This is a genomic window from Kitasatospora sp. NPDC002522 (assembly GCF_053595195.1).
This window is the reverse complement of the sequence record NZ_JBSFXE010000022.1, coordinates 1-111,877: the sequence shown is the minus strand read 5'-3', so window position 1 is coordinate 111,877 and position 111,877 is coordinate 1. Positions and strand designations below refer to the sequence as shown.

Annotated in this window: 100 protein-coding genes (1 of these 100 cut by a window edge); 48 read left to right on the top strand and 52 right to left on the bottom strand. The window is 73.8% G+C overall.

Annotated elements, in window-relative coordinates; translation table 11 throughout:
* The 3 genes from ACWD4U_RS20115 to ACWD4U_RS20105 all read right to left on the bottom strand — a co-directional run.
* A protein-coding gene (locus ACWD4U_RS20115; protein WP_363453329.1) for a ParA family protein crosses the window boundary here: on the bottom strand, positions 1 to 81 show its 5' end (the start). Its footprint begins 963 nt before the window's first position; the window shows 81 of its 1,044 coding nt (coding positions 1–81); the start codon lies at positions 79 to 81; its stop codon lies off the left edge, out of view.
* Positions 78 to 1,274 (bottom strand): ATP-binding protein, encoded by a 1,197-nt coding sequence (locus ACWD4U_RS20110; RefSeq protein WP_449787247.1) that lies wholly within the window; start codon positions 1,272 to 1,274, stop codon positions 78 to 80. Before ACWD4U_RS20110 ends, ACWD4U_RS20115 begins: the two co-directional genes overlap by 4 nt.
* A gap of 157 nt (positions 1,275 to 1,431) precedes the next feature.
* On the bottom strand, positions 1,432 to 2,250 hold the full coding sequence (locus ACWD4U_RS20105; RefSeq protein WP_363453325.1) for a GntR family transcriptional regulator: 819 nt from the start codon (positions 2,248 to 2,250) through the stop codon (positions 1,432 to 1,434).
* Between the two features lie 103 nt (positions 2,251 to 2,353).
* Between ACWD4U_RS20105 and ACWD4U_RS20100 the strand changes: the two genes are divergently transcribed.
* The 3 genes from ACWD4U_RS20100 (at position 2,354) to ACWD4U_RS20090 (ending at position 3,213) form a co-directional block, all read left to right on the top strand.
* Positions 2,354 to 2,638: a hypothetical protein gene (locus ACWD4U_RS20100; RefSeq protein ID WP_363453323.1), complete on the top strand. Its 285-nt coding sequence runs from the start codon at positions 2,354 to 2,356 to the stop codon at positions 2,636 to 2,638.
* Positions 2,635 to 2,835: a hypothetical protein gene (locus ACWD4U_RS20095; RefSeq protein WP_363453321.1), complete on the top strand. Its 201-nt coding sequence runs from the start codon at positions 2,635 to 2,637 to the stop codon at positions 2,833 to 2,835. The genes ACWD4U_RS20100 and ACWD4U_RS20095 overlap by 4 nt, the downstream gene beginning before the upstream one ends.
* Before the next feature lie 69 nt (positions 2,836 to 2,904).
* Complete coding sequence (locus ACWD4U_RS20090; RefSeq protein ID WP_363453319.1) at positions 2,905 to 3,213, top strand: NUDIX hydrolase; 309 nt, start codon at positions 2,905 to 2,907, stop codon at positions 3,211 to 3,213.
* A 7-nt stretch (positions 3,214 to 3,220) separates the two neighbouring features.
* On the opposite strand, the gene ACWD4U_RS20085 is transcribed toward ACWD4U_RS20090, so the two are convergent.
* Genes ACWD4U_RS20085 through ACWD4U_RS20075 form a run of 3 tightly spaced genes read right to left on the bottom strand, consistent with a single transcriptional unit; the run spans position 3,221 to position 6,772 of the window.
* The gene (locus ACWD4U_RS20085; protein WP_363453317.1) at positions 3,221 to 4,264 is read right to left on the bottom strand and encodes an agmatine deiminase family protein; all 1,044 of its coding nucleotides are present in this window, start codon (positions 4,262 to 4,264) and stop codon (positions 3,221 to 3,223) included.
* A 35-nt stretch (positions 4,265 to 4,299) separates the two neighbouring features.
* A complete protein-coding gene (locus ACWD4U_RS20080; protein ID WP_363453315.1) occupies positions 4,300 to 6,021 on the bottom strand; it encodes an urease subunit alpha in 1,722 nt (573 codons plus the stop codon).
* 40 nt (positions 6,022 to 6,061) lie between these two features.
* Positions 6,062 to 6,772 carry an urease subunit gamma gene (locus ACWD4U_RS20075; protein ID WP_363453313.1) on the bottom strand — a complete coding sequence of 237 codons (711 nt, stop codon included), beginning with the start codon at positions 6,770 to 6,772 and terminating at the stop codon, positions 6,062 to 6,064.
* A gap of 422 nt (positions 6,773 to 7,194) precedes the next feature.
* Here ACWD4U_RS20075 and ACWD4U_RS20070 point away from each other — a divergent pair, with 422 nt between their 5' ends.
* On the top strand, positions 7,195 to 7,686 hold the full coding sequence (locus ACWD4U_RS20070; RefSeq protein WP_363453311.1) for an ATP-binding protein: 492 nt from the start codon (positions 7,195 to 7,197) through the stop codon (positions 7,684 to 7,686).
* A gap of 248 nt (positions 7,687 to 7,934) precedes the next feature.
* The gene (locus ACWD4U_RS20065) at positions 7,935 to 10,130 is read left to right on the top strand and encodes a SpoIIE family protein phosphatase (protein ID WP_363453309.1); all 2,196 of its coding nucleotides are present in this window, start codon (positions 7,935 to 7,937) and stop codon (positions 10,128 to 10,130) included.
* A gap of 15 nt (positions 10,131 to 10,145) precedes the next feature.
* Here the strand turns inward: ACWD4U_RS20065 and ACWD4U_RS20060 are convergent, their stop codons facing one another.
* The 5 genes from ACWD4U_RS20060 to ACWD4U_RS20040 form a co-directional block, all read right to left on the bottom strand.
* On the bottom strand, positions 10,146 to 11,138 hold the full coding sequence (locus ACWD4U_RS20060; protein WP_363453307.1) for a DUF2637 domain-containing protein: 993 nt from the start codon (positions 11,136 to 11,138) through the stop codon (positions 10,146 to 10,148).
* 137 nt (positions 11,139 to 11,275) lie between these two features.
* The gene (locus tag ACWD4U_RS20055; protein WP_363453305.1) at positions 11,276 to 12,079 is read right to left on the bottom strand and encodes a (2Fe-2S)-binding protein; all 804 of its coding nucleotides are present in this window, start codon (positions 12,077 to 12,079) and stop codon (positions 11,276 to 11,278) included.
* A gap of 98 nt (positions 12,080 to 12,177) precedes the next feature.
* Positions 12,178 to 12,957, bottom strand: coding sequence for a hypothetical protein (locus tag ACWD4U_RS20050; RefSeq protein WP_363453353.1), 780 nt, complete (start codon positions 12,955 to 12,957; stop codon positions 12,178 to 12,180).
* A gap of 187 nt (positions 12,958 to 13,144) precedes the next feature.
* Positions 13,145 to 13,972 carry a hypothetical protein gene (locus ACWD4U_RS20045; RefSeq protein WP_363453303.1) on the bottom strand — a complete coding sequence of 276 codons (828 nt, stop codon included), beginning with the start codon at positions 13,970 to 13,972 and terminating at the stop codon, positions 13,145 to 13,147.
* A gap of 188 nt (positions 13,973 to 14,160) precedes the next feature.
* Positions 14,161 to 14,751, bottom strand: coding sequence for a nucleotidyltransferase family protein (locus ACWD4U_RS20040; protein WP_363453301.1), 591 nt, complete (start codon positions 14,749 to 14,751; stop codon positions 14,161 to 14,163).
* A 129-nt stretch (positions 14,752 to 14,880) separates the two neighbouring features.
* On the opposite strand from ACWD4U_RS20040, the gene moaA reads away from it, so the two are divergent.
* Together moaA and ACWD4U_RS20030 are read left to right on the top strand one after the other, a co-directional pair.
* Positions 14,881 to 15,900 (top strand): GTP 3',8-cyclase MoaA, encoded by a 1,020-nt coding sequence (gene moaA, locus ACWD4U_RS20035; protein WP_363453299.1) that lies wholly within the window; start codon positions 14,881 to 14,883, stop codon positions 15,898 to 15,900.
* Positions 15,901 to 16,157: 257 nt separating this feature from the next.
* A complete protein-coding gene (locus ACWD4U_RS20030; protein ID WP_363453297.1) occupies positions 16,158 to 16,904 on the top strand; it encodes an HNH endonuclease family protein in 747 nt (248 codons plus the stop codon).
* 96 nt (positions 16,905 to 17,000) lie between these two features.
* Here ACWD4U_RS20030 and ACWD4U_RS20025 read toward each other — a convergent pair whose 3' ends face one another.
* The 3 genes from ACWD4U_RS20025 to ACWD4U_RS20015 form a co-directional block, all read right to left on the bottom strand.
* Complete coding sequence (locus tag ACWD4U_RS20025) at positions 17,001 to 19,355, bottom strand: ArnT family glycosyltransferase (RefSeq protein WP_363453295.1); 2,355 nt, start codon at positions 19,353 to 19,355, stop codon at positions 17,001 to 17,003.
* An 89-nt stretch (positions 19,356 to 19,444) separates the two neighbouring features.
* Positions 19,445 to 20,572 carry an alpha/beta hydrolase gene (locus ACWD4U_RS20020; protein ID WP_363453293.1) on the bottom strand — a complete coding sequence of 376 codons (1,128 nt, stop codon included), beginning with the start codon at positions 20,570 to 20,572 and terminating at the stop codon, positions 19,445 to 19,447.
* Between the two features lie 169 nt (positions 20,573 to 20,741).
* Positions 20,742 to 23,081 (bottom strand): glycosyl hydrolase family 18 protein, encoded by a 2,340-nt coding sequence (locus ACWD4U_RS20015; protein WP_363453291.1) that lies wholly within the window; start codon positions 23,079 to 23,081, stop codon positions 20,742 to 20,744.
* Between the two features lie 223 nt (positions 23,082 to 23,304).
* Here ACWD4U_RS20015 and ACWD4U_RS20010 point away from each other — a divergent pair, with 223 nt between their 5' ends.
* The gene (locus tag ACWD4U_RS20010) at positions 23,305 to 23,844 is read left to right on the top strand and encodes a GNAT family N-acetyltransferase (RefSeq protein WP_363453289.1); all 540 of its coding nucleotides are present in this window, start codon (positions 23,305 to 23,307) and stop codon (positions 23,842 to 23,844) included.
* A gap of 37 nt (positions 23,845 to 23,881) precedes the next feature.
* On the opposite strand, the gene ACWD4U_RS20005 is transcribed toward ACWD4U_RS20010, so the two are convergent.
* Positions 23,882 to 25,540 (bottom strand): FAD-binding dehydrogenase, encoded by a 1,659-nt coding sequence (locus tag ACWD4U_RS20005; RefSeq protein ID WP_363453287.1) that lies wholly within the window; start codon positions 25,538 to 25,540, stop codon positions 23,882 to 23,884.
* A gap of 272 nt (positions 25,541 to 25,812) precedes the next feature.
* Between ACWD4U_RS20005 and ACWD4U_RS20000 the strand changes: the two genes are divergently transcribed.
* The gene (locus ACWD4U_RS20000) at positions 25,813 to 26,736 is read left to right on the top strand and encodes an SGNH/GDSL hydrolase family protein (RefSeq protein WP_363453285.1); all 924 of its coding nucleotides are present in this window, start codon (positions 25,813 to 25,815) and stop codon (positions 26,734 to 26,736) included.
* A gap of 93 nt (positions 26,737 to 26,829) precedes the next feature.
* Entirely contained in the window at positions 26,830 to 27,393 is a 564-nt protein-coding gene (locus tag ACWD4U_RS19995; RefSeq protein WP_363453283.1) for an NUDIX hydrolase, read from the top strand.
* Positions 27,394 to 27,477: 84 nt separating this feature from the next.
* Here the strand turns inward: ACWD4U_RS19995 and ACWD4U_RS19990 are convergent, their stop codons facing one another.
* The gene (locus ACWD4U_RS19990) at positions 27,478 to 29,904 is read right to left on the bottom strand and encodes an endonuclease/exonuclease/phosphatase family protein (protein ID WP_363453281.1); all 2,427 of its coding nucleotides are present in this window, start codon (positions 29,902 to 29,904) and stop codon (positions 27,478 to 27,480) included.
* A 261-nt stretch (positions 29,905 to 30,165) separates the two neighbouring features.
* Positions 30,166 to 31,260: a Nickel transporter NicT gene (locus ACWD4U_RS19985; protein WP_363453279.1), complete on the bottom strand. Its 1,095-nt coding sequence runs from the start codon at positions 31,258 to 31,260 to the stop codon at positions 30,166 to 30,168.
* Positions 31,261 to 31,508: 248 nt separating this feature from the next.
* Between ACWD4U_RS19985 and ACWD4U_RS19980 the strand changes: the two genes are divergently transcribed.
* The 4 genes from ACWD4U_RS19980 to ACWD4U_RS19965 all read left to right on the top strand — a co-directional run bounded on the left by ACWD4U_RS19980 (position 31,509) and on the right by ACWD4U_RS19965 (position 34,776).
* Positions 31,509 to 31,811, top strand: a complete 303-nt coding sequence (locus ACWD4U_RS19980; protein ID WP_363453277.1) for a (2Fe-2S) ferredoxin domain-containing protein — start codon at positions 31,509 to 31,511, stop codon at positions 31,809 to 31,811.
* Positions 31,808 to 32,572 (top strand): aminotransferase class IV, encoded by a 765-nt coding sequence (locus ACWD4U_RS19975; protein WP_363453275.1) that lies wholly within the window; start codon positions 31,808 to 31,810, stop codon positions 32,570 to 32,572. Before ACWD4U_RS19980 ends, ACWD4U_RS19975 begins: the two co-directional genes overlap by 4 nt.
* Before the next feature lie 181 nt (positions 32,573 to 32,753).
* Positions 32,754 to 34,367, top strand: a complete 1,614-nt coding sequence (locus ACWD4U_RS19970) for a purple acid phosphatase family protein (protein ID WP_363453273.1) — start codon at positions 32,754 to 32,756, stop codon at positions 34,365 to 34,367.
* Positions 34,368 to 34,443: 76 nt separating this feature from the next.
* The gene (locus tag ACWD4U_RS19965; RefSeq protein ID WP_363453271.1) at positions 34,444 to 34,776 is read left to right on the top strand and encodes a YnfA family protein; all 333 of its coding nucleotides are present in this window, start codon (positions 34,444 to 34,446) and stop codon (positions 34,774 to 34,776) included.
* Positions 34,777 to 34,783: 7 nt separating this feature from the next.
* Here ACWD4U_RS19965 and ACWD4U_RS19960 read toward each other — a convergent pair whose 3' ends face one another.
* The gene (locus ACWD4U_RS19960) at positions 34,784 to 35,275 is read right to left on the bottom strand and encodes a hypothetical protein (protein ID WP_363453269.1); all 492 of its coding nucleotides are present in this window, start codon (positions 35,273 to 35,275) and stop codon (positions 34,784 to 34,786) included.
* 167 nt (positions 35,276 to 35,442) lie between these two features.
* A complete protein-coding gene (locus ACWD4U_RS19955) occupies positions 35,443 to 36,654 on the bottom strand; it encodes a pyridoxal phosphate-dependent aminotransferase (RefSeq protein ID WP_363453267.1) in 1,212 nt (403 codons plus the stop codon).
* A gap of 99 nt (positions 36,655 to 36,753) precedes the next feature.
* Here ACWD4U_RS19955 and ACWD4U_RS19950 point away from each other — a divergent pair, with 99 nt between their 5' ends.
* The 7 genes from ACWD4U_RS19950 (at position 36,754) to ACWD4U_RS19920 (ending at position 45,897) form a co-directional block, all read left to right on the top strand.
* A complete protein-coding gene (locus ACWD4U_RS19950; protein WP_363453265.1) occupies positions 36,754 to 37,128 on the top strand; it encodes a winged helix-turn-helix transcriptional regulator in 375 nt (124 codons plus the stop codon).
* Positions 37,129 to 37,371: 243 nt separating this feature from the next.
* Positions 37,372 to 38,547, top strand: coding sequence for a hypothetical protein (locus ACWD4U_RS19945; RefSeq protein WP_363453263.1), 1,176 nt, complete (start codon positions 37,372 to 37,374; stop codon positions 38,545 to 38,547).
* Positions 38,548 to 38,617: 70 nt separating this feature from the next.
* A complete protein-coding gene (locus tag ACWD4U_RS19940; RefSeq protein ID WP_363453261.1) occupies positions 38,618 to 41,722 on the top strand; it encodes an AfsR/SARP family transcriptional regulator in 3,105 nt (1,034 codons plus the stop codon).
* A gap of 101 nt (positions 41,723 to 41,823) precedes the next feature.
* The gene (locus ACWD4U_RS19935) at positions 41,824 to 42,855 is read left to right on the top strand and encodes a Dyp-type peroxidase (protein WP_363453259.1); all 1,032 of its coding nucleotides are present in this window, start codon (positions 41,824 to 41,826) and stop codon (positions 42,853 to 42,855) included.
* Entirely contained in the window at positions 42,852 to 43,652 is an 801-nt protein-coding gene (locus ACWD4U_RS19930; RefSeq protein WP_363453257.1) for a family 1 encapsulin nanocompartment shell protein, read from the top strand. Before ACWD4U_RS19935 ends, ACWD4U_RS19930 begins: the two co-directional genes overlap by 4 nt.
* Before the next feature lie 174 nt (positions 43,653 to 43,826).
* The gene (locus ACWD4U_RS19925; RefSeq protein WP_363453255.1) at positions 43,827 to 45,071 is read left to right on the top strand and encodes a cytochrome P450 family protein; all 1,245 of its coding nucleotides are present in this window, start codon (positions 43,827 to 43,829) and stop codon (positions 45,069 to 45,071) included.
* A gap of 28 nt (positions 45,072 to 45,099) precedes the next feature.
* A complete protein-coding gene (locus tag ACWD4U_RS19920; protein WP_363453253.1) occupies positions 45,100 to 45,897 on the top strand; it encodes an SGNH/GDSL hydrolase family protein in 798 nt (265 codons plus the stop codon).
* A gap of 7 nt (positions 45,898 to 45,904) precedes the next feature.
* On the opposite strand, the gene ACWD4U_RS19915 is transcribed toward ACWD4U_RS19920, so the two are convergent.
* Entirely contained in the window at positions 45,905 to 46,288 is a 384-nt protein-coding gene (locus tag ACWD4U_RS19915) for a PPOX class F420-dependent oxidoreductase (RefSeq protein ID WP_363453251.1), read from the bottom strand.
* Between the two features lie 35 nt (positions 46,289 to 46,323).
* The gene (locus tag ACWD4U_RS19910; RefSeq protein ID WP_363453249.1) at positions 46,324 to 47,625 is read right to left on the bottom strand and encodes a glycosyltransferase 87 family protein; all 1,302 of its coding nucleotides are present in this window, start codon (positions 47,623 to 47,625) and stop codon (positions 46,324 to 46,326) included.
* A 234-nt stretch (positions 47,626 to 47,859) separates the two neighbouring features.
* Between ACWD4U_RS19910 and ACWD4U_RS19905 the strand changes: the two genes are divergently transcribed.
* The 4 genes from ACWD4U_RS19905 to ACWD4U_RS19890 all read left to right on the top strand — a co-directional run bounded on the left by ACWD4U_RS19905 (position 47,860) and on the right by ACWD4U_RS19890 (position 54,028).
* Positions 47,860 to 50,256, top strand: coding sequence for a Tex family protein (locus ACWD4U_RS19905; protein WP_363453351.1), 2,397 nt, complete (start codon positions 47,860 to 47,862; stop codon positions 50,254 to 50,256).
* A gap of 79 nt (positions 50,257 to 50,335) precedes the next feature.
* Positions 50,336 to 51,091 (top strand): YqjF family protein, encoded by a 756-nt coding sequence (locus tag ACWD4U_RS19900; RefSeq protein WP_363453247.1) that lies wholly within the window; start codon positions 50,336 to 50,338, stop codon positions 51,089 to 51,091.
* 130 nt (positions 51,092 to 51,221) lie between these two features.
* Complete coding sequence (locus ACWD4U_RS19895) at positions 51,222 to 53,348, top strand: RICIN domain-containing protein (protein WP_363453245.1); 2,127 nt, start codon at positions 51,222 to 51,224, stop codon at positions 53,346 to 53,348.
* A 95-nt stretch (positions 53,349 to 53,443) separates the two neighbouring features.
* Positions 53,444 to 54,028, top strand: a complete 585-nt coding sequence (locus tag ACWD4U_RS19890; protein WP_363453243.1) for a hypothetical protein — start codon at positions 53,444 to 53,446, stop codon at positions 54,026 to 54,028.
* Positions 54,029 to 54,038: 10 nt separating this feature from the next.
* Here the strand turns inward: ACWD4U_RS19890 and ACWD4U_RS19885 are convergent, their stop codons facing one another.
* The 3 genes from ACWD4U_RS19885 to ACWD4U_RS19875 all read right to left on the bottom strand — a co-directional run bounded on the left by ACWD4U_RS19885 (position 54,039) and on the right by ACWD4U_RS19875 (position 59,893).
* Complete coding sequence (locus tag ACWD4U_RS19885; protein WP_363453241.1) at positions 54,039 to 54,638, bottom strand: NUDIX hydrolase; 600 nt, start codon at positions 54,636 to 54,638, stop codon at positions 54,039 to 54,041.
* A 201-nt stretch (positions 54,639 to 54,839) separates the two neighbouring features.
* The gene (locus tag ACWD4U_RS19880; RefSeq protein WP_363453239.1) at positions 54,840 to 58,214 is read right to left on the bottom strand and encodes a hypothetical protein; all 3,375 of its coding nucleotides are present in this window, start codon (positions 58,212 to 58,214) and stop codon (positions 54,840 to 54,842) included.
* Between the two features lie 143 nt (positions 58,215 to 58,357).
* Positions 58,358 to 59,893: a carbohydrate binding domain-containing protein gene (locus ACWD4U_RS19875; protein WP_363453237.1), complete on the bottom strand. Its 1,536-nt coding sequence runs from the start codon at positions 59,891 to 59,893 to the stop codon at positions 58,358 to 58,360.
* 314 nt (positions 59,894 to 60,207) lie between these two features.
* Here ACWD4U_RS19875 and ACWD4U_RS19870 point away from each other — a divergent pair, with 314 nt between their 5' ends.
* Positions 60,208 to 61,161 (top strand): aldo/keto reductase, encoded by a 954-nt coding sequence (locus ACWD4U_RS19870; protein ID WP_363453235.1) that lies wholly within the window; start codon positions 60,208 to 60,210, stop codon positions 61,159 to 61,161.
* A 51-nt stretch (positions 61,162 to 61,212) separates the two neighbouring features.
* Here the strand turns inward: ACWD4U_RS19870 and ACWD4U_RS19865 are convergent, their stop codons facing one another.
* Complete coding sequence (locus ACWD4U_RS19865) at positions 61,213 to 61,845, bottom strand: FMN-dependent NADH-azoreductase (protein ID WP_363453233.1); 633 nt, start codon at positions 61,843 to 61,845, stop codon at positions 61,213 to 61,215.
* A gap of 153 nt (positions 61,846 to 61,998) precedes the next feature.
* Here ACWD4U_RS19865 and ACWD4U_RS19860 point away from each other — a divergent pair, with 153 nt between their 5' ends.
* A complete protein-coding gene (locus tag ACWD4U_RS19860; RefSeq protein ID WP_363453231.1) occupies positions 61,999 to 62,616 on the top strand; it encodes a TetR/AcrR family transcriptional regulator in 618 nt (205 codons plus the stop codon).
* 94 nt (positions 62,617 to 62,710) lie between these two features.
* Here ACWD4U_RS19860 and ACWD4U_RS19855 read toward each other — a convergent pair whose 3' ends face one another.
* The 3 genes from ACWD4U_RS19855 to ACWD4U_RS19845 form a co-directional block, all read right to left on the bottom strand.
* Positions 62,711 to 63,304, bottom strand: coding sequence for a GNAT family N-acetyltransferase (locus ACWD4U_RS19855; protein ID WP_363453229.1), 594 nt, complete (start codon positions 63,302 to 63,304; stop codon positions 62,711 to 62,713).
* Positions 63,305 to 63,375: 71 nt separating this feature from the next.
* Complete coding sequence (locus ACWD4U_RS19850) at positions 63,376 to 64,053, bottom strand: nitroreductase family protein (protein WP_363453227.1); 678 nt, start codon at positions 64,051 to 64,053, stop codon at positions 63,376 to 63,378.
* A gap of 75 nt (positions 64,054 to 64,128) precedes the next feature.
* Positions 64,129 to 65,778 carry an ABC-F family ATP-binding cassette domain-containing protein gene (locus ACWD4U_RS19845; protein WP_363453225.1) on the bottom strand — a complete coding sequence of 550 codons (1,650 nt, stop codon included), beginning with the start codon at positions 65,776 to 65,778 and terminating at the stop codon, positions 64,129 to 64,131.
* 294 nt (positions 65,779 to 66,072) lie between these two features.
* Here ACWD4U_RS19845 and ACWD4U_RS19840 point away from each other — a divergent pair, with 294 nt between their 5' ends.
* Positions 66,073 to 67,686, top strand: a complete 1,614-nt coding sequence (locus tag ACWD4U_RS19840) for an ABC-F family ATP-binding cassette domain-containing protein (RefSeq protein WP_363453223.1) — start codon at positions 66,073 to 66,075, stop codon at positions 67,684 to 67,686.
* 48 nt (positions 67,687 to 67,734) lie between these two features.
* Here the strand turns inward: ACWD4U_RS19840 and ACWD4U_RS19835 are convergent, their stop codons facing one another.
* On the bottom strand, positions 67,735 to 69,735 hold the full coding sequence (locus tag ACWD4U_RS19835) for a carbohydrate binding domain-containing protein (RefSeq protein WP_363453221.1): 2,001 nt from the start codon (positions 69,733 to 69,735) through the stop codon (positions 67,735 to 67,737).
* A gap of 170 nt (positions 69,736 to 69,905) precedes the next feature.
* Entirely contained in the window at positions 69,906 to 70,235 is a 330-nt protein-coding gene (locus ACWD4U_RS19830; protein ID WP_363453219.1) for a hypothetical protein, read from the bottom strand.
* Between the two features lie 150 nt (positions 70,236 to 70,385).
* Between ACWD4U_RS19830 and aroA the strand changes: the two genes are divergently transcribed.
* The gene (gene aroA / locus ACWD4U_RS19825; protein ID WP_363453217.1) at positions 70,386 to 71,609 is read left to right on the top strand and encodes a 3-phosphoshikimate 1-carboxyvinyltransferase; all 1,224 of its coding nucleotides are present in this window, start codon (positions 70,386 to 70,388) and stop codon (positions 71,607 to 71,609) included.
* 36 nt (positions 71,610 to 71,645) lie between these two features.
* Here aroA and ACWD4U_RS19820 read toward each other — a convergent pair whose 3' ends face one another.
* The 3 genes from ACWD4U_RS19820 to ACWD4U_RS19810 form a co-directional block, all read right to left on the bottom strand.
* On the bottom strand, positions 71,646 to 72,500 hold the full coding sequence (locus ACWD4U_RS19820; protein WP_363453215.1) for a carbohydrate ABC transporter permease: 855 nt from the start codon (positions 72,498 to 72,500) through the stop codon (positions 71,646 to 71,648).
* On the bottom strand, positions 72,497 to 73,456 hold the full coding sequence (locus ACWD4U_RS19815) for a carbohydrate ABC transporter permease (RefSeq protein WP_363453213.1): 960 nt from the start codon (positions 73,454 to 73,456) through the stop codon (positions 72,497 to 72,499). The genes ACWD4U_RS19820 and ACWD4U_RS19815 overlap by 4 nt, the downstream gene beginning before the upstream one ends.
* A gap of 64 nt (positions 73,457 to 73,520) precedes the next feature.
* Positions 73,521 to 74,819 carry an extracellular solute-binding protein gene (locus ACWD4U_RS19810; protein ID WP_363453349.1) on the bottom strand — a complete coding sequence of 433 codons (1,299 nt, stop codon included), beginning with the start codon at positions 74,817 to 74,819 and terminating at the stop codon, positions 73,521 to 73,523.
* A 200-nt stretch (positions 74,820 to 75,019) separates the two neighbouring features.
* Between ACWD4U_RS19810 and ACWD4U_RS19805 the strand changes: the two genes are divergently transcribed.
* Entirely contained in the window at positions 75,020 to 75,844 is an 825-nt protein-coding gene (locus ACWD4U_RS19805; RefSeq protein ID WP_363453211.1) for an IclR family transcriptional regulator, read from the top strand.
* A 7-nt stretch (positions 75,845 to 75,851) separates the two neighbouring features.
* Here ACWD4U_RS19805 and ACWD4U_RS19800 read toward each other — a convergent pair whose 3' ends face one another.
* The 3 genes from ACWD4U_RS19800 to ACWD4U_RS19790 form a co-directional block, all read right to left on the bottom strand.
* Positions 75,852 to 76,508: a Pr6Pr family membrane protein gene (locus ACWD4U_RS19800; protein WP_363453209.1), complete on the bottom strand. Its 657-nt coding sequence runs from the start codon at positions 76,506 to 76,508 to the stop codon at positions 75,852 to 75,854.
* A gap of 120 nt (positions 76,509 to 76,628) precedes the next feature.
* Positions 76,629 to 76,892: a DUF1876 domain-containing protein gene (locus ACWD4U_RS19795; RefSeq protein ID WP_363453207.1), complete on the bottom strand. Its 264-nt coding sequence runs from the start codon at positions 76,890 to 76,892 to the stop codon at positions 76,629 to 76,631.
* 162 nt (positions 76,893 to 77,054) lie between these two features.
* A complete protein-coding gene (locus tag ACWD4U_RS19790) occupies positions 77,055 to 77,762 on the bottom strand; it encodes a GNAT family N-acetyltransferase (protein WP_363453205.1) in 708 nt (235 codons plus the stop codon).
* Positions 77,763 to 77,916: 154 nt separating this feature from the next.
* On the opposite strand from ACWD4U_RS19790, the gene ACWD4U_RS19785 reads away from it, so the two are divergent.
* From ACWD4U_RS19785 to ACWD4U_RS19770, 4 genes are all read left to right on the top strand, one after another.
* On the top strand, positions 77,917 to 79,068 hold the full coding sequence (locus tag ACWD4U_RS19785) for a CaiB/BaiF CoA transferase family protein (RefSeq protein WP_363453203.1): 1,152 nt from the start codon (positions 77,917 to 77,919) through the stop codon (positions 79,066 to 79,068).
* A 97-nt stretch (positions 79,069 to 79,165) separates the two neighbouring features.
* Positions 79,166 to 80,308 (top strand): acyl-CoA dehydrogenase family protein, encoded by a 1,143-nt coding sequence (locus ACWD4U_RS19780; protein ID WP_363453201.1) that lies wholly within the window; start codon positions 79,166 to 79,168, stop codon positions 80,306 to 80,308.
* Positions 80,309 to 80,376: 68 nt separating this feature from the next.
* Positions 80,377 to 81,591 (top strand): acetyl-CoA C-acetyltransferase, encoded by a 1,215-nt coding sequence (locus tag ACWD4U_RS19775; protein WP_363453199.1) that lies wholly within the window; start codon positions 80,377 to 80,379, stop codon positions 81,589 to 81,591.
* A gap of 41 nt (positions 81,592 to 81,632) precedes the next feature.
* On the top strand, positions 81,633 to 83,798 hold the full coding sequence (locus ACWD4U_RS19770) for a 3-hydroxyacyl-CoA dehydrogenase NAD-binding domain-containing protein (RefSeq protein ID WP_363453197.1): 2,166 nt from the start codon (positions 81,633 to 81,635) through the stop codon (positions 83,796 to 83,798).
* Positions 83,799 to 83,840: 42 nt separating this feature from the next.
* On the opposite strand, the gene ACWD4U_RS19765 is transcribed toward ACWD4U_RS19770, so the two are convergent.
* The 6 genes from ACWD4U_RS19765 to ACWD4U_RS19740 form a co-directional block, all read right to left on the bottom strand.
* The gene (locus ACWD4U_RS19765; RefSeq protein WP_363453195.1) at positions 83,841 to 84,563 is read right to left on the bottom strand and encodes a MerR family transcriptional regulator; all 723 of its coding nucleotides are present in this window, start codon (positions 84,561 to 84,563) and stop codon (positions 83,841 to 83,843) included.
* Positions 84,564 to 84,654: 91 nt separating this feature from the next.
* Positions 84,655 to 85,671 carry an isopenicillin N synthase family dioxygenase gene (locus ACWD4U_RS19760; protein WP_363453193.1) on the bottom strand — a complete coding sequence of 339 codons (1,017 nt, stop codon included), beginning with the start codon at positions 85,669 to 85,671 and terminating at the stop codon, positions 84,655 to 84,657.
* A 151-nt stretch (positions 85,672 to 85,822) separates the two neighbouring features.
* Positions 85,823 to 85,897 carry a putative leader peptide gene (locus tag ACWD4U_RS19755; RefSeq protein WP_354644872.1) on the bottom strand — a complete coding sequence of 25 codons (75 nt, stop codon included), beginning with the start codon at positions 85,895 to 85,897 and terminating at the stop codon, positions 85,823 to 85,825.
* A gap of 57 nt (positions 85,898 to 85,954) precedes the next feature.
* A complete protein-coding gene (locus ACWD4U_RS19750; protein WP_363453191.1) occupies positions 85,955 to 86,530 on the bottom strand; it encodes a DinB family protein in 576 nt (191 codons plus the stop codon).
* A 113-nt stretch (positions 86,531 to 86,643) separates the two neighbouring features.
* Positions 86,644 to 87,057 carry a VOC family protein gene (locus ACWD4U_RS19745; RefSeq protein ID WP_363453189.1) on the bottom strand — a complete coding sequence of 138 codons (414 nt, stop codon included), beginning with the start codon at positions 87,055 to 87,057 and terminating at the stop codon, positions 86,644 to 86,646.
* Between the two features lie 145 nt (positions 87,058 to 87,202).
* Positions 87,203 to 87,871: an NAD(P)-dependent oxidoreductase gene (locus ACWD4U_RS19740; RefSeq protein ID WP_363453187.1), complete on the bottom strand. Its 669-nt coding sequence runs from the start codon at positions 87,869 to 87,871 to the stop codon at positions 87,203 to 87,205.
* A 94-nt stretch (positions 87,872 to 87,965) separates the two neighbouring features.
* On the opposite strand from ACWD4U_RS19740, the gene ACWD4U_RS19735 reads away from it, so the two are divergent.
* The gene (locus tag ACWD4U_RS19735; protein ID WP_363453185.1) at positions 87,966 to 88,313 is read left to right on the top strand and encodes a winged helix-turn-helix transcriptional regulator; all 348 of its coding nucleotides are present in this window, start codon (positions 87,966 to 87,968) and stop codon (positions 88,311 to 88,313) included.
* Between the two features lie 48 nt (positions 88,314 to 88,361).
* On the opposite strand, the gene ACWD4U_RS19730 is transcribed toward ACWD4U_RS19735, so the two are convergent.
* Positions 88,362 to 90,755 carry an excinuclease ABC subunit UvrA gene (locus ACWD4U_RS19730; protein WP_363453183.1) on the bottom strand — a complete coding sequence of 798 codons (2,394 nt, stop codon included), beginning with the start codon at positions 90,753 to 90,755 and terminating at the stop codon, positions 88,362 to 88,364.
* A 291-nt stretch (positions 90,756 to 91,046) separates the two neighbouring features.
* Between ACWD4U_RS19730 and ACWD4U_RS19725 the strand changes: the two genes are divergently transcribed.
* From ACWD4U_RS19725 to ACWD4U_RS19710, 4 genes are all read left to right on the top strand, one after another.
* Positions 91,047 to 91,685: an alpha-ketoglutarate-dependent dioxygenase AlkB gene (locus ACWD4U_RS19725; protein ID WP_363453181.1), complete on the top strand. Its 639-nt coding sequence runs from the start codon at positions 91,047 to 91,049 to the stop codon at positions 91,683 to 91,685.
* 228 nt (positions 91,686 to 91,913) lie between these two features.
* Positions 91,914 to 92,639: a hypothetical protein gene (locus tag ACWD4U_RS19720; RefSeq protein WP_363453179.1), complete on the top strand. Its 726-nt coding sequence runs from the start codon at positions 91,914 to 91,916 to the stop codon at positions 92,637 to 92,639.
* A gap of 187 nt (positions 92,640 to 92,826) precedes the next feature.
* Positions 92,827 to 94,725, top strand: coding sequence for a DNA polymerase Y family protein (locus tag ACWD4U_RS19715; protein ID WP_363453177.1), 1,899 nt, complete (start codon positions 92,827 to 92,829; stop codon positions 94,723 to 94,725).
* A 99-nt stretch (positions 94,726 to 94,824) separates the two neighbouring features.
* Positions 94,825 to 98,034 carry an error-prone DNA polymerase gene (locus ACWD4U_RS19710; RefSeq protein WP_363453175.1) on the top strand — a complete coding sequence of 1,070 codons (3,210 nt, stop codon included), beginning with the start codon at positions 94,825 to 94,827 and terminating at the stop codon, positions 98,032 to 98,034.
* Positions 98,035 to 98,092: 58 nt separating this feature from the next.
* Here the strand turns inward: ACWD4U_RS19710 and ACWD4U_RS19705 are convergent, their stop codons facing one another.
* Positions 98,093 to 98,869 (bottom strand): TIGR03084 family metal-binding protein, encoded by a 777-nt coding sequence (locus ACWD4U_RS19705; RefSeq protein WP_363453173.1) that lies wholly within the window; start codon positions 98,867 to 98,869, stop codon positions 98,093 to 98,095.
* 123 nt (positions 98,870 to 98,992) lie between these two features.
* Positions 98,993 to 99,529 (bottom strand): PaaI family thioesterase, encoded by a 537-nt coding sequence (locus tag ACWD4U_RS19700; RefSeq protein ID WP_363453171.1) that lies wholly within the window; start codon positions 99,527 to 99,529, stop codon positions 98,993 to 98,995.
* Between ACWD4U_RS19700 and ACWD4U_RS19695 the strand changes: the two genes are divergently transcribed.
* Both ACWD4U_RS19695 and ACWD4U_RS19690 read left to right on the top strand, forming a co-directional pair.
* Positions 99,509 to 99,913, top strand: coding sequence for a hypothetical protein (locus tag ACWD4U_RS19695; protein WP_363453169.1), 405 nt, complete (start codon positions 99,509 to 99,511; stop codon positions 99,911 to 99,913). The genes ACWD4U_RS19700 and ACWD4U_RS19695 overlap by 21 nt on opposite strands.
* 90 nt (positions 99,914 to 100,003) lie before the next feature.
* Positions 100,004 to 100,645: an NAD(P)-dependent oxidoreductase gene (locus ACWD4U_RS19690; RefSeq protein WP_363453167.1), complete on the top strand. Its 642-nt coding sequence runs from the start codon at positions 100,004 to 100,006 to the stop codon at positions 100,643 to 100,645.
* A gap of 35 nt (positions 100,646 to 100,680) precedes the next feature.
* Here ACWD4U_RS19690 and ACWD4U_RS19685 read toward each other — a convergent pair whose 3' ends face one another.
* Together ACWD4U_RS19685 and ACWD4U_RS19680 are read right to left on the bottom strand one after the other, a co-directional pair.
* A complete protein-coding gene (locus tag ACWD4U_RS19685) occupies positions 100,681 to 101,433 on the bottom strand; it encodes a hypothetical protein (protein ID WP_363453165.1) in 753 nt (250 codons plus the stop codon).
* Between the two features lie 82 nt (positions 101,434 to 101,515).
* Positions 101,516 to 102,298, bottom strand: coding sequence for a dioxygenase family protein (locus tag ACWD4U_RS19680; RefSeq protein ID WP_363453163.1), 783 nt, complete (start codon positions 102,296 to 102,298; stop codon positions 101,516 to 101,518).
* Between the two features lie 88 nt (positions 102,299 to 102,386).
* Here ACWD4U_RS19680 and ACWD4U_RS19675 point away from each other — a divergent pair, with 88 nt between their 5' ends.
* A complete protein-coding gene (locus ACWD4U_RS19675) occupies positions 102,387 to 102,866 on the top strand; it encodes a MarR family winged helix-turn-helix transcriptional regulator (RefSeq protein WP_363453161.1) in 480 nt (159 codons plus the stop codon).
* A gap of 27 nt (positions 102,867 to 102,893) precedes the next feature.
* Here the strand turns inward: ACWD4U_RS19675 and ACWD4U_RS19670 are convergent, their stop codons facing one another.
* Positions 102,894 to 103,988, bottom strand: a complete 1,095-nt coding sequence (locus ACWD4U_RS19670) for a WD40/YVTN/BNR-like repeat-containing protein (RefSeq protein WP_363453159.1) — start codon at positions 103,986 to 103,988, stop codon at positions 102,894 to 102,896.
* Positions 103,989 to 104,127: 139 nt separating this feature from the next.
* Here ACWD4U_RS19670 and ACWD4U_RS19665 point away from each other — a divergent pair, with 139 nt between their 5' ends.
* Positions 104,128 to 104,883 carry a pirin family protein gene (locus ACWD4U_RS19665; RefSeq protein WP_363453157.1) on the top strand — a complete coding sequence of 252 codons (756 nt, stop codon included), beginning with the start codon at positions 104,128 to 104,130 and terminating at the stop codon, positions 104,881 to 104,883.
* Between the two features lie 178 nt (positions 104,884 to 105,061).
* On the opposite strand, the gene trxA is transcribed toward ACWD4U_RS19665, so the two are convergent.
* A complete protein-coding gene (gene trxA / locus ACWD4U_RS19660; protein WP_363453155.1) occupies positions 105,062 to 105,442 on the bottom strand; it encodes a thioredoxin in 381 nt (126 codons plus the stop codon).
* Between the two features lie 186 nt (positions 105,443 to 105,628).
* Between trxA and ACWD4U_RS19655 the strand changes: the two genes are divergently transcribed.
* From ACWD4U_RS19655 to ACWD4U_RS19640, 4 genes are all read left to right on the top strand, one after another.
* A complete protein-coding gene (locus ACWD4U_RS19655) occupies positions 105,629 to 106,237 on the top strand; it encodes a hypothetical protein (RefSeq protein ID WP_363453153.1) in 609 nt (202 codons plus the stop codon).
* Between the two features lie 169 nt (positions 106,238 to 106,406).
* Entirely contained in the window at positions 106,407 to 107,066 is a 660-nt protein-coding gene (locus tag ACWD4U_RS19650; protein WP_363453151.1) for a sigma-70 family RNA polymerase sigma factor, read from the top strand.
* The gene (locus ACWD4U_RS19645) at positions 107,063 to 107,905 is read left to right on the top strand and encodes an anti-sigma factor family protein (protein WP_363453149.1); all 843 of its coding nucleotides are present in this window, start codon (positions 107,063 to 107,065) and stop codon (positions 107,903 to 107,905) included. The genes ACWD4U_RS19650 and ACWD4U_RS19645 overlap by 4 nt, the downstream gene beginning before the upstream one ends.
* A gap of 137 nt (positions 107,906 to 108,042) precedes the next feature.
* Positions 108,043 to 108,312: a DUF1876 domain-containing protein gene (locus ACWD4U_RS19640; RefSeq protein WP_363453147.1), complete on the top strand. Its 270-nt coding sequence runs from the start codon at positions 108,043 to 108,045 to the stop codon at positions 108,310 to 108,312.
* Between the two features lie 32 nt (positions 108,313 to 108,344).
* On the opposite strand, the gene ACWD4U_RS19635 is transcribed toward ACWD4U_RS19640, so the two are convergent.
* Entirely contained in the window at positions 108,345 to 109,550 is a 1,206-nt protein-coding gene (locus ACWD4U_RS19635; protein ID WP_363453145.1) for an NAD(P)/FAD-dependent oxidoreductase, read from the bottom strand.
* 209 nt (positions 109,551 to 109,759) lie between these two features.
* Here ACWD4U_RS19635 and ACWD4U_RS19630 point away from each other — a divergent pair, with 209 nt between their 5' ends.
* Positions 109,760 to 110,545, top strand: coding sequence for a VOC family protein (locus ACWD4U_RS19630; RefSeq protein WP_363453143.1), 786 nt, complete (start codon positions 109,760 to 109,762; stop codon positions 110,543 to 110,545).
* 19 nt (positions 110,546 to 110,564) lie between these two features.
* Here the strand turns inward: ACWD4U_RS19630 and ACWD4U_RS19625 are convergent, their stop codons facing one another.
* Both ACWD4U_RS19625 and ACWD4U_RS19620 read right to left on the bottom strand, forming a co-directional pair.
* Positions 110,565 to 111,386, bottom strand: coding sequence for a DUF2470 domain-containing protein (locus tag ACWD4U_RS19625; RefSeq protein WP_363453141.1), 822 nt, complete (start codon positions 111,384 to 111,386; stop codon positions 110,565 to 110,567).
* Positions 111,387 to 111,496: 110 nt separating this feature from the next.
* Positions 111,497 to 111,877 (bottom strand): IS110 family transposase (locus ACWD4U_RS19620; protein ID WP_363453139.1); only part of this gene is annotated, 381 nt, incomplete at its 5' end.

Sequence of the window (111,877 nt, the reverse complement as noted above, 5' to 3'; positions counted from 1 at the left end):
TTGGAACATGTGCGCCAGGTGGTACGCCAGCGTGGTTTTGCCCACGCCGCCCTTATTGTTGAAGAGGGCGATAGAAGTCATGGCGCCTTCCTCAGCGTTACCGCCCACGAGGACTCGTCGACTTGGAACTCTGGGGGAGGATTTCCGTTTCGCTCCAGCGCAGCCCGAATCCGACCGATTCCGCGGCCGAATCGGTTGACGTAGCCGAGCGACTTCATTGCTGCGGCAAGGGAAGGGTTGCGGTAGTCGTTTACCCGGTCGAAGTTATCACTTCGAACCTGGCCGTAAGGCCCTCCTGGATTGGTGACCTCGACTCGATCATCGAACCAGGCGATTCGTGTCGGGGCGTAGGAGGTCTCATAGTTTCGATGCATGACGGCATTCATGCAGACCTCCCGCAGGGCTTCGAGCGGATATTCGGGGCGCTGTTCCTCGCGGAAGCCGTCCTCTACAAGCCGCGTGCGGAGGTGTCCGCGGAGCACCGCTTCCAGACGCGCCGCAGTGTCGACCACGTTCTGCCGGAGTTCCTGGTCGTCGGCGATGGGCGAATCGAGGCCCATTCCCTGGTACCGAATGAACTGCACATACGCACCCGGGACGAAGCTTCCCGGGTCGAAGCCAACGACCAGCAACCCGAGTACCGTCGGCACCGGATGGTCGACAGATCGGGCGAGGTGGAGTGAAGCCAATTGCTGGGGCAACGGGCGCCCGTTCTCCTCGATCACGTCCGGGTCGACCACGGACGGAAGGTATGAACTCCGGAAGAGCTCCAGATCAAGGTCACCCAGACTGGCTCCGGGAACGATCGAGGTGTCGAAGGGGCCGTCCGCAAAGCGTCGGCGCTCGGCGAGCACGCGTTCGTCGTCCCGGGTGGCGCGACGCGTGGTCGGACCCGGGCGAACCCAGACGACACCCTCGAATCGCACTGGCGGCGCGGCCGACGCTTCAACCCTGATGCGGACCACAGGCTTCCCCTGGTAGATGCCTTCCGCGACGGTGAACGACGGACGGTCGAGGATCCGGCCGTCGTCGCGGAGGTCGGTCAGTGCGAGCAGCGCTTGGTCACTGGTGTCCACACCGTCCACCGGCTTCCCCCTGTCATCCACACCGACAAGGATGTCGCCGCCGCCATGTCCCGCTAGGTCGTTGGCCATGGCGCACACCGCGTTCCCGATCGCGTCACCACGTCTGCCCGCCCGCTTCGCGGTGCTCTTGAACTCGAGCCAGGGTGTCTCGCGGGTGCCCAGGATGTCGGCAAGGTCTTGGGAGGTCACGGAGACCATTCTTCATCATGACCGCTCGCCGTCGCCGAATCACGCCAGCGGCCATGAGCAGCGTATGGCAGAGTCGGCCAGGGCCTCTCCGGCGAAGCCGCGCGAGATGCGGCGGCGTGAACGTGATGCTACACAGTTAGTGACCGCCAGTTTCGTCTCACCCAGCATGACTTCCGGCGCTTGACTGACCATCAGGGAAGCCAGGCCGGTGCCGCGAGGTTTCCTCCGGGCGGCGGCCGTACTCGGAGATCCAGCGGTCGCCGGGCAGGACCAGGTCGGCGGTCTCCACGGGGCGGCCGGTGGCACGGTCGTAGTGGGTGCGCTCGACGGCGAGGACGGGCGCGCCGGGGAGCAGGCCGAGGGTCTGGGCCTCGGCGCGGGTGAGGGTGCGGGCGGTGAGGCGCTCGACCGGGTCGCCGACCTCGATGCCGATCACGGCCATCCGGGCGGCGACGCCGATGCCGCCGTGCGGGCCGGCCTCGGGCAGCACGATCAGCGCCTGGCCGGTGACGGCCATCGGCTCCCAGGACTCGGCGAGGTACGAGGGTTCGCCGTCGGCCAGGTAGACGTAGGAGGTGTGCATCACCGGGTCGCCGGGCGCGACGGCCAGGCGTTCGGCGACGGCGGGGCTCGCCGCCTCGGTGGTCGACTGGCTGCGCCAGGAGGCGGTGACGCCCTGGTCGGCGAGGGCGGCGGTGTCCGGTCCTGACGCACCGTCGGCCGGGCTGCGGCGGACCAGCTTGCGGCGCGGCTCCTGGGAGCGGACGAAGTAGCCCCGGCCCTGCTTGGCGAGGACCACGCCCTCCTGCTCGAGCAGCCGGTACGCGGACTGGCCGACCCCGTGCGAGTAGCCGTACAGGCTCTGCAGCTCGGCCAGCGACGGGAGTTGACTGCCCGGCGGGTACTCGCCCGCGGCGATCCGGTCGCGGATCTGCTCGGCCACCTGCAGATAGGCGGAGGGCCCGCTGGTGGTCATGGGCTGTCCTCCTGGAGGGGCGGGTCCGGCCGATTGGTGACACAGTATCCCGCGTGGCACTACTCTACGTGTAGACCTGAGCTCTACGCGTACTGGGGGACTGGTGCAGATCAGCACGCGCGCGTCCGACCTGCGGACCGCGATCGAGCAGGCGTCCGGTGTGCAGGCCGAGGTGCGCCACGGCATCGGGACCACCCGGATCACCATCCACAGCCCCCCGGTCGACGACCCGCTCTGGAGCGAGCTGCTCCGGGCGCTGCGCACCGCCGACCGCTGGGGCTCGGTCACCGCCGACGGCGAGACCGTCGTCTGGGCCCAGGTCGAGGACGACGAGGAACACCCCCGGCCGGACCCCCGTCACCCCGCGAAGAGAGGCACCCCGCCATGACCGCCGAAGCCGAGTACCGCTACCGCCCCTGCAGTACCTGCCGCCGGTGCACGGCCGGCACCGACCTCACCCCCACGGCGGACGGCGACTGCTGGGACGCCTTCCTGACCCGCACCCTCACCGCCATGGAAGCCCGCCGCCGCGCCGAACGCGCAGCCGCGGCCCCGGCGACGCCCTCGCTGACACGTCGTCAGTAGGCGTGGGACGATCGCGCACATGAGCGAGTGGACCGTGCACGGCAGCCGCCCCGTCTACCGCAGCCCCTGGTGAATCCCCTGGTCAGGTTCGCGCCGGTCGCCGCCACCGTCGTGCTCGACGACTGCGACGAGGTGCTGATGGTGCGGCGGCACCGCTTCGCCACCGACACCTGGAACGGGGAGATCCCGTCCGGCATGGTCGAAGACGGCGAGAGCCTGGAGACCGCTGCCGCCCGCGCGGTCGAGGAGGAGACCGGCTGGCGGGTCGCCGCGGTGGCGCCGCTCGCCTGCGTCCCGCGCACCGCGCGGTTGACTCGCACTCCGCACCGCGGGCCGAGAACCCCTGCGAGGTTCCCGGCCCGGTGGCATCGGTGGTGACGGAGCGTCAGGCCCGGGGCTGCTGCTGGGTGATGCAGTGGATGCCGCCGCCGTTGGCGAAGATCTCGCGGGCGTCGACCAGTTCGACGGTGCGGCCGGGGTAGGCCTTCTCGAGGATGGTCTTGGCCTCTTCGTCGCGGGGGTCGTCGAAGGCGCAGAGGACGACGGCGCCGTTGGCGACGTAGTGGTTGATGTAGGAGTAGTCGACCGGCTCGCCGTCCTCGTCGAACAGGACGGTGGGGGCGGGGAGTTCGATGACCTCCAGGGGGCGGCCCTGGGCGTCGGTGGCGGCGCGGAGGATGGCGACCAGGTCCTGGCAGACGGCGTGGTCGGGGTGGGACGGGTCGGGCTGGACGTGGGCGACGACGACGCCGGGGCGGACGAAGGAGGCGACGATGTCGATGTGCCCGCGGGTGCCGAACTCGTCGTAGTCACGGGTGAGTCCGCGCGGCAGCCAGACGGCCTTGGTGGTGCCGAGGTGGGCGTGCAGCTCGGCCTCGACCTGCTCGCGGGTCCAGTCGGCGTTGCGGCCCTCGCCGAGCTGCACGGTGTCGGTGACCAGGACGGTGCCCTCGCCGTCGACGTGGATGCCGCCGCCCTCGTTGATCAGCCGGGAGGCGAAGCGGCGCACACCGGTCAGCTCGCTGATGTGCTCGGCGATGTGCTGGTCGTGCTCCCAGCGGGCCCAGGACTGGGCGCCCCAGCCGTTGAACACCCAGTCGGCGGCCGCGAGTTCGCCCTTGCCGTCGATCAGGAAGGACGGGCCGATGTCCCGCATCCAGGCGTCGTCGAGCGGCCGCTCGACGATCTCCACCTCGGGGGAGAGGTAGGGGCGGGCGGCGTCGGTCTCGCCGGTGTTGACCACCAGGGTGACCGGCTCGTAGCGGACGATGGTGTTGGCGACCTCGGCCCAGGCGCGGCGGGCCGCGTCGAGCTGCTCGGCGCTGTCGAAGGTCGGGTTGGCGGTGGGGAAGGCCATCCAGGTGCGCTCGTGCGGGTGCCACTCGGCGGGCATCCGGAAGCCGAGAACGGCGGGGGTGGGGGAGGTCATGAGGCCAAGTCCTAAGCGGGGGAGGGGAGCAGGGGTCAGAGGAAGTAGAGGCGGCTGAGCGAGACCGACTCGGCGGGCTCGGAGCGCAGCGGCTCCCCGTCGAGCGAGACCAGTCCGGTCTCGGAGACCTCGACGTGGCCGATCCGGGCGTTGCGCAGCATCGACCGCGGCCCGATGCCGCGCGTCCCGCGCACCCCCACCCGCCGCCTGCGGGTGGGCAGTTGGTCGCCTGCCACGTCCAGATAGGCGGAGTCGGCGGCGGCCTGGGCGACGAAGGCCACCGACAGGTCGGCGGCGGTCGCCCCGTGCGCGCCGAACTGCGGCCCCAGCACCAGCGGTTCGCAGCGGTCGGTGGAGGCGTTCGGGTCGCCCACCACGCCGTACGCGGGGAAGCCGGCCTTCAGCACCAGCTGCGGCTTGGCGCCGAAGTGGTCGGGGCGCCAGAGCACGATGTCGGCGAGCTTGCCGATCTCGATCGAGCCGACCTCGTGCGAAAGCCCGTGCGCGATGGCCGGGTTGATGGTCAGTTTGGCGATGTAGCGCAGCACCCGCTGGTTGTCGTCGCCGCCCTCCGCGGTGCCGTACGAACCGGTGCCGTCGAGCGGGCCGAGTTCGGCCTTCATCTTGCCGGCCATGGCGAAGGTGCGGCGCACGGTCTCGCCGGCCCGGCCCATGCCCTGGGCGTCGGAGGAGGTGATGCCGATGACGCCGAGGTCGTGCAGCACGTCCTCCGCGCCCATCGTCCCCGCCCGGATCCGGTCACGGGCCATCGCCGCGTCACCCGGCAGGTCGACCTTGAGGTCGTGCGCGGAGACGATCATGCCGAAGTGCTCGCCCAGCGCGTCCCGGCCGAAGGGCAGGGTGGGATTGGTGGAGGAGCCGATGACGTTCTCCACGCCGGCCATCTTGAGGACGTTGGGCACGTGGCCGCCGCCGCAGCCCTCGATGTGGAAGGCGTGGATGGTGCGGCCCTCCAGCACCGCCAGGGTGTCCTCGACCGACAGGCACTCGTTCAGGCCGTCGGTGTGCAGGGCGACCTGGACGTCGTACTCCTCGGCGACCCGCAGCGCGGTGTCCAGCGCCCGGGTGTGCGCGCCCATGTCCTCGTGCACCTTGAAGCCGGACGCCCCGCCCTCCGCCAGCGCCTCCACCAGCGGCGCCGGGTCCGAGGACGAACCCCGGCCCAGGAAGCCGATGTTGACCGGCCACGCGTCGAACGCGTTGAACGCGTGCCGCAGCGCCCACGGCGAGTTCACGCCCACGCCCCACACCGGGCCGAACTCCTGGCCGATGATCGTGGTCACGCCGGAGGCCAGCGAAGCCTCCATGATCCGGGGCGAGAGCAGGTGGACGTGGGTGTCGATGGCTCCGGCGGTGGCGATCAGGCCCTCGCCGGAGACGATCGTGGTGCCGGTGCCGACGACCACCTCCACCCCGTCCAGGGTGTCGGGGTTGCCGGCCCGGCCGATCGAGGCGATCCGGCCGGCGATCAGGCCGATCGAGGTCTTCCGGATGCCCTGCACCGCGTCGATCACCAGCACGTTGGAGATCACCACGTCACAGGTGTCGCGGACCGCCGCGGGCTTCAGGTGCAGCCCGTCGCGCGCGGTCTTGCCGAAGCCGGCCAGGAACTCGTCGCCCGGAGCCTGCGAGTCCGACTCCACCCGGACGATCAGCCCGGAGTCGCCGAGCCGGACCCGGTCGCCCGCCCGCGGACCGTGGACGGAGATGTAGTCGTGTGGGGTGATGGCACTCATGCGGCGTCCTCGCTTCGCTCGGTGGGGGTGGACCGGGGGTTCACGACTCCACCTCGGCGTCGTCGAACTCGGTGAGGTAGCCCGTGGCGCGGGCCTTGGCGAGCGCCGCCTCCTTCGCACCGGGCGCGTCCAGCGGGCCGTCCACCAGCCCCGCGAAGCCGATCGCCACCCGCGCGCCGCCGATCGGCACCAGGCCGACCTCGACGGTCTGCCCCGGGTCGAAGCGCACCGAGGAGCCGGCCGGCACCGCCAGGTGGGTGCCGTACGCGGCGGCCCGGTCGAAGGCCAGGCGCGGGTTGGCCTCGAAGAAGTGGAAGTGCGAGGTCACCGAGATCGGCACCGCGGCGGTGTTGTGCACCGGCAGCAGCAGCGCCTCCTCGACCGGGTCGTAGCCCTCGCCGGCGCCGGCCAGCGCCGCCCCGGGCGCCCCGTCGCCGAGCGAACCGGCGCCCCGGAACGGGTCGTTGACCACGGCGAGCCGGGTGCCGTCCTCGAACACCGCCTCGACCTGGACGACCGTCACCACGTCCGGCACGCCGGGCAGGACGTCGTCGGCGCCGAGCACGCTGCGGCCGGCCTCGATCGCCTCGGCCAGCCGACGGCCGTCGCGGGCCGCCTCGCAGACGGTGTCGGCGATCAGCGCGGTCGCCTCGGGGACGTTGAGCTTCACGCCGCGGGCGCGTCGGGCCCGGGCCAGTTCGGCCGCGGTGAAGATCAGCAGCCGGTCCCGTTCGGTGGGAGTCAGTCGCACGGTGCCTCGCTTGAGGGGGAGCGGAGGGTGGTCGGTACAGAGTTTAGAACGGCGTTCAAACTCGGTGGTCCCCATTCAACCCGCGCCCGACCGCCATGTCCAGCGTCCCCCGCCAGGACGCCCGCGGCGCGGCGGGCTGCCGGGACTCCGGGGGCACAACGGCGCCCGGGACGGCCGCCGGAGACCGGCGCGGTCGGGTTCGGCGAGGCGCGCCGAGCCGGGGGCGTGCGGCCGCCGCACTCCCGGGCGCGGGGGTCCGGAGCGCGGGGATCGCGCGCCCCCGAGCACCGTTCACCCCACCCGGCGCACCACTGCACTGTTGCAAACGCCGCGGAATGGGCATGAGGATGACAAGAAGCGGCCGTCGGACCGGTGGGGGACCGGGACGGCCGTCCGAACAAGGGCGGGGGCGTACGAGGGTGATGGACGGTCAGGCAAGGTTCCCGCGGCAACGCTCGGCCTCGCACCAGGAGCAGATCGACCACCCGGGGGTCGCGTCCGGCCCCGCGCCGGTGCACGAGCCGGGCTGCACGCTGCACCGAAGACTGCACGCCGCACTCGACCCGGCCGACCTTCCGGCGGTCGGCGCGATCCGGCGCCGCCTGCGCGCCGCACTCGACCACTGGGGCGTGCCGGAGCTCGCCGACACCGCCGAACTGCTCACCTCCGAACTGGTCACCAACGCCCTCGTGCACACCGGCCACAGTGCGGTCTTCGACGCCGTGCTCACCGGCGAGCAGCGCCTGCGGGTCGAGGTGCACGACCACACCACCCGGCTGCCCGGCCGCCGCAACCCCGGCGAGACCGCCACCTCCGGCCGCGGCCTGCTGCTGGTCGAGGCGCTCGCCGACGACTGGGGCGTGCAGCTGCGCGGCGACGGCAAGGTCACCTGGTTCGAGCTGTCCATCGCCTGACCGGGGGCGCAGGGTCGTCCCACCGCCACCCATCGGCCGGGTGAATATGCCCCTGGCGGGATGAATGTGCCGGGTGCGATCGTGTGCGATCGACACCGTCCGGCCCACCGGCATTGCCGCATTGCCGAACATACGAGAGGCTAGTGAGAATGTGTGCCAGTAGGCACACGCAACCATCGCGGTCCGGCCGGCCCAGTAAGGGATACGGGACACCCAGGGGCCGCCAGGCAGGCACCGGCAGGAGAAGCATGGCCACAGAGCCCGAGGCGCCTGGGCCCGCCCGCCGCACCCCGCCCGCCCAGGCCAGCAGGAACACCGCCGCCGCGAACCCGCTGCGCACCGCCCCGGGACTCGCCGCCGGACACCTGATCCCCCCGGCCGGCCGCGGCCTGTCCACCCGGTCCGGGGACTCGACCCCCGAGTGGCTCGAACCGGCGATGGCCGCCAACGGCATCGGCTCCTTCGACTGGGACATCCGCCGCGACCTCCTGGAGGGCGACCAGCGGGCCTGCGCCATCCTCGGCCTGACCGGCCAGCCCTTCGACCGCACCTCCGGCGCCTTCCTCGCCATGCTGCACCCCGAGGACGCGCCCGTGGTCCGCCGCCGGGTCGAACGCGCCGTCGCCGAACTCGGCCAGTGCGGCGCCTACTACCGCACCGTGTTCCCCAACGGCGAGCTGCACGCCGTGCGCTTCCGCGGCCGGGTCCTGGCCGACGCCTTCGGCCGCCCCTCCCGGATGGTCGGCTTCGTCTGGGACGCCACCGTCGAACTCCACAAGCGCGAGCGCGCCGACGAACTCGCCGTGCTGCGCGAGGAGCGCTCCCGCTTCATCAAGGAAGCCGCCCGCGCCCTCTCCGAAGCCGTGACCGTCCGCGACGTGGCCCGGGTCTTCACCGAGCTCCCGCTGCCCGGCCTCGGCCCCGACGGCCTGGCCCTCGCCTCGCTGGAGGCCGGCCGGATCTCCCTGCTCGGCTCCACCGGCTACGGCAGCCCGCTCAGCGACCAGTTCGACCGCAGCCCGCTGGCCGCGACCCACCCCGCCGCCGAGGCGATCCGCTCACGCGCCCCGATCTTCATCTCCTCCCGCGAGGAGTACCGCGCCCGCTACCCCGAGGCCTGGGACTGGGCCGCCGACAGCGGCCGCTCCTCCTGGGCCTTCCTCCCGCTGATCGCCAGCGGACGTCCGATCGGCGTGTGCGTGGTCTCCTTCGACGGCGACCGCGAACTCGACGCCGACGAGCGCACCCTGCTCTCCACCCTCGGCGGCCTGGTCGCCCAGTCCCTCGCCCGGGCCCGCCTGCACGACGCCGAACACGAACTCGCGGCCGGCCTGCAGCGCGTCATGCTCCCGCGCACCGTCCCCGCCGTCCCCGGCGTCACCACCGCCGTCCGCTACCTCGCCGCCGGCTCCGGCCTGCAGATCGGCGGCGACTGGTACGACGTCGTCCCGCTGCCCGGCGGCCACGTCGGCCTGGTCATCGGCGACGTGCAGGGCCACGACGTGCACGCCGCCGGCATCATGGGCCAGCTCCGCATCGCGCTGCGCGCCTACGCAGCCGAAGGCCACCCGCCGGCGGCCGTGATGGCCCGCGCCTCCCGCTTCCTCGCCGACCTCGACACCGACCACTTCGCGACCTGCACCTACGCCGAGGTGAACGTCGACTACGGCGTGGTCTACGCCGTCCGGGCCGGCCACCTCGACCCCGTCGTGCGCCGCGCCGACGGCGCCGCGCACACCGTCCCGGTGGCCGGCGGCCTCCCGCTCGGCGTCTCCCCCGACGAGGAGTACCGGGTCACCCGGTTCAGCCTCGACCCCGGCGAGACCGTCGTGCTCTGCACCGACGGCCTGGTCGAAGCCCGCGACATGGACCTCGACACCGGCTTCGAACGCCTCTGCCGCACCGTCTCCGGGCACCTCCCCGCGATCGGCGAGTCCCCCCGCGAGCCGCTGGAGGAACTCGCCGACCGGATCGCCTCACAGGCCGCCGACAGCAGCGAACGCGAGGACGACATCGCCCTGCTGCTGCTCCGCTGGGACGGGCCCGCCGGCGGCCGCGCCGCGCAGCAGCTGCGCCGCCGGATCGGCCAGGCCGACCTGGCCCGGATCTCCGAACTGCGCGGCGAACTGCGCGACGCGCTCCGCCGCTGGGGCGTGCCCGAACTGATCGACACCGCCGAGCTGTTGTCCTCCGAGCTGGTCACCAACGCGATCCGGCACACCGACCGCGACGCCATGTTCACCGCCCGGCTCTACCAGGACGGCGGCCGCACCCGCCTGCGCGTCGAGGTCGAGGACGAGTCCGACCTCTGGCCCACCCGCCGCACCCCCGGCGAGCAGGCCTCGTCCGGCCGCGGCCTGATGCTCGTCGAAGCCCTCGCCGACACCTGGGGCGTCGAGCCCCGCGGCACCGGCAAACGGATGTGGTTCGAGCTCACCGGCTAGGCACCTGAAAGCACCTCACCCGAACTGCTGCTCCAGGTCCTTGAGCTTCTGCTCCAGGGAGTCCAGCCGCGGCAGGGTCACGGTGTCCTCGTCCGGGGTGAGGTCGATGCTGCGGCGGGGCGGGGTGGCGGGGAGTCCGGCCGGGGCTATGGCGGGCTCCGTCGGGGGTGCGGGAGCGGACGCGGACGCGGCTTCCAGCTGCCGCGCGCTGCGGTGGCGCCAGCCGCCGGGCTGGCGGCCGATGGCCCGGATCTCGGCGCGCTCCCGGCGGGAGGCCAACCGGCGGCGCTCGCGGTTCTCGGCGGCGGTCCGCTTGTCGTCGCGGACCTCCTCCACGGCCTCGTCGAGCGTGCGGACGCCCTCCAGGAGCATCAGCGACCACGCGGCGTAGGTCTCCCGCGGGGCCCGCAGCCAGCGGACCACGCGGATCTGCGGGAGCGGCCGGGGGACGAGCCCCTGCTCGCGCAGCGCCGCGCGGCGGGTCTGCTTGAGGGCGCGGTCGAAGAGCACCGCGGCCGAGAGCGACATGCCGGCGAAGAACTGCGGGGCGCCGTCGTGGGTACCGCCGCGCGGGGCGTGCACCCAGTTGAACCAGGCCGAGGCCGCGGCGAAGAGCCACACCAGCATCCGCGAGCCGAGCGCGGCGTCGCCGTGGCTGGCCTCCCGGACGGCGAGGACGGAGCAGAACATCGCGGCGCCGTCCAGGCCGAACGGCACGAGGTACTCCCAGCCGCCGGAGAGGCCGAGGTTCTGCTCGCCGAAGCCGACCAGCCCGTGGAAGGAGAGGGCGGCGGCGACCCCGGCGCAGCAGAACAGCAGGAGGTAGGAGGCACCGCCGTAGAGGGATTCGGTGCGGCGGCGGCGTTCTTCCGCGCGTTCCCAGGAATCCGATCCGTGGGCGGCGACGGCTCCGGCGCGGCTGCGGGCGAATGCCAGCAGTACGGCGGCGACGACCAGGGCGGCCACTCCGGTGACGGCCCAGCCCAGCGGTATGTCCGACAGTCTCATGACCTGATCAAGCCTCGCTTTCCGCGTCGTGACGGCGGGGACCATCATGGCGGAGAAATGCGGAGGCGATGACCGGATCCGGGGGTGATCCACCGTTAGGGGGGAATTCCGAACGGGAAATCGAAATATCGTCAGATCTATTTACTGCGCGGGCAGCTGAAACAGGCTTCGGCCGGGCGGACCGTGTAGAACAGGCAGCAGCTGACCCGGGTCCGGGTGCGCGCGCCGTCCTCCTCGCGGAAGCCGGGGGTGCCGACGAACGGGGCCGCGGCGCCGGTGCCGGGCAGCAGGGCGTCGAGTGCGGCGACCGCGCGGGGCTCCTCGCCGAGCAGGGTGGAGAGGTACCAGAGGCCGTCCACCACGTCGTCGGTGGCCATCGCCCACAGCGTGCGCGGGCCGCGCCGCATCCGGGGGCGGAAGGCGTCCAGCACCGGCGTGAGGTGCTCGGCGAGCGCGGTGCGCAGCGCGTCGTCCAGCGCGGCCCGGTCGGGGACCGGCCGCGCGTCGGGGCGGCCGGCCGCGGGGTCGTCCGGGAGGCAGGAGAACGCGGCGGGGCGGACGGTGAGTTCGCCGGTGGTGCGGTTGATGGCGACCCGGTCGGCGGGGAGCCGGGGGACCCGGCGCTCCAGGAACCACGGGAGGGTGAAGGCGAGCGCGACCGGCCAGACGTAGCGGTGCAGGCTGAAGCCGGCGGTGACGTCCGGGCGGGGGGCCGCGCCGTACAGGTCGACGCCGAGGCGCTCGTCGTGGGCGATCATCGCGTCGAGCGCGGCCGGGTCGGCGGCGAGGGCGGCGGCGGTGGTCCAGCCGGGGCCGGTGCGCGGGGCGGCGCGCCGGATCCGCAGGTCCGGGAAGACGGCGCCGAGCCGGGTGTAACTGCCCCGGCAGGGTGGCGGGTCGACGGACGGAGGGGGGCACTGCTCGACCTGGCGCACGGTCACGCGGAGGCTCCCTGGGGGTACCCCGGGCTGGCGGAACCCGGGCACGGCGCGGTGAACCCGTCCGGGACGGCACGCCACCCGGAAAGGTAAGGCTCACCTTAGCTGATGCCGCGCGGCAGGTCGCTCCCGGTACGCCCGTCCGGAGGAGCCGCCTGCGCCGGGATCTGGCCCAGCCGTCGCGCCAGCCACACCGGCACCCCGCCCAGCGCCTGGACCAGGCGGGCCGCCTCCGCGCGCAGGCGTTCCGCCTCGACCGGTTCGGACACCTCGGCCAGGGAGGCCAGGGCCGGGGCCACGCCGACCGTGAAGCCGAGCTGCTCGCGCAGGCGCAGCGAGGCGCCGAAGCCCTCGCGGGCCCGCTCCAGGTCGCCCGCGGACTGGGCCAGACCGGCGAGGTGACGCCACGTCGAGGAGCGCAGCAGGTCGTCGCCGCGCTCCCGGGCCCCCTCGTGCGCCCGCGCGTACGCGCTGTGCGCGGCGACCGGGTCGTGCATCAGGTTCTCCGCGACCAGGCCGCGCCGGAAGTCCAGCAGCGGGCGGCCCGGCGCCTTCGGCGGCAGCAGCGCGGAGGTCCGGCCGAGTGCCGCCTGCGCCTCGTCCACCCGGTCGCGGCGCCCCAGGACGCTCGCCACGTACGCCAGGAACCCGCGGGCGCAGGACGCCGCCGCCCGGTGCTCGGTGCCCGCCACGCCGGCCTCGGCCTGGCGCAGCGCGTCCTCCGCGCGTTCCCAGTGGTCGGCGGTGAACAGGCACTGCTCGATGAGGAGTTCGGCCCGTAGCAGGGCTGTCGCCGGATCCCGTCCGGCCTGCGGGCGGAGCAGATCCGCGGCCTCCTGCCAGCAGCCGCGCGAGCGCAGCCGCCAGACGACGTCGGCCATGCCCCCCGGAGCCGTCCCGTGCACCGACAACGCCACCTCCTTGTGCGCGCCATGCCGTGACCGCGCACCCTCCCCAAGGGCCCGCGCCGTGGCGGCAATTCAACACGCGGTCGCGCTTGTGCACCAGATCACGAGCGTCAGGAAATCCGGAACGGCGTGATCCGAACGGCGGGCGCCGGCGTACGCCTCAGGACGTCCAGCCGGTTTCCATCAACGCCTCGGCCGCGCCGTTCGCCGGCTGCGGGATGCCGGCGGCGTCCAGCGTGAACAGCGCCACCAGCAGCTGCTCGCCGCGGACCAGGGCCTGGCGGGAGTACCCGGCCACGGTGAACATCGCCGCCGCGACCTGCTCGCTGTGCAGGGTCTCCAGCCACAGGCACTCCACCGAGCGGACGTCCGCCGCCTCGGTCCAGGTGTCCACCCAGGCCACCAGGCGCGATCCCAACAGTGCCGTGGAGTCCCGTTCCTGACCCGGCGTCAGCTCCAGGTCGTCGAATCCCAGCCACTGCAGATACCGCGCCGCCGTCAGCACCGCGTCCTGTGGGGTGCGCACCGGCTGCGGACGGAACGGCGGACGCAGCAGCCGCGCCGAACCCGAACCCGCCGCCAGCGGATCCGGCTGCCCGGTCGGCGGCACCGCCGTGGTGTACGGCCGCGCCGCGGCGGGCCGGGTGGTGCGCGGGCCGGCGCTCTGCAGCCGCGGCGAGCGGTCCACCGGCAGCCGCACCGTCGCGCCGCAGTTGCAGGTGAACTCCGGCTGCGGCCACTGGTCGCTGTGCCCGCAGTGCGGACAGCGCATGCTCAGCCAGGAGTCCTCCCAGGACCGGAACCGCACCTGGACCGGCACCCCGCCGCGCAGCAGCGGCACCCGCAGCTGCGCCCCGCACGGGCACGGCAGGCTCGGCGGCTCGTACCGGTGCTCCCGGCGGCAGGCCGGGCAGCGGATCTCACTGGCCCCCGACGGCGAACCGGCCGCGAACCGGGCCGGCTCCCCGGCGTCCTCGGGCAGCGGCATGGCGGTCACCCTCCGTTCCGGTCGCGATGAGCAGGAGCGGCCTCCATCCTCGCTGATCGGCGGGCCTGCCCGGTGCGGAATGAGGGAATCCTCCATCGGAGTTGAGAGATCCGAAAGGTGCGCGGCCCGGCGCGCGCCGGGGGCGCACTCGGCTGACGGCCCGTCAGTCCCGGGCGAGCCGGCTCGGCTCACTCGACGCCCCAGCGGGCCAGGTCGGCCGGCGTGTCCAGGTCGTCCGGGACGGCGATGCCGGTGCAGTCGACCAGGGTCACCGGGCGGGTGGCCAGCAGCGTGCGGGCGCCCGCGTCGCCGGTGGCGGTGGCCAGCAGCTCGGGGAAGTGCGCGGCGCCGATCAGCACCGGATGCGCCCGGCGGCCGCCGTACGCGCAGGACAGCAGGTCGGTACGGTCGTTGTGGGCGGCCAGCAGCCGCCGGACCGCCTCGGCGGTCACGCCCGGGGTGTCGACCAGCAGCACCAGCACGGCGCTCGCCTCCGGCGGCAGCGCCGCCAGGCCCGCCCGCAGCGAGGAGGCCATGCCGCTCGCCCAGTCAGGATTGTCGATGAGTCGACAGTCGCCGGTCTCCACCCGCTCCCGGACCTCCGCCGCCGACGCCCCCAGCACTGCCGCCGTCCCGGCGCACCCGCCGTCCCGGGCCACCGCCAGCGCGTGCTCCAGCAGCGGACGGCCGCGCAGGCGCAGCAGCGCCTTGGGCCGGCCGCCCAGTCGGGATCCGCCGCCCGCCGCCAGCACCAGGGCCGGCACCCGCAACTCGGTCATGCGGCCAGTCTGCCCCCACGGCCGGGCCGCGGTCCTTGGACGATCGAACAGCGGCCGCCCGCCGCCGCCCCGCCGCTCCCGGCCGTTCCGCCGCTGGACCCCGCAGCAGCCATCGCCTTCACTGGGCGGATGGCACCGCGCACCACAGACGCCCCCGGCGACGCCCCCGCACCGCTGACCGACCGGTACGGCCGGATCCACACCGACCTGCGGATCTCCCTCACCGACCGGTGCAACCTGCGCTGCACCTACTGCATGCCCGCCGAAGGACTCGACTGGCTGCCCAAGGCCGAGGTGCTCACCGACCACGAGCTGCTCCGCCTCGCCCGGATCGCCGTCCACCGCCTCGGTATCCGCACCCTGCGCCTGACCGGCGGCGAACCCCTGCTCCGGCGCGGCCTGCCCGGCTTGGTCCGCGGCTTCGCCGAGCTCGGCGTGGAACTCTCCCTCACCACCAACGGCATCGGACTCGCCCGGATGGCAGGGGAGTTGAAGGACGCCGGACTGCACCGGGTGAACGTCAGCCTGGACACCCTGCGCCCCGAGCGGTACGCCGCGCTCACCCGCCGCGACCGGATCGCCGACGTGTTCGCCGGGATGGCCGCGGCCCGGGACGCCGGGCTGGCGCCGGTGAAGATCAACGCGGTGCCGGTGCGCGGCGTCAACGACGACGAACTGGTCGAGCTGGTCGAGTTCGCCGCCGAGCACGGCTACCGGATGCGGTTCATCGAGTCGATGCCGCTGGACGCGCAGGGCGCCTGGCAGCGCGACACCATGGTCACCGCCGACGAGATCCTCGCCGTCCTCGGCGAACGCTGGCAGCTCGTTCCGGTCGGCCGGCACGGCAACGCCCCCGCCGAGGAGTGGCGGATCGCCGGCACCGACACCGTGATCGGCGTCATCGCCTCCGTCACCCGCCCCTTCTGCGGCGGCTGCGACCGGGTCCGCCTCACCGCGGACGGCCAACTCCGCAACTGCCTCTTCGCGACCGAGGAGTCCGACCTGCGAGCGCTGCTGCGCGGCGACGCCGACGACCGCCGGATCGAGGAGGCCTGGCGCGCGACGATCGCCCGCAAGGGGCCGGGGCACCAGATCTCCTCGGCGGAATTCGTCCGGCCGGACCGGCCGATGTCGGCGATCGGGGGCTGAGCGGAGGCGAGCAGAAGGAGGCGAGGGAGGAGGGGGAGGGTGAGGGGGGCGAGGCCGGGCCGATGTCGGGGATCGGCGGCTGAGCGGAGCGGGACCGGGGGCTGAGCAGGGCGGACGGGGGAGACGGCGGGGTGGCGGGTGGGCGGGGTGTGAGGTGGGTCATGCCGGGGGCGTGTCTGTGTGGTCGGCTTGACCGGGGATCGGGGGGACTGGTGGGGTGGTGGGCCGTCAGAGTCCCTCAGCCGTAGAGGAATGCCGTGCGCCCCCGCCGTAGTGCTCTCGTTGCCGTCGTGTTGCTCGGATCGCTCGCGCTGAGCGGGTGTACCGGGGGTGGTAAGTCGTCAGGGGATTCGGCGAAGCCCGGCGCGGCCCGGGGCACGAATCCGCTGCAGAACCCGGACGGGACCAAGCCCGGTCTGCTGCCGGTGAGTTCGGACCAGGACCGGAAGGCGGGGCGGGACCTGATCGGCAAGGTGAAGACCGCCGACCCGGGGCCGAAGACCGGCTACGACCGGGACCAGTTCGGGCCGGCCTGGACGGACAACGTCGACGGCATCCCGTACGGCCACAACGACTGCGGGACCCGGGACGACGTGCTGGCGCGGGACGGGCAGAAGGTCGAGCACAAGGACGGCTCGGCGTGCGTGGTCACCGGGATGACGATCTGGGACCCGTACACCGGCAAGACCGTGGCGTTCACCAAGCAGCAGGCGTCGAAGATCCAGATCGACCACGTGATGCCGCTGTCCTACGACTGGCAGCAGGGCGCCGCGCAGTGGGACAAGGCCAAGCGGGTGCAGATCGCCAACGACCCGCTCAACCTGATCCCGGCGGACGGCTCGCAGAACGCGTCCAAGGGCGACTCCGGACCGGCGAGCTGGCTGCCCGCCAACACCCAGGTGCACTGCGCCTACGCGATCCGCTGGGCGCAGGTCTCGCTGAAGTACCAGCTGCCCGTGACGCCCGCCGACAAGAAGACCATGCTCTCGCTCTGCGGCGGCTGACGAATCGTCAGGAGAAACGAAACGGCCCGAGGCCGCCCGGCTCCCAAAGGGGGGAGAGGAGCCGGGCGGCCTCGGGGGTCCTGAGGGGGGGCGGGGTCAGCCGGTGGCCTTCGCCGAGGTCAGGTCGTACAGGGTGGTGTTGCCGACGGTCTTGGCCGTGAAGGTGGACTGCACCCAGGAAGCGATCTCCGAGGAGTAGTTGCTGCCGCCCATACCGCCGCCCATGCCGCCACCGCCGATGAACCAGTGCACCTTGCCGTCCTGGACCAGCTGCTTGAAGCCGTCCAGGGAGAGCGAGGGGTCGCTGCCGTTGAAGCCGCCGAGCGCCATCACCGGTTCGCCGCTGGCGAGTTGGTAGCTGGCCTGGTTCTGCGAGCCGACCGCGGCGGCGGCCCAGGTGTACTTGCCGGCGTCCTGCTTGAGCAGCGCGGCGACCTCGTCGGAGACCTGGGTGCCGCCGAGCAGGCCCCCCATGCCACCGCCCATCCCGCCCATGCCGCCCATGCCGCCACGGCCGTCGCCGCCGAACCGTCCGGTGCCGCCGGGGAAGCCGTTCTGGCCGGTGCCGGTGCCGTTCTGCCCCGTGCCGTTCTGGCCGCCGGGGAACGCCGGGAGGTTGCCGGTGCCGCCTTGGCCCATGCCGCCCTGACCGCCGCCGTTCTGGCCGCCGGGGAAGGCCGGGAGGTTGCCGGTGCGGCCCTGGCCGCCGCCGAACATCCGGCCGCCTCCGCCGCGCATCCCGCCGAAGCCGTCGGCGCTCTGCACCCGCGGGCCGGCGGTGACGATGGAGCCGCTGTGGCCGGTGGAGACGGTGTCGACCGCGTAGGCGGCCGGACCTGCCAGGCCGGCGGCGAGGGCGGTGAGGCCCGCCACGGCGGCGATCCGGCCGCCGAGGGTGCCGCTGATCCGACCGGCCGCGAGCAGCGCCGCCGCGGCCAGCAGCCCGCCGATCAGGACCGCCCAGCGCAGCCAGGGCACGAACGCGGCGCTGCGGCCGAGCAGCACGTACGCCCACCAGCCGGTGACCGCGGTGACGGCGGCCAGCACGGCGGCGTAGGGCAGGCGGTGGCGGACCTTCCAGAGGCCGTCGACGCCCATGCCGACCACCGCGGCGACCGCCGGGGCGAGGGCGACCGTGTAGTACTGGTGGAAGATGCCGGACATGAAGCTGAAGGTCAGCGCGGTGCAGACCAGCCAGCCGCCCCAGACCAGGAACGCGGCCCGGGCGGTGTCGGTGCGGGCGTAGCGGCGGGTCGCCCAGAGGCCGAGGACCAGCAGGATCAGCGCGGCGGGCATCAGCCAGGCGATCTGGCCGCCGATGTCGCCGTCGAAGAGCCGGGTGATGCCGGTGCTGCCCCACATCCCGCCGCCGTTGCCGCCGCGGCCGCCACCACCGCCGCCGACGCTGCCGGTCTCGTCGCCGGTGATCCGGCCGAAGCCGTTGTAGCCGAAGGTGACGGAGAGGAAGGAGTTGTCCTGCGAGCCGCCGATGTACGGGCGGGCGGAGGCCGGCATCAGCTCGACGATCGCGACCCACCAGCCGGCCGAGAGCACCATCGCCAGTCCGCCGAGCAGCACCTGGCGGAAGCGCCGGCCGAGGCCGGTCGGCGCGGTGACCAGGTAGACGAGCGCGAAGGCGGGCAGCACCAGGAAGGCCTGCAGGGTCTTGGTGAGGAAGCCGAGGCCGAACATCACGCCGGTGAAGACCAGCCAGCGGGTGGAGGCGGTCTCGGTGGCCCGGACGGTGCCGTACGCGGCCAGCGTGAGCAGCAGCACCAGGAGCGCGTCCGGGTTGTTGAAGCGGAACATCAGCGCCGCGACCGGGGTGAGCGCCAGCGCGGCGCCGGCCACCAGGCCGCCGAGCGCGGAGAAGCGCCGCCGGACGGTGGCGTACACGGTGGCCACCGTCGCCACGCCCATCAGCACCTGCGGGGCGAGCAGGCCGGCCGAGCTGAGGCCGAAGATCCGGACGGAGAGCGCCATCGGCCACAGCGAGAGCGGCGGCTTGTCGACGGTGATGAAGTTCGCCGAGTCGGAGGAGCCGAAGAACATCGCCTTCCAGCTGACGCTGCCGGCCTGCACCGCGGCCGAGTAGAAGGAGTTGGCCCAGCCGGAGGCGGTCAGGTTCCAGAAGTAGAGGACGGCGGTGGCCAGCAGCAGGCCGAGGAAGGCCGGGCGCACCCAGTGCGGGTCGTCAGGGCGTCCGCGCAGGGCGCGGGCGGGCAGCGTGCGCAGCCGGTCGGCCCAGGACGACGGTCCCTTCGGGCCGGTGGGCGGCAGCGCGACGGGCGGGAACAGCGTCTCGACGGGCCGCTCGCGCTCCGCCTCGGCGGGCGGGGAGGCGGGCCAGGCGGTCGCCCCGCCGGGGGCCGCGGGAGGCGCGGGCGGCGGGTAGTTCGCGGCCTCGGGCCACGGCTCGCTGGTCGGAGGAACGGAACTGGACGTGGTCATGGGAGCTACGCTCGGTGGCCACGCTGAAAGCTTGATGAGACCGGGCTATGAGCGGCCTGTGATCTGCGGTGCGGACGGGTGACGGCGGGTCAGGCCGTGGGCGCCGGGTGGGCGAGGCGCTGGCCGAGCCAGGTGAGGGCCGGCGGGATCTCGCGGGTCCAGGTGTGGAAGTTGTGGCCGCCGGTGTCCAGCGTGATGGTGGACAGCTTGGTCGGGGCCTTGAAGGCGGCGACCATCTGCTGGGTGGCGGGGTAGTTCTCCTCGTTGAGGCTGGTGGCGAGGAGCAGCGACACCGGCGGGGCGGGCTGGGTCTGCAGGCGCCACAGCAGGTCGTTGTCGCGCTTGACCTCGGGGCTGCCGTTGAACAGGTCGCCGGTGGTGGGGTCGTTGTGGACCTCGTAGTAGCCGGAGAGCGAGATCGCCGAGCGGTAGGCGTCGGGACGGCGCAGGGCGAACTTGAGCGCGCAGTAGCCGCCGGTGGAGTCGCCGACCACGGCGTGCGCGTCGGGCCGGGCGTCGACCCGGTAGTCGGCGGCCATCGCCTTCGGCAGGTCCTCGGTGAAGAAGGTCTCGACCTGCGGGCCGCCGGGGACGTCCATGCACTCGGTGTCGCGGTTGCCGACCAGGGTGGGCCGCATCATCACCAGCACGGTCGGCGGCAGCTCCTTGGCCTCGATCGCCTTCAGCGTGGAGGCCGGGTACTGGAGCAGCGAGATCAGCTTCTCGGGGGTGCCGGGGTAGCCGGAGAGCGCCAGCAGCATCGGGAAGCGGGTGCCGGCGTAGGCGGGCTGGAAGTACTGCGGCGGCAGGTAGACGTACGCGGGGGTGCCGGTGAGGCCGGAGCGGGCGCCGCGGATCTCGACCTGCTGGATCACGCCGGAACGGTCCTGCGCGGAGCCCTGCGCGGAGTACATCTTCTGCTCGCCGGTGACCGCGACGGCCTTGCCGCCGGGCTGGTGGTCGACGACGGTGCCGGGCTTGCCGTCCAGGCCGAGTAGGTCGCTCCAGGTGGAGTAGAAGCCGAAGTAGGAGTTGGCGACCAGGCCCATCGCGACCAGCACCGTGACCTGCGTGCCGAAGAAGGCGCCGAGCCGGCCGAGCCAGGCACGCCAGCTGCGCCCGCCGAGGCGGGGCCACAGCCACATGGTGGCGGCGAAGGCGGCGATCGCCAGCAGGCTGGCGATGATCTGGATCGGTACTCCGGTCAGGCTCGGCACCTGATGATCGTAAGGTACGTCCTCATCAAGCTCCCAGCCGCTCCCAGCCCGTTCACGGGAAGGCCAAGGCGGGGTCAAGACCGGCCCAAGCGCCCCGGTGCGCCCGGGTGTGGGACGGCCCGCCGCGCCCCATGGGGTGGGCGCGGCGGGCCGCCGGTCGGACGGGCCGTCAGCCGAGGCTGGTGGCGATGCTGTTCAGCAGGGTCGAGGAGTCGTCGTCGTTCTCCAGGGCGAAGGCGAACATGCCGGCCAGGCCCTTGGACTTGGCGTAGGCCGCGCGGGCCTGGATGGCCTGCGGGTTGTCACCGGTCCAGAAGTTGGTGCCGTCGTAGACCCAGGTGCTCTCGGTCACCGGGTCCCAGTGGGTGTTCTGGGCGGTCAGCGTGAGCTCGCGCCAGCTGGCCAGGCCGGCCTCCTGGCTGCCGGGCTTGGCGGGGGTGCCGCCGGTCGCCGCCTGGTAGAGGCCGTAGTTCGCCCCGGCCTGGACGCCGGTCCAGCCGCGCCAGTAGAACGGGATGCCCAGCACGATCTTGTTCGCCGGGAAGCCGCCCGCGATGCCGTACTCGGGCAGGCCGGTGGTGTACGCGGTGAGCGTGGTGTCCACGTTGTACTTGCGGGTGCCGGGGGTGATCGGCGTGGTCGGGTCGCTCGGGCTGTCGTGCAGCGGGTCCTGGAAGTTGGTCGGGCCGGTGGCGTCCCAGGAGCCGTGCATGTCGTAGGTCATGATGTCGGCGTAGTCCAGGTACTGGCCGATCTTGTCGGTCTCCAGGTACTGGATCTTGTCCTGGCCGCTGGGCAGCGCCGCGGTGAGCAGGAAGCGCTTGCCGACGCTCGCGCCGTAGGAGTCCAGCTGGCTGCGGAACTCGGCGAGCAGGGCGGTGAAGTTCTGCTTGTCGGCGGCCGAGTAGTGGTTGCCGGTGTGGCCGCCGGCCGAGCCCGGGTACTCCCAGTCGATGTCGATGCCGTCGAAGATGCCGGCCGCGGTGGCCGCACCGCCGGAGGCGTCGCCGGCCACGCCGGTCGGCAGGTTGCCCTTGAGGAACATGTCGAGGCAGGAGGACACCAGCTTCTTGCGCGAGGCGTCGGTGGCCGCCGCGTCGGAGAAGTACTTGGAGTAGGTCCAGCCGCCGAGCGACAGGGTGATCCGCAGGTTCGGGTTCTTGGCCTTCAGCTGGCGCAGCTGGTTGAAGTTGCCCTTCAGCGGCTGCTGCCAGTCGTCGGCGCTGCCGTCCACGCTGATCGCGCCGGTGTAGTCCATCTGGTAGTCGGCGTACGCGTCGGCCGCGCCGTCGCCCGCGTTCGGGTTGTCCTCGTGGGTGGCGTCGGAGGCCTTGACCGCCTCGAAGCAGTTGAGGTTGGTCGGGTGGATGTTCTCGAACGCGTAGCTGATCACGTCCAGCTTGGCGGCCGCGCCGGAGGTGTTCACGTTCTTCGGGTAGTAGGCGGCGTCGTAGACCGACCACTGGTCGAAGTAGGCGGACTTGAGCGGCTTGGCGGCGGGCGCGGCGGACGTGGTGGTGGTCACCGGCGCGGACTGCTGGGAGGCGTGGCCGGCCTTGTCGTACGCCTGCACGGTGAAGGTGTACGAGGTGTTCGGCAGCAGCGAGCTGACCGCGATCGAGGTGCCCATCGAGGTGCCCACCAGCTGGTTGTTCGACCAGACCTTGTAGCCGACGTAGTTGTCGGTGGAGTCGGTCGACGCCGTCCAGCCGAGCACCACCGCGTTGGCCGTGGTGCGGCTGACGGTGACCCCGCCCGGGACGGTGATCTTGCCGTCGCCGCCGGGGCCGTTGCCGGTGCCCGAGCTGGAGCTGGCCGAGGCGGACGGCGAGGCGCTGGTCGACGGGCTGCTGCTGCCGGACGGGCCGGCGCTGGTGGACGGGCTCGCCGAGGCGCTGCCGCTCGGGCTGGCCGAGGCGCTGGTGCTGGCGCTGGCACTCGCGCTGGCACTCGGGCTGGTGGAGGTCGTGGCCGGGCCGGTCAGGCTGAGGTCGTCGGCCTGGTAGGCGCCCTGGCCGTACCAGCCGTGGGTGAAGACGGTGACCGAGGTGGTGCTCGCACCGGTCTTGAACGTGGTGCTCAGCTGGGTGTAGTTCGGCGCCGACGGGCTCCAGGTGGAGGCGTTCACGCCGGTGCCGGTGGCGCCCAGGTAGACGTAGCTGCCCTTGACCCAGCCGCTCAGCGAGTACTGGGTGTTGGGCTGGACGGCGACGGTCTGCTGGCACTGCGCGGTGTCCGAGGCGGTGGCCGCGCCGTTCAGCGCGTACGAGCCGGAGTGCACCGGGGTGGTGACCACCGAGCCGTTGGTGCAGGTCCAGCCGGTCAGTGCGCCGGCCTCGAAGCCCGGGTTGCCGAGCAGGTTGACGGTGGCCGCCGAAGCGCTGCCGAGGGACACCGCGAGCGCCGTGGAGCCGACCGTCATGGCGGCGGCCACCGCGAGCGCGCCGGCCCGCCGGCGGGGCGCGGTCCGTCGCGCCGACTCGTGGGCGGGTGTGGCCCGTTCAAGCATGGAGGTACCTCCGGAGAAGTGGGGTTGTCCGGTAGGTGCGTCGGCCTGGCGGCCGGGTGGGAGCCTCACGCCTTGTGGGGAGCGCGTCACAAAGATTGGACTGGACCAATCATCCGCGTCAAGGATTTCGGGCCACGAACCGTCAGGAACCTTTCCGATCAGTCGTGTGATGCCATGTCACATGGCTAGGCTGGGGCCTTCGACGTCCCCGGGGAGGGCTGCCATGGCGGAGACCGGCGGGAGGGCGGAAGTCGTGCTCGACACCGAGCGGCTGACCGTCCGTCAGTGGACCGGGGGCGACCTCGACCGCGCCTTCGACACCTACGCGCGGTGGGAGGTCGCCCGATGGCTCGGCAGCGCGCCGCGGGCGATGGCCGAGGCGGCCGAGGCCCGCGCCTTCGTCGAGCGGTCCCGGCTGCGCTCGGCCGACCCGCGGTTCGGCCTCTGGGCGGTCGAGGTCCGCGACACCGGCCTGGTCGCCGGGTCGGTCCTGCTGCTCCCGCTGCCGGACGGCGACGGCGAGGTCGAGATCGGCTGGCACCTCCACCCCGACAGCTGGGGCCACGGCTACGCGACCGAGGCGGCCCTGGCGGTCCTGGCGAAGGGCTTCGCGGACGGCCTCGACGAGATCCTGGCCGTGGTCCGCCCGGACAACCACCGCTCCACCGCGGTCTGCCACCGGCTCGGCATGACCGAACACGGCCTGACGGACCGTTGGTACGGCGCAGAGATGACGGAGTTCCGGATCGCCCGCCCGACCTGAGCCCGCCGGGCGCGTACCCCGCCCGGCCGACGTGCCGTCAGCCCGTGGCTGCGGCTGCTGCGCGGCCGGCGGTGCGGCCGGTGAAGAGGCAGCCGCCGAGGAAGGTGCCTTCGAGGGAGCGGTAGCCGTGGACGCCGCCGCCGCCGAAGCCGGCGGCCTCGCCGACCGCGTAGAGGCCGTCGAGGACGGTGCCGTCGGGGCGCAGGACGCGGGCGTCGAGGTCGGTGTGCAGGCCGCCGAGGGACTTGCGGGTGAGGATGTTGAGGCGGACGGCGATCAGCGGGCCGGCCTTGGGGTCGAGCAGGCGGTGCGGGGCGGCGGTGCGGATCAGCTTGTCGCCGAGGTACCGGCGGGCGCCGTGGATCGCGGTGACCTGGAGGTCCTTGCTGAACGGGTTGGCCATCTCGCGGTCGCGCGCCTCGACCTCGCGGCGCAGCTCGGCCTCGTCGATGGCGGGCGCCTTGCCCTGCCGCTCGTTCATGCCGCGCACCAGGTCGGTGAGGGTGTCGGCGACCACGAAGTCCGCGCCGTGCCGCTTGAAGGCCTCGACCGGGCCGGTGGCGCCGGGCAGCGCGCGGCCGAGCACGCCGCGGATCGAACGGCCCGTCAGGTCGGGGTTCTGCTCGGAGCCGGAGAGCGCGAACTCCTTCTCGATGATCTTCTGGGTGAGCACGAACCAGGTGTGCTGGTGGCCGGTGCGCATGATGTGTTCGAGGGTGCCGAGGGTGTCGAAGCCGGGGAAGAGCGGGACGGGCAGGCGCTTCCCGGTGGCGTCGAGCCAGAGCGAGGACGGGCCGGGCAGGATCCGGATGCCGTGCAGCGGCCAGATCGGGTCCCAGTTCTCGATGCCCTCGGTGTAGTGCCACATCCGGTCGCCGTTGATCAGCTGGGCGCCGGCCGCGTCGGCGACGTCCAGCATCAGTCCGTCGACGTGGGCGGGGACGCCGGAGAGCATCCGCTCGGGCGGGGTGCCGAGCCGCTCGGGCCAGGCGGCGCGGACCTTCTCGTGGTTGCCGCCGATGCCGCCGGAGGCGACGATCACGGCCTGGGCGCGCAGTTCGAAGTGGCCGGCCACCTCGCGGGAGCTGGACTCGCCGCGCTGCACGGCGCTGGGCGCGAGCACCTCGCCGGTGACGGTGTCCAGCGAACCGGCGCTCGCCGCCAGTCCGGTGACGCGGTGTCGGAAGCGCAGTTCGACCAGGCCGCGCTTGACGCCCTCGCGGACCCGGCGGGCGAAGGGCTCGACCAGCCCGGGGCCGGTGCCCCAGGTGATGTGGAAGCGCGGCACCGAGTTGCCGGGCCCGCTGGCGAGCAGGCCGCCGCGCTCGGCCCAGCCGACCACCGGGAACAGCCGGACGCCCTGGGCGTGCAGCCAGGCGCGCTTCTCGCCGGCCGCGAAGTCCACGTACGCCTCGGCCCAGCGGCGCGGCCAGGCGTCCTCCGCGCGGTCGAAGCCGGCCGTGCCCAGCCAGTCCTGCCAGGCGAGTTCGTGGGAGTCCTTGATCCGCATCCGGCGCTGTTCGGGCGAGTCGACCAGGAACAGTCCGCCGAACGACCAGTGCGCCTGCCCGCCGAGCGAGCCGGCCGGTTCCTGGTCGAGCAGGATCACCCGCCGTCCGGCGTCCACCAGTTCGGCGGTGGCGGTCAGGCCCGCGAGGCCCGCTCCGATCACGATGACGTCGGCGTCGTAGGCCATGCGGGGTCCTTCCGGGGCTGCTCGGGTGCCATGATCCTGCGGCCTGCACGCCCGGCGGTCAACCCACCGGTAACATCCACCGCCCGAATGCGCTCCTGAGCGGAGCGAAATTCCTTTCCCGACAAGGAAGTTCGCCGCCAAATCGACACGCCGCGAGATCTGGACACCCCTCTAACCCGGAAGTAACTTACCGAGCAGTACGCCCCCACGCGGCGCCCACCCGAATGCCGCGCCCCCACCCACCCGCCGTTTCTCTCCCCCCAGGAGGAACCGTGCTCCGCCCTGCCCTGAAACGCGCCGCCGTGCTGGCCGGCGGCGTCCTGCTGGCCACCGCGCTCACCGCGCTGACCTCCCCCGCCCAGGCGGCCGCGCCGACCGGCAAGTACGTCGCCCTCGGCGACTCGTACGCGGCCGGCTCCGGTGTCCCCGGCCAGTACGCGGGCCTTTGTCTGCGCTCCGACCACAACTACGGCCACCTGGTGGCGGCCGCCCTCGGCAGCCGCGCCTACACCGACGTCACCTGCGGCGCGGCCAAGGTGAAGGCGATGACCGAGGCGCAGTACGACGCCTTCATCCGGGTCAACGACCCGCAGCTGGACGCGGTGACCGCCGACACCGAACTGGTCACCCTCGGCATCGGCGGCAACGACCTCGGCTCCTCCGACCTCGGCGTCGGCGAGGTGATCGCGGCCTGCGTGGCGGGCGCCGTGGTCAACCCGCTCGGCACCCCCTGCCACGACCTGTACGCCGACGGGCACTGGAGCTGGAGCCAGTGGGCCTGGGTGTACGGCGCCGACACCCTGTCCGCCCGGATCGACGCCGCCGCGCCGCAACTCGCCGACGTGCTGCAGCGGATCCACGCCAAGGCCCCGAACGCCCGGGTCCTGGTGGTCGGCTACCCCTCGGTGCTGCCCGAGGACGAGAACCGCTGCTTCGGGCGCCAGCCGGTCACCGTCGGCGACGTGGCCTACCTGCGCGGGATCCTCGGCCGGTTGAACGGCATGCTGGCCGCCACCTCGGCCGCGAACGGCGCCACCTACGTCGACACCCTGACCCCCACCCGGGGCCACGACGTGTGCTCCGACGACCGCTGGGTGGAGGGCGCGCTGCCCGGCTCGCCGACCGTGCCGTTCCACCCCAACGCGGCGGGCGAGCGGGCGATGTCGCAGGCCGTGCTGAAGGCGCTCGGGAAGTAGCCCCGCGAGGGCCCGCCGCCGGCATCCTCGAAGGATGCTGACGACGACTCACCGACCGTACGGACAAGCCCGCCGCGCCCCGCGAGCGGCCCGATGAGCGGCGCACCGCACGACGGCGGCCAGGTGCCCTCGTGGCGCCTGGTCAGCCGCGAGGTGGTCCACGAGGGCCCGTTCGTCCGGCTGTCGCTGGACCGGGTCGAGGGACCGGCCGCCCCCGAGGTGTACGAGCACGTCGACGTGCGCGACGGGGTGCGCGTCGTCGCCCTCGACGAGGACGGGCGGGTGCTGCTGGTGGAGGACGAGTTCTACCTGACGGGGCGCCGGATGCCCCACCTGCCCGGCGGCGGCGTGGAACGCGGCGAGGATCCGCTGACGGCAGCCCGCCGCGAACTGGAGGAGGAGACCGGCCGGTGCGCCGACACCTGGCACCGGCTCGGCGAGATCCACCCGCTGCCCTCCACCACCCCCGCCGTCACCACCCTCTTCCTGGCCACCGGCCTGACCGCCGGGCGCCTGCACCGCGACCCCGGCGAGGCGGGCATGACGATGCGCCGGGTCCCCGCCGCGGAGGCGGTCCGGCTGGCCCGTGGCGGCGTGATCCGGGAGGCCGGCAGTCTCGCCGCGCTGCTGCTCGCCGAACCGCTGCTGCCGGGGTGATCCCGGGCCCGGAACCACGGCGCCCCCGCCCGGTGGGACGACCGGACGGGGGCTACGTGCTGACGGGGCGTCAGAGTCTGTGGGTCACAGCTTGATGCGGACCACCTGCGGGTCGTGGTCGGAGGCCTGCACCGCGAACTCGCTGTTGATGTGCACCACGTCGTACGACACCTTGTTCGGCTTCAGCGCGGGGCTGACCAGGATGTGGTCCAGCACCTGCGAGTTGCCCTGGTAGACGTACGAGTAGCGCTGGTCGGCGGGCAGCTCGTTCACCAGGTCGCGCAGCACGCCGTCCTTGGTGAGGGTCTGCAGCGCGGGCGAGAACTGATAGTCGTTGAAGTCGCCGAGCGAGACCACGCGGGCCTTCGGGTCGGCGTCCAGCAGCTTGGCGACGAAGGCCTGCTCCACCGTGGCCTGCTTGCCGCGCTGCACCTCGGAGGAGCGGTTCGGGGCCTGGAAGCGGCTGTCGATGCCCTGGTCGCCGCCCTTGCTGTTGAAGTGGTTGGCGATCACGAAGACCGGCTTGTTGTGGAACTCGAACTGGCCGACCAGCGGCTTGCGGCTGGTGGTCCAGGCCTCGTTGCCCGGGTCGATCCGGCCGGGCGAGGCGGTCAGGCTGGTCTTGTTGTTGTGGCCGGTCACGTCCACCGCGGTGGTGGCGTCGCCGCCCGGGATGTCGGTGAAGGAGACCCGCGCCGGGTTGAACAGGAACACCTGGCGGATGTTGCCGCCGGGCTCGCCGCCGTCCTTGTCGTTCTCCGGGTTGATCGAGCGCCAGTCGTAGGCCGGGCCGCCGGCCGCCTTGATCGCGTCGATGAACTTCTGCACGGTGACGGAGGCGTCCACGGTGCCGTCGTCGACCGCGCCGTTGTTGTCCTGGATCTCCTCCAGGGCGACGATGTCGGGCGAGCTCAGGTTGGTGACGACGCCCTGGGCGAGTTGGGCGAACTTCTCGTCCGGGTCGCTCGGGTCGAGGTTCTCGACGTTGTAGGTGCCGAGCGAGAGCTCGTTCCGGTCCGCCGGGCAAGCGACCTCGCGCTGCAGGCCGTTGTCCTGGACCGCGCCGATCGCGTTGGCGGCGATGGTGTAGCCGCCGAACTGGTTGTAGTCCAGCGGGCCGCTGGTCACGCCGGTCAGCTGGTCGCCGACGTTGGCGGACGGGAAGGGCTGCTGGGCGACCGGGGCGAGCGACTGGACCATGATCCGGCCGACGTTCGGCTGGTCGTAGCCGAGGTAGACCACGCCGCCGCGGGCCGAACGCGGGTCCTCGCTGCGGGCGTCCACCCACAGCTCGTTGTACTTGTCGGTGGCCTGCACCACCGGCACGTCGCGGACCTCGACGTTCATGCCCTCCAGCGACTCGAACAGGTCGAGCGCGTAGGAGCCGGGCTGCAGGGTCAGGCCGTCGATCGAGCCGCCGGCCGCGTCCTGGGTGTAGGCGGCCGGGATGTTCGAGGAGTCCAGCACCACCGGCGCGGGCACCGCGTTGCCGGAGGACAGCACGATGACCTGGGGGGCCGTCAGCTCGGTGACGGACTGCGAGCCGCCGCTGCTGCTCGGGTAGTACTCGCTCACCTTGCCGGTGACCAGCACCGAGTCGCCGACCTTGACGGTCGGGTTGGCGCTGCCGGTGTAGACGAAGACGCCCTCGCTGGTCGCCGGGTCGGCGTCCGGGGTGGTGTCCTGGATCCAGAAGCCCTTGGAGCCGTAGGCGCGCACGCCGGTGACCACGCCGGGGACGTTGGTGACCGTCTGGCCGTTCTTCGGCGAGACGCGGGTGGTGCCCTGGACGTCGTGGATGCGCAGCGGGCCGGGGACCGGCGGGGGCGGCGGGGTGGTGCTGCCGCCGGTGGTCTCGCCCTTGCTGTTCGTCGGGGTCGGCGCGCCGGCCGACAGGTCGGCGGCGTTGTTGTCGGTGTCGGCCAGGGCCGCGCCGCGGGCCACCGCGTTGGTGTTGGAGGCGCCGGTGACCGGGCTGCCCTCGCGGACCACGGCGGTGCCGAAGCCGACCAGGTCGACGACCCGCGGGTCGGCGGCGCAGTCGGCGGCGGTCTTGCAGGTCAGCGCGGCGGTGCCGTTGACCAGGGCGACGGTGCCGGAGGTGGCGGAGAGCGCCAGGGTGCCGGAGGCGTCGGCGGCCGGCAGGTCCACGGTGCCGCCCGCGCCGGGGCCCTCGGCGACCAGGTAGCGGCCGCCGGGCGCGACCGAGCCGGTCAGCGGGGTGACGCCCCACTGGCTGCTGGCGCTCGGGGTGCCGGGCAGGTACTGCACGCTGTAGCCGGTCAGGCCGAAGGCCGCGCCGGACGGGTTGCCGAGCTCGATGAAGTCGTTCTTCAGCGTGGCGCCGGAGTTGCCGCCGCCGCCGTACACCTCGGCGATGACCGCACCGGTGGACGGGGTGGCGAACGCGCTCGGCAGCGGCACGAGCACCAGCGACGCGACGACGGTGGCGGGCAGGGCGGCGCGCAGCAGGGCGCGACGGGAGCGGCGGGCGGAGGTGGGGCTGGGCACCGTTGCGGGGCTCCTTCGTGGCAGGACCGGGGCCCGGCTGCCGTACCGGTGCCGGGCGGGTGAGGGTTCGTCAGAAGCGCGCGCCCACTCGGGGCTACTCGCGTAGATCCGGAGCCGAAGATACGCGCGTAGAAGTTGACGCGACAAGGGTGCCGACGTGAACTCTTCCCGCTGTGCCGGTCAACCCTCCCCGAACGCGACGAAAGGGGCACCGCTCGGGCGCCCCTTCGTTCCTGACGCGGCGTCAGGCCGCGGCGGCCCTCAGTCGGCCTGCTCGCGCAGGGCGGCGCCCCACTTCTGCTCGACCTTGCCGAACTTCCAGAACGCCAGCGCGCCGGCCCAGGTGACCACGAACAGTCCGACGATCGCGTAGCCGACCAGGTTGAGGTCGAGCGAGCCGACCCAGCCGATCGGGCCGGAGGTGATGTCCAGCTTCTCGGCGAGCAGGCCGACCAGCTCGACCACGCCGATCACCAGGGCGACCAGCACCGACAGGCCGGTGACGGTCAGGTTGTAGTAGATCTTGCGGACCGGCTTGGAGAACGCCCACTCGTAGGCGAAGTTCATGAACGAGCCGTCGATGGTGTCCAGCAGGCTCATGCCGGCCGCGAACAGGATCGGCAGCACCAGCAGGGCGTACCAGGGCAGCGAGAAGGCCGCCGCGCCGCCGGCCAGCACCAGCAGCGAGACCTCGGTGGCGGTGTCGAAGCCGAGGCCGAACAGCAGGCCCACCGGGTACATGTGCCACGGCTTGGTGACCGCCCGGGTGACCCGGCCGAGGATCCGGTTGAGGAAGCCGCGCCGGTCCAGCTGGCGCTCCAGCTCGGCCTCGTCGTACTCGCCCTGACGCATCTTCCGGAACACCTTGAGGATGCCGTTGAACGCGCCCAGGTTGATCAGGCCGATCAGCACCAGGAAGGTGCCGGAGACGCTGACGCCGATCAGTCCGGTCGCGGTGTGCAGGGCGGACTGGTCGGACTCCACCTGCCCGGCCAGCGAGCGGATGCCGAAGGCCAGCAGGGCGCAGAGGCCGAAGACGATCGAGGAGTGCCCGAGCGAGAACCAGAAGCCCACCGAGAGCGGCCGCTTGCCCTGGCCCATCAGCTTGCGGGTGGTGTTGTCGATCGCGGCGATGTGGTCGGCGTCGAAGGCGTGCCGCATGCCGAGGGTGTAGGCGGTCAGGCCCATGCCCGCGCCGAACACCTGGCCGCCGACGTCGTAGTGCTGCGGCGCGATGACCGCCAGCAGGGTGAACCAGCCGACCACGTGCAGGGCCAGCACGAAGCCGGCCATCCCGGCGAGCCGGGTCCACTCGTCGCGGGTGAGCCGGTCGCGCAGACGGCTGGGCGCTGGCATGGGATTCCCTCCGGACGTGGCTGCGAGCTGGGCCATCCTTTCCCTTGGCAGGTTGTAATTGCAAGTCATATGCAACTGAGAGCCGTCGGCGCACAACCGGCGGCCGGGCGGGGGCTCGCTACCGCGCCGGCGCCGGCATCGCGGAGAATGGCCTGGTTGGGGCAGGGGAAACGAGAGGCGGGGTCGTCATGGTCACGGTGACGGTGTGTCGGGGGTGCTGCTGCGGATCGGCGGTGAAGCATCCGGGGGTGGACCACGCGGAGCAGGTGCGGCAGTTGCGGGACGAGGTGGGGGACGCCGGGCGGGTGCGGGTGGTGGAGTGCCTGGACACCTGCGGGCACTCGAACGTGGTGGTGGTGAGCCCGTCGCCGCAGGGCCGGGCGCAGGGGGCGCGGCCGGTGTGGCTGGGCTGGGTGCTGGGCGAGGACATGGTGGCGGAGATCGGCGCGTGGGTGCGGGCCGGCGGGCCGGGGATCGCCGCGCCGCCCGGAGCGCTGGAGCTGCAGGAGTTCCGGGTGTCGCGGAAGGTGCGGGAGGGGCTGCCGGGATGACGGAGCTGGACGGGCGGCCGGTGACGGCGGATCAGCTGCAGGCGCTGGCGCTGACCAACTACGGGCACTTCACCACCATGCTGGTCGAGGACGGCCGGGTGCGCGGGCTCGACCTGCACCTGACCCGGCTGGAGCGGGACTGCCGCACCCTGTTCGGCACCGCCCCCGACCGGGAGCGGATCCGCGGCTTCGCCCGCCGCCTCGCGCCGCAGCGGGGCGCCGCGATCCTGCGGATCACCCTGTTCGACCCGGCGATCGACCTGGGCAGCATCGGTGGCGCGGCCGAGCCCCGGGTGCTGGTGACCACCCGTCCGGCGGGCGGCGGCGAGCCCGGGCCGATCCGGGTCCGCACCGTCCGCTACCGGCGGGAGCTGCCGCAGGTGAAGAGCGTCGGCCTGTTCGGGGCGCTGCGGCTGCGCCGGGAGGCCCAGCTGGCCGGCTGGGACGATGCGCTGTTCCTGGACGACCAGGACCGGATCACCGAGGGCGGCACCTGGAACGTCGGCTTCCTGCGCGGTGACCGGGTGGTGTGGCCGCGCGGCGGGTACCTCCCGGGCACCGCGATGGCGCTGCTGCGGGCCGCGTGCGGCGGCACCGAGGAGCCGGTCGGCCCCGAACTGGCGGGCATCGACGCCGCGTTCGCCACCAACGCGGCGGTCGGGGTGCGCCCGATCGCGGCGGTCGACGGCCGGGAGCTGGGCACCGCGGGCATCGGGCGGCTGCGCGAGGCGTACCTGGCGGTGCCCGGCGATCCGCTGTGAGAGCCGCGGAGGCCCGCGCCGGCAGCCCTCTTGACGGACCGTCATCATCGGCCCGGTGAACCCCGCGTGGCGCGGTCTTTACCAAGGCATGGTCAGATCATGTGTTCGCCCAGACCGACACGATGACGCTCGTTCACCGACCAGGCGGTTCTCGGCCACCGGCCGCTGAAAGTCTCCGCGCATGGATATCCCCAACATGGGCGTGCCCGCCAAGCTCGCCGACCGCATGAGCATGGCGGAGCAGCACGAGTACCTGCGCAGCAAGCTTTCCCGTCGCACCATGCTGCGCTCCAGCGCGGTGACGGTCGGCGCGATCGCCGTCGGCGGGGCGCTGGGCTCCGGCACCGCGTTCGCCGCCCCGGCCGGTAGCACCACGGACGCCGTCTCCGGCTCCCTGGTGGCCCCGGTCGGCCGCCACCTGCAGTTCGGCGCCGAGGCCGACACCCAGATGCGGGTGTCCTGGCAGGTGCCGGCGCCGGTGCAGAAGCCGTTCCTGCGCTTCGGCCGGCACCCGTGGGAGCTCAGCCACAAGATCGAGGCCGAGGTCCGGGCGCTGCACACCCCCGCGCTGACCCCGACCGGGACCGCGGTGGACCAGTACTACCTGCACGTCGAGCTGGACCACCTGCAGCCCGGCACCACCTACTACTACGGCGTGGGCCACCAGGGCTTCGACCCGGCGTCCCAGCAGGCGATCTCCACCCTGCAGACCTTCACCACCGCGCCGTCCCGCCACGGCCGCGGCCACCGCGCGTTCGAGCCGTTCACCTTCACCGCCTTCGGCGACCAGGGTGTCAGCGCGCACGCCGCGGGCAACGACAACGTGATCCTGGCGCAGAAGCCGGCCTTCCACCTGCACGCCGGCGACATCTGCTACGCCGACCCGATGGGCCAGGGCCAGGACGCCGACAAGGTCGCCTTCAACGCGCTGACCTGGGACGCCTTCCTGGCGCAGACCGAGACGGTGGCCGCGAAGGTCCCGTGGATGGTCTCCTACGGCAACCACGACATGGAGGCCTGGTACTCGCCCAACGGGTACGGCGGCGACGACGCCCGCTTCACCCTGCCCGGCAACGGCCCGGACCCGCGCAAGGCCCCCGGCGTCTACTCCTTCACCTACGGCAACGTCGGTGTCATCTCGCTGGACGCCAACGACGTGTCCTACGAGATCCCGGCCAACCTGGGCATCACCGCCGGCCGTCAGACCCAGTGGCTGGAGCGCAAGCTCCGCGAGCTGCGCGCCGACGAGGCCGTCGACTTCGTGGTGGTCTTCTTCCACCACTGCGCCTTCTCCACCACCCACCAGCACGCCTCGGACGGCGGTGTCCGCGACGCGTGGGTGCCGCTGTTCGAGAAGTACCGGGTGGACCTGGTCATCAACGGCCACAACCACGTGTACGAGCGCACCGACGCGATCCTCGGCAACAAGGTCAACAAGGCCGTGCCGAGCGGCGCGACGGTCGACCCGGCCAAGGACGGCGTGGTCTACGTGACCGCGGGCGCGGCCGGCCGGAGCCTGTACAGGTTCGACGCGCCCGACACCTACGAGGGCCACGAGAACCGGGTCGACGAGGTGGTCACCTACCACTTCGACAAGGGCAGCGTGAAGGTCGCCGAGACCGTCGAGTGGTCCCGGGTCCGCTACACCGGCTACTCCTTCATCAAGGTGGACGTCACCCCGGCGCACCGCGGCGGCACCGCCACCATGAAGGTCACCGCGCTGGCCGAGGACGGCAGCCAGGTCGACCACTACTCGATCGTCCGCCGCGCGGGCGAGTGCGAGCAGGGCCGCTGACGCCCCGACACCCCCGGGTCCGGCGGCGGCCGGGTCCGGGGGTGTCGTGCATCCCGCCGCCGGTAGGCTGCCGCGGGTGAGCACCGTCCGTTCGATCCTGCTGTTCGTGCTGGCCGCGCTGCTGGAGATCGGCGGCTGCTGGCTGGTCTGGCAGAGCGTCCGGGAGTCCCGCCCGTGGTGGCTGGCCGGTCTCGGCGTCCTCGCGCTCGGCGCCTACGGGTTCACCGCCGCCTTCCAGCCGGACGCGAACTTCGGCCGGGTCCTGGCCGCGTACGGCGGCGTCTTCGTGGCGGGCTCGCTGCTGTGGGGCGTCCTCCTCGACGGGTTCCGCCCCACCCGCTCCGACGTGCTCGGCGCGCTGATCTGCCTGGCCGGCGTCGGCGTCATCATGTACGGCCCGCGGCGCTGACCGGCCGTCAGACGTACTTCCAGCGCCAGCCGCTGTCGTCCAGGCACCTGATGGCCCGTCCGGAGGCGTCGGTGCCCTCCACGTTGTGGTCGGTGGCCCGGCAGTACTGGCCCGCCTTGTAGCAGTTGCCCGCGTTGGAGAGCGGGTGGCAGCCGGCCGCCGCCTCGGTGTGGGTCGGCGTCGCGGGCGGCTGGGGGGCGGCCGTGGTGGTGCGGGGCGCGGCGGGCCTGGTAGTGGCCGGTGCGGCCGCCGCGGGGGTGGTCGGCGCCTCGGTGGTGGGCGGCGCGGCGGCGGGGGTGGTGGCCGGGGGCGTCGGGGTGGGGGTCGGCGAAGGCGTCGGCGTGGGCGCGGCGGCGCTGCTGCTGACGGCGGCGGGGGCGCTGCTGGAGTGCGGCGCGGCGGGTGCCGCGTCGGTCGGCTCGCAGGCGGTGGCGAACAGCAGCGCGGCCAGGAACGCGCCGGCGGCGGACGCCCGGCGGAGGCGGAGTATGCGGGTCATGACGGCTCTCGTCGAAGGTGCGGGGACGAGAAGCCATCCTTCCGATGGTGTGCAAGCCGTGGAGGCCGGGTGATGGGTTCGTTACCGATCGGCAACCGCTCAGGACCCGACCGAACGGTAACTCCCGGTGCGGGGGCGGGCGTTCGTGTCGGGTCCGGCGGGCGTGGCTACTGGCGGTAGGTGGCCAGGAAGCGGCCGATCCGGTTGATGGCGGTCTCCAGGTCGTCGGCCCGGGGGAGGGTGACGAAGCGGAAGTGGTCGGGCTCCGGCCAGTTGAAGCCGGTGCCCTGGACGATGTGGATCTTCTCCCGGAGCAGCAGGTCGAGGACGAAGCGCTCGTCGTCGACGATCCGGTGCACGGCCGGGTCGAGCCTGGCGAAGGCGTAGAGCGCGCCCTTGGGCTTGACGCAGGAGACGCCGGGGATCTCGTTGAGGGCCCGCCAGGCGACGTCGCGCTGTTCGGTGAGCCGGCCGTTCGGCAGCACCAGGTCGTTGATGGACTGGTAGCCGCCGAGCGCGGCCTGGACGGCGAACTGGGCCGGGACGTTGGGGCACAGCCGCATGCCGGCCAGCATGGTGAGGCCCTCCAGGTAGTCCTTGGCGTGCTGCCGGGGGCCGGAGACCACCAGCCAGCCGCTGCGGAAGCCGGCCACCCGGTAGGCCTTGGACAGGCCGTTGAAGGTGAGGGTGAGGACGTCCTCGGCGAGTGCGGCGAGGCAGTGGTGCTCGGTGCCGTCGTAGAGGATCTTGTCGTAGATCTCGTCGGCGAACACCAGCAGGTGGTGACGGCGCGCCAGGTCGAGGATGCCCGCCAGGAGTTCCTTCGGGTAGACCGCGCCGGTCGGGTTGTTGGGGTTGATCACCACGATGGCCTTGGTGCGGTCGGTGATCTTGGCGGCGATGTCGTCCAGGTCGGGGTACCAGTCGGCCTGCTCGTCGCACCGGTAGTGCACCGCCTTGCCGCCGGCGAAGCGCACCACGGCCGTCCACAGCGGGTAGTCCGGCATCGGGACGAGCACCTCGTCGCCGTCGTCCACCAGCGCCTGCACGGCCATCTGGATCAGCTCGGAGACGCCGTTGCCCATGTAGACGTCATCGACCGTCACCCCGGCGACGCCGCGCTGCTGGTAGTACTGCACGACGGCGCGGCGGGCCGGCAGGATGCCGCGGGAGTCGCTGTAGCCGTGCGCGTTCGGCAGGTTGCGGATGATGTCCTGGATGATCTCCTCGGGCGCCTCGAAGCCGAACGGCGCCGGGTTGCCGGTGTTCAGCCGGAGCACGCTGTGGCCGGCCTCCTCCAGGGCGTTGGCGGTGTCGACGACCGGGCCACGGATCTCGTAGCACACGTCCTTCAGCTTGCTGGACTGGCGAAACTCCATCAGCGGCCTCCCGACCCGTCACCACACCCCTGCGGCTGGCGTGCTTTGTTCTACCAAGTACTCACTTGGAAAGTCCAACCTATTGGCTATGCTGACGCCATGCCACGCCGAAGCTACGACCAGTACTGCGCCGTCGCCCGCGCCCTGGACGCGGTGGGGGAGCGCTGGAGCCTCCTGATCGTCCGTGAACTCCTCGACGGGCCGCGCCGCTACACCGACCTGCACGCGGACCTGCCCGGCGTCTCCACCGACATCCTCGCCACCCGCCTCAAGCAGCTGGAGGGCGAGGGGCTGGTGGAGCGCCGCCGCCTGGAGCGCCCCGCCAACGCCACCGTCTACGCACTCACCGACCGCGGCGTCGAACTGCGCCCCGTCATCGCGGCCCTCGCCGTCTGGGGCGGCCCCGAGCTCGGCGAGCCGCGGCCCACCGACGCCGTCCGCGAGCACTGGTACACCGTCGGCGCCCCCGAGTAGTGGCTGAGTAGGACGTGAGGAGGGCCGCCGACGAGTCTTGGTCACGGCGGCCGACCGGCCACCTGCAAGCAGGACCCGTCCAACGCGCCGGCGCTGGACCGGGTCACCGCTCAGGAGCCCTCGGCCGCCTCGCAATGACGTCAGGAGCGCGGTGTCCCCCGCGCGTGTGAGGTCCTGACGTCGACGGTGCCGCGACCGGCCGGGGGGTTGGTCGCGGCACCGCGAGGAGCAAGGAGAACCCCCGTGATCGAACCCCTGCTGGACACGTCGGTGACGGCCTTCGAACGGCCCGGGCCGGCCGTGGTCGACGAGGCCCCGGCCGATCCCGACCGGCGCCCGCTGCCGTTCACGCGGTTCGCCGTCGAGATGCAGGCCCGCCCGACGCTCGACCGCACCGCGTTCCGGATCGCCGAGCACCTGAACGCGCACCGCACCGAACTGTCCGAGGTCGCCATCACCTTCCTGGGCGGCGAGCCCCGGCCGACCGGGGCGGACGAACTCGACTACGCGGCCACCATGCTGCGCCTGGCCGTCCCCGAGGGCATCGCCGTGCGGTTCTCGATGACCACGAACGGCGTCCTGCTCGAGGACCCGCGCATCCTGGCGGTGCTGGACAGGCACGAGATCGACGTCACCGTCAGCCTGGACGGCTCGCGCCCCGGGCCGGACCGGCACCGCCAGTACGCCGACGGCAAGGGCTGCCACGACGCGGTGATGCGCGCCGCCGCCGCGCTGCGCGCCCACGCGCCCGCCGCGCGGCTGCGCAAGCTGCTGTGCGTGATCGACCTGGCGAACGACCCGCTGGAGACCTACGAGGCGCTGGTGGCGGCCGGGGTCCCGCAGTTGGACTTCCTGCTGCCGCTCGGCGACTGGGAGACCAAGCCGCCCGGCTGGACCGGCGAGGAAGGCGGAGCCGCGTACGCGGACTGGCTGATCCCGGTCTTCGACCGCTGGTACGACACCGTCCCGGCGCCGACCACGGTCCGGCTGTTCGCCGGCATCATCGCACTGGCGGTGGGCGGGCGGAGCACCACCGAGGCGGTCGGCCTCGGGGTGTTCCGCTCGCTCGCCGTCGACAGCCACGGGTCCGTCGACCTGGTCGGCGCCCTCGAGTCCGGCTTCGCGGACGCCCCGTGGAGCGGCCTCGACGTGTTCGGCAACAGCTTCGACGAGGCCCGCCTGCACCCGGACGTGGACGCCCGGCAGCGCGGCCCGGCCGCGCTCTCCCCAACCTGCCTGGCCTGCCCGGTCCGCGACGTCTGCGGCGGCGGGCAGTACGCGAACCGGTACCGGGCCGGCACCGGGTTCCGCAACCCCTCGGTGTACTGCGTCGATCTGCGCAAGCTGATCACCCATGTCCGCGAGCGGGTGCTCGCGGACCTCGACCGCCTCGCCTCCGGAGCCGAAGCGGGCCGCTGATCCGGCCCCGCCCCCCAGTGTCGTAAGCTGCCGACTTCGGCGGATCTTCGCGCTCACCGGGGGCTTGCGCATGGAGTACACGGTCCTCGGCCCACCGGCCGTCGTCCACCGGCGGCGGCCCGTCCCGCTGCCCGGGCCGCGGCTGCGGGCCGCGCTCGGCCTGCTCCTGCTCCAGCAGAACCGGATCCTGAGCACCGATCAGTTCATCGACGGCCTGTGGGGCGAGCGGCCGCCGCGCACCGTCCGGCAGCAGGTGCACACCATCGTCTCCCGGCTGCGCCAGGAGCTCCCGTTCGCCGAGGCCGGCGAGGAGCACCGGCTGATCGCGGACGGCGCGGGCTACCGGTTGGTCCACCCGCCCGAGTCGCTCGACGCCACCCGCTTCTCGGCCGCGGTGGCCCACGCCCGGCAGGCCGCGGCACGCGGCGGCGAGCCGGACCCGGTGCCGCTGCTGCGCGCGGCGCTGGACCTCTGGCAGGGCGAGGCACTGGCCGGGGTCGACGCGCCGTACGCCGCGGCGTCCCGGGTCCGGCTGGACGAGGAGCGGCGGGCGGCCCACGAACTGCTCGCCGACCTGGAGTTGGACCGCTCCCGGCATCAGGTGCTGATCCCCGAACTCACCGCCCAGCTCGGCGCCCACCCGCACGCCGAGGGCATCGCCGAGCGGCTCGCCCTCGCCCTGTACCGCAGCGGACGGCAGACCGACGCGCTGGAGGTGATCCGCCGCACCCGCGCCCGTCTGGTCGAGGACTACGGACTGGAGCCCGGGCCACGGCTGCTCGGCCTGGAGCAGGCGGTGCTGCGCGACGAGGTGCCCGCGCCGGCCTCGCCCTCGCCCGCCTCGCCCGCCACTGTCCGGCTCGCCCCGGCCGAGCCCGCCCCGGGGACGCCGGCGGTGCCGCGAGCGCGCACCGAGCCGCCGCTGCCGGATCTCCAGCCGATCGACCAACTCCCGTCCGACACGCGGACGTTCACCGGCCGCTCGGCCGAGCTCGACCGGCTGCTGGCGCTGGCCCGGGAGGCCGTCGACCCGGACGCGACCACCAGCGTGGTGTGCGCGGTCGACGGCATGGCCGGGATCGGCAAGACCGCGCTGGCCGTGCACGCCGCCCACCGGGTGCGCGAGCTGTTCCCCAGTGGGCGGCTCTTCCTCGACCTGCACGGCCACACCCCGGGCGGCGAACCGCTCACCGCCGCCGAGGCGTTGGACCGCCTGCTGCGCGCGCTGGGCACCGCCCCGCAGTCGATCCCGCGCGACACCGACCAGCGGGCCGCCCTGCTCCGCTCCCGCCTCGCCGGCACCCGCACGCTCATCCTGCTCGACAACGCTGCCGGCAGCGACCAGGTGCGCCCGCTGCTGCCCGGCGGCCCCGGCTGCCTGGTGCTGGTGACCAGCCGGCGGCGGCTGACCGCGCTGGACGACGTCTACCCCGTCGGCCTGGACCTGCTCTCCGCACCGGAGGCGGCCGACCTGTTCCACCGCACCGCAGGGCCCGGCCGGGTCCCCGAGGGGCACCCCGGCGTGGCCGAACTCGTCGACCTGTGCGGCCGGGTGCCGCTGGCGGTGCGGATCACCGCGGCCCGGCTGAGGCACCGTCAGAGCCTCTGGCTGGAGGACGTGGTGGCGCAGCTGCGCGACGAGACCGGTCGGCTGGAGGGGATCCGGGACGGAGAGCGGGACCTCGCGGCGGTCTTCGACGCTTCCTGCGCGGCGCTGCCCGCCGCCGAGCGGCGGCTGTTCCGCGCGCTCGGCCTCGCTCCCGGTCCCGATGTCGACGCGGAGGCCGCCGCCTGCCTGCTCGGGACCGGCCGCTGGGTCGCCGAGGATCTGCTGGACGCGCTGCTCGACCACCACCTGCTCACCCAGCACACGCCGGGCCGCTACCGCTTCCACGACCTGGTCCGCCTGCACGCCCGGACTCCCGGCGACGACCCGGCGGCCGAGCGGGAGCGCGCCGCCGCCCTAGAACGGATGCTCGACTACTATCAGTTCACCGCCCACCTGGCCAACGCGCGGATCGCCCGCTGGGTCCGCCCCGGTGCTTCCCCCGGCTGCCCGCCGTCCGCCCGGCAGCGCGACTTCCCCGACCGGGAGTCCGCCGTGCGGTGGTTGCGCGCGGAACAGGACACCCTGCTCGCCGTCGCCCGGCGCCACCCGGCGCGGGCGATCGTGCTCAGCCGCTGCCTCGCCGCGCTGCTCGACCAGGACGGGCGCTGGGCGCCGGCCGTCGAGCTGCACCGCGCCGCGGTCGCCGCCGCGCGGGAGCTGGGCGACACCGCCGCGGAGGCCGACGCCCTCGGCGAGCTGGGCCGCCAACTGCTGGTGGCGGGCGACCAGTCGGGCGCGCACGAGCTGCACCGGCAGGCGCTGGAGATCCACCGGCGGCTCGGCGACGGCTTCGGCGAGGCCGTCGCGCTCTGGCAGTTGGGGCGCGTCGCGCACATGGCGCAGAACCACGACAGGTCCGCCGCCTACCACGAGCAGGCCCTCGCCCGGGCCCGCGAGACCGACAACCCGTTCGTCGCAGCGGGCGCCCTGTGGGGCCTGGGCCGGGTCCGGCAGATGGCCCAGGACTACGCCGGGGCGGCCGAGCTGTGCCGGCAGGCGCTGGCCGGCTACCGCGCGCTGGACGAGCCGCTCGGCGAGGCCAACGTGCTGTGGGACCTGGGGCGCATCCAGCAGGCCGCCGACGACCTGCCCGCAGCCGCGACCCTGCTGGAACAGGCCCTCGCCGTCTACCGCAGGCTCGGCCACCGCCTCGGCGAGGCGAACGCGCGCAGCGAACTCGGCCGCCTGCACCACCTGGCCGGCGACGACCACGCCGCGGCGGACCAGCTCCAGCGCGCCCTGGACGTCTACCGGCAGCTCGGCGAACGCAACGGGCCCACGATCGCCCGCCACCACCTCGCCCGGGTCCGCCTGCGCACCGGCGACCTCACCGCCGCGGCCGAACTCCTGGAGCAGGCCCTCGCGGTCTACCGCAGCGCCGGGGCCCTGCGGGAGGCGGCGAACGCGCTGCACGACCTGGCCCGGGTACGCGCCGCCCAGCACCGCTGGAGCGACGCCGCCGGACTCTGGGACGAGGCCGGCGCGCTGTACGGCAAGGTGGGCGACGAGGCCGGCGCCGCCGCCGTCCGCGCCGGACTGGAGGGCCTGCCCGCCGCCGCGACCTGACACGCCCGGTACGGGCGGTATGACGGTCTGTCGGATCTTTTGCCGGATATGGTCTGCGGGCGTCGACCCGTTCGTCCCCGGCAGTCCTGGGAGCATCCGCCATGCCGCAGCCCCAACCGGTCCTCTCCACGCTGACCGGGGCCGCCGTGTTCCTGGTGCTGGCCGTCGAGCCGGGCGGCGAGCCGGCCGTCCGCGCGCTGCTGCCCGAACTCGGCGGCCTGGCCCGATCGGTGAGCACCCGCGCCCCGCTCGACCGGCTCAGCCTGGTGCTCGGCATCGGCTCGGACGCCTGGGACCGGCTGTTCGCCGGGCCCCGCCCCGCCGGGCTGCACCCCTTCCGGGAGCTGGCCGGCCCCCGCCACCTGGCCCCCGCCACCCCCGGTGACCTGCTGGTGCACATCCGGGCCGAGCGGATGGACCTGTGCTTCGAGCTGGCCGCCCTGATCAGCCGCCGGCTCGGCGACGCGGTCACCGTGGCCGACGAGACGCACGGCTTCCGGTACTTCGACTGCCGCGACCTGATCGGCTTCGTCGACGGCACCGAGAACCCGGTCGGCCAGGACGCCGCCGACGCGGTGCTGATCGGCGACGAGGACCCGGAGTTCGCCGGCGGCAGCTACGTCATCGTGCAGAAGTACCTGCACGACATGGCCGGTTGGCACGGGCTCGGCACCGAGCGCCAGGAGCTGGTCATCGGCCGCACCAAGCTCGACAACGTCGAACTCGACGACGCCGCCAAGCCCGCCGACTCGCACGTCGCGCTGAACACCGTCACCGGCCCGGACGGCGAGGACCGCGACATCTGGCGGCTCAACATGCCGTTCGGCTCGTTCACCGACGGCGGCGAGTGCGGCACCTACTTCATCGGCTACGCCCGCGACCCGTGGGTGACCGAGCAGATGCTCCGCAACATGTTCCTCGGCCGCGGACCCGCCGCCCACGACCGGCTGCTGGACTTCTCCACCGCCGTCACCGGCACCTTCTTCCACGTGCCCAGCGCGGACTTCCTGAACGACCCGCCGCCCGCCCCCGGCCTCGCCGCGCCCCGCGCTGCCGCCGACACCCCGTCCACGCCGGCCGCCGGGGACGGCAGTCTCCGCATCGGCAGCCTGAAGAGGAGCACCGCACCGTGAACAACCTGCACCGCGAGCTGGCGCCCGTCTCCGCCGCCGCCTGGGCCGAGATCGAGGAGGAGGCCCGGCGGACCTTCAAGCTGCACCTGGCCGGCCGCCGGGTCGTCGACCTGCTCGGGCCGGACGGCCCGGAACTCGCCGCGATCGGCACCGGCCACCTCAGCGACATCACCCCGCCCGGCGAAGGCGTGCGCGCCCGGGCCCGGGAGTGCCGGCCGCTGGTCGAGCTGCGGGTGCCGTTCGAGGTCACCCGGGCGGCCGTCGACGACGTGGAGCGCGGCTCGAAGGACTCCGACTGGGACCCGGTCAAGGACGCCGCCCGCGCCATCGCGCTGGCCGAGGACCGGGCGATCTTCAACGGCTACGCCGCCGCCGGGATCACCGGCATCCGCGACGGCGCCAGCAACACCCCGGTCGCGCTGCCGGAGGACATCCGCGACTACCCCAACGCGGTCAGCCGCGCCCTGACCGTGCTGCGGCTGGCCGGCGTCGGCGGCCCCTACTCGCTGCTGCTCGGCGCGGACGCCTACACCGCCGTCAACGAGACCTCCGACCACGGCTACCCCGTCCACAACCACCTGGCCCGGCTGCTCGACGGCGAGATCATCTGGGCCCCCGCCATCGAGGGCGCGGTGCTGCTCTCCGCCCGCGGCGGCGACTTCGAGCTGCACCTGGGCGAGGACCTGTCGATCGGCTACCTGTCGCACGACGAGGCCACCGTCCGGCTCTACCTCCAGGAGTCGCTGACCTTCCAGCTGCACACGGCCGAGGCGGCGGTGACCCTCACCGGAGCCTGACGGAGCGTCAACTCATGTCTGAGGCAGCGGAATCGGGCCAAACTCGGCGCATCCCTTCCCGGCGGCGGGCGGCCGGCCCCACCATGTGACTGCACTGTGTAGCCGCTGCGTCACCAGGCGGAGCCGGCCGGTGGGAGCCGCCCCGTGCGGACCTCAGGTGGGGGGAGCATCGCCATGTCGTCCTCGTCCGTTCCGAGATGTCCCGTCCTCGATCCGTCGGGCAGCGCGATGCACGCCGAGGCCGCCGTGCTGCGCGCCCGGGGGCCGGCGGTGCTGGTCGAGCTCCCCGGGTCCGTCCACGCCTGGTCGGTGACCCGGCACGCCGTCATCCAGGCGCTGACCGGCGACCCCCGGGTCTCCCGCGACTTCCGCCGGCACTGGCCGGGAGTGGCCGACGTCCCGGAGGGCTGGGCGCTGGGCCCGGTGGCCTTCCAGGACAGTTTCGCCAACACCCACGGCGCCGAGCACCACCGGGCGCGGGGCCGGATCGCCCCGGCCTTCTCGCCGCGCCGGGTGGAGGCGATGCGCCCGCAGGTCCAGGCGACGGCGGACCGCCTGGTCGAGGCGATCGGCGCGCTGCCGCCGGGGGAGCGCGTCGACCTGCGGCAGGCCCTGTCGCTGCCGCTCACCATGACGGTCATCTGCGACCTGTTCGGGGTGCCCGAGTACCTGCGCGCGGCGATCGGCCACGCGATCGACACCCTGCTCGACTCCACCCTCGCCCCGCCGGAGATGCTCGCCGCGCAGGCCGAACTCCACGACCGGCTCAGCGAGTTCATCGCCCACAAGCGGGCCCACCCGGCGGCCGACCTGACCGGCGACCTGCTGCTGTCGGCCGGCCCCGGCGAGCAGCCGATGTCCGAGCCGGAGCTGATCGGCACCATGTTCGCGATGATCGGCGCGGGGTACGAGACCGCCGTCAACCTGATCACCAGCGCCGTCCACGCCCTGCTCACCCACCCCGAGCACCTCGACCGGCTGCGCGCGGGCACCGTCGGCTGGACGGACGTGATCGAGGAGACGCTGCGGGTCGAGGGCCCGGTGATGCACCTCCCGCTGCGGTACGCGGTCGAGGACATCGACCTCGGTGAGGGCGTCGTCATCCCCAAGGGCGATCCGATCATCATCGGTTTCGCCGCCGCCGGGCGGGACCCGCTGGTCCACCCGGACCGCCCGGACGCGTTCGACCCGACCCGGGCGGACAAGGCGCACCTCGCCTTCGGCTTCGGCCCGCACTTCTGCCTCGGCGCGCACCTCGCCCGGCTGGAGGCGCAGATCGCGCTGACCACGCTGTTCGCGCGGCTGCCCGAGCTCGCGCTCGCCGACCCCGGGCAGGAGCCCACCCGCGTCCAGTCGATGATGGTCAACGGCCTGGTGGGGCTGGAGGTGGTCCCGCGCCCCCGGAGCACGGCGGAGTGAGCCGCGAACCGCTCGGTAGGGTTGAAGCATGAACAACCCAGGAGGCGGTGTGCGGCAGTACCGGGCGATGGTGGCGGTGGGGGACTCGTTCACCGAGGGCATGTGCGACGACGTGCTGCCCGACGGGCAGTTCCGCGGCTGGGCGGACCGGGTCGCCGAGGCGCTCGCCGCCGAGGGGGACGGGTTCCGCTACGCCAACCTGGCGGTGCGCGGGAAGCTGATCGGCCAGATCCGGGCCGAGCAGGTGGACCTGGCGGCGGCGATGGACGCCGACCTGGTGACGCTGGCCGGCGGGCTGAACGACGTGCTGCGGCCGGGGTGCGACGTGGACGAGGTCGAGCTGCGGCTCGGCGAGTGCGCCGAACTGCTGGTCGCGGACGGCCGCACGGTGGTGATGTTCACCTCGACCGACCCGACCCGGCGGCTCGCCGGGAGCTCCCGGCTGCTGCCCGCGATCCTGCGGATGAAGGGCTTCGTGCAGCGGCTGGTGGAGCAGAACCCGGGCCGGGTGGTGCTGGTCGACCTGTTCTCGGCGCCGGTCTTCGACGACCGCCGGCTGTGGGCGGAGGACCGGCTGCACCTCTCGCCGGAGGGCCACCGGCGGGTCGCGCTGGCGGTGCTGGAGGCGCTCGGCCGCCCGTCCGGCGAGGACTGGCGGGCGCCGCTGGCCGAGCCGGACACCCGCGGCCGCGGGCAGAAGCTGCGCGAGGACGTCCGCTGGCTGGGCGCCCACCTCGGCCCGTGGATCGGCCGCCGCCTGCGCGGCCGCTCCTCCGGCGACGGCCGCCCGGCCAAGCGCCCCGAGCTGCTGCCTTTCGAGGCCTGACGGCCCGTCAGGACGGCGTGATGGTGATCCCGACCGTGCCGGACGCGCCGCGGCGCAGCTTGCTGCCGTACACCGTGAGGCGGCCGATCAGGCCGTACTTGCGGCCGAGCAGCGTGCGGTAGCGGGCGGTGGTCTCCGGGTCGGCGAGCACGGCGGTGGCCGGGACGGGCTCGCCGGTTGGGTTGCCGCGCAGGTCGCACGGGCCGACCAGGACCGCGCTGTTGCGGCGGATCCGCTTGACCTTCCAGGAGTCGGCGACGGTCCACACCCCGAGGGTGTCGCCGTCGCGGACCATCCAGACCGGAGTCGGCACGCCGGTGCCGTCCTTCTTGTAACTGGTGATCAGCAGGTACTTGCCGGCGGCGAGCCGGTCCAGCGGGGTGTCGGCCATGCGTGGGAGTGTACGGCCGGCGCGCCGACGGGGCGTCAGGCGGCCTGCACCGGATCGGGCCGCGCGGGGCTGGCGGCCGGGTGGGGCTCGGCGGCGGGGGAGACGGTGGCCCGCCACAGCCGGGCGGCGGACCAGGCGCCGGCGGTCAGCAGCAGCCCGTTGCGGGCCAGGATGACGACGGTCGGCCGCCAGCCGCCGACCTGCATCGCGTCGAAGAACAGCGGGTAGTCGATGGTGGTGATGCCGATCGCCGGGAGCAGCAGCAGCGCGATCGGCCGCTGGCAGCTCTCCCGGACGGTCAGGCAGACCGCGGCCAGCCCGATCAGCCAGATCAGGTACTGCGGGGAGATCACCCGGCTGGTGACGGTGAACAGCAGGACGGCGCTGAGCGCGGCGTCGTACGGGGTGGCGGAGGTCCAGCGGCGGGCGCGCAGCCGCCACAGCAGCAGCCAGCCGAACGCGGCGGCGGTGAGCAGCAGCGAGAGCTGGGAGACCCGGTGGACGTGCGGGCCGAGGAACTCCAGCGAGCCGTAGTGCTGCTCCACCTCGCCGGGCCAGCCGTACAGCCGGGCGACCTGCAGGGCGCTGCCGCCGAGCGACTCGATCTCCACGCCGCGGCCGCGCTGGGCGTGCAGGAAGTCGAAGGTGTGCGCGAAGAGCGCGGCGAGCACCAGCAGCAGGGCGAGGGCGGAGAGCGCGGTGGCGGTCCAGGCCTGGCGGGTGGTGCGGCCGCGCGGGGTGCCGAGCACGGTCAGCGCGGGCCAGACCTTGACCAGGGCGCCGATCCCGGCGAGCGCGCCGGCCAGCCGGGGCCGGGCGGGCAGCAGCAGGAGCGCGGCCATCGCCAAGGCCGTGACCGGCAGGTCGTAGCGGCCGAACGGCAGGCCGAGCAGCAGCGGCAGGGCGAGCGCCCACAGCCAGGCGCCCGCGGTGGAGCGCCCGGGCCGGGCCCGCCCGGAGCGCAGCGCGACCGCCAGCAGCAGGGCCTGCGCCGCGGCGTCGGTGAGCAGCATCAGCAGCACGAAGGCCTGAAGGTACGTCAGGAACGGCAGTGCGCCGGGAGCGAGCATCGGCAGCGCCGCGCCGGGCGGGTACTGCCAGGTCACGTCGTCGACCGGGAAGGTGCCGGTGCGCAGCACCTGGTACCAGCCGTGGTAGATCCGGTGCACCTCGATGGCGGGTTCGGCCTTGCCGGAGCGGAGCAGTCCGATCATCAGCATCCGGCTGGCCAGCCAGTAGGCGCCGAGGGTGAGCACCTCGCGGGGCCAGCTGGCGGGGCGGTTCCAGCGGTACGGCGCGGCCGGCGGGGTGGTGACCTGGATCGGGGCCTGCGCCACCGCGTCCTCCAACTCTGCCGAGTGACCATGCGATCTCTCTCATATCAGACGAATGGGGCGGGTTGATCCCGGCGGCGGCGCGTGTCCCCGCGCGTCCCCGGAACGCGCCACGCCAGGGCGGTCCACCCGGCCCGCCGGATTCCGTCGGCCGGACCTGCCAGAATGCACGGCGACAGTGCGCATGCGGGTGAGGGTGCGCAAGCGAGTCAGGAAAGGGTGACCGGCATCGTGACCATGCCCGTCGAACGCAAGATCGCCGAGGAGCTGGGCGTCCGCGAAGGCCAGGTGAAGGCGGCCGTCGAGCTGCTCGACGGCGGCTCGACCGTCCCCTTCATCGCCCGGTACCGCAAGGAGGTCACCGGCGCCCTCGACGACACCCAGCTGCGCACCCTGGAGGAGCGGCTGCGCTACCTGCGCGAGCTGGAGGAGCGCCGCGCCGCGGTGCTGGAGTCGATCGCGGCGCAGGGCAAGCTGGACGACGCGCTGCGCGCCCAGATCCTCGCCGCCGACTCCAAGGCCCGGCTGGAGGACATCTACCTCCCCTACAAGCCGAAGCGCCGCACCAAGGCGCAGATCGCCCGCGAGGCCGGCCTGGAGCCGCTCGCCGACACCCTGCTCGCCGACCCGGGCCAGGACCCGGCCGCGCTCGCCGCGACCTTCCTGAACGAGCAGGTCGCCGACGCCCCCGCCGCCCTGGACGGCGCCCGCGCCATCCTGGTCGAGCGCTTCGGCGAGGACGCCGACCTGGTCGGCTCGCTGCGCGAGCGGATGTGGACCCGCGGCCGCCTGGTCGCCACCGTCCGCGACGGCAAGGAGCAGGACGGCGCCAAGTTCGCCGACTACTTCGACTTCGCCGAGCCGTTCACCAGGCTCCCCTCGCACCGCATCCTGGCGATGCTGCGCGGCGAGAAGGAGGAGGTGCTCGACCTCGAACTCTCGCCGTACGACGGCGACCAGGAGGCCGACCTGCCCGGCGCGAGCGACTACGAGCAGCGGATCGCCGCCCGCTTCGGCATCGCCGACCGCGGCCGCCCCGCCGACAAGTGGCTCACCGACACCGTCCGCTGGGCCTGGCGCACCCGCGTCCTGGTCCGGCTCGGCATCGACCTGCGCACCCGGCTGCGCGGCGCGGCCGAGGACGAGGCGGTGCGGGTGTTCGCCGCCAACCTGCGCGACCTGCTGCTCGCCGCCCCGGCCGGCACCCGCGCCACCATGGGCCTCGACCCGGGCTTCCGCACCGGCGTCAAGGTCGCCGTCGTCGACGCCACCGGCAAGGTGCTCGCCCACGAGACCGTCTACCCGCACCAGCCCGCCAACAAGTGGGACGCGGCCGTGCACACCCTCGCGGTGCTCGCCGCGAAGCACGGCGTGGACCTGGTCGCGATCGGCAACGGCACCGCCTCCCGGGAGACCGACAAGCTCGCCGTCGACCTGATCAAGCGTCACCCCGAGCTGGGGCTGACCAAGGTGATGGTCAGTGAGGCCGGCGCGTCGGTGTACTCCGCCTCCGCCTTCGCGGCCCAGGAGCTGCCCGGACTGGACGTCTCGATCCGCGGCGCCGTCTCCATCGCCCGCCGCCTGCAGGACCCGCTGGCCGAGCTGGTCAAGATCGACCCCAAGTCGATCGGCGTCGGCCAGTACCAGCACGACCTGAGCGAGCTGAAGCTCTCGCGCTCCCTGGACGCCGTGGTCGAGGACTGCGTCAACGCGGTCGGCGTGGACGTCAACACCGCCTCCGCCCCGCTGCTCACCCGGGTCTCCGGCATCACCGGCACGCTCGCCGACAACATCGTCGCCCACCGCGACGCCAACGGGCCGTTCCGCACCCGCAAGGCGCTCAAGGACGTCGCCCGGCTCGGCCCGAAGGCGTTCGAGCAGTGCGCCGGCTTCCTGCGCATCCCCGACGGCGACGACCCGCTGGACGCCTCCGCGGTCCACCCCGAGGCCTACCCCGTGGTGCGCCGCATCCTCACCGCCACCGGCGGCGACCTGCGCGCCCTGATCGGCAACGGCGCGGTGCTCCGCTCGCTGCGGGCCGCCGACTTCGCCGACGACACCTTCGGCGTGCCGACCGTCACCGACATCCTCGGCGAGCTCGACAAACCCGGCCGCGACCCGCGCCCCGCCTTCCAGACCGCCACCTTCAAGGACGGCGTCGAGAAGATCGCCGACCTCGAGGTGGGCATGATCCTGGAGGGCGTGGTCACCAACGTCGCCGCGTTCGGCGCCTTCGTCGACATCGGCGTCCACCAGGACGGCCTGGTGCACGTCTCCGCGCTGTCCAGGAACTTCGTCAAGGACCCGCGCGAGGTGGTCAAGCCCGGCGACATCGTCCGCGCCAAGGTCACCGCCGTCGACGTCCCGCGCAAGCGGATCGGCCTCACCCTGCGCCTCGACGACGACACCACTCCGGGCGCCGGGCCCGGCCGCCGCGACGGCGGACGGGACGGGGGTCGCGACGGTGGCCGCGACGGCGGCCGTGGGGAGGGCCGTGACGCCGGTCGGGGCGGCAACCAGCGCGACTCCCGGCCGCCCCGCCAGGACCGCCGCGGCAACGACCGCGCCCAGGCCCCCGCGCCCGCCAACAGCGCCATGGCCGACGCGCTGCGCCGGGCCGGCCTGACCAAGTAGCGCCCCCGGCAGCCGAGTTGCCGCCCGGGCCGACCGCGATCGGTCGGCCCGGGCCGGTCCGGCGTGGGACCCTGGCGGCATGGCCCTGGTCCCTGTTCCCGCGGAGCCGATCACGCCCGACCCGGTGCGCGCGGTGCCGGACACGCTGCTCACCCAGTCCTGGCTCGACCTGTCCTTCCTGCACTGGGCCGTCGACCCCGCGGACGTCGCGCCGCTGCTGCCGGCCGGGACCGTGCCCGACACCCACGACGGGCTCAGCTACGTCGGCCTGGTGGCGTTCCGGATGCACCGGGTGGGATGGCTGCGGCTGCCGGGCATCCCCTACCTCGGCACCTTCCCGGAGACCAACGTCCGGCTCTACTCGGTCGACCGGCACGGGCGGCGCGGCGTGGTGTTCCGCTCGCTGGAGGCCTCCAGGCTCCTGCCGGTCGCGGTGGCCCGCAGCGCCTTCCGGCTGCCCTACACGTGGGCCGGGATGGCGATCCGCCGCGAGGGCGCGACCATCAGCTACACCAGCCGCCGCCGCTGGCCCGGACCGCGCGGGGCGCGCAGTCGGATCACGGTCCGCGTCGGTGCGCGGATCGAGCGGCCGACCGGACTCGAACACTTCCTGACGGCCCGTTGGGGCCTGCACGTCGCCGCGTACGGGCGGACGCTGTACCTGCCCAACACCCATCCGCGCTGGCCGCTGCACCGGGCGGAACTCCTCGACTTCGAGGACGAGTTGGTGGCCGCGGCCGGGCTCCCGGCGCCGGACGGGCCGCCGGTGAGCGTGCTGTACTCGCCCGGCGTGCCGGTCCGCTTCGGCCGTCCGGCGGACGCTCCCGGGCGCTGAACACCCGCCCCGCGGCGGCGGATCCGAACAGTTTCAGAATTTCCGTGCGATTTCTGTTATCCCCTGTGGTTCCAGGGATCTCCCATGTGTCGGCACTCACCACATCCCTCGTCGGCCGACAAGGAGACCCATGTCGCGCAAGATCCCATCGCACCGCCGTCGCAGCCCCCGCGGACGACTGTTCACCGCGACCGCCCTCACCGCGGGACTGATCGCCGGCGCCCTCACCATCGGCACCGTGGTGGAGGGCGGCCGGGACCTGCACACCTCGGCGGACGCCGCGGTGGTGCAGGAGGTGGAGCCGACCTCGGCCACCGCCCCGCTGCACCACGACACGCCCGTCCCGGTCACCTCCGTCCCCAAGGACGACCCGGCACGCGGACTGGTCTACGGCGGCCTCGTCCCGGCTGCCAGCGGCGACCGCTGCGTCGGCGTCTTCAAGGCCGACAGCGAAGGGCAGTGCACCCACGGACCGGACGCCCCACCGCCCGGCGTGGACGTGCACAAGGACACCCCGCCGGCCGTCACCGGGGAGCAGAAGCCCGCCGACCTGGTGCCGACCGGCGGCGACGCGCCCGCCGCCGCGGACCTGCTGGCCGACGCGCCGCCCGTCCTCGACCTGCAGACCGGCCAGTCGCTGGCCGGGCCCACCGCGGGCACCGGAACCCCCGCCGCCGCGGCGCCGGCCGCGGCCGACGGCTCCAAGGTGGTCTGCGACGGCGACGGCACCACCGGCAACCGCGTGCAGGTGCTGTACGTGCACGCCCCGGGCAAGGACCGGTTCGGGCAGTACCTCGCCTCCTTCAAGAAGTGGGCGGCGGACACCGACGTCATCTACAACGCCAGCGCCCAGGAGACCGGCGGCGTCCGGCACATCCGGTTCGTCACCGAGGCCGACTGCTCGGCGGCGGTGCTGGACGTCGAGCTGCCCGCCGCGGCGATGCAGGAGTTCGGCGCCTCCAACAAGGCGCTCGCCGGGCAGGGCTTCAACCGCCAGGACCGCAAGTACATGATCTTCGCGGACGCGGACGTGTACTGCGGCATAGGCACCTTCGCGGGCGACGAGCGCCCGGGCCAGGACAACCAGTCGAACTTCGGCCCGTCCTACGGCCGCACCGACAGCGGCTGCTGGAGCGGCTCCACCGCCGCCCACGAGCTCGGCCACAACCTCGGCGCCGTCAACAACAGCGCCCCGCACACCAGCAAGGGCGGCCACTGCGTCGACGAGTGGGACATCATGTGCTACTCCGACTCGCCGTACTACCCGAAGATGCAGACCCTCTGCCCCAACCGGGCCGAGGACGAGCGCCTCGACTGCAACCACGACGACTACTTCAACACCGACCCGCAGCCGGGCAGCTACCTGGCCACGCACTGGAACATCGCCAACAACCGCTTCCTGTTCGCGAACGGCGGCACCAACCCGACGCCGACCCCGACTCCCACCCCGACCCCGACGCCGACCAAGTCGGCCTCGCCCAGCCCGAGCACGACCACCCCGAGCCCGACGCACTCCGCGACGGACGGCCCCACCAGCCCGGCGCCGAGCCCGACCGGCCCGACCACCGCGCCCAAGGTGACGGTCGGTCAGACCACCGCCGTCTCCGCGCTGCTCAGCTGGCCGGCGGTCGCCGGAGCCCGCGGCTACGACGTCCAGGTCAACGGCCGCTCGCTGGCCGTCGTCACCTCCACCGTCGTCCGCCTGGTCAACCTGAAGCCGGACACCGCGTACAAGGTCGCCGTCGCCGTCCAGGACGCCGGCGGCAAGGTCGGCAAGCCCGGCCCGGCCACCGCCTTCCGCAGCCTGAAGGCCGCCGGACCCGCCCCGACCACCCCCGGCACCCGCTACCTGGTCATCAACAACCTCACCGGACAGGCCGCCGACATGTGGGGCGGCTCCACCCGCGACGGCGCCGTGCTGATCGGCTACCAGCGGACCGGCTACGCCAACCAGCAGTGGCTGTTCGACGACGCGGGCGACGGCTACGTCCGGATCCGCTCGGTCAAGTCCGACAAGTGCCTCCAACTCGGCGGCGCCGCGGTCGCCGGCCAGTACGTGGCGCAGCAGCCGTGCTCGGCCGCCGACGCCCAGAAGTGGCGGATCGGCGCCGCGGACCACTGCTACGCGCTGACCGCCAAGGACTCCACCCTCGTCCTCGGCACCAGCAAGCGCTGGTACTACGGCGGCTGGCTGCTGGAGCTGCAGCAGCCCAACGGGCAGGCGTACCAGAACTGGAGCGTCCAGGCCGCGTCCTGACGGCCCGGCACCACCGGCGGGGCGGGAGCGCGCGCTCCCGTCCCGCCCCGTCCGCTCTCCGCGATGACCTCACGAACGATCAGGAGCTCCCCGACGTGCGCCTGCGCAGCCTCGCCACCGCCCTCACCACCACCGCCCTCGCGGGCCTCACCGTGCTCGGCGCGGGACAGCCGGCCGGCGCCCACGGCGACACCATCGCCTTCGCCGTCACCAGCCTGGTCGACGGCCACCTCACGGTGACCGCCACCTGGCAGAACGACCACGACCCGGTCGACGAGAAGGTCGCCGGCGCCGTGAACGCCACCAGCGCGGACGGGCGCGCCCTCGGCCCCTGGCCGCTGGTGGCCGTCGCCGGACCGCCCGGGATCTACACCACCGCCCGCCAACTGCCGCCCGGACACTGGAAGGTGGTCGTCGAGTCCGGGTTCCCCACGCTCGGCCGCGGCGAGGCGGAACTCGACGTCACCGCGCTGCCCGCCGACCCGCCGAGCAGCCCGGCGGCCGCCACCGCCACGCCCACGCAGGGGCCGAGCGCCTCCACCGCCCCCACGGTGCGGGCGGCCGACCCGGCCCCGGCGAAGGCCGGGACGCCGACCTGGGTGGTGGCCGTCGCCGCCGCGGTCGCCGCCACGCTGGTGGTCGGCGCCCTCCTGCTCGCCCGCCGCCGCCCGACCCGCTGAGCGACTCGCCTCAGGTGGCGGAGTGCGACTCCACCGCCAGGGCGACGAGTTCGGCCCACCAGGGTTCGCGATGGTGGGTGAGGAGGTGCTGGGCCTCGGCGGGGGTCACGGGGCGGACCTCGACGACCTGCTCGCCGTCGGCGGGGTTGGTGGGGGCCGAGTCGAGGACGACCTCGGCCCAGCCCCAGAGCCAGGCCTTGACCGGGTGGGGCTGCCAGGGGCGGTAGGGGACGGGCCCGTCGGCGACGGCGCGGTGGGCGCCGATCCAGGTGGGCGGGCCGGCCAGGCTCGCGCCCGCCTCCTCGCGCAACTCCCGCTCCAGGCAGGACTCCACGCTCTCCTCGGCCTCCCGGGTACCGCCCGGGAGGAACCAGTGGCCGCGGGTGTCCCGGCACAGCACCACCCGGCCCTCGACGAAGCCCACCAGGTGGATGTTGGTGATCAGCTCGTCGGCCGGCAGCTGCACCGAGAACTGGGCGTCGATGCCGCCCCACTCCCATCGCTGCGGTGCGTGCAGCGCGGGGAACCTGGCTGCCAGGTCGGCGGTCTCGGCCGCGGTCCGGTGTGTGGTCAGGGGCTGTGCCGTCTCTCGCTGAGTCATCTCCGTCATTGATCGATCGTAGTCCTGACCGGCCGCCACCGGGCCCGGCCGGTCACTCCGGCTGACGGAACGTCACCCGGATGTGTCATCACGTCAATCAGCCGCGCCGATCCGTCACCCGCCCGTGGTCTCCCGCTCACCCGGCCGGCGGTGACGCCGCCTCGGGAACGGTGACGCCACCGCCGTCGGCGGCGTCACCGGGACGCGCGGTCACTCCCGGACGGTGAGCACCTCGTACGCCGCCGCCCGCACCTCCGGCTCCGGGTGGACCCGCAGCACGCCGAGCAGCTCCCGCCAGCCGCCGGACCAGTCGTGGCGCGGCCCCAGCCGGGCGGCCGCCGACACCGCCAGCAGTCCGGGCACCAGCGCGCCGCGCTCGGCGAGCGCCCGCACCGGGGCGATCGCCGCCGCGGGCGGCAGCTCACCGCCCGCGATGGCCATGCCGAGCCGCTCCGCCATCCGCCCGGCCAGCACCGGCCGACCGTCCAGCGCGGCGGCCAACCGGTCCAGGTCCGCGGCGAAGTCCGGCCCCGCCGGGTCCGTCACCCGTACCAGCAGGGTGGTGCGGACCGCCAACAGCTCCTGGTGGCCCGCCAGTTGGTCGGCGAGCGCGAGCAGCGCCGACCGGTGCGAGGGGTCGCGCTCGATCCCCGCCAGCGACTCGATCCGCTGCCGGGCCGGCAGGTCCCGCAGCGCGGAGGGCCCGGGTTCCGCCTGCCCGTCGGCGGTCAGCAGCATCGCCACCGCCCGCCCGAACAGGCTGCCGGGCGCCGCCCCGCCGACGGGGTGGGCCTGGCCGGAGACCGCCAGCCGGCGCAGCGCCTCCGCCGCCTGCCGCCAACGGCCGCGGTCGTCCAGGTCGGCGACCAGCTCCGGCAGCGGATCGGCCGCCGCGGGCACGTACCCGGCCCAGGTCGGCAGGATCGCGATGGCCGCCCGGGCCGCCGCCTGGTCCGGGTCGGCGGACGGCCGGGTCGCGACCGCCGCCACCAGGGCGGCGTAGCGCGCGTGGTGCCGGGACTCCAGCCGGAACGGCGTCACCCCGAGCACCGCCCGCCGCACCTGCGGCTCCGGGGCGTCGGCGGCCTCGGCGAGCAGGGCCCAGACCGGCTCGGCGTCCAGCAGGCCGGAGGTCCAGGCGGCCGCGGCGGCCCGCACGTCCGGGTGCTGGCCGGGTGCGTGGAAGGCCGCGGCGAGCAGCTCGGCGGCCTGCGCGGGCGGCAGGAACCGGGCGGCCAGCCGCACCGCCTCCTTGCGCGAGGTGACCTTGACGCCCTCGGTGCGGGTCGCCAACTCGTGGAGAACGGCCACGAGTCGGTCCGGCGGGGCGAACCGGGCGGCCCGCCCGGCGGCGTGGACCGCGACCCGGGCCCGGTCGTCGCCGGCGTGCGCCAGCAGCTCCGGCAGTGCGGCGGCCGGGTCGTCCGTCCACGGCAGCGCGCCGAGCGCCGCCTCGGCGAGCAGGGTGTCGCCGTCGTCGAGGTGGCGTCGCACCAGGCGCCGCCCGTGGTGCGGCAGCAGCGCCGCCCGGCCGATCGCCGAGGCCCGCTCGGTGCCGCTGCGCTCCGGGTCGGCGGCGATCGCGGCGAGGAAGCCGGCCAGCCGCTCCACCTGCCGGGGCAGCCAGCGGTCCGCGTCGTACGCCTCCGGCAGCGGACGCAGCTCGCCGCGGCGCAGGAACCGCCCGTACGGCGGGGCGTCGGCCAGCAGCAGGTCCAGCAGGTCGGTGCGGACCCGGCCCAGGTGGCGTCGGACCCGCCACAGCACCACCGCGGAGGGTTCGATCTCGATCGCGGTCAGGATCCGCTCACCGCGGCCGCGGCGCGGCTCCAGCCAGAGGTCCAGCGCGGTGGTGAACTCCTCGTCCCGCCCGGTGCGCAGCACGCCCAGCAGCCGCTCGCCGAGTTCGGGCAGCAGTTCGGCGCGCCGCCCGAGCGCCCGGACCAGCGCGAACAGCAGGGCGTGCCGCCCGTGCCGGTCCTCCCGGTCCAGCCACGGCCGCAGCGCGTCCAGCACCTGCTTCTGCTGGCCGCGCCGGAGCTTGCCCTCCAGTGAGCCGAGGGCCAACGCGCCGGTGCGGGCGGTCAGTTGCTCCACCGTCTCGAGCGCCCAGCCGAGCAGCGCGGGCCGCTCGCCGGTGGGGTGCGCACGCAGCACGGCGAGCGCCAGCGTGCCGAGCGCGCTCCGGCTCGCCGCGGAGAGGTCCCGGGCGGCCAGCGCCTCGGTGGCCAACTGGCGGAGCGGTTCGGAGTGTTCGTCGGTGAGGCGGTACGCCGGGAAGCCGGTGGCGAGTGCGGTCAGGGCGGCCTGACGGACCGGGTCCCGCTCGTTGCGGACCCGGCGCAGTTCGGCGAGCAGGCCGGAGGTGGCCGCCGGGTCGGCGTCGGCGGCCGCGACGGCCACCAGGTGCCGCCAGGCGGCGGCGCGCTCGTCCGCGTCCGGCCGGCGGGTGGCGGCCAGCAGTTCCGGACGTGCGTCGGCGGGCGGCAGCAGGGCCGTCAGGTGGCGCAGCTCCCGCTCCTCGCGCCCCTGTGCGAGCGCCTCCTCGCGCAGCCGGCGGACCTCCGCCCAGCGCCGCTCGCGCGGCAGCAGCTTCAGCACCTGGTCCGTCAACTGTGCTTCGGTGAGCGGCAGTTCGCCGCGCGCCAGGTCCAGGAAGGCGGACCGGCGGGACGGCGGGAGTGCGCGCAGCAGGGCGGCCAGCCGGTGCGGCTCGGCCAGCCAGCGGCGGCCCAGCGCGGGCAGCGCCGCCGGTTCGGCGCGGGCGAGCAGGCGCAGCGCGGCGCGGGAGGGCAGCGGCGACCAGTGCCGCGGGGCGCGGTCCGGGTGGGCCAGCCAGGCGGTGGCGCGCTCCACGTCGAGCCGGGCCAGGTGGCCGAAGCTCGCGGCGAGCCGGCTGGAGAAGTAGCGCGGGCCGAAGCGCTCCAGCAGCTCCAGCACCCGGGCGGGCCGGAGCGGCAGGGCCTCCAGGACGCTGTCGTCGTGCTGCTGCCACCACCCGCTGCGGTCCTCCGTCGGCCAGCCGGCGAGCTCGCGCTCGGCGTGGTCCAGCACCAGGTCGGGATGCCAGGTGGCCAGCCGGTACCAGGAGTTGACGGCGTGTGCGAGGCCCGGAAGCTCGGCGGCGATCACCGCGGGGGAGCAGGCCGGCAGCAGCGCCGCGGCCTCCGCCGCGCCCCAGTGCTCCCGCACCTGCGGCAGCAGGCGCTCGGCGAGCGCCGTCCGCCGGCCGAGCACCACCGCGTTCCGCAGACCGGCGCGGACCTCCATCGACCCGTCCCGGTACGCGGCCACCACCGCCTCGTCCGGCACCGGCAGGTCCCGCACCGCGCGGATCGCCCGCCCGCGCACCTCCCGGTCCGGATGCGTGAGCCACCCCGCCAGCCGGTCGGTCCGGGCCGCGACCACCGCCGCGAACACGGCCAGCCGCAGCTCGAACCAGCCCCGTCCGGCCAGCTCCTCGATCAGCGCGTCGACCTCGGCGGGCGACGCCTCCCGCACCGCCCGGGCCAGCAGCGTGTTCCGCTCGCGGTAGGGGAGCGGGTCCAGGGCGGCGAGGAGGCGATCGGCGTCGAGTCGAGACATGCGGGTCATTCTGGCGGACGACCGGCGGCGGTGGCCTGCGAGTTTCCACCGCCGACGGGAACGCCCCAGGGGAACGCCCCGCCGGGAGCGGGTCGCGGCGGGGCGTCTCCTGGCGGGGCGTCAACTCGCGGAGTTCAGCCCGCTCAGCCCTTGTACTGGGCGAAGATCTTGGAGAACTCGTACGGCGACTGCGTCACGTTGGTGCACTTGTAGAGCGGGCCGCCGGTGCACGCCGCGGCGTCGCGGGTCATCTCCCAGAAGGCCAGTTCGCCGAGGTGGTGCTGCTGGGCGAAGGTGACGAGCTGCTGGGCGTCGGCCTGGTTGTAGATGCCGTGGTCGTCGTTCTCGCCGAGCATCGGGGTGATGCCGGTCATCGCCCACAGCTGGGCGTCGGTCTTGGCGGGGTAGAGCGTCGCCAGCTGGTCGTGGGTGCTCTGGCCGGCCTGGACGGCGTCGGTGCCGTAGTCGGTGGTGGGCCGGTTGTAGTCCATCGCCATCACGTTGACCACGTCCACGGTGACGCCGGCGTCGCGGGCCGAGCGGACCACGCTGACGCCGTCCGCGGTGAGGCCCTCGGGGAGCACCGGCAGGGTCAGCGAGACCTTGAGGCCGGGGTGGGCCTGCTGGAGCTTGGCGAGCGCGGCGGAGCGGCGGGTGTTGGCGGCGGAGTCGACCACCGCGGTGCCCTCGATGTCGAAGTCGACGTACTTCAGGTCGTAGGCCTTGACCACGGCGTCGTACTCGGCGAAGAGCGAGTCCACGGTGGAGCAGGCCTGGGCGAGTTCGGTGCCGGAGGCGCCGCCGAAGGAGACCTTGACGTCGCCGCCCGCGGCGCGCAGCGCGTCGATCTGGTCCTTGGCCCAACCGGTGCGCGGGTCGTAGGCGTTGAACCAGGTGGCCTTGCAGCCGTTGGAGGTGACGAAGGCCAGCGTGAAGGACTTCAGGTTGCCCGCGGCGGCCATGTCCTTGAGCACGGGGGTGGGCCAGGAGCCCATGTCCACGTACGGTGCGACCGGCAGCGCCACGCCCGGCGGCGGGGTGGTGGTGGCGGACTGGCTCGGGCTGGCGCTCGGGGACGCCGACCGGGAGGGCGAGGCCGAGGCGCTGGGGGAGGTGGACTGCGACGGCGAGGCCGAGGGGGAGGAGCCGGCCGGGCCGGAGAGCACCACGTCGTCCACCTGGTAGGCGCCCTGGCCGTACCAGCCGTGGGTGTAGACGGTGACGCTGGTGGTGGCCGCGCCGGTGGTGAAGGAGGCCGAGAGCTGCTGCCAGCCGCCGTTGCCGGGCGTCCAGGTGGCCGGGTCGGTGACGCCGCTGCCGGTCGCGCCGAGGTAGACGTAGTGGCCCTGCACCCAGGCGGAGAGGCTGTAGGTGGTGTTGGGCTGCACGGCGACGGTCTGCGAGCACTGGGCGGTGTCGCTGCTGCTCGCCGCCGCGTTCAGCGCGTAACTGCCGCCGTGCACCGGCGAGGTGACGACCGTTCCGGTGCCGTTGGCGCAGCTCCACGCCCCGAGCGAGCCGGACTCGAAGCCGGGGTTGGCCAGCACGTTGACGGCGGCGGCGTCCGCGCCGGAGGCCAGGGTGGCGAGCGCGCCGGCCGCGACGACGGTGGCGCAGGCGAGCGGGAGCAGCTTGCCGCGCCGGGAGGCGGCGTGGCTGCGGTGGAGCGCGCGGGGCATGGGGGTGCCTTTCGGGACGTAGCCCGGCCTGACCGCGTGGAGGTCCGTGGGGGAGCGCGGTCGCCGGACCGGTGGGGGTCGGTCCTGAACGCCCGTCCGGGGGACGGGCCTTGAGCACGGTGCAGGGCGGGCGGCTGAGGCCGTCCGGTGCAACTCAAAATGGACTAGACCAACTGCGCGCGTCAAGCACCCGGCCGGCACTTGACCCGTCCTTAAGGCTCCCTTCGCCTGATCATCCGGGGTTGACTTCGAGTGCACTCCAACCGGCAGGGTGGCTCCCGCAGACGCGATCAGCGAGACGAGGGGAAGTCGGGATGCAGCAGCGGACGGTGGGTCAGGGCGGTTCGGCGGTCGGCGCGGTGGGCCTGGGCTGCATGGGGATGTCCTGGGCCTACGACCCGACCGGGTGGGACGAGCGGACCTCGGTGGAGGTGATCCGCACGGCGGTGGACTCCGGGGTCACCCTGATCGACACCGCCGACTACTACGGTCCCTACGTCAACGAGGAGTTGGTGGGCCGGGCGCTGGCCGACGGCTGGCGGGAGCGGGCGTTCCTGGCCACCAAGGTCGGGCTGACCGTCGGCCCGAACGGCGAGCGGATGGTCCGCGACGGGCGGCCGGAGCACATCCGCCGCTCCATCGACGAGTCCCTGCGGCGGCTCGGCACCGACCACGTCGACCTCTACCAGCTGCACCGGGTCGACCCGGCCGTCCCGCTGGAGGAGAGCTGGGGCGTCCTCGCCGAGGCGGTCGCCGCCGGAAAGGCCCGGGCGATCGGGCTCTCCGAGGTGACGGTCGAGGAGATCCGGCGGGCCCAGGCCGTCCACCCGGTGGCCTCGGTGCAGTCCGAGCTCTCGCTGTGGAGCCGCGGCGCCCTGGCCGAGGTCCTCCCCTACACCGAGCGGCAGGGCATCGCCTTCCTGCCGTTCTCCCCGCTCGGCCGCGGCCTGCTCACCGGCCGCTTCACCACCCCCGCCGACCTGCCGCCCGGCGACCTGCGGGCCCAGCTGGAGCGCTTCCAGCCCGACGCCCTCCAGGCCAACCAGCCGCTGGTCGACCGCGTGCAGGCCGTCGCGGACCGGCACGGCGCCACCTCGGCCCAGATCGCCCTCGCCTGGGTCCTCGCCCAGGGCGAGTACGTCATCCCGATCCCCGGCACCAAGACCCCGCGCTACCTCGCGCAGAACGCCGGCGCGGCCGGGCTGACCCTGACCGCCGATGACCTGGCCGCCCTCGACGCCCTCCCGCAGGCGGTCGGCAGCCGGTGACACCCGCCCGCGGGAGCTCGGCGCGGTGGACGCCGGGTCGCCGCGGGGGCGTCAGCCGCGGACCAGGCTACGGCCGGCCTTGCGCGCGGCGTCCAGCGCCTCGGTGTGGAACTGCTCGGCGAGCGGCTTGAGTTCGGCCATCGCCGGGTTGGCCGCGGCCATCGTGAGCTCGCGCTTGACCACGGTCAGCTCGCCGCCCCAGATGTCGCCGAGGACGCGCTCCAGGTACGGGGTGGAGTGGTCCCAGCCCTCGCGCGGGGTGCCGGGGCCGTAGCCGCCGCCGATGGTGGTGACCAGCAGGGTCGGGGTGTCCTTCAGCAGCTGGGCGGTCGGGCCGGCGGCCGCGATGACCAGGTCGACCCAGGTCTTGAAGTGCTGCGAGACGCCGTAGTTGTAGAGCGGCACGGCGATGATGACGGCGTCCGCGGCGCGCACCTCCTCGGCGAGGGCGGCGGCGGTGGCCAGCGCGGCCCGCTGCTCGGGGCTGCGCTGCTCCTCGGGGGTGAAGCTGCCGAGGGTGGCGTGGGTCCAGGCGTCGCCGGGCAGCGGGTCGGTGCCGAGGTGGCGGCTGGTGACGGTGCCCTCCGGGTGGGCGGCGGCCCACTCGGCCTGGGCGGCGTCGGCGATCTCGGCGCTGGAGGAGGCGGCGGGCAGGATGCTGGCGTCCAGGCGGAACAGGTTCATGACAGGTTCTCCAGGAGCATGGTCGGTCGCCCCGGCGGGTCCGGGGCGTGGCGGGTCGGCGGCACGGCGAAGTGGCGGTGCCCGTGGGATCGGGCCCGGCATCACCTAAACGGACTGTACCCCGGTTATCTTCCCGGGCGGTAGGTTGGTCCCATGGACAGACCGCTGGTGCCCTTCGGCGAACCCCCCGCCGAGCGGGCGGACGCCGCCCGCAACCGCGTGCTGCTGCTGGCGGCGGCGCGCGAGATGATCGACGAGCTGGGCGTGGAGAAGGTCACCATGGACGGCCTCGCCGAGCGGGCGGGCCTCGGCAAGGGCACGGTCTTCCGTCGCTTCGGCACCCGGGCGGGCATCTTCCGGGCGCTGCTCGACCACGACGAGCACGCCCTGCAGGCCCGGGTGCTCAGCGGCCCGCCGCCGCTCGGCCCCGGCGCCGACCCGGTCGACCGGCTGATCGCCTACGGCCGGGCCCGGATCGACTTCCTGGTGGGGCGTCACCAGCTGGCCCGGGCCACCCTGGACCGCAAGGCGCCCATCCCGGCGGCCGGCAGCCCGATGTTCTCCCGGCCGCACATCAGGATGCTGCTGACCCAGGCCCGCCTGGGCGTCCCCGAGGTGGACAGCCTCTCGCTCCAGCTCACCAGCGCGCTCGAGGGCCCGCTGCTGCTCTACCTGTCCGCCGACCCGGCCGAGGACGCGGACCGCACCGCGGCCGGCCGGGCGCTGGCCGACAGCTGGCAGTCCCTGATCGAACGGATCGCCCGCCGCTGACGGCCCGTCACCCCCTTCCGGCCCCCCTCCGAACGCGAAAGCACCGCGGGAGGCGCCTGCCCTCCCGCGGTGCTGACGTGTGCCCGGCGGCCGCTCAGCCCTGGTGGACCCAGATCATCTTCCGGCCGGTCTCCGCCGGGGCGGTGGGCTCCTCGTCGGCGATCCGGTCCAGGGCGTACCCGAGCTTGCGCGGGACGGCGGCGCTGGCGGCGTTGGCCTCGTCGCAGTGGATCTCGACCCGCTCGATGCCCGGCAGGCCGAGGGCGGCGCCGGTGAGCGCGCGGGCGGCGGCGGTGGCCAGGCCGCGCCCGGTGTGCTCGCGGTCGACCCAGTAGCCGATCTCCAGCGCGCCGGGGCCGATCCGGCCGTGCAGGCCCAGCGCGCCGATCACCTTGGCGGGGTCGTCGTCCAGCCCGAGGACGTACATGAAGTCGGTGCCCTGCTCCCAGATCTGCTCGCCGCGCACCGACATCTCCAGGCTGCCGGAGAGGGTGGGCGTCTGCTGGGCCCAGGGCATCCACGGGCGCAGGTGGTCGAGGTTGGCCGTCACCGCCGCGTTGAGTCCGGGGGCGTCACCGACCCGGCGGCGGCGCAGGTGGACGCCCCCGTCGAGGGCGAGGTGCTCCGGCGGGCGGCCCGTGGTGATCGGCTGCGGAGCGTTGTCAGATGCGTCGGTGGAGTAATACATGGAGCGGAGTATGAACCATGTGATACCGCCCCGACCAGGGGATATCTGGTTCCGGACGCCTCCCGGGCCGGTCAGAGCCGCACCAGGACCTCCTCCAGCGGTTTGCGCTCCAGGTCCGGGACGCGGGCGCCCTCGGCGGGGTAGCCGACCGGGATGACGTAGGCGGCGCGCTCCTCCGGCGGGCGGTCGCAGACCTCGTTGAGGAAGCGCATCGGGCTGGGGGTGTGGGTGAGGGTGGCCAGGCCCGCCTGGTGCAGGGCGGCGAGCAGCAGGCCGACCGCGATCCCCACGGACTCCTTCGTGTAGTAGGGCCTGGGCGAGTCGGGGCCCTTGTGCACCTCGAAGACCACGATCACCGCGGGCGCGTCCTCCAGGAACGGCTTGCGCCAGTCGGTGCCGATCGGGGCGAGGGCGGCCAGCCATTCCGCGGACGCCCGGTGCCCGTAGAACTCCCGCTCCTCGGCCTCGGCGGCCTCCCGCAGCCGCCGCTTGCGCTCCGGGTCGGTCACCACGACGAACCGCCAGGGCTGGACGTGCGCCCCGCTGGGCGCGGTCGCCGCGGTGCGCACCGCCCACTCCAGCACGCCCTCGGGCAGCGGACGGGTGTCGTAGTCGCGGACGGTGCGGCGCCGGGCCATCACCTCGTGGAAGGCCCGGCAGCGGTCGGCCGCCTCCTGGGCGGGGACGGCCATCGGGTGGAGCGGCACCGTCGGGTAGGTCGGCGCCTCGCTGGATGCACTGTCAACCATGCGCGACAGCACAGCACATGAGGGATCGTCAGTGGAAGGCGCCGTGCAGTCGAAGGCGCAACCTGGCAAGAACTGTCAGGCTTCGCGGACCTTGCCGTCCGCCACCACCAGCCGGCGGTTGACCGCGACGGTGTCCAGCATCCGCCGGTCGTGGGTGACCAGCAGCAGGGTGCCGGTGTACGAGGCGAGCGCCGCCTCCAACTGCTCGATCGCGGGCAGGTCGAGGTGGTTGGTGGGCTCGTCCAGCACCAGCAGGTTCACCCCGCGGGCCTGCAGCAGGGCGAGCGCCGCCCGGGTCCGCTCACCGGGGGAGAGGGTGGCCGCCGGGCGCAGCACGTGCACCGACTTGAGGCCGAACTTGGCCAGCAGGGTACGGATGTCCTCCGGGTTGGCGTCGGGCACCGCGGCGGAGAAGGCGTCCAGCAGCGGCTGCGTGCCGTCGCCGCCGTCGAAGAGGTGGCCGCGGGCCTGCTCGACCTCGCCGATCTGCACCCCGGAGCCGAGCGCGGCGCTGCCGGAGTCCAGCTCCAGCCGGCCGAGCAGGGCGGCCAGCAGGGTGGACTTGCCCGCGCCGTTGGCGCCGGTGATGGCGACCCGGTCCGCCCAGTCGATCTGCAGGTCGACCGGGCCGAAGGCGAAGTCGCCGCGCCGGGCGGCGGCCTGCCGGAGCGTGGCGACCACCGAGCCGGAGCGCGGCGCGGCGGCGATCTCCATCCGCAGCTCCCACTCCTTGCGCGGCTCCTCGACCACGTCCAGGCGCTCGATCATCCGCTGGGTCTGCCGGGCCTTGGCGGCCTGCTTCTCGGTGGACTCGGCGCGCTGGGCGCGGGCCTTCTTGTCGTTGTCGCCGCCCTTGCGACGGGCGTTGCGCACGCCGTGCTCCAGCCAGTTGCGCTGCATCTGGGCGCGCGCCTCCAGCCCGGCCCTGGTGTCGGCGTACTCCTCGTACTCCTCGCGGGCGTGCCGCCGGGAGATGGCGCGCTCCTCCAGGTAGGCGTCGTAGCCGCCGCCGTAGAGGTTCACCTGCTGCTGGTGCAGGTCGAGTTCGAGCACCCGGGTGACCGTGCGGGCGAGGAACTCGCGGTCGTGGCTGATCAGCACGGTGCCCGCCCGCAGACCCTTGACGAAGGACTCCAGGCGCTCCAGGCCGTCCAGGTCGAGGTCGTTGGTGGGCTCGTCGAGCAGGAACACGTCGTAGCGGGAGAGCAGCAGCGAGGCCAGGCCCGCGCGGGCGGCCTGGCCGCCGGAGAGCGCGGTCATCGGCAGGTCGAGGGAGACCTTCAGGCCGAGCGTGCCGGCGACCTCCTCGGCGCGTTCCTCCAGGTCGGCGCCGCCCAGCTCCAGCCAGCGGTCCAGGCTCACCGCGTACGCGTCGTCGGCGCCCGGGCGGCCCTCCACCAGGCCCTCGGTGGCCTCGTCCAGCGCGGCCTGCGCCGCGGCCACACCGGTGCGGCGGGCCAGGAAGTCGCGCACCGACTCGCCCGCGCGGCGCTCCGGCTCCTGCGGGAGGTGGCCGACGTTGGCGGTCGGCGGGCTGAGCCGCAGGCTCCCCGCCTCGGGGGTGTCCAGCCCGGCGAGCAGCCGCAGCAGGGTGGACTTGCCCGCGCCGTTCACCCCCACCAGCCCGATCACGTCGCCCGGGGCGACGACCAGGTCGAGCCCGGCGAACAGCGTGCGCTCACCGTGGCCGGCGGCGAGGTCCTTGACGACGAGAGTGGCAGTCATGATGCCCCGATCCTAAACGGGACTCCTCCCGGGACTTAATTCCGTTGCGGCGGCTCCCGGCGGCTGCGTAGCCTCGGAGGCGTCACATCCCCGCCTGTCTGGAGAAAGCCGTTGCTCGTCTGAGGTCATGAGACACCGCGCCACGCCACACCCGTGTCATCTCCGGGTGCCCATCGGCGTGCGGGCGCGAGTGCGACCTCGGCAGGGCAGCAGGCCGTTCGACTGCGCACCCGTGTCCCCGGTGTCTCTCCGTGTTGCTCCCCTTTCCACGGCAACCACGCAGGAGGCTCCTCCATGGCGCAACCGACCACCTCCATCCTCTGCACCGACCTCGGCTTCGAGTGGCCCGACGGCCGCAGCGTGCTGAGCGGCTTCCACCTCGCGGTCGGCCCCGGCCGCACCGGGCTGATCGGGCTGAACGGCGCGGGCAAGTCCACGCTGCTGCGGCTGATCGCCGGGCGGCTCACCCCGGTCTCCGGCACCGTCCGGGTGGCGGGCGAACTCGCCTACCTGCCACAGGACCTGACGGTCGCTTCGGACCAGCGGGTGGACGAGACGCTCGGCATCCGGGGCAAGCGCGAGGCCCTGCACGCCATCGAGTCGGGAGACGTCGACGAGCGGCACTTCACCGCGCTCGACGACGACTGGGACGTCGAGGAGCGCGCCCGCGCCACCCTCGACCGGCTCGGCCTGACCGAACTCGAACTCGACCGCACCACCGGGCAGCTCTCCGGCGGCCAGGCCGTCCTGCTGCACCTCGCCGCGCTGCTGCTGCGCCGCCCGGACGTCCTGCTGCTCGACGAGCCGACCAACAACCTGGACACCCAGGCCCGCGCCCGGCTGTACGACGCGGTGGCCGCCTTCCCCGGCGTGCTGCTGCTGGTGAGCCACGACCGCGAGCTGCTCGACCTGGTGGATCAGATCGCCGACCTGCGGGACGGCGAAGTCACCTGGTACGGCGGCAACTTCACCGCCTACCAGGAGGCGCTGGAGCAGGAGCAGGAGACCGCCGAGCGGCTGGTGCGCAACGCCGAGGCCGACGTGAAGCGGCAGAAGCGGGACTTGGTCGAGGCGAGCCAGCGGCTGGCCAAGTCCGCCGCCTACGGCAAGGCGCGCGCGGTCCGGCGCAACGACCCCAAGGCGCTGGCCGACAAGATGCAGGCCAAGGGCGAGGAGACCGCCGGCCGGCTGCGCGGCATGCACACCGAGCGGCTCAACGAGGCCAAGGAGCGGCTCGCCGCCGCCGAGGAGGCGGTGCGGGACGACGCGGAGATCCGCATCGACCTGCCGCGCACCGCCGTCCCCGCCGGGCGCACCGTGCTGACGCTGGACCACGTCCGGCTGGCGTACGGCGGCGAGGTCGACCTGGAGCTGCGCGGGCCGGAGCGGATCGCCCTGGTCGGCCGCAACGGCTCCGGCAAGACCACGCTGCTGCGCACCATCGCGGGGGAGCTCTCCCCGGCCGGCGGCGGCGAGGTGACCGTCCCGGTGCCGATGCGCCACCTGCCGCAGCGGCTCGACCTGCTGGACGACGACGCCACGGTGTTCGAGAACGTCCGGGGGTTCGCCCCGGGCGCGGGCGACAACGCGATCCGGGCCCGGCTGGCCCGGTTCCTGTTCCGCGGAGCCCGCGCCGACCAGCCGGCCGGGACGCTCTCCGGCGGCGAGCGCTTCCGCGCCACGCTGGCCGCCCTGCTGCTGGCCGACCCGCCGCCGCAGCTGCTGCTGCTCGACGAGCCGACCAACAACCTGGACCTGGCCAGCGTCCGCCAGCTCACCCAGGCCCTCGCGGGCTACCGGGGCGCGCTGATCGTCGCCAGCCACGACCTGCCGTTCCTGCGGGAGATCGGGATCACCCGCTGGCTGGAGTGGGACGGGGGTGAGCTCCACCCGGTGGACCCGCGCTGACGCGTTCCCGGGCCGGTCGCCGCCCCCGGAGCAGTGGTTGACGGCGCGTCAGATCCTGCTGACGGTCACGTCGTCGCAGTAGCCGTAACCGCTGCCGCTGCGCGCGTAGCAGTAGATGCGCGCGGTGGTGGCGGTCGGCCCGGTGGTGAAGACCGTCGAGCCCTGGCTGTAGGCGGTGGCGGTGAAGGCCGCCCGGGTGCTGGACCCGGCGGTGTCGTACTGCTTCACGCCCAGCGACAGTTCGCTGCCCGTCGCCGACACCTTGCCCCAGCCGGCGAGGCGGTAGCTGGTGTTCGGCTGCACGCTGATCACCTGCTCGGCGGCGGCCTGCGCCGGGCCGACCCGCACCGCGTAGCCGCCGCTGTGCGCGTTGGCGGTGTCCAGCACCGCGCCGCCGTAGTACGTCCAGGGGGCGAGGGCGCCGGATTCGAAGCCGCCGTTGCGCACCGGGTCGGCGGCGGTGCAGGCCGCGTCGTCGAAGGCGGCGGCCTGCGCGAAACCGGTGTCCGGTCGGCAGACCTGCGGCACGGCGGCGCCGAAGTAGTCGTGCCCGCCGTTGGCCGGCACGCTCGCGCCCGCGCCGCGGGCCGGGGACGCGGCGCCGAGCCGGTAGTCCGCCGGGTCGGTACCGCCCGGATTGACGAGCTGCGGGTCGGCGGTCAGCTTGCCCGGGTCGGTCGGCTCGTTGGCCGGGTGGCCGCCGTAGAACGCGTTGGAGTCCCAGCCGAAGTCGCCCGGCTTGTAGGCGTTGCCGCCGAAGCCGGTGTAGCCGCCGCTGCCCAGGTTGTAGAAGAGGTTCCCGCTCATCGCGGTGGTCGAGGTGCCGGAGCCCTGCTGGATGATCGCGGTGGTCGAACCGCTCGGCAGGTACGCCGTGTTGTTGTACATCCGGGCGTTCTTCTCGCCGACCGCGAACAGCCAGCGGCTCTGGTCGGCCCGGCTCAGGTTGTAGCGGACCACCGTCCCGGTCGAGGACGACCCGGCCCCGCAGGCCCCGCAGAACAGCATGAAGCCGCCCTGGTTGTCGTGGCTGTAGTTGTACTGGAAGAGCGCCCCGGTGTTGCCGTAGTCCGAGTCGAAGGCCATGCCGTCGTTGTTGTCGGAGAGCCGGCGGACGTGGTGCACCTCGTTGTACTGGACGGTGGTGTAGTCCGAGTTGATGGTCCAGATGCCCGCGTTGGAGCCCATCGGACGCATCGCGATGTCGTACGCGGTGTTGTGCTCGACCAGGGCGTGGTCGGCCGCGCGGACGACGATGCCGTCGCCGCCGGTGTCGCTGATCGTGTTGCCGCGGAAGACCAGGCGGGTGCTGGCGCGCCAGTTGCTGGTGGTGCCGCAGCCGTCGCCGGTGCCGTAGCTCGGGCGGCACATCCAGGTCGAACGGTTCGTCAGGCCCTCGCGGTCGACGTGCGCGACGGTCGAGTTCTGCACCGTCACGTCGTCGAAGTTGGTGGGCGTGGTGGTGCCGGAGACCCGGAACTGGATGCCGTTGGACCACTTGGTGGCGTCGCCGTTGACGTCGTGCACGTAGACGTCGTCGACCAGGTAGTGGGTGCCGACGCCGTCGGGGAGGTCGGCGATCTCCACCAGCAGGCCGTTGCGTTCGCGCTTGGTGGCGGCGGTGTCGGTGTAGGTGATCTCCAGGTCGCGGATCTCCCACTGCTCGACGTCGGACAGGTGGACGGCGGCGTTCTCGGCGGACGCCGGGTCGCCGGCCACCACGGGCCGCGCGCCGCCGGTGCCGTAGCCCGCCAGCGTGATCGGGGCGCCGGGGGTGCCGGAGCCCTGCGGCTTCAGGGTGCCGGTGCAGGTCGCGCCGCGCTTGAGCAGCAGCTGGTCACCGGGCTGGAACAGGTGCGCGTTCGCGGTGGCGAGGCCGTTCCACGGCGAGGCCTGGGTGCCGACGCCGTTCGAGGCGGCCGAGCAGTCCAGGTACCAGGCGGTTGCGGTGGCCGCGCTCGCCGCGGTCGCGGGGAGGGCGGGGGAGACGAGGGTGGCGGCGGCCAGCGCCAGGGGCACGGCACGCCGGAGGGTGGCGGGCAGGAGCATCGTGGGGACTCCCGAGAATGGAAGGGTGGGATGGGCGCCCGCCCCGCACCGTAGGTTGGCCGTCTGATCGAGTCAATATATTCAGACCTTTCGATCGATAGGCGATCGAATGATGCGAATTGATCGGACGTCAGCTACTCATCCCGCCGTACCCGCATGCCTTCGCCGGGTCAGTGGTACCAGGACTCCTCGGTCGGCCGTGCCCGGTGGGGCATCGGCCGCTGCGGCATCGGCAGCCGCTCGCCCGCCGCGACCAGGGTGCACTCCGGGTCGCCGCGCATCGCCGCGGGCAGCGCCGCCTCGACGGACACCGGCTGCGGCGGGTCGGTGGGCAGCGTGGTGTGCAGGACGGACACCTGCTCGTGGTGCCCCGCCACCTGCTCCCGGCCCACCTCGTGGCCGTCCACCAGCAGCTCGACCGCCCGGGCCGTCCCCAGGTACACCCCCACGGTGACCGAACACCCGGCGTACTCGCGGTGGAAGTAGTAGTCGCGGCTCATGACCTGCTCCCGGACGGGACGAGACGAGGGGTGTGCTGCTCCCATCCTGGCACCGCCCGCCCTGTCCAACCCGTAAGACGCTCCGGCGCGGGCCCGCGCGGGCCGGGCAGGATCGGGGCGCCCTGTTCCCGTCGCGCCTGGAGCGTCCCCGTGACTCCCGTCGAGATCCCCGGTTCGAAGTCGGTCACCGCGCGTGCGCTGTTCCTGGCCGCCGCCGCCGACGGGGTGACCACGCTGGTGCGGCCGCTGCGCTCGGACGACACCGAGGGCTTCGCGGAGGGACTGCTGGCCCTCGGCTACCAGGTGGAGCGCGGCGAGCGGGAGTGGCGGATCACCGGCCGCCCGCAGGGCCCGGCCGTCGACGGGGCGAGCGTGTACTGCCGGGACGGGGCGACCACCGCGCGGTTCCTGCCGACGCTGGCCGCCGCCGGGCACGGCACCTTCCACTTCGACGCCTCCGAGCAGATGCGCCGCCGCCCGCTCGGCCCGCTGACCGGGGCGCTCAAGGCCCTCGGCGTGGAGTTGGAGCACCACGGCAGCGACGGCCACCACCCGCTGAGCATCCGCGCGAACGGCGTCGAGGGCGGCGAGGTGACGCTGGACGCGGGCCTGTCCTCGCAGTACCTGACGGCGCTGCTGCTGCTCGGCCCGCTGACCCGCACCGGCCTGCGGATCACCGTCACCGACCTGGTCTCCGCGCCGTACATCGAGATCACCCTGGCGATGATGCGCAGCTTCGGCGTGCAGGTGGTCCGGGAGGGCTCGGTCTTCACCGTCCCGCCGGGCGGCTACACGGCGGTCCGCTACCCCGTCGAGCCGGACGCCTCCACCGCCTCGTACTTCTTCGCCGCCGCCGCGCTGACGGGCCGTGAGGTGACCGTTCCGGGTCTGGGGCGGGACGCCCTGCAGGGGGACCTGCGGTTCGTGGAGGTGCTGGAGCGGCTCGGCGCGAAGGTGGAGGTCGGGGCGGACTCCACCACGGTCACCGGCGGGACGCTGACCGGCGGGACCGTCAACATGCGGGACATCTCCGACACCATGCCGACGCTGGCGGCGATCGCGCCGTTCGCCTCCGGGCCGATCCGGATCGAGGACGTCTACAACACCCGGGTCAAGGAGTGCGACCGGCTGGACGCCTGCGCGGAGAACCTGCGCCGGCTCGGCGTCGACGTGGCGACCGGGCGGGACTGGATCGAGATCCGCCCGGGAACGCCGAAGGCGGCGGAGATCGCCACCCACGGCGACCACCGCATCGTGATGTCCTTCGCGGTCGCCGGACTGCGCACGCCCGGGATCACCTTCGACGACCCCGGGTGCGTGCGCAAGACCTTTCCCGACTTCCACGAGGCGTTCGCCGCCTGGGCGCGGGGCTGACCGGCCGACGGTCCGTCAGCCTGCCGGCCCGGCCCGTCAGTCCTTCACCGCGCCGCCGAGGCCGGACACCATGTGACGCTGCACCAGCACGAAGAAGACCAGCACCGGCACGGTCATCAGGGTGGAGGCCGCCATGATGCCGCCCCAGTCGTTCTCGTCCGGCTTGAAGAAGACCAGCAGCGCGGCCGGCAGGGTCTGGTGGTCGGTGTCCAGGATCAGCGTCTTGGCGAAGACGAAGTCGTTCCAGGCGGTGATGAAGGAGAACACGCTGGTCGCCGCGAGGCCGGGGGCGACCAGCGGGAACAGGATCCGCCACAGGATGGTGAACCGGCTCGCGCCGTCGATCCGGGCGGCCTCCTCCAGCGACTCCGGCACGGCGGCGACGAAGCCGCGCAGCATCCACACCGCGAAGGGCAGCGAGAACGCCAGGTTCACCAGCATCAGCGAGCCCAGGGAGGACAGGCCGAAGCCCGGGGCGACCGTGCCGAGGTCGCGGACCAGGAAGAACAGCGGAATGGTCAGCGCCTCGACCGGCACCATCTGGGCCACCAGGAACATGATCAGGACGGTGGTCCGGAACCGGAACCTGAACCGGGACAGCGCCACCGCCGCCAGGAACGCCACCGCCGCGGAGAGCACCACCACGACCACCGCCACCAGCAGGCTGTTGGCGAAGTAGCGGGCGAACCCGGAGACCCCCAGCGCGTTGCGGAAGTTCTCCAGGGTCGGCGCGAAGGTCCACGGCCGCGGGTGCGCGGAGGTGATCTCGCCCTTCGGCTTCAGCGCCGAGAGCACCATCCAGTACAGCGGGAAGACGGTGAGCAGGGCGATCACCACCGCGGCGGTGTCGGCGCCGTGCCGCAGCACCCGGTTGTCACGCTTGCCGATCACAGTTCCTCCCCGGAACGCCGCAGGGTGCGGATGTACAGGGCGGTGACGGCGAGCAGGATCAGCGTCATCAGCACGCCGATCGCCGCGCCCAGGCTGTAGTTCTCCGCCACGAAGGCCTTCTGGTAGGCGTACACGTTGAGCACCAGGTTCTGGCCGGCGATGCCGCCGCCCCCGGTCATCACGTAGATCTGGGTGAAGACCTTGAAGTCCCAGATCACCGACTGGATCACCACGATGACCAGCAGCGGCCGCAGCATCGGCAGCATGATCCTGCGGAACACGGTGACGGTGCCCGCGCCGTCGAGGCGGGCGGCCTCCAGGACCGAGTCCGGGATGGCCTGGATGCCCGCGTACAGGGTGATCATCACGAACGGGAAGCTGTGCCAGACCACCACGACCGCGACCATCGCGAACGCCGACCACTTGTCGTACATCCAGTTGTGGCCCTGGGTGCCGAGCGCCTCGTTGACCAGGCCGGTGTTGGTGTCCAGCAGGAACATCCACACCGTGGAGCCGGTCATGGCGGGCGCCGCCCAGGCGCCGAGCGCGCCGAACATCAGCATCAGCCGGGGCCACTTCCCGACCCGGGTGAGCAGCACCGCGCAGACCGCGCCGACCACCAGGGTGGCGACCACGCAGAACGCGGCGAAGCCCAGGGTCTGGCCGAGCACCGACCAGAACTGCCGGTCGCCCAGCACCTCGGTGTAGTTCCGCAGCCCGACGAACTCGGCGGGCACCCCGCCGGAGGCCTGCGGCTGACCGAACTTCAGCACCGAGAGCAGGCCCAGCTGGTACAGCGGATAGCCGAACAGCGGGATCAGCACCAGCGCGGCCGGCAGCAGCAGCCACAGCGGGGCGGGGATCCGGGCGAGCCGCCCGGCGGCGCGGCGGCCCTTCACCGGGCGGACCGGGGCGTCACCCTGGTCCGCCCGGGTGGAGACGGTCGTGGCAGACATCGACAACTTCCCGTCGCTTCTTCTCGGTTGACGGATGATCGGGTGGTGGTGGGGCGACTGACGGCTACTTGGCGCTGAAGGCGGAATTCATCGCGGTCGCCGCCTCCTTGCTCGCGCCGGCCACGTCGGCCTTGCCGGTGATCACCTTCTGCAGCAGGGTCGGCACCACGGCCTGGGCGTCGATCCTGGCCCAGGCGGCGTCCTTCGGGACGAACTTGGTGCCCGCCGCGATGGTGTCCGTGAACGGCTTCAGCCACGGCTGCTTCTGCACCACCTCGGCGCGGGCCGAGGAGAGCGTCGGCAGGTTGCCCATCGCGTCGAAGAGCGCCAGCTGGTTCTTCTTGTCCGCCAGCACCTTGATGAAGTCGACCGCCAGGCTGCGGTGCTGGGTGGACTTCATGACGCCCAGGTCGTTGCCGCCGGAGAACGCCGGGGCGATCGACCCGGCCGCGGTGCCCGGCAGCGGCACGATCGCGTACTTGCCCTTCGCGGCGCCCGCCTCCACCGCGCTGCGCGAGGAGTTCGGCAGGATCGCCATGCCGGCCTTGCCGGCGGCGAACGACTCCACCGTCTTGCCGCCGGTCAGGTCCGCGCACTGCTGGGCCGGACAGATCGCGTCCGAGAACAGGTCGGTGTACGCCTTCACGCCCGCCTGCGACTTCTCCGAGTCGATCGACGCGGTGTACGCCCCGCCCTTCGCGGTGGCCAGGTCGCCGCCCGCCGCCCAGACGAACGGCAGCGCGCCGAAGGTGTACTTGCCGCCGACCGCGATGCCCTGCAGGTCGCCGTGGGCGGCCCGGACCTTCTCCGCCGCGGACTTCAGCTCGGCGTAGCTGGTGGGCGCCTGCAGGCCCAACTCGCCGAACAGGTCGGTGCGGTAGTACAGCGCACGGACGCCCAGCCACCACGGCAGGCCGTAGGTCCTGCCGTCCACCACCGCGGTGTCCTTCAGGTCCTGCGGCAGGTCCTTGCCCTCGGCCCAGTTCGCCAGGTCGGCGGTGATGTCGGCCAGGCCGCCGGAGGCGGTGTAGCCGAACAGGTCGGTGTTGCCGAACTCCACCACGTCCGGGGCGGAGGCCGGGTCGTTGAACGCGCCCTTCATCTTCTCGGCGCGCGGGCCCGCGTCGGTCGGGATGTAGCTGACCTGCACGTCCACGCCCGAGTGCTGCGCCTTGAAGTCGGCGATCGCCTGTGCCACCACCTGCTCCTTGGGGGCGCGGTTCGCCTCGTCGTACAGCCACACCTTCACGGTGCCGGTCTGCTTGTCCTCCGACGAGGTGCTCTTCGCGGTACCCGGGGCGCAGGCGGTCGCCACGGTGCCCGCCAGCACGGCCAGGGCGGCTCCACGGGCCAGCTTCTTCATGCTCAACTCACATCTCCTCGCCACAGGCGGGACGCACCTGCACGTCACAAAACGGGACATGCAGTGGGGGATCGGTGTGAGCGGGACGTTAGAAAGCCGCCGGGCACGGCGACAAGAGCCAATCGCGAAAGTTGTGCACTGCACAACGAGGTTCCGCGGAACTGGCACGGGAGCCCGTGCAGGCCGTACCGTCACACCCCATGACCAGCACCGCCGCCGACACCCCCGCGGACCGGGGCGCCGAACGCCCCGAGCGCAACCAGTCCGCGTCGCTGCGCCGCGCCCTGGCCGTCCTGGAACACGTGCGCGACCACGTCCGGGACCACGCGGGCGCCGACCTCAGCCTCACCGCGCTCGCCGACGGCCTCGGCATGTCGAAGTCCACCGTGCTGCGGCTCGCAGCGCCGCTGGTCGACGCCCAACTGCTCGCCCGCGACCGGGACTCCGGCCACTACCGGCTCGGCCCCGGCGCGCTCCGGCTCGGCCAGGCCTACCTCGCCACGCTCGACCTGCGCACCGCCGCCTCCGAGGAGGCCCACCAGCTGATGCGCGAGGTCGGCGGCACCGTCCACCTGTGCGTCCCCGACGCCCCGTACGTGGTCTACGTCGACAAGGTCGAGAACGAGACCGCCGTGCGGATGGCCTCCCGGATCGGCAGCCGCGCCCCGATGTACTGCACCGCCGTCGGCAAGGCGATGCTCGCCTGGATGCCCGAGGACGTCCTCGGCGCGGTGGTCGCCGCCGGCCTGCCCGCCATCACCACCCGCACCCTCACCTCCGCGAACGCCCTGCGGGCCGAGCTCACCCGCATCCGCACCCGCGGCTACGCCGTCGACGACCGCGAGAACGAACCCGAGGTCCGCTGCATCGCCGCCCCCGTCTTCGACCACAACCACACCGTCATCGGCGCCATCTCGGTCTCCGCCCTCACCTCCCGCATCACCGCCGCCCGCGTCCGCGACCTCGGCCCCACCGTCGCCGCCACCGCCACCCGCGTCTCCCGCACCATGGGCGCCGCGCGCTGACGACCCGTCAGGAAGCCTCGGCCGGGTGGGGGGTGAGGCGGGTGCGGAGGGTGGTGCCGAGGCGGTCGAGGGCCACGACGAGGGTGGCCAGGATGATGAACTCGACGGTGAGTTGGGCGATCTGGAGGCCGACCCAGCCGTAGCCGTGGTCGGTGGGGTCGAGGAAGAAGTAGGGGTAGCGGACGGGGAAGTCGGGGAAGGCGATGGCGCGGGCCTCGGTGAGGAGGGCGTAGCCGAGCGGGAAGGACAGCCAGAGCGGGAGGTCGCGCCAGCGGGAGGCGTTGCGGGGGGAGAGCACCAGCCAGTCGGCGAGCACCATCAGCGGGGTGGTGTAGTGCAGGAAGAAGCTGGACCAGTGCTGCAGGCGGTCCGGGCCGGAGACCAGGCCGGGCAGCGGGTTCTCGCCGTGGTTGAGCAGCACGTGGGCGACGATGCCGGTGATGGTGATGTACAGGACGGCGGCGCCGCGCAGCCGCGGCGCGGGCCCGTCGGAGGTGTTCCGCTTGACCATCCAGTAGGCGGCGCCGAGGAAGTAGCCGAGCACGATGACGTTGCTCTGGATGGTGAAGTACACCAGCGAGCTGTTGCTGAGCACCAGTCCGAGGAACGCGGACAGCGCGATGGCGAGGCGCCACCACAGGGCGGGACGGGTCCAGGCGGTCATGTGCGGTCACCGGTTCGCTCGACGGTGCCCCCCGTGGGCACGACGGATCGACGCACTCTACCCGCCGGTACGGCGGCGTGGAAGATCACCGTCCGGGTGCGGCGGCGGCCGGCGCGTAGGTCAGAGCGCCAGGTGCGCCGGGTTGTGGGTGCGGTTCTCGATGCCGGTGGCGGCCTGGCCGATCAGCTGGTGGGCGAGGTCGGAGCAGGCCCGGGCGGCGGCCAGTTCCTCGCCGATGACGCTGTCGGCGTCGTCGGTGGGATTGCGTCGCGCGGTGCCCGTGCCCTCCGCGCCGGGCGCGCTGAAGCCGCTCAGCTTGGCGGTGCAGGTGGTGCGGCTCTCGTCCTCGTCGAAGTTCAGGTCGACGACCCAGTGGTTCTGCATGGCGGATCACCTCTCGCTGCCGCCCGGTCGCGCGGGCTCGCCCGGCCGGGACGCCACAGGCTCCCAGGATCCGCCCGCGGCACCGGACGGGGCAAGGGCTGGCGGTCGCGGCCTCGGACCTGGCGTCGCCGACCCTCGCTGCACCGGCCCCTCGGGTCGCCGCTACCCGGCGGCGGTGCCCGGGGTGCGGAAGCCGCGGAAGACCACCGGCCGCCGGACCTCGAAGCCGAGCCGCCGGTACAGCGCGAGCGCGCCGCTGTTGGCGGCGGCGACGTGCAGGAATGGGCGTTCGCCGCGGGCGGTGATCCGGGCGGCGAGTTCGGCGACCAGGCGGGCGGCGTGTCCGCGGCCGCGGGCCTCGGGGGCGGTGCAGACGGCGCTGATCTCGGTCCAGCCGGGCGGGCGCAGCCGCTCGCCGGCCATCGCGACCAGCGCGCCGTGCTCGCGGACGCCGAGGTAGCCGCCGAGTTCGGCGGTGCGCGGGCGGAACGGCCCTGGCCGGGTGCGGGCGACCAGGTCGAGCATCTCGGGGACGTCGGCGGCGCCGAGTTCGACCAGGCCGTCGGCCCCGGCGGGCGGCCGGACCTCGGCGGGGCCGGTCAGCTGCAGCCCGTCGAGCGTGAACTCGGGCTCCCAGTGCGGGGGCGGCGGCGCGGGGCAGCTGAACAGGTCGGCGAACTCGCCCGGGCCGAGCAGCGCGGCCAGGTCGTCCCAGGCCGCGGCGTCCGGCGCGGTGCCGGTGGAGGAGAAGCTCGCCACCTCGGGCAGGTAGCTCAGGGCGCCGCCGCGGCGGCGGGCCAGGTGGGCGTGGGCGCCGCGCAGCGACGCGCCCACCGGGTCGTCGAGTACGGCGGTGTCGTGGTCGAGCATGACGGAGGTCCCTCCCGGTTCGGCGCTGCTCCCATGATCGTGCAGCGCCCCGGCGCGGCGCTGGATTCCCGGCTCGCGGGCCCTTGTTACCGGCGAGTTGCATCCCTATCATCGCCACTGTGACAGCTTTACTGTCAAACCTGGGAGGCGACCGATGACCCGCGATGCCGCGCAGCCCGCGGCCGGCGGCCCGCTGGCGGGCGTACGGGTGCTGGAACTCGCCGGGATCGGCCCGGGCCCGTTCGCCGCGATGCTCCTCGCCGACCTGGGCGCCGACGTGGTGCGGGTCGACCGCCCCGGCGGCGCCGCGCTCGGCCCGGCTCCCGAGTACGACCTGACCAACCGCAACAAGCGCTCGGTCACGGTCGACCTGAAGTCCCCCGAGGGCCCCGGCCTGGTCCTCGAACTCGCCGCCCGCGCCGACCTGTTGATCGAGGGCTACCGCCCCGGCGTGGCCGAGCGACTGGGCGTCGGACCGGACGCCTGCCTGGCCCGCAACCCCGCCCTGGTGTACGGCCGGATGACCGGCTGGGGCCAGCAGGGCCCGCTCGCCGCCAGCGCCGGACACGACATCGGCTACCTCGCGACCTCCGGCCTGCTCGGCATGATCGGCCCCGCCGACGGCCCCCCGGCCGTCCCCGCCAACCTGCTCGGCGACTACGCGGGCGGCTCGCTCTACCTGGTGGTCGGCCTGCTCGCCGCCCTGCACCACGCCCGCACCACCGGCACCGGCCAGGTGGTGGATGCCGCCATCGTGGACGGCGCCGCCCACCTGTCCACCCTGCTCTGGGGCCTGCTCGCGGCCGGCCAGTGGCACGACGCCCGCGGCGTCAACCTGCTGGACGGCGGCGCCCCCTGGTACGGCGTGTTCCGCACCGCGGACGACCGCTGGATGGCCGTCGGCGCGCTGGAGCCGCAGTTCTACGCCGAGTTCGCCCGCCTGCTGGAACTCGGCGCCGACGCCCCCGCCCAGTACGACCTGGCCCGCTGGCCGGAGCTGCGGGAGCGGATCGCCGCCCGCTTCGCCACCCGCACCCAGGCCGAGTGGAGCACCGTCTTCGAGGGTCGCGACGCCTGCGTGGCACCGGTGCTGACGATGCGTCAGGCCGCCGTCCACCCGCACCTGGCGGCCCGCGGCAGTTACACCGAGCACGACGGCGTCGTACAGCCCGGCGTCGCCCCGCGGCTGTCCGCCACCCCCGGCCGGCTGCGCACCCCGCCCGCCCGGCCCGGCGCGCACACCGCCGAGGTGGCCCGCGACTGGGCCGTCCCGGGACTCGAAGCCCTCCGGCCCGAAGCCACCTGACCGGCCCGAGCCCACCTGACCCGAACCGCTCCGAGCTGACCGGCCTGAGCCCACCTGACCGACGCCAAGCCCCTGACCCGAAAGGACCGTGCCGCCCGTGCAGCGCGAGCTCTACACCGAGGAACACGAGGACTTCCGGGAGACCGTCCGGGCCTTCCTCGCCAAGGAGGTCACCCCGCACCACGACCGCTGGGAGCGGGCCGGCATCGTCGACCGCTCCGCCTGGCTGGCCGCCGGACGGGCGGGCCTGCTGGGCCTGGCGGTCGACGAGCGGTACGGCGGCGGAGGCACCCCGGACTTCCGGTTCGCCGCGGTGCTGGCCGAGGAGTTCGTCCGCGCCGGGGCCAGCGGCCTCGCCATTGGCCTGCACAACGACATCATCGGCCCCTACCTGACCGGCCTGGCCACCGAGGAGCAGCGGCAGCGCTGGCTGCCCGGCTTCTGCACCGGCGAGCTGATCACGGCGATCGCCATGACCGAGCCGGACACCGGCTCCGACCTGCAGGCGATCCGCACCACCGCGGTCGACGCCGGCGACCACTACCTGCTCAACGGCGCCAAGACCTTCATCTCCAACGGCATCCTCGCCGACCTGGTGGTGGTGGTCGCCAGGACCACCGCGGAGGGCGGCGCGCACGGCCTCAGCCTGCTGGTGGTCGAGCGCGGCACGCCGGGCTTCGAGCGCGGCCGCAACCTCGACAAGATCGGCCAGAAGGCCCAGGACACCGCCGAGTTGTTCTTCCAGGACGTGCGGGTGCCGAAGGCCAACCTGCTCGGCGAGGAGAACCAGGGCTTCCTCTACCTGATGCGCAACCTCGCCCAGGAGCGCCTCGCCATCGCGGTCGCCGCGATCGCCGGAGCCGAGTACCTGGTCGAGGAGACCACCGCGTACGTCAAGCAGCGCACCGCCTTCGGCCGGCCGCTCGGCAAGCTGCAGCACGTGCGCTTCGAGATCGCCGAACTCGCCACCGAGTGCGCCGTCACCCGCACCTTCGTGGACCGCTGCATCCTGGAGCACAACCGGTACGCGCTGACCCCGGTGGACGCCTCGATGGCCAAGTGGTGGGCCACCGAGCTGCAGAAGCGCACCGCCGACCGCTGCCTGCAACTGCACGGCGGCTCCGGGTACATGAGCGACAGCGCGGTCGCGCGGGCGTTCACCGACGGCCGCGTCCAGACCATCTACGGTGGAACCACCGAGATCATGAAAGAGATCATCGGCCGCTCGCTGCTCGGCTGAACCCCCGATCCACCGCTGACCCGCAACCGCTGACCTGCAACCGCTGACCTGCGAAAGGCACCGACACCGTGACCACCGAAGCGTACGTCTACGACGCGATCCGCACGCCGCGCGGACGCGGCAAGCAGACCGGCTCCCTGCACGGCACCAAGCCGATCGACCTGGTGGTCGGCCTGATCCACGAAATCCGCCGCCGCTTCCCGAGCCTGGACCCGGCCGCCATCGACGACATCGTGCTCGGCGTGGTCAGCCCGATCGGCGACCAGGGCTCCGACATCGCCCGGGTCGCGGCGATCGCCGCCGGACTGCCCGACACCGTGGCCGGCGTGCAGGAGAACCGCTTCTGCGCCTCCGGTCTGGAGGCGGTCAACCTGGCCGCGGCGAAGGTCCGCTCCGGCTGGGAGGACCTGATCCTGGCCGGCGGCGTCGAGTCGATGTCCCGGGTCAAGATGGGCTCCGACGGCGGCGCCTGGTTCGCCGACCCGATGACCTCCTACGAGACCTCGTTCATCCCGCAGGGCGTCGGCGCCGACCTGATCGCCACCATCGAGGGCTTCAGCCGCACCGACGTGGACGCCTTCGCCGCCGAGTCCCAGGCCCGCGCCGCCAAGGCCCAGGCCGACGGTCTGTTCGACCGCTCGGTCGTCCCGGTCCTCGACCGCAACGGCCTGACCGTGCTGGCGCGCGACGAGTTCATCCGCCCCGGCACCACGGTGGAGAGCCTGGCCGCCCTCAAGCCCTCCTTCGCGGACATCGGCGACCTCGGCGGCTTCGACGCCGTCGCGCTGCAGAAGTACCACTGGGTGGAGTCCATCGACCACGTCCACCACGCCGGCAACTCCTCCGGCATCGTCGACGGTGCCGCGCTGGTCGCCATCGGCTCGCGGGAGGTCGGCGAGCGGTACGGGCTCACGCCGCGCGCCCGGATCGTCTCCGCCGCGGTCACCGGCTCCGAGCCGACCATCATGCTCACCGGCCCGGCCCCCGCCACCCGCAAGGCCCTCGCCAAGGCCGGCCTCACCGCCGCCGACATCGACCTGGTGGAGATCAACGAGGCCTTCGCCGCCGTCGCGCTGCGCTTCATCCGCGAACTCGGCTTCCGGCACGACCAGGTGAACGTCAACGGCGGCGCGATCGCGCTCGGCCACCCGCTCGGCGCCACCGGTGCGATGCTGATCGGCACCCTGGTCGACGAGTTGGAGCGCCGCGACCTGCGCTACGGCCTGGCCACCCTCTGCGTCGGCGGCGGCATGGGCATCGCCACCGTCATCGAGCGTATCTGATCACCCGCCAACTCTCGGACTCTTCCAAGGACTTCCATCACATGACTGACGTGAGCCCCATCCGCTGGGAGCAGGACCAGGACGGCGTGGTCACCCTCGTCCTCGACGACCCCGCCCAGTCCGCCAACACGATGAACGCCGCGTTCACCGACGCCCTCGAGGCGACGGTCGAACGGCTCGCCGCCACCGAGGAGTTGACCGGCGTCATCATCACCTCGGCGAAGAAGACCTTCTTCGCCGGCGGTGACCTCAAGCTGCTCTCCGCCGCCCGGCCCGAGGACGCCGCCCGGGTCTTCACCAACTCGATGCGGATCAAGCGGGCGCTGCGCAGGCTGGAGACGCTGGGCAAGCCGGTGGTCGCCGCGATCAACGGCGCCGCGCTCGGCGGCGGCCTGGAGATCGCCCTCGCCTGCCACCACCGGATCGCCCTGGCCGCCCCCGGCAGCAAGATCGGCCTGCCCGAGGTCACCCTCGGCCTGCTCCCCGGCGGCGGCGGCGTGGTCCGTACCGTGCGGATGCTCGGCATCGCCGACGCCCTGCTGAAGGTGCTGCTGCAGGGTCAGCAGTACCGTCCGGCGCAGGCCCTCGCCAACGGGCTGGTGCACGAACTCGCCGCCGACGCCGACGAGATGATCGCCAAGGCGCGGGCCTTCGTGGCGGCCAACCCGACCGCCGTCCAGCCGTGGGACGTCCGGGGGTACAAGATCCCCGGCGGCACCCCCAGCACCCCCGCGTTCGCCGCCAACCTGCCCGCCTTCCCGGCCAACCTGCGCAAGCAGCTGAACGGCGCGCCCTACCCGGCGCCGCGCAACATCCTGGCCGCCGCGGTGGAGAGCTCCCAGGTCGACGTGGACACCGCGTTCGAGATCGAGGCCCGGTACTTCACCGAACTCGCCTGCGGGCCCACCTCCAAGAACATGATCCAGGCCTTCTTCTTCGACATGCAGGCCGTCAACTCCGGTGCCAGCCGCCCGAGTTCGGTGCCGGCGTGGCAGGCGTCGAAGGTCGCCGTGCTGGGCGCCGGCATGATGGGCGCGGGCATCGCGTACTCGTGCGCCAAGGCCGGGCTGACCGTGCTGCTCAAGGACGTCACCCTGGAGGCCGCCGAGCGCGGAAAGGCCTACAGCGCCGGCCTGTTGGACAAGCAGGTGGCCCGCGGCCGGATGACCGCCGAGGAGCGCGAGGCGTTCCTGGCCCGGATCACCCCCACCGCCGACGCCGCCGCGCTGGCCGGCTGCGACACCGTCATCGAGGCGGTGTTCGAGAACCCCGAGCTCAAGCACAAGGTGTTCCAGGAGATCCAGCACGTCGTCGCCCCCGACGCGCTGCTCTGCTCCAACACCTCCACGCTGCCGATCGGCCTGCTCGCCGAAGGCGTCGACCGGCCCGCCGACTTCATCGGCCTGCACTTCTTCTCCCCGGTCGACAAGATGCCGCTGGTGGAGATCATCCGCGGCCCGCAGAGCGGCGACGAGGCGCTCGCCCGCGCCTTCGACCTGGTCCGGCAGATCCGCAAGACCCCGATCGTGGTCAACGACTCCCGCGGCTTCTTCACCTCCCGGGTCATCGGCCAGTTCATCAACGAGGGCGTCGCGATGGTCGGCGAGGGCCTCGACCCGTCCTCCGTCGAACAGGCCGCCGCGCAGGCCGGCTACCCCGCCAAGGTGCTCTCGCTGCTGGACGAGCTGACCCTCACGCTGCCCCGCAAGATCCGCAACGAGTCCCGCCGCGCGGTCGAGGAGGCCGGCGGCACCTGGCACACGCACCCCGGCGAGATCGTCATGGACCGGATGCTCGACGAGTTCGACCGCCCCGGCCGCAGCGGCGGCGCCGGCTTCTACGACTACGCCGACGGCCGCCGCACCCGGCTGTGGCCCGGCCTGCGCGAGCACTTCGCGCAGCCCGGCGCGGAGATCCCGTTCGAGGACATGAAGGAGCGGATGCTCTTCGCCGAGGCCATCGACTCGGTCCGCTGCCTGGACGAGAACGTCCTCACCTCGGTCGCCGACGCCAACATCGGCTCCATCCTCGGCATCGGCTTCCCCGCCTGGACCGGCGGCGTCCTGCAGTACATCAACGGCTACCCCGGCGGCCCGGCCGGCTTCACCGCCCGCGCCCGCGAACTCGCCGCCGCCTACGGCGAGCGCTTCACCCCGCCGGCCTCGCTGGTCGCCCTGGCCGAGAGCGGCGGCCGGTACGCCGACTGACCCCCGCCGGCAGTCCCTCTCCGACGGCCCGTCCGGTGCGCGCTACTCCGCCGCCGGGCGGGCCGCCAGCTCCTCCGCGAGCGAGCGCTGAAACGCCGTCACCAGGGCCTGCACCACCATGGGTTGGATCCGGTCGGTCAGCTCCTTCATCCGCTCCAGCTCGTCCGCCCCCGGGTCGCTCTCCCGGTACGGGCGCCACACCGTGTCCCGGAACAGCCGGTGCAGGTCGTGCGCCGTCGCCCGGCTGTGCAGCCGCACCACCGCGCGGGCCGCCACCAGGGTCTCCAGCGGGATCGGCACGTCCAGCACCCGCACCCCCAGCGGCAGCAGCCCCGGCTCCACCTTGAACACCTCCGGGTCGCCGGTGCGGTGCAGGGCGCCCATCGCCGCCAGCGAGTCCAGGTCGCGGTCCGACAGCGCCCGCCCGGTCCGCCGCTCCAGCTGCGCCCGGGTCGCCTCCTCCGCCGACTCCGGCGTCCACGACGCGACCAGCGCCCGGTGGATCGCCAGGTCCAACGACCCGATGTCCTCGGGCAGTTGCGCCAGGTAGCGCTCGATCGCCGCCAGCGTCAGCCCCTGCCGCTGCAACTCCTCGATCAGCTCCAGCCGCCCCAGGTGCACCGCCCCGTACACGCCCACCCGGCGCGGCCCCAACTCCGGCGGCGGCAGCAACCCCTTGGCCCCGTAGAACCGCAGGGTCCGGACCGTCACCCCCGCCCGGGCAGCCAGCTCATCCACCGTGAACCGCAGCTCCCCGCCGCTCATCCGCACCCCAGCCCTCACACCACCACCACTGTGACACCGCCAGTGTGACACCGCCCTCCGGTGTCACACCAGTGACGCGTGGGCGGGCGGGTCAGCGTACGGCGAGGAGTTCGGGGTGGTGGCGGCGGGTGACCTCGGGGTGTGCTCGGCTGTATCCCTTGAGTTCGTTCTCGCCGAAGTCCGCATACAGAGGGTTGGCGGGGTCCTGGGTCGCGCCGGGGGCGTGGTGGGCGTGCGGGAAGTCGAGAGGGGCGATGTGGGCGTCGAGGCGGGGGTTGAAGAAGAAGGGGACGGAGAAGCGCTCGCGGGTGGCGGGCGGGGAGACGACCCGGTGGCTGGTGGCCTTGAGGTAGCCGTCGGTGGCGACTTCGAGGAGTTCGCCGAGGTTGACGACGAAGGCGCCGTCCAGCGGGGGGACGTCGAGGAAGGTGCCGTCGGGGCGTTCGACCTGGAGGCCGCCGACGGTGTCCTGGAGGAGCAGGGTGATGAAGCCGTAGTCCTTGTGGGTGCCGACGCCCTGCGGCTCGCCGTCGGGGGCGGTGCCGGGGTAGCGGACGAGCTTGAGGTGCAGGTGGGGGTGGGGGGCGAAGGCCTCGTCGTAGAAGTCGGGGCGGGCGCCGATGGAGGCGAGGAGTTCGTGCAGCAGGCGGTGGGCGACGCCGTTCAGGCGGTCGATCCAGTGCAGGGCGGCGGTGCGCAGTTCGGGCAGGGCGGCGGGCCACTGGTTGGGCCCCTCCAGCCACCAGTAGGCGGGCTCGCCGGGCGCGGGGACGTGCGCGGGCAGCTCGGTGCCGATGTCGAGCTGGTCGCGCCAGTCGCGGCTGCCGCCGGTGCGCTCGTCGCCGGTCCGGGTGTAGCCGCGGAAGTGCGGGGAGTTGAGGTTGCTGACGGCCAGCCGGTCGGCCTCGGGGAGGGCGAAGAAGGCGCGCATCGCGTCGGTGAGCGCGGCGGTCTCCCGGCGCGTCACCCCGTGGCCGACGAGCTGGAAGAACCCGACCCCGGTGGCCGCGTCGCGCAGGGTGCGGTGCAGGACGGCCCGCTGCTCGGGGCCGCCGTCGGCGAGCGAGAGGTCGATCACGGGGAGGGAGGTGGGGTGCTGCTGCGTCATGGTGTGCGTCCGCTGGTTCGGGGCCCCGGCGCGGCCGGCGGGTCTCGCCGGGGGTGCCCTCCGCGGGCCGGGCCTGGTGCGGCGCGGCGGGCGGAGCCGGGGGTTCGGGTGCCCGGGCGGTCAGGACGGCCGGGCGGGGGAGGGGATGAGGTCAGCCGGAGCGTCGACAGGACATGCTCGTGACGCGGAGCAGGTCCACGTGGCGACGACTGACGAGAAGAAGCACCTCACCAGGCTACAACCCCCGCCGGGAAACCCTCCCGGGCGGCCCCCGGCACCGCGCTCAGTACCCGGTGACCCCGTCGATCCGCTCCCGCAGCAGGTCGGCGTGCCCGTTGTGGCGGGCGTACTCGGCGATCACGTGGACCAGGATCCGGCGCAGCGACACCGGCTCCCCGCTCGCCAGGTGGATGCCGGTCTCGTCCAGCGACCCGGCGCCGGCGACGATCCGCCGGGAGATGTCGCACTGCTTGCGCCACACCTCCAGGTCCTCGCCGAAGTCGCCGTCGAGGCCCTCGAAGTCCTGGTCGGGGTTCTCGTCCGAGTAGTACAGCGGCGGCCGCGGCTCGCCGGCGAACTGGGTCTCGAACCACCACTGCTCGGCCCCGGCGAGGTGCCGCACCAGCCCGTGCAGGGTCAGCGCGGACGGCGGCACCGCCCGCTCGTCCAGGGCCTCGGCGGACACCCCCGCGCACTTGAGGGCGAAGGTCTCCCGGTGGAAGTCGAGGAAGGAGGTGAGGATCTCGCGCTCGTCGCCGACCAGCGGCGGAGTGGTGCGGGTGTCGGCTTCCGCCCAGGTCCGGGCGAAGTGCTTCGGCGTCGCGAGGGCGTCGGGCTGCGGTGCTGTGCTGTGGCTCACGTTTCCACCCTCCCACGGCGTGCCGACCACGCCGGGACGGCGCACCGGCCGGGCGGGTCAGCCTGCTGACCAGGCCGACCCGTCGGCCGGACCGGCCTGCAGGGACCGGCCGGTCAGGTGCGCGGCTCGCCGCGGTAGGTGCCGAACGACCAGCGGTTGCCCTCCGGGTCGCGCACCGCGAAGTCCCGGGAGCCGTAGTCGGTGTCGTGCGGCTCTGCGGTCACCTCGGCGCCCGCCGCCACCGCCCGCCGGAACAGCCCGTCCGGGTCGTCGGTGACCACGTACGCGCCGAAGGTGCCCGGGCGCAGCGGCCACGGGTCGTCGGGGCGGTCGCTCGCCGAGCCGAGCATGATCCCGCCGCCGGGCGGCCAGGCCAGCTGGGCGTGGTGCACCTGTTCCTCGTCGGCGTACACCGCGGTCTCCTCGAAGCCGAAGGCCTCGACCAGGAAGCGGATCAGCCCCCTGGCATCGCGGGCCCGCAGGCTCGGCCACACCTGCGGGGGCGGGGGGACGGCGGCTTCGGTCATGCCCGTGGCTCCTCGGGTCGGCGGGAGGCCACCACGGTAGGCGGCCCGCCGGTGCGGCGAGCGGCCGCCACACCGGCGGGCTGACGGTCGGTCAGTCCGATGGCCGCGGCCCGGCGGCGCGGGAGGCCGACGGGGCAGGGCGGGGTCAGTGCGAGACGGCCCACTGCACCGCGTGGTGCGCGGGGGCGTCGATCTCGTCGAGCAGCGCCACCGCCAGGTCGGCGTGCGAGATCCGGCCGGTGCCGACCACCGCGCCGACCGCGCCGACGTACCGGCCGGTGACCGGGGCCTCGGCGTTCAGGTCCATCGGCGGGACGACCATCAGCCAGTCCGGCCCGGCGGCCCCGGCCGCCCCGTCCGGCCCCGTGGTCTCGGCGGTCAGCAGGTCGAACTCGTCGACGTGTCCCTGCGAGAACGCCCGGTACGGCTCGGGGAAGGCCGGGTCGTCCATGATCCGCGTGCCCGGTGCGACCTCCAGCGTGGTGGCGATGCCCAGCACCAGCAGCCGGCCCACTCCGGCCCGGCGCAGGCCGTCCAGCAGGGCGCGGGCGGTGGCGGTGAAGTACTCCGCGGCGGGGACGTCCAGGCGCGCCGAGGCGTTCAGCGCCGCGTCGTGGCCGGCCGCGGCCGCGGCCACCGCGTCGGCGTCGGTCGCGTCGCCGCGTACCACCGTCACGCCCGAAGTCCCCGCCAGCGCCGGGTACTTCGCCGGGTCGCGGACCACCGCCGTCACCCGGTGGCCGCGTCGCACCGCCTCCGCCACCGCGGCGCCGCCCACCCGTCCGCCCGCACCGAAGATCACGATCCTGCCCATGGCCCCTCCCGGGGATCCGCGTCCGTTCCGACGCCGCCGACGGTAGGACGCCGACCCCCGGTTACTTCAACGGAACCGGCTCTAGGGTGGGGTGATGACCACACCGCTGGACCCCGACCGGTTCGACGTCGACTGCGGCCACCGGATGCCCGTCCGGGTCGGTGACAAGTGGACCGGCATGGTGCTGCGCTGCCTGGAGGACGGCCCGCGGCGCTTCTCCGAGGTGAAGGCCGCGCTGCGCGGCGTCAGCGCCAAGGTGCTGACCGAGACCCTGCGGGCGATGGAGCGCGAGGGCTGGCTCACCCGCACCGACTACGACGAGAACCCGCCGCGCGTGGAGTACGCCCTCACCGACTTCGGCCGCTCGCTGCTCGGCATGCTGGACACCGCCTGCGACTGGGCCCGCCGGAACCTCGACCGGCTGCGGGTCGTGGAGGAGTGAACGGGCCCAGCGGGCAAGGGTGATGACGGTCCGTCGGCCGAGGACCGGTCAGGTGTCGACGTACCCGGCGAGGTGCTGTCCGGTCAGGGTGGTGCGGTCGGCGATCAGGGCGGCGGGGGTGCCCTCGAAGACGACCCGGCCGCCGTCGTGGCCGGCGCCGGGGCCGAGGTCGATGATCCAGTCGGCGTGCGCCATCACCGCCTGGTGGTGCTCCACCACGATGACGGACTTGCCGGAGTCGACCAACCGGTCCAGCAGGCCCAGGAGTTGCTCGACGTCGGCGAGGTGCAGGCCGGCGGTGGGCTCGTCCAGCACGTAGATACCGCCCTTCTCGGCCATCTGGGCGGCCAGCTTGAGGCGTTGGCGTTCGCCGCCGGAGAGGGTGGTGAGCGGCTGACCCAGCGTCAGGTAGCCGAGGCCGACGTCGGAGAGCCGCTTGAGGACGGCGTGCGCGGCGGGGGTGCGGGCCTCACCGGCGCCGAAGAACCGCTCCGCCTCGTCCACCGACATCGCCAGCACCTCGCTGATGTCCCGGCCGCCGAGCCGGTACTCGAGCACCGCGGCCTGGAACCGCTTGCCCTCGCACTCCTCGCACACGGTGGCCACCCCGGCCATCATCGCCAGGTCGGTGTAGACCACACCGGCGCCGTTGCAGGTCGGGCACGCGCCTTCGGAGTTGGCGCTGAACAGGGCCGGCTTCACCCCGTTCGCCTTGGCGAAGGCCTTGCGGACCGGCTCCAGCAGCCCCGAGTAGGTGGCCGGGTTGGAGCGCCGCGAACCGCGGATCGGGCTCTGGTCGATCGCCACCACGCCCTCCGGCGAACCCCCTTCCAGCGCCGCGCCGTTGACCAGCGAGCCGTGCACCAGCGAGCTCTTGCCGGAGCCCGCCACGCCGGTCACCACGGCGAGCACGCCGAGCGGCACGTCCACGTCGACGTCCCGAAGGTTGTGCGCGGTCGCCCCGCGGATCTCCAACACGCCGGTGGGCGTGCGGACTTCGGCCTTCACCGCGGCGCGGTCGTCGAAGTGCCGGCCGGTGATGGTGCCGCTGGTGCGCAGGCCGTCCACGCTGCCCTCGAAGCAGACCGCGCCGCCCGCCGAACCGGCGCCCGGGCCCAGGTCCACCACGTGGTCGGCGATCGCGATGGTCTCCGGCTTGTGCTCCACCACCAGCACCGTGTTGCCCTTGTCGCGCAGCCGCAGCAGCAGCTCGTTCATCCGCTGGATGTCGTGCGGGTGCAGGCCGGTGGTCGGCTCGTCGAAGACGTAGGTGACGTCGGTCAGCGAGGAGCCCAGGTGCCGGATCATCTTCACCCGCTGCGCCTCGCCGCCGGACAGCGTGCCGGCCGGGCGGTCCAACGAGAGGTAGCCGAGGCCGATCTCGGTGAACGAGTCCAGCGTCTGCTGCAGCGAGGCCAGCAGCGGTCCCACCGACGGCTCGTCCAACTCCCGTACCCAGTCCGCCAGATCGCTGATCTGCAGGGCGCAGGCGTCGGCGATGCTGATCCCCGCGACCTTCGAGGAGCGGGCGCCCTCGCTCAGCCGGGTGCCCGCGCAATCCGGGCAGGTGGTGAAGGCGACCGCGCGGTCCACGAACTCCCGGATGTGCGGCTGCAGCGCGGCCCGGTCCTTGGACAGCATCGACCGCTGGATGCGCACCACCAGGCCCTCGTAGGTCATGTTGATGCCCGCGATCTTCATCCGGGTCGGTTCGAGGTACAGGAAGTCGTGCAGTTCCCTCTTGGTGTACTTCCGGATCGGCTTGTCCGGGTCGACGAGTCCCGACTCGGTGTACATCCGGTAGTTCCAGCCGCCCGACTTGTAGCCGGGGATGGTCAGCGCGCCCTCGTTCAGCGACTTGGACTCGTCGTAGAGCTGCCCCGGGTCGACGTCGGAGACCGAGCCGCGGCCCTCGCAGCGCGGGCACATGCCGCCCGCCCGCGAGTAGGTGCGCTTCTCGGTCTTCGACTCCTCGCCGCGTTCCACCGTGATCGCCCCGGCGCCGTGCACCGTCGGCACGTTGAACGAGAACGCCGGTGGCGGCCCGATGTGCGGCTCGCCGAGCCGGCTGAACAGGATCCGCAGCATCGCGTTGGCGTCCGTGGCGGTGCCGACGGTCGAACGCGGATCGGCGCCCATCCGCTGCTGGTCCACGATGATCGCGGTGGTCAGCCCCTCCAGGACGTCCACCTCCGGGCGGGCCAGCGTCGGCATGAACCCCTGGACGAAGGCGCTGTACGTCTCGTTGATCAGGCGCTGCGACTCCGCCGCGACCGTCCCGAACACCAGCGAGCTCTTCCCCGACCCCGACACCCCGGTGAACACCGTCAGCCGCCGCTTCGGCAGCTCCACGCTGACGTCCTTCAGGTTGTTCACCCGGGCCCCGTGCACCCGGATCAGGTCGTGCCCGTCCGCCTCGTGCGGCCGCTGCGCGCTGCCCATGAACCTCATCCCTCCGTCCGGCCGCGCCCGTCCCGGGCGCCACCGCCCCGACTCTAGCCAGCCGGACCGGGCGGGCGGCGGATCACACCCCGTCCGCGGCACCCGCGCACTCCCTGCCGGGCCCGGTCAGCGCGGCTGCACGGTGACGGGGAGCCGGTCGGGGCGGCTCACCCCGGCCATCACCTCCTTGACCTGGTGGCCAGGGACGGGCCGCAGCTGCCAACCCGGTCGACCGGGAAGACCCGACCATGTGAATCGTACGGATGTTCGAACAAGGCGTACGCTGGCGCCATGAGCTACCAGCTGCAGGGTTCGCTGTTCGATGCCGCGGGGGTCGAGGGGGAGGTGCGGCTCGGGCCGCTGGCGGGGGTGGAGCGGACGGAGCTGGGGCAGGGGGCGTGGATCGACGTGCTGCCGGGGTGGGTGCGCGGGGCGGACCTGCTGTTCGAACGGCTGGTCGTGGGGGTGCCGTGGCGGGCCGAGCGGCGCGAGATGTACGACCGGGTGGTCGACGTGCCCAGGCTGCTGGCGCACTACGGGGAGGGGGCCGGGCTGCCGGATCCGGTGCTGGGGCGGGCCCGGGAGGCGCTCAGCGGGTACTACCTGCGCGAGCTGGGGGAGCCGTTCGCCACCGCCGGCCTGTGCTACTACCGGGACGGGCGGGACAGCGTGGCCTGGCACGGCGACCGGATCGGCCGGGGCGACCGCGAGGACACCATGGTGGCGATCGTCTCGGTGGGGGAGGCGCGGCCGCTGCTGCTGCGGCCCCGGTACGGCGGCGGGCCGGTCCTGCGGCGTGCGGTCGGCCACGGCGACCTGCTGGTGATGGGCGGCTCCTGCCAGCGCACCTGGGAGCACGCGATCCCGAAGAGCAGCCGTCCGGTCGGCCCGCGGATCAGCATCCAGTTCCGCCCGCGCGGCGTCCGCTGAGACCGTCACCGAGCGTCGCCGAACGGGTGTTTCTGCAGCTCAGTCAGATTCTCGGACTTGAATATTTGCGAACGAGTGTTCGATGCTGGAGTCGTGCAAATGTTCGAACCTGATTCGCTCGACCTGTCCGGGACCGGCGGTTTCGCCCCGGCCGCGCCCGCCCGCCCGGCGGCTCGTGTTCGAACGCTTGCCCCCGTGACGGTGGGTAACGGAGTCGACGGTCGAACGGTGGTTCCGCTGCGGCCGAACGTCTCCGCCCTGCCCGGGTGGAAGGCCGCCGCGACGCCGTCGTCGCCGCAGCCCTCGGCGCCGTCGACCGAGCCGGAGCTGCTGCCCGTGCTGCCCGCCCTGGCACCGCTGCTGCCCGGCGGCGGGCTGCGCCCCGGCACCGCCGTCTCGGTCACCGGCGACACCGGACTGCTGCTCGCCCTCGGCGCCGGCGCGTTCACCGAACCCGAGCACCAGGGTGCGAGCCGCTGGGCCGCCGCCGTCGGACTGCCCGAACTCGGCCTGGCCGCCGCGGCCGGCTACGGCTACGACCTGCGCCGCCTGCTGCTCGCCGACCACCCCGGGCAGCACTGGCCCGAGGTGGTCGCCGCGCTGGCCGGCGCGGTCGGCCTGATCCTGCTGCGCCCCACCGGACCGGTCGCCCCGGCCCTCGCCGCCCGCCTCGCCGCGGTCCTGCGCCGCGGCCGCTGCGCGCTGCTGGTCGCCGGGCCGTGGCCCGGTGCGACGCAGCGCCTGAGCGTCCGGACCGGCCGATGGTTCGGCCTCGGCGACGGGCACGGCCAACTGCGCGGCCGCCAGGTCGAGGCCGTCGCCGAAGGCCGCGGCACCGCCACCCGCCCCCGCACCGCGCACCTCTGGCTCCCCGACGAGCACGGCACCGCCCGCCCCGTCGACGCCACCGAAACCCCCCTCCCCCTCACCCGCCCGACCCTGGCGGCGGTCTGACATGCCCGCCGGCCCGGAACCGGCCACCGGTTCGACGAGGCGTCAGGCCGAACCCGGGCCGCCGCCCGGTGACGGGGCCGCCGTCGTCGACCTCGCGCAGTGGCGGGAGCGATCGCCCCGGTCCCCTCGACCCCGTCCACCCCGTCCACCCCGTCCGCCCCGCCACCGATCCCGGTCTCCTCAGCTGATGAAACACTCCTCTCCGATCCCCAAGCCGCCGAAGCCCTGGAGCCGCGACGGCGCGGGTCCGCTGTGGGGGACGTCGCGCGACGGGGAGGCCGCGGGGCCGGGGGCGACGGCGCAGCGGGTGCTGGTGGTGTGGTGTCCGGACTGGCCGCTGGTGGCGACCGCGCCCGCGGGCGGGGACGTGACCGCGGTCGCGGTGGTGGCGGACGGCCGGGTGCTGGCGTCCTCGGACGCGGCGCGGGCGGCCGGGGTCCGGCGCGGCATGCCGTTGCGGCTGGCGCAGCGGTACTGCCCGGAGCTGCGGCTGCGGGACCGCGACGAGGAGGCGGAGGCGCGGCGGTTCGAACCGGTGGTCGCGGCGGTGGAGGCGTTCACCCCGCGGGTGGAGGTGCTGCGGCCGGGGCTGTGCGCGATCCCGGTGAAGGGCCCGGCCCGTTACTTCGGCGGCGAGGAGTCGCTGGCCGGGCAGATCCAGGACGCGGTGGCCGCCGTGCTCGCCCTGACCTGGCCGGTCACCGCGCCCGCCCCCGCGGAGCAGCCCGCCGACGAACTGACCGGCGAGGACGCCGAACCGGCCTGGGTCGGCGAGGTGTTCACGGACCCGGAAGGCGATCGCACCCCGCCCCTCACGGTGGTCGACGGCACCTCCCGGCCCGACCCGGGCACTCCCGCCGCACCGCTGCCCGCCGAGCCGCCTGCCGCACCGCCGGGCATCAACGTGCCATATCCGGAAGCGAGTTCGCCGCCGGCCGCGCCGCCCCGCGGGCTGGTGGGGATCGCCGACGGCCTGTTCGCCGCGGTGCTGGCGGCCCGGGTCGAGTCGGTGGTGCCGGCCGGGCGGACGCCGGAGTTCCTGGCGCCGTACCCGGTGTCGGCGCTGGGCGACCTGGAGTTGGCGGAGCTGCTGCACCGGCTGGGCATCGACACGGTCGGGGCGTTCGCGGCGCTGTCCGCGGACGCGGTGGCCAACCGGTTCGGCCCGGGCGGCACCGCCGCGCACCGGCAGTCCCGCGGCCTGGACCCCCGTCCGCTCGCCCCCAAGGACCAGGGGCTGGACCTCGGGGTCGAGCAGGTCTTCGACCCGCCGGAGGAGCTGGCGGAGCCGCTGGTGTTCGTCGGCCGGACCCTGGCGGAGCAGCTGCACGCCCGGCTGGCCGGGGTCGGCCTGGCCTGCCAGCGGGTGTCGGTGGAGGTGGCCTGCGTCAGCGGGCGCTCCGCGGCCCGGCTGTGGCAGCACGAGGGGCGGCTGTCGGCGGCGGCGCTGGCGGAGCGGGTGCGCTGGCAGCTGGGCGCCTGGCAGTCCGCGGGGACGTTCACCGACGCGGACGGCGGCTTCACCGTGCTGCGGCTCGTCCCGGACGGCCTGTTCCCGGACCGGGGGCGGCAGTTGGCGCTCTGGGGCGAGGCGGTCGCGGAGGACCGGGTGGAGCGCGCGGTGGCCCGGGTGCAGTCGCTGCTCGGCTACGCCGGGCTGCGGCGCGGCGAACCGGCCGGCGGGCGCGGCCCGGACGAGCAGCAGGTCCGCCTGCCGTGGGACGAGTCCGCCACCGGTGCGGGCGGGACGACGGCGCCGGACGCGTCCTGGCCCGGCCGGCTGCAGGACCCGGCGCCGTCCGTGGTGCCGCCCGCCCCGGTGCAGGTGACGGTCCTGGACCGCGACGGGCAGCCGGTCACCGTGGACGGCCGGGCCGAGGTGTCCGCCGCGCCGCACCTGGTCGAACTGCACGGCCGCACCCTGACGGTGATCGGCTGGACCGGCCCGTGGCCCGCCGTCGAACGCTGGTGGGACCAGCGCACCGCCCGCCGCCGGGCCAGGATCCAGGTCGCGGTCGACGGCGGCCGCGCCCTGCTGCTCACCGTGGAGGGCGGCCGCTGGTACGTGGAGGGGGCCTATGACTGAAGCCAGCCGACGGAACTGACGGCACGTCAGTCAGCAAGCGGTGCCCCGGGGGGGAGCGCCGGCACCATCAGCCACCCCGAGACCGGAGCACCACCCGCGATGGGATTCACCAGCCACCCCTCGCTCCCCTGGACCGAGTTGCAGCGCCGGATGTCCGGCATCCGCACCCCGGACGGGCCCGCGCAGCCGCACCCGCCGGCGGAACGGCAGCCGCAGCCCAGGCCCCAGGACGCCGTCCCCTGGGCGGAGTTGCACGTCCACTCGGCGTTCAGCTTCCTGGACGGCGCCAGCGACCCGGAGCAACTGGTCGACGAGGCCGTGCGGTTGGGCGTCGAGACGCTGGCGCTCACCGACCACGACGGGTTCTACGGGGTGGTCCGGCTGGCCGAGGCGGCGCGGCGCGCCGGGATCGGCACGGTCTTCGGCGCGGAGCTCAGCGTCGCCGCGGACGACCACCTGCTGGTGCTGGCCCGCGACCCGGAGGGCTACCGGCGGCTGTCGGCGGCGATCAGCGCCGCCCAACTGCGCGGCGGCGCCAAGAACAACCCGACGTACGACTTCGCCGAACTCGCCGAGGCGCACGAGGGCCACTGGGCGGTGCTCTCCGGCTGCCGCCGCGGCCGGGTCCGGCACGCCCTGGCGACCGCCGGGGAGGACGCGGCGGAACGCGAACTGCGCACCCTCACCGAGGCGTTCGGCGCGGAGAACGTGTACGTCGAGCTGATCGACCACCGGTTGCCCGGCGACGACCTGCGCAACGACCGGCTGGCCGCGCTGGCGGAGCGCACCGGGCTGCCGACGGTGGCCAGCAACAACGTCCACCACGCCGCACCCGCCCAGGGCAGGCTGGCGCAGACCCTGGCCGCGCTGCACGAACGCCGCACCCTGGAACAGGCCGCCCCGTACACGATGGCGTCCGGCACCGCGCACCTGCGCTCCGGCCGGGAGATGGCCCAGCGGCTGCGGCGCTTCCCCGGCGTCCGGCAGGCCACCGCCGAACTGGGCCGGGCCTGCGCCTTCGACTTCGCCAAGCTCGACCCGCAACTGCCCGGCTACCCCGTCCCCGAGGGCCACACCGAGACCAGCCACCTGCGCGCCCTGGTCGCCGCGGCCGGACCGCTGCGCTTCGGCGCCGACAACGAGGACGCCCGCCGCCAACTCGCCCGCGAACTCGACGTGATCGAGACCCGCGACCTGGCCGGGTACTTCCTGATCGTCCACGACATCGTCGACTTCTGCCGCCGCGAGGACATCTGGTGCCAGGGCCGCGGCTCGGCCGCCAACTCCGCGGTCTGCTACGCCCTCGGCATCACCGCCGTCGACCCGATCGCCTACGGCCTGCTGTTCGAACGCTTCCTCAGCGTGGCCCGGGACGGCCCGCCCGACATCGACCTGGACATCGAGAACCGCCGCCGCGAGGAGGTCATCCAGTACGTCTACGGCCGCTACGGCCGCGGCCACGCCGCCCAGGTCGCCAACGTGATCACCTACCGGCCGCGGCTCGCCCTGCGCGACGCCGCCCGGGCGCTCGGCTACCCGGCCGAGCAGGTCGACGCCTTCACCCGCCAGGTGGAGTTCCACGGCACCGTCCGGGACGACGCCGTCATCCCCGCTGACGTCGTCGACATCGGCAGCCAACTCCACGGCCTGCCGAGGCACTTGGGCATCCACTCGGGCGGCATGGTGCTCACCCGGGAGCCGGTCGGCCAGATCTGCCCCACCGAGTGGGCCCGGATGCCGGGCCGGTCCGTGCTGCAGTGGGACAAGGACTCCACGGCCGGCGCCGGACTGGTCAAGATCGACCTGCTCGGCCTCGGCATGCTCGCCGCCCTGCACGACACCTGCGACCTGATCGAGCGGCACTACGGGCGGCGGATCGACCTCGCGTCCATCCCCCAGCACGATCCGCAGGTCTACCAGATGCTCCAACGGGCCGACACCGTCGGCGTGTTCCAGATCGAGTCGCGGGCCCAGATGGCCACCCTGCCCCGGCTGAAGCCGGAGAAGTTCTACGACCTGGTGGTCGAGGTCGCACTGATCCGGCCCGGCCCGATCCAGGGCGGCTCGGTCCACCCCTACCTGCGCCGCCGGGCCGGCGTCGAACCCGTCGACATCCCGCACGAGACGATGCGGCGCGCCCTCGCCAAGACCCTCGGGGTCCCGCTGTTCCAGGAGCAGATGATGCAACTCGCCATCGACTGCGCCGGGTTCAGCCCCGACGAGAGCGACCGGCTGCGCCAGGCGATGGGCGCCAAACGCTCCCTGGAACGGGTCGCCGAACTGCGCACCCGGCTGCTGGAGGGGATGGCCGAGCGCGGCATCCCGCCCGAGGTCGCCGAGGACGTCTACACCAAGATCGAGGCCTTCTCCAACTACGGCTTCCCGGAGTCCCACGCGATCAGCTTCGCCTACCTGGTGTGGGCCAGCTCCTGGCTCAAGTACCACCACCCGGCGGCCTTCACCTGCGCCCTGCTCGCCAACCAGCCGATGGGCTTCTACTCGCCGCTCAGCCTGATCACCGACGTCCGGCGGCACGGCGTGCGGGTGCGCGCCGTCGACGTCGCGGTCAGCGCCCCCGGGCCCACCCTGGAACCGCCCTTCCACCCCTCCTTCCGGCACCCGCTCACCGCCGGCACGCCGCAGGCCGCGATCCGGCTCGGGCTCACCTCGGTGCGCGGCCTCGGCCAACCCCAGGCCGAGACCATCGTCGCCGGACGCCCCTACGCCGACCTGGAGGACTTCGCCCGCCGCACCGGCCTGGCCCGGCCCGTGCTGGAGGCGCTCGCCACCGCCGGCGCGTTCTCCTGCTTCGGCCTGGGCCGCCGTCAGGCCCTCTGGTCGGCGGGCATGTTCGCCGCGGTCGACCCGAACTCGCTGCCCGGCACCGTCCCCGGCGCGGACGCCCCGCCGCTGCCGCCGATGACCCCCGTCGAGGAGACCATCGCCGACCTCTGGGCCACCGGCAGCTCCGCCACCACCCACCCCGTCCAGCACCTGCGCGCGGCCCTGCGCCACGGCGGCGCCGTCACCGCCGCCGAACTCCAGGACGTCCCGCCCGGCACCTCCGTCGTGGTCGGCGCCCTGGTCACCCACCGCCAACGCCCGCCCACCGCCGGCGGCGTCCTCTTCCTCAGCCTGGAGGACGAGACCGGCCTGATCAACGTCATCTGCAACCGCCCGGTCTGGCAGGCCCACCGCCGCACCGTCCTGGAACGCGCAGGCCTCCTCATCCACGGCACCGTCGAACGCACCCACGGCGCCACCAACCTCATCGCCACCCGCATCAGCCCCCTGCGCATCGGCTTCTGACCGCCCCCCCGACGGGCTTGCGCGAAGGTCCGCTGACGGTTGGTCGGGCGGCGTCGGGTCAGCCCTGTGGTGGGCGGCCCGGGCCGGGAGGGCCGGCGAAGGCCTGGGCGATCGGGAGCCAGGTGCGGGCGGCGGGGCCCTCGGCGGTGAGGGCGAGGTCGTCGCGGTGGCGGCGTTGGGTGACCAGGAGGCAGAAGTCGAGGGCGGGGCCGGTCACCCGGTCGGTGGCGTCGTCCGGGCCCCAGGTCCACAACTCGCCTCCGGGGGAAAGCAGTTCGACGCGGAACGGGGCGGTCGGGGTGGCCAGCCCGTGCGCGGCGAAGGCGAAGCCGACGGTGCGGATGCCCAGGTGGGCGATGTGCCGCAGCCGGTCGGTGGGGACGCGGTCGGCGCCGAGCGCGTCGGCCACGTCCTGGCCGTGCGCCCAGGTCTCCATCAGACGGGCCGTCAGCATCGAACGGGCCTTCATCGGCGGGCCGAACCACGGCAGCCGCACCTCGTCCGGGACCGCGGCGAGCGCCTGCGCCACCTCCGTGCGGCCTTCGCGCCAGCGCCCGAGCAGCGCGGCGGGCTCCTCCCCGGCGCCCTCCGCCGCGCCCTCGTCCACCGCCGACATCCCGTGCTCGAACTCGCGGGCCAGCGCCGCCGCGAAGCCCTCCGGGTCGCGGGCCGAGAGCAGCGTCCAGCGGTCGGTCCAGGCCAGGTGCGAGAGTTGGTGCGCCACCGTCCAGCCCGCCGCGGGCGTCGCCGTGGCCAGCCCCGCCGCATCCAACCCGGCCACCAGGGAGTCGAGTTCGGCCCCCTCCGCCAGCAGGTCCCGCGCCAACCCGTCCATCCGCCACCCTTTCCCGCGACCGGTACCCCAGTCCTACCCTGCCCGCCCGCCCGACGCGAGCCCCTCGACACCCGCGTGACGGTCGTCACCGGAAGGGACGAGGGGAGGCGGGCGGCGGCGGGGTCAGAGGGGGAAGACCGCGCAGGTGGTGGTGCCGTGGGCGTAGAGCTTGCCGTTCTCGCCGATCACCCGGGCCTCGGCGGTGGCGACGGTGCGGCCCACGTGGAGGGCGGTGCCCTCGCAGCGCAGCAGGCCGGTGTCGGCGAAGACCGGCCGGACCAGATGGATGTTGAGCTGGGTGGTGGTGTAGCCGGTGCCGGCCGGGAGGCGGCTCATCACGGCGCTGCCCAGCGCGGAGTCCAGCAGGGTGGCGAGGTAGCCGCCGTGCACGCTGCCCAGCGGGTTGTACAGGTGCTCGCCGGTCTCGCCCTCGAACACCGCCGTGCCCGGGCCGGCCTCCACCAGCCGGAAGCTCAGGGTGCCGGCGATCGGCGGCGCCGGGATGCGGCCCTCGATGATCCCGCGCAGCACCTCCTCGCCGGAGAGCTCGTCATCGCCGAACTCGGCGCCTGGGCGGGCGGATGGGACCGCCGCGGACTGCAGCCCGGCCACCTCGACCCGCAGGCGCTCACCTGGGACATGCGCCGCCGCCTCCACCACGACCGCCTCCCCGCCGGCCGCACCGTGGTCGAACTGCACTTCCCGGAGGCGGTGCCGGAGCGGTTCTTCCTGCACCTGACGGCGGTCGACCCCGTCCTGTGCACCGAGGACCTCGGCCTCTCCGTCGACCTCCGGATCCGCGCCGACCTCGACGCCTTCACCCGCTGGTGGCTGGGCGAGTTGCCCTGGGGCGCCGTGCTGCGCACCGGAGCCGCCCGCCTCGACGGCCCCACCGCGCTGCGCCGCGCCTTCCCCACCTGGTTCCGCGGCTACCTCTTCGCACCGGAGTCCGCGTTCGACCCCGCGCCCGCGCCCGTAACCGTGCCGCTCGCACCCGCGACCGCGCCGCCCGCCGTCCCTGCCGCCGCGCCCGAACCCGCCTGACCGGCGTCGCACCGCCGGGTCCCCGACCGGTGGCGGCGGGCGTGGTACTGATGGTGCGGCAGCGCTGACGGAGAGTGAAGGCGGCTAGGGATGCGGGTCGCGGTCATCGGGGCGAACGGCGGGATCGGCCGGTGCGTGGTGACCGAGGCGCTGGCGCGGGGGCACCGGGTGACGGCGGTGGTGCGGCGGCCGGAGGAGTACCAGGGGCTGGCGATCAGGGTGGTGCGGGCGGACGTGCTCGACCCGGCGGACGTGGCCCGGGCGGCGGCGCAGGAACAGGCCGTGGTCAGCGCGGTCGGCGGCGGTGACGGCCCCGGACGTGGGCGGCTGATCGAACCGGCGGCCCACGCGCTGGTCGCCGGCCTGCGCCGACTCGCCGACGCCGCACCGCGGCTGCTGGTGGTCGGCGGGGCGGGCGGGCTCGAGGTCCGGCCGGGCGTGCTGCTCTGGGACGACCCGGCGCTGGCACCCCGCACCCTGGAGGTGATGCGCGCGCACGGCCGCGCGCTGGACTACCTGCGGACCGTCGCCGACCTGGACTGGACGGTGCTCAGCCCGCCGCAGAGCCTGCTCCCCGGCGAGCGCACCGGCCACTACCGCACCGCCACCGACGAGTTGGTGACCACCCCGGACGGGTTGAGCAGCATCTCCCTCCCCGACTTCGCCACCGCGCTGGTCGACGAACTCGAGCAACCCAGCCACCACGGCGAACGGTTCACCTGCGGCTACTGAACCGCCGTTCGGTCAGCGGCAGTCCACCCGCCCGCTCACATCCCGCTCGGGAAGGCGTACGAACCCGGCACGCTCACCCGCGCGTTGTCGGCCGCGGTGCCGTACACCAGGGCGATCTCGTCGTGCGCGTGCAGCGTGATCGCGGCCGGATCGCCGCTCACCGCCTGGCCGTTGACGTACGCGGTGAGGGTGTGGTCGGCGTCCGTGCGCAGCCCGCCGAGGTGGTCGGCGGAGGTGGAGACCTGCCACTCGGTGAGGAACTGGCCGAGGGTGAAGTCCGCCTGGACGGGCGACTCGACGTGGATCACGCCGCTCCCGTCGTGGGTGTGCAACGGGCTGACCTGCCCGGCCTGTTCGTCGATGCCGAGGTCGGCGGGGACCGGCACCGCCTGCCCGTTCACGTACACGTCGAGGTGGGCGTGCAGGTGCAGGGCGGTGCCCTCGGCGGTGAGCATCGGCAGTCCGGCCTGTCGGACTGCGGCCGCGGCGGCGGCGCCGCTCGGGGCGTCCCACGGCGGGGCGGTGGTCCGCCCGTCGGCGGTGGTGCGCGGTTGGGCGGGGATCGCGGCAGCGGCGGGGGAGGAGCCGGAGTGGGTGGTGGTCACCGCCATCGCGGTCACCCCGCCGAACAGCGCCAGTGCCGCCGCGCCGAGTCCGCCCCGGAGCGCGATCCGCCGGCGCCGTTCCCGGCGGGCCTCGGCGGCCCGCTCGGCGGCCAGCCGGGCGCGCCGGTCCTGCTTCGAACTCCGTTCGTGGGAGCGGTGGTTGTCGCGGCCGGAAGCAGCCATGAAGAGTCTCCTGAGGTGCGTTCCCCCCTCGGGAACCCCCCCACGTCCGGTCGACCCCCCCCCACAAGGCCCGGGTGTGACGTCAGCCGAGCTGGACGGAGCGCTTGGCCAGGCCCATCCAGAAGCCGTCGATGACGCTGCGCTGCGCGCCGAGGTCGGCCTCGCCGGCGCCGAGGGTGACGAAGAGCGGGGCGAAGTGCTCGGTGCGCGGGTGGGCGAGCCGGCCGGCCGGGGCCTTGGTCTCGAAGTCGAGCAGCGCGTCCAGGTCGCGGGCCTCCAGGGCGCGGCGGCCCCAGTCGTCGAACTCGGCCATGACGGACGTCACACGGCCGTCGGGCGAGAGGGCGCGCAGGTTGTGGGTGAAGAAGCCGGAGCCGACGATCAGCACGCCCTCGTCGCGCAGCGGCGCGAGCTTGCGGCCGATCTCCAGCAGCTTCTGCGGGTCCAGGGTGGGCAGCGAGATCTGCAGCACCGGGATGTCCGCGTCGGGGTACATCTCCACCAGCGGGACGTACGCGCCGTGGTCCAGGCCGCGGTCCGGGACGTCCTGCACCGGGGTGCCGGGGCCGCGCAGCAACTTGCGGACGGACTCGGCGAGTTCGGGCGCTCCGGGGGCGGCGTAGCGGACCTGGTAGTAGTGCTCGGGGAAGCCCCAGAAGTCGTAGACCAGCGGCACCGCGGCGGTGGCGCCGATGGCCAGCGGGGCCTCCTCCCAGTGCGCGGAGACCATCAGGACGGCCTTCGGGCGGGGCAGGTCGGCGGACCAGGCGGCGAGCTCGCCGGGCCAGATCGGGTCGTCGGCGAGCGGCGGGGCGCCGTGCGAGAGGTAGAGCGCGGGCATGCGCTCGGTGCTGGCGGTGCTCATCGTCCATCTCCCATAGTTCAAATTTGAACCTCGTGCTTTCGACGGTACACCCGAGTTCGAATTTGAACAACAAGAGTAGGATGCGGGTATGGACGAACGGCCCACGGACCAACCGCGCTGGCTCAACGAGACCGAGATGGCCGCCTGGCGGGGCTTCGTCGCGGCCACCAACCTGGTCGCCCGTCGCCTGGAGCGCCAGCTCAAGGACGACGCGGGCCTCTCCCACACCCAGTACGAGATCCTGGTGCAGCTCTCCGCCGCGCCCGGCGGGTCGCTGCGGATGACCGACCTGGCCGACCGGCTGATCACCTCCAAGAGCGGCCTGACCTACCAGGTCACCCAGCTGGAGAAGGCCGGCCTGGTCGGCCGCCGCTCCTGTCCCAGCGACGTCCGCGGCGTCTTCGCCGAGATCACCGAGGAGGGCTGGCAGGTCCTGCGCGCCGCCGCCCCCGGCCACGTCGCGGCCGTCCGCGAGGCGCTGATCGACGTCCTCAGCCCCGCGCAGCTCGCCGCCCTGGCCGAGAGCCTCGGCACCGTCAGCGACCGCCTGCGCGCCACCGACGCCTGACCGCCGCGCGGCCCCGCGCGGGGAGCGTCAGAGCGCCGCGGCCCGGACGCACAGGACGTCCGGGAGGTGCGAGGTGAGCAGGGACCAGTGCTCGCCGCCGTCCGGGGAGCCGTACACCTCGCCGTTGCGGTTGCCGAAGTACACGCCGGCCGGGTCGGCGTCGTCGGTGCAGAGCGCGTCGCGCAGCACCACGCCGTAGTGCTGCTCCACCGGCAGTCCGGTGGCCAGCGGCTGCCAGGTCTCGCCGGCGTCGGTGGTGCGGAAGACCCGGCAGCGGCGGTCGACCGGGAGGCGGGCGTAGTCGGCGTCGAGCGGGAAGAGGTAGGCGGTGCCGGGGGTGTGCGGGTGGGCCGCCACGCCGAAGCCGAAGTCGGCGGGGAGGTCGCCGGCGATGGACTTCCAGGTGCGGCCGGCGTCGTCGCTGCGGTAGACGCCGCCGTGGTTCTGCAGGTAGATCCGGTCCGGGTCGCCCGCGTCGCGGGCCATCTTGTGCACGCACTGGCCGAACTCGGGGAACCGCTCGGGCAGGAAGTCCGCGCGGATCCCGGCGTTGGACGGCTCCCAGCTGCGGCCCCCGTCGGTGGTGCGGTAGACGCCGCCGGAGGAGACCGCGACGGTGACGGTGTCCGCGTCGCGCGGGTCGGTGAGGACGGTGTGCATGCCCTGCCCGCCGAAGCCGGCGCCCCAGTGCTCGCGCTGCGGGTGGTCCCAGAGCGCGTCGACCAGGGTGAAGCGCTCGCCGCCGTCGGTGGAGCGGAACAGGGCGGCGGGCTCGGTGCCCGCGTAGACCACCCCGGGCGCCTCCTCGCCCGCCGGGCAGAGCTGCCAGACCCGCTCCAGCGAGGCGCCGGTCCGCTCGGGGAAGCGGACGGCCGGCTGCTCCGGCTCCTGCCAGCTCGCGCCGAGGTCGTCCGACCACCAGACCGACGGCCCCCAGTGGCTGGAATCGGCGCCCACCAGCAGCCGGGTGCGGCCGCCGCGCTTGTCGACCGCCACCGAGTAGATCGCGTTCATCTGGAAGTGCGGGCCGCTGAACTCCCAGCTCCGCCGGTCCGAACTCCGGCCGAGGAAGAGGCCCTTCTGCGTGCCCACGGCCAGCAGGACATCCCGTACGTCAGTCATGGCGAACCATCCGGAGTCGGTTGTGCGCGGTCTCGCGACAGTGTGCTCCGGGGGTCTGACAGCTGCACGGCACCGCGCCGGAATGTTCGCCGACCCGGGATGGTTTATGATTCAACAAAGACCCGAGAAGGAGGACCCGATGGCATCCACGATCGACCTGCGCCGAGCCGAGGACCGCTTCCACACCCAGGCCGGGTGGCTGGACTCCAAGCACTCCTTCTCGTTCTCCCGGCACTGGGACCCGGCCAACACCCACTTCGGCGTCCTGTTGGTCTCCAACGACGACATCGTCGCCCCGGGCACCGGCTTCGACACCCACCCGCACCAGGACATGGAGATCATCACCTGGGTGCTGGACGGCGGCCTGGTCCACCAGGACTCCGAGGGCCACAACGGCGTCATCTACCCGGGCCTGGCCCAGCGGATGAGCGCCGGCACCGGCATCCTGCACAGCGAGAAGAACGACTCCTGGACGCTCACCGGCGAGCCCGAGCACCGCGACCCGGTCCGCTTCATCCAGATGTGGACCATCCCGGACGCCGCCGGAATCGTCCCCGGCTACGAGCAGCTGGACATCAACGACCAGCTCGCCCGCGGCGGTTGGACCACCCTGGCGTCCGGCATGGCCAAGCACGCCAACCAGCGGGCGATCGGCATCCGGCAGAAGCACGCCGCGATGCACGTCTCCCGGGTGCGCCCCGGCGAGACCCTGGAGCTCGCCACCGCGCCGTTCGTCCACCTCTTCGTGGCCCGCGGCGAGGCCGCCGTCGAAGGCGCCGGCCTGCTCCACGAGGGCGACGCGCTGCGCATCACCGGTGCCGAGGGCCAGCGGGTCACCGCCGGACCGGAGGGTGCCGAGCTGCTCCAGTGGGAGATGACCGCCACCCTCAACTGACCGTCGCACCACACCCGTTCGGGCCCGTCCACCGGTGAGAGCCGGTCGACGGGCCCGAACGCACGCGCACGCCCGAAACGCACGCGCGGGGCGGGCGGGGCCGCGACAACAGGAACGCGGAAGGGGTACCGGGAGCCTTCCCGGTACCCCTTCCGCGTCAACGACCGCAGGCTGCGGCTCAGTTCTGACCGGCCTTCTGCGCCGCCACCCCGGCGTGCACCTCGGCCATGTCCAACTTCCGGGCCTGGCCGATCAGATCCTCCAGTGCGGCCTCCGGCAGCGCACCCGGCTGGGCGAACACCAACACGCCCTCGCGGATGATCGCCAGCGTCGGAATCGACCGGATGTCGAACGCCGCCGCCAGCTCCTGCTGCGCCTCGGTGTCGACCTTCGCGAAGGTGAGGTCGCCGTGCTTGTCCGACGCGCGCTCGAAGACCGGCGCGAACTGACGGCACGGGCCGCACCAGGCCGCCCAGAAGTCGATCAGGACGAAGGCCTTCCCGTCCTCACCCTGGACCACCTCGTCGAAGTTCTCCTTGGTCAATTCCACCGTGCTCATCTCGCCACCTGCCTTCCGCAGTCGGATTCGAAACCGTCCGGGTCCCTACCCGGACCCACGCCCGGCACAACCCCGCCGCCACCGGGACTATTCCATCCGCCGGAGCCGCTGAACACCCGCGCCGCGCCGTGCGTACTCCCGGGTGAACCGGCCGAACGGCCGTCCGACACCGTCCCGGGAACCGCCATGACCTACACCAGCCGACGTGCCACCCTCCTCGCCGCAGGCGCCCTCGCCGCCGCGGCCCTGGTCGCCGGGTGCGGCTCCGGCGGCTACTCCTCCAACTCCGCCAAGTCGCCCGCGTCCAGCGCCCCCGCCAGCCCCTCCGCGGGCGGGGCGGCCCTGATGACCGAGCAGAACGCCACCCTCGGCACCCTGGTCACCGACGGCCAGGGGTTCACGCTCTACCGCTTCGACCAGGACACCGCCAGCCCCTCGGCCTCGCACTGCACCGGCGCCTGCGCCACCACCTGGCCGCCCGCCCTGGCCGGTGGCGACACCAGCCAGCTCAAGGGCATCGACGCCAAGCTCGTCTCCACCGTCACCCGCGCCGACGGCAGCCACCAACTGACGCTGAACGGCTGGCCGTTGTACCGCTACGCGCCCGACACCAAGCCCGGCGACACCAAGGGCCAGGGCGTCCAGGGCACCTGGTGGGCAGCCACCCCGACCGGCGCCAAGGCGATGCCCGGCGGCGCGAGCCCGTCGACCCCGTCCACGCCGACGACCCCGTCCACGCCGACGACCCCGTCCACGCCGAGCAGCCCGTCCACCGGTGGCGGGTACGGCTACTGAGGCCGTCGTGGACTGGCGGGCCGAAGGGGTGCGGCGCGGGCGCCCGAGCCGCACCCCCGCCACGGTTATCGACACGAGCCACCCCGGACTTGAGGGTCCGGGGACGGCCCGCGGCCACCGTCCGACGCGCCCGATCGCCCCGGCGGGGCGCACGCGCGAGGATGGCGCCGTGGCCGAGCACCCCCGCGCCACCGGTCACCACGGCGGCCCCCCTCCCGCCGGCCCGCGGGCCCCGGACTCCCGCGCCGACCGGCCGCCGGCCCGTACCGTCGAGGACCGGACGACGCGGCCCGCGAGCGGCGGTCAGCCGGCCGAGGACGAGCTGATGCGGGCGCTGTACCGGGAGCACGCCGGTCCGCTGTACGGGCTGGTGCTGCACCTGGTCGGCGGCGACCGGCAGCGGGCCGAGGACGTGGTCCAGGAGACCCTGGTCCGCGCCTGGCGGCACCTGGACCGGCTCGACCCCGACCCCCACAGCCTGCGGCCCTGGCTGGTCACCGTCGCCCGGCGGATCGTCATCGACGAACACCGCAGCCGCGCCGCCCGCCCCCGCGAGGTCCCCGCCGAGGAGCTCGACCGACTGCCCGCCGTGGACCTCGGCGCCGAGGAGCAACTCGACCGCACCCTGCGGCTGATGACCGTCGCCGACGCACTCGGCGCGCTCTCCCCGCCGCACCGCGCGGCGATCGCCGAGACCTACCTGCGCGGACGGACCGCCGCCGAGGCCGCCGTCGTCCTCGGCATCCCGGCCGGCACCGTCCGCTCCCGGCTCTACTACGCCCTGCGAGCCCTCCGGCTCGCCCTGGAGGAACGGGGAGTGACACCATGACCACCCCCCACGACGACCGCCGCGACCACGACGACCCCCGCGACCGGCACAGCCGCCGCGACCACGACGACTACCCCGACCACGACGACTACCCCGACCACGACGACTACCCCGACCGGCCCGAGCACCGGGGCGACGCGGACCGGCCCGAGCGCACCGATCCGCCGCACTCGGACGTCGCCGCGTACGTCCTCGGCGTGCTCGACCCCGACCGGCGGGAGCGGTTCGCCGCCCACCTGGCCGACTGCCCGCGCTGCGCGCTCGACGCCGAGCGGCTCGCCGGGACGGCCGGACTGCTGGGAGAACTACGGGACGCCGCGCCGGAGTTGGCGGACCAGGTCGAGCCCCCGGCGGAGCTGCTGCCGCGGCTGCTGGCCGAGGTCTCCGGCGAGCGGCGGCGCGGCCGGGTGCGTCGGCTGGTGCTGGTCGCGGTCGCGGCGATCCTCGCGGTCGGTGGGCCCGCGGCCACCTGGGCGCTCACCCAGGGCAGCCAAGTCGCTGCCGCCGCCGAGCAGTTCAGTGCCACCGACCCGGCCACCGGGGTGTCCGCGAAGATCGGCGTCACCCCCGTGACCTGGGGCAGCCGGATCAGCCTCGACCTGGCGCACCTGCAGGGCCCGCAGACCTGCGACCTGGTCGCCGTCGCGGCCGACGGCGCGCGGCAGACCGTCACCAGCTGGCAGGTCCCGGCGGCCGGCTACGCGGGCAGCGCCGAGCTGAGCACCTCCGGCGGCACCGGGCTCGCCCCGTCCGCCATCGACCACTTCGAGGTCCGCGTGCTGTCCGGCCAGGCCCAGAACGGGCGGACCGTCCTGGTCACCGTCCCGGCCCAGCACTGAGCGGCACGCCCAAGCGCCGGTCCCGGCACGCTCCTGCGCCGGCTCCGGCGCGCCCCGCGCTGGCCCCGGCGGCCCGGGCGTCGCACCCTGGAAGGACCGGTCCCGAACACCCTGCTCGCACCCGGGAGGTGGCGGCCATGAGGACGCTGGTCGGATGGCACATCGAGATGGAGTTCGAGGAGGACGGCGACCGCACCAGGGCCGCCGCGATGGTCCGCCTCGCCGACGGCACGGAGGTGCGTGCGCACGGCTACTCCACCAGGCACCACAGCGACAGCCCGCAGCTGCGGGTGGGCGAGGAGGTCGCGGGAGCGCGCGCCCTCAACGACCTCGCCATGCAACTGCTCACCAAGGCGCACGGCGAACTCAAGCGGCCGACCGAGGCCCCGATCCGCCCGCTGATGTGAGGCGCCCGGGGGCCGCAGCCGTCGACGCCCCGTCAGATCTCGGTCAGCGGCACCGCCGGGTCCGCCAGCCGCTCCGGGTCCACGCTCCGCCCGGAGCGGACCAGCTCGCGGATCGGGTCGGTGACGTCCCAGACGTTGACGTTCATCCCGGCCAGCACCCGCCCGCCGGACAGCCAGAACGCCAGGAACTCCCGCCCGGCCACGTCGCCGCGGAAGACCACCCGGTCGTAGCCGCCGGGCTCCGCGTAGCCGGTGTACTCCATGCCCAGGTCGTACTGGTCGGTGAAGAAGTACGGCACCCGGTCGTAGACGGCGTCGCCGCCGAGCATCGAGGCGGCGGCGACGGCGGGCTGGTTGAGTGCGTTCGCCCAGTGTTCGACCCGGATCGGCTTCCCGAAGAGCGGATGGAAAGCGCTTGCCACATCGCCCGCCGCGAACACGTCCGGGTGCGACGTGCGCAGGTGCTCGTCGGTGCGCACGCCGTTGTCCACAGTGAGGCCGGCGGCCTCGGCGAGGGCGGTGTTCGGGCTGATGCCGACGCCGACCACGACGGTGTCGGCCGGGACGGTGCTGCCGTCGCCCAGCCGGACGCCGTCCGCGCGCAGCTCCGCGACCTGGACGCCGAAGCGCAGGTCCACGCCGTGGGCGCGGTGCAGGTCGGCGAAGACCTGGGCGACCTCGCGGCCGAGCACCCGCAGCAGCGGCAGTTCCGCGGCCTCCAGCACGGTCACCTCCGCGCCGGCGGTGCGGGCCGCGGCGGCGGTCTCCAGGCCGATCCAGCCCGCGCCGACGATCACCACGCGCGCGCCGGGCCGGAACGCCGCCCGCAGCCGGTCGCTGTCGCCGACCCGCCGCAGGGTCTGCACGAAGTCGCCGTCGCCGCCCGGCACGGGCAGCCGTCGAGGTGCCGAACCGGTGGCCAACAGCAGCTTGTCGAACGGCAGTTGCTCGCCCCCGTCGAGGGTGACGGTGTGCCCGTCCGGGTCGATCGCGGAGGCCGTGGCGCCCAGCCGCAGCGTCACGTCGTGCGCGGCGTACCAGTCGGCGGGGTGGACGAAGATCTTCTCCCGGTCGTCCTTGCCGAGCAGGTAGCCCTTGGAGAGCGGCGGCCGCTCGTACGGGCGCTCCGGCTCGTCGCCGACCAGCGTGACCGGCCCCCGGTAGCCCTGGTCGCGCAGTGCCTCGGCGGCCTTGGCCCCGGCCAGGCTCGCCCCGACGATCACCATTCCGTTGTCCATGCCTCTGTTCCTTCCCCGGTCCGTTCCCCCGACGCGTCGCACCGACCCTGTCACCGCACTCCGCACGCGCGGAGGCAGCGCGCCGTGGACCGGTGGTGACCGACCGCGATTCGCCCGCGAGGCGCACCACGGTCCGGCCGGACCGGCCGCCTAGGCTGGGTACGGGCCCGGTCGTCCGGCCGGTGGAGCTGTCGAGAGGAGCCCGCGGGATGGGTGAGCGAACGGCCAAGGTGCGCTGCGTGCCCGCGGTGCCGTGCTGGGTCAGCCTGATGGCACGCGACCTCGACGCCGCGCAGGGCTTCTACGGTCCGCTGCTGGGCTGGGAGTTCGTCCCGGGCCCGGACCGCTGGGGACCGTACGTGCGCGCGGTGGTCGACGGCGTGGAGGTCGCCGGGCTCAGCGTGGTCTCCGAGGACTGGCAGCGCCCGGTCGCCTGGACCACCTACTTCGGCATCGAGAGCGCCGACCGGGCCGCGGACGGCGTGCGCGAGCGCGGCGGCACCCTGGCGGTCGGCCCGCTGGCCTTCGACGCGGGCCGGGTGGCGCTGGCCGCCGACCCGTTCGGCGCGACCTTCGGCATCTGGGAGGGCGAGCCCGGCGCGGACACCTGGCCGGCCGACCCCTGGACGTCCGACCCCGGCGCGCCGGTCTGGATCGAGCTGCGCACCGCCGACCCGTTCGCCGCCGCGTTGTTCTACGGCGAGGTGTTCCGCTGGGACGACCGCGGTCCGGCGCATTTCGAGGTCCGGTACGAGCACGAGCGGGTGGTGCTGCGCTCGGAGGGCCGCAGCGTGGCCGCGCTGTGCGCCGCGCAGGAGGTCGGCTCGCACTGGGAGGTGTTCTTCTCGGTCGCCGACACCGACGCCGCGGTCAAGCGGGCGGTGGGCCTGGGCGGCCGGGTGCTGGACGTGCCGGCGGACTCCCCGTACGGGCGGGTGGCCCGGCTGGCGGACGCCGAGGGCGGGCGCTTCTCGGTGATCAGCCCGGAGGGGTGAGCCGTTCCCTGACGGTTCGTCAGTTCTCGCTGCCGAGCGCGGTGGTACGGCGCCGCGCGGTCGGGGCGGTGGCGTGCGCGAACAGGCGGTGCATCGCCTCGGGCAGGTCGTCCGGCCCGGTCACCGGGTGGTGGAAGTCGAAGCGGGCGTCGAGCAGTGCGGCGGGGTCGGTGCCGAGCAGGCGCAGCCGCAGTCCGCGGCGGTCCAGGGCGATCGGGCGGACCTCGCGCAGCCGGTTGGCGGGCCCGTCCCAGCCGGACGGGCCGGCGCGGTGGTCGAGGGCCTGCGCGCCGAGCACCAGCAACTGGTCGGCGTGGGCGGTGGCGAGGTGCTGCAGCAGCGGCGGCTCCTCGGCGGCGACCGGGTCGGGCGCGGCGGCGGCCAGCGCGTCCGGGTCGAGGCAGCACTCGGCGCCCCACAGGTCGTCCAGCGCCAGGTGGTCGAGCTCCAGCCGGAGCAGCGCGTGGCTGCCGGCGGCGTGGCGGCGGAAGTGGGCGGCGGGGTCCTCGGCGGGGGCGCCGGTGAGGATGCCCCGGGCCTGGAGGCGGCCGCGGATGCGGTGCGGGACGGCGACCGGGGCGACGTCGACGCAGTCGAGTTCGGCGGTGAGCGGGGTGCGGGCCAGGGCGGTGATCCGGTGCAGCGCGGACTCGCGTTCCACCAGGACCGCGACCGAGCCGTCCGGGCGCAGCGCGCAGGCGACCAGCGGCGGCAGCCCGGGCCGGGCGGCCAGGTCGGCGCCGCGGATGTCGAGCACCGCGGAGGAGGCGAACTCCAGCAGGGTGCGGGCGCGTTCGGCGGGGCTGGGGGCGGACGACCGGCGGGCGGAGTCGGGCAGCACGGGGAGCCTCCTTGGTTGCTTAGGTGAGGCTAACCTAAGTCAAGGAGGGTGGTGAGGTCCAGGCGCGGCGCGCGGGAGGGGGGTGACCGTCGGCGATGCTCCTATAGACGTCAAGCGGCAGGCGCGAGGTCGTTTCGAGTGATTCGTGCGGCTGCTGTGCTGGTGAGCGCGCGGTAGACCTCTCGTGCGACGAAGCGCTTGAGGCAACGCGTGATGTCCTTCTTCGAGAGCCCTTCCTTGGTGCGACGGGTGACGTAGGCGCGGGTGCGCTCGTCGTAGCGCATGCGGACCAGCACGATGGTGTGCAGGGCGTTGTTGGCGGCCCGGTCGCCGCCTCGGTTGAGGCGGTGGCGGTGGGTGCGGCCCGAGGATGCAGGGATCGGTGCGACCCCGGCAAGGTGCGCGAACGCGCTCTCGGAGCGCATCCGTTCGGGGTTGTCCCCGGCGGATGCGAGGAGCTGGCCGGCAGTCTCGGGGCCGACGCCGAACAG

Coding starts and splice junctions, on each gene's coding strand:
- ACWD4U_RS19970 (WP_363453273.1), top strand. CDS start 32,754: ATGGATATCCCCAACATGGGCGTGCCCGCCAAGCTCGCCGACCGCATG.
- ACWD4U_RS19920 (WP_363453253.1), top strand. CDS start 45,100: ATGAACAACCCAGGAGGCGGTGTGCGGCAGTACCGGGCGATGGTGGCG.
- ACWD4U_RS19940 (WP_363453261.1), top strand. CDS start 38,618: ATGGAGTACACGGTCCTCGGCCCACCGGCCGTCGTCCACCGGCGGCGG.
- ACWD4U_RS19845 (WP_363453225.1), bottom strand. CDS start 65,778: ATGACTGCCACTCTCGTCGTCAAGGACCTCGCCGCCGGCCACGGTGAG.
- ACWD4U_RS19735 (WP_363453185.1), top strand. CDS start 87,966: ATGACCACACCGCTGGACCCCGACCGGTTCGACGTCGACTGCGGCCAC.
- ACWD4U_RS19800 (WP_363453209.1), bottom strand. CDS start 76,508: ATGACCGCCTGGACCCGTCCCGCCCTGTGGTGGCGCCTCGCCATCGCG.
- ACWD4U_RS19840 (WP_363453223.1), top strand. CDS start 66,073: ATGGCGCAACCGACCACCTCCATCCTCTGCACCGACCTCGGCTTCGAG.
- ACWD4U_RS19645 (WP_363453149.1), top strand. CDS start 107,063: ATGACCACCCCCCACGACGACCGCCGCGACCACGACGACCCCCGCGAC.
- ACWD4U_RS20095 (WP_363453321.1), top strand. CDS start 2,635: ATGACCGCCGAAGCCGAGTACCGCTACCGCCCCTGCAGTACCTGCCGC.
- ACWD4U_RS19935 (WP_363453259.1), top strand. CDS start 41,824: ATGCCGCAGCCCCAACCGGTCCTCTCCACGCTGACCGGGGCCGCCGTG.
- ACWD4U_RS19670 (WP_363453159.1), bottom strand. CDS start 103,988: ATGACTGACGTACGGGATGTCCTGCTGGCCGTGGGCACGCAGAAGGGC.
- ACWD4U_RS19765 (WP_363453195.1), bottom strand. CDS start 84,563: ATGAGCGGCGGGGAGCTGCGGTTCACGGTGGATGAGCTGGCTGCCCGG.
- ACWD4U_RS19855 (WP_363453229.1), bottom strand. CDS start 63,304: ATGTATTACTCCACCGACGCATCTGACAACGCTCCGCAGCCGATCACC.
- ACWD4U_RS19905 (WP_363453351.1), top strand. CDS start 47,860: ATGCCCGTCGAACGCAAGATCGCCGAGGAGCTGGGCGTCCGCGAAGGC.
- ACWD4U_RS19795 (WP_363453207.1), bottom strand. CDS start 76,892: ATGCAGAACCACTGGGTCGTCGACCTGAACTTCGACGAGGACGAGAGC.
- ACWD4U_RS20070 (WP_363453311.1), top strand. CDS start 7,195: ATGGACGGTCAGGCAAGGTTCCCGCGGCAACGCTCGGCCTCGCACCAG.
- ACWD4U_RS19630 (WP_363453143.1), top strand. CDS start 109,760: ATGGGTGAGCGAACGGCCAAGGTGCGCTGCGTGCCCGCGGTGCCGTGC.
- ACWD4U_RS19690 (WP_363453167.1), top strand. CDS start 100,004: ATGCGGGTCGCGGTCATCGGGGCGAACGGCGGGATCGGCCGGTGCGTG.
- ACWD4U_RS19790 (WP_363453205.1), bottom strand. CDS start 77,762: ATGCTCGACCACGACACCGCCGTACTCGACGACCCGGTGGGCGCGTCG.
- ACWD4U_RS20015 (WP_363453291.1), bottom strand. CDS start 23,081: ATGCTTGAACGGGCCACACCCGCCCACGAGTCGGCGCGACGGACCGCG.
- ACWD4U_RS19900 (WP_363453247.1), top strand. CDS start 50,336: ATGGCCCTGGTCCCTGTTCCCGCGGAGCCGATCACGCCCGACCCGGTG.
- ACWD4U_RS20045 (WP_363453303.1), bottom strand. CDS start 13,972: ATGCCGCTGCCCGAGGACGCCGGGGAGCCGGCCCGGTTCGCGGCCGGT.
- ACWD4U_RS19760 (WP_363453193.1), bottom strand. CDS start 85,671: ATGACGCAGCAGCACCCCACCTCCCTCCCCGTGATCGACCTCTCGCTC.
- ACWD4U_RS20050 (WP_363453353.1), bottom strand. CDS start 12,957: ATGGCCGACGTCGTCTGGCGGCTGCGCTCGCGCGGCTGCTGGCAGGAG.
- ACWD4U_RS19975 (WP_363453275.1), top strand. CDS start 31,808: ATGACGGAGCTGGACGGGCGGCCGGTGACGGCGGATCAGCTGCAGGCG.
- ACWD4U_RS19745 (WP_363453189.1), bottom strand. CDS start 87,057: ATGACCGAAGCCGCCGTCCCCCCGCCCCCGCAGGTGTGGCCGAGCCTG.
- ACWD4U_RS19870 (WP_363453235.1), top strand. CDS start 60,208: ATGCAGCAGCGGACGGTGGGTCAGGGCGGTTCGGCGGTCGGCGCGGTG.
- ACWD4U_RS20005 (WP_363453287.1), bottom strand. CDS start 25,540: ATGGCCTACGACGCCGACGTCATCGTGATCGGAGCGGGCCTCGCGGGC.
- ACWD4U_RS19865 (WP_363453233.1), bottom strand. CDS start 61,845: ATGAACCTGTTCCGCCTGGACGCCAGCATCCTGCCCGCCGCCTCCTCC.
- ACWD4U_RS19955 (WP_363453267.1), bottom strand. CDS start 36,654: ATGGAGTTTCGCCAGTCCAGCAAGCTGAAGGACGTGTGCTACGAGATC.
- ACWD4U_RS19925 (WP_363453255.1), top strand. CDS start 43,827: ATGTCGTCCTCGTCCGTTCCGAGATGTCCCGTCCTCGATCCGTCGGGC.
- ACWD4U_RS19810 (WP_363453349.1), bottom strand. CDS start 74,819: ATGAAGAAGCTGGCCCGTGGAGCCGCCCTGGCCGTGCTGGCGGGCACC.
- trxA (WP_363453155.1), bottom strand. CDS start 105,442: ATGAGCACGGTGGAATTGACCAAGGAGAACTTCGACGAGGTGGTCCAG.
- ACWD4U_RS19655 (WP_363453153.1), top strand. CDS start 105,629: ATGACCTACACCAGCCGACGTGCCACCCTCCTCGCCGCAGGCGCCCTC.
- ACWD4U_RS19805 (WP_363453211.1), top strand. CDS start 75,020: ATGACCAGCACCGCCGCCGACACCCCCGCGGACCGGGGCGCCGAACGC.
- ACWD4U_RS20010 (WP_363453289.1), top strand. CDS start 23,305: ATGGCGGAGACCGGCGGGAGGGCGGAAGTCGTGCTCGACACCGAGCGG.
- ACWD4U_RS19695 (WP_363453169.1), top strand. CDS start 99,509: ATGCGCCGCCGCCTCCACCACGACCGCCTCCCCGCCGGCCGCACCGTG.
- ACWD4U_RS20040 (WP_363453301.1), bottom strand. CDS start 14,751: ATGACCGAGTTGCGGGTGCCGGCCCTGGTGCTGGCGGCGGGCGGCGGA.
- ACWD4U_RS19880 (WP_363453239.1), bottom strand. CDS start 58,214: ATGTCTCGACTCGACGCCGATCGCCTCCTCGCCGCCCTGGACCCGCTC.
- ACWD4U_RS20105 (WP_363453325.1), bottom strand. CDS start 2,250: ATGACCACCAGCGGGCCCTCCGCCTATCTGCAGGTGGCCGAGCAGATC.
- ACWD4U_RS19985 (WP_363453279.1), bottom strand. CDS start 31,260: ATGCCAGCGCCCAGCCGTCTGCGCGACCGGCTCACCCGCGACGAGTGG.
- ACWD4U_RS19860 (WP_363453231.1), top strand. CDS start 61,999: ATGGACAGACCGCTGGTGCCCTTCGGCGAACCCCCCGCCGAGCGGGCG.
- ACWD4U_RS19725 (WP_363453181.1), top strand. CDS start 91,047: ATGAGCTACCAGCTGCAGGGTTCGCTGTTCGATGCCGCGGGGGTCGAG.
- moaA (WP_363453299.1), top strand. CDS start 14,881: ATGGCACCGCGCACCACAGACGCCCCCGGCGACGCCCCCGCACCGCTG.
- ACWD4U_RS19835 (WP_363453221.1), bottom strand. CDS start 69,735: ATGCTCCTGCCCGCCACCCTCCGGCGTGCCGTGCCCCTGGCGCTGGCC.
- ACWD4U_RS19680 (WP_363453163.1), bottom strand. CDS start 102,298: ATGAGCACCGCCAGCACCGAGCGCATGCCCGCGCTCTACCTCTCGCAC.
- ACWD4U_RS19730 (WP_363453183.1), bottom strand. CDS start 90,755: ATGGGCAGCGCGCAGCGGCCGCACGAGGCGGACGGGCACGACCTGATC.
- ACWD4U_RS20025 (WP_363453295.1), bottom strand. CDS start 19,355: ATGACCACGTCCAGTTCCGTTCCTCCGACCAGCGAGCCGTGGCCCGAG.
- ACWD4U_RS19685 (WP_363453165.1), bottom strand. CDS start 101,433: ATGGCTGCTTCCGGCCGCGACAACCACCGCTCCCACGAACGGAGTTCG.
- ACWD4U_RS19960 (WP_363453269.1), bottom strand. CDS start 35,275: ATGACCCGCATACTCCGCCTCCGCCGGGCGTCCGCCGCCGGCGCGTTC.
- ACWD4U_RS19740 (WP_363453187.1), bottom strand. CDS start 87,871: ATGGGCAGGATCGTGATCTTCGGTGCGGGCGGACGGGTGGGCGGCGCC.
- ACWD4U_RS19675 (WP_363453161.1), top strand. CDS start 102,387: ATGGACGAACGGCCCACGGACCAACCGCGCTGGCTCAACGAGACCGAG.
- ACWD4U_RS19915 (WP_363453251.1), bottom strand. CDS start 46,288: ATGGCCGACACCCCGCTGGACCGGCTCGCCGCCGGCAAGTACCTGCTG.
- ACWD4U_RS19815 (WP_363453213.1), bottom strand. CDS start 73,456: ATGTCTGCCACGACCGTCTCCACCCGGGCGGACCAGGGTGACGCCCCG.
- ACWD4U_RS19885 (WP_363453241.1), bottom strand. CDS start 54,638: ATGACGGAGATGACTCAGCGAGAGACGGCACAGCCCCTGACCACACAC.
- ACWD4U_RS20085 (WP_363453317.1), bottom strand. CDS start 4,264: ATGACCTCCCCCACCCCCGCCGTTCTCGGCTTCCGGATGCCCGCCGAG.
- ACWD4U_RS20080 (WP_363453315.1), bottom strand. CDS start 6,021: ATGAGTGCCATCACCCCACACGACTACATCTCCGTCCACGGTCCGCGG.
- ACWD4U_RS19710 (WP_363453175.1), top strand. CDS start 94,825: ATGGGATTCACCAGCCACCCCTCGCTCCCCTGGACCGAGTTGCAGCGC.
- ACWD4U_RS19850 (WP_363453227.1), bottom strand. CDS start 64,053: ATGGTTGACAGTGCATCCAGCGAGGCGCCGACCTACCCGACGGTGCCG.
- ACWD4U_RS19715 (WP_363453177.1), top strand. CDS start 92,827: ATGAAACACTCCTCTCCGATCCCCAAGCCGCCGAAGCCCTGGAGCCGC.
- ACWD4U_RS19995 (WP_363453283.1), top strand. CDS start 26,830: ATGAGCGGCGCACCGCACGACGGCGGCCAGGTGCCCTCGTGGCGCCTG.
- ACWD4U_RS19770 (WP_363453197.1), top strand. CDS start 81,633: ATGACTGACGTGAGCCCCATCCGCTGGGAGCAGGACCAGGACGGCGTG.
- ACWD4U_RS19665 (WP_363453157.1), top strand. CDS start 104,128: ATGGCATCCACGATCGACCTGCGCCGAGCCGAGGACCGCTTCCACACC.
- ACWD4U_RS19705 (WP_363453173.1), bottom strand. CDS start 98,869: ATGGACGGGTTGGCGCGGGACCTGCTGGCGGAGGGGGCCGAACTCGAC.
- ACWD4U_RS19950 (WP_363453265.1), top strand. CDS start 36,754: ATGCCACGCCGAAGCTACGACCAGTACTGCGCCGTCGCCCGCGCCCTG.
- ACWD4U_RS20065 (WP_363453309.1), top strand. CDS start 7,935: ATGGCCACAGAGCCCGAGGCGCCTGGGCCCGCCCGCCGCACCCCGCCC.
- ACWD4U_RS19875 (WP_363453237.1), bottom strand. CDS start 59,893: ATGCCCCGCGCGCTCCACCGCAGCCACGCCGCCTCCCGGCGCGGCAAG.
- ACWD4U_RS20060 (WP_363453307.1), bottom strand. CDS start 11,138: ATGAGACTGTCGGACATACCGCTGGGCTGGGCCGTCACCGGAGTGGCC.
- ACWD4U_RS19640 (WP_363453147.1), top strand. CDS start 108,043: ATGAGGACGCTGGTCGGATGGCACATCGAGATGGAGTTCGAGGAGGAC.
- ACWD4U_RS19895 (WP_363453245.1), top strand. CDS start 51,222: ATGTCGCGCAAGATCCCATCGCACCGCCGTCGCAGCCCCCGCGGACGA.
- ACWD4U_RS19635 (WP_363453145.1), bottom strand. CDS start 109,550: ATGGACAACGGAATGGTGATCGTCGGGGCGAGCCTGGCCGGGGCCAAG.
- ACWD4U_RS19830 (WP_363453219.1), bottom strand. CDS start 70,235: ATGAGCCGCGACTACTACTTCCACCGCGAGTACGCCGGGTGTTCGGTC.
- ACWD4U_RS19785 (WP_363453203.1), top strand. CDS start 77,917: ATGACCCGCGATGCCGCGCAGCCCGCGGCCGGCGGCCCGCTGGCGGGC.